The organism is Algoriphagus sp. AGSA1, assembly GCF_021390545.1.
In the GTDB taxonomy this organism is placed as follows: Bacteria; Bacteroidota; Bacteroidia; order Cytophagales; family Cyclobacteriaceae; genus Algoriphagus.
The window spans coordinates 57,672-173,014 of record NZ_JAJUWR010000004.1; the positions used below are offsets into that span (position 1 = coordinate 57,672).

Annotated in this window: 90 protein-coding genes, 1 pseudogene and 1 riboswitch (1 of these 92 only partly in view); of the genes and pseudogenes, 48 read left to right on the plus strand and 43 right to left on the minus strand. The window is 43.2% G+C overall.

Annotated features, from left to right (window positions below; all coding sequences use genetic code 11):
* Both LZF95_RS03535 and LZF95_RS03540 read right to left on the minus strand, forming a co-directional pair.
* Window positions 1-1,226 carry the 5' portion of a glycosyltransferase gene (locus LZF95_RS03535; RefSeq protein ID WP_233753608.1) on the minus strand. 40 nt of this gene lie to the left of the window's left edge, so the window shows 1,226 of its 1,266 coding nt (coding positions 1-1,226); the start codon lies at window positions 1,224-1,226; the stop codon falls past the left edge of the window.
* 87 nt (window positions 1,227-1,313) lie between these two features.
* Window positions 1,314-2,552, minus strand: coding sequence for a glycosyltransferase (locus tag LZF95_RS03540; RefSeq protein WP_233753609.1), 1,239 nt, complete (start codon window positions 2,550-2,552; stop codon window positions 1,314-1,316).
* 289 nt (window positions 2,553-2,841) lie between these two features.
* Here LZF95_RS03540 and LZF95_RS03545 point away from each other — a divergent pair, with 289 nt between their 5' ends.
* The 4 genes from LZF95_RS03545 to LZF95_RS03560 all read left to right on the plus strand — a co-directional run bounded on the left by LZF95_RS03545 (window position 2,842) and on the right by LZF95_RS03560 (window position 7,037).
* Window positions 2,842-3,837: a glycosyltransferase family 2 protein gene (locus LZF95_RS03545; protein ID WP_233753610.1), complete on the plus strand. Its 996-nt coding sequence runs from the start codon at window positions 2,842-2,844 to the stop codon at window positions 3,835-3,837.
* Window positions 3,838-3,839: 2 nt separating this feature from the next.
* Window positions 3,840-4,448, plus strand: coding sequence for a DapH/DapD/GlmU-related protein (locus LZF95_RS03550; RefSeq protein ID WP_233753611.1), 609 nt, complete (start codon window positions 3,840-3,842; stop codon window positions 4,446-4,448).
* Window positions 4,449-4,490: 42 nt separating this feature from the next.
* The gene (locus LZF95_RS03555) at window positions 4,491-5,627 is read left to right on the plus strand and encodes a glycosyltransferase family 1 protein (protein WP_233753612.1); all 1,137 of its coding nucleotides are present in this window, start codon (window positions 4,491-4,493) and stop codon (window positions 5,625-5,627) included.
* Between the two features lie 84 nt (window positions 5,628-5,711).
* Window positions 5,712-7,037, plus strand: coding sequence for an oligosaccharide flippase family protein (locus LZF95_RS03560; RefSeq protein ID WP_233753613.1), 1,326 nt, complete (start codon window positions 5,712-5,714; stop codon window positions 7,035-7,037).
* A gap of 133 nt (window positions 7,038-7,170) precedes the next feature.
* Here LZF95_RS03560 and LZF95_RS03565 read toward each other — a convergent pair whose 3' ends face one another.
* Entirely contained in the window at window positions 7,171-8,346 is a 1,176-nt protein-coding gene (locus LZF95_RS03565) for a glycosyltransferase family 2 protein (RefSeq protein WP_233753614.1), read from the minus strand.
* Window positions 8,347-8,916: 570 nt separating this feature from the next.
* Here LZF95_RS03565 and LZF95_RS03570 point away from each other — a divergent pair.
* Window positions 8,917-9,285 carry a response regulator gene (locus LZF95_RS03570; RefSeq protein WP_233753615.1) on the plus strand — a complete coding sequence of 123 codons (369 nt, stop codon included), beginning with the start codon at window positions 8,917-8,919 and terminating at the stop codon, window positions 9,283-9,285.
* A 112-nt stretch (window positions 9,286-9,397) separates the two neighbouring features.
* Here the strand turns inward: LZF95_RS03570 and LZF95_RS03575 are convergent, their stop codons facing one another.
* The 7 genes from LZF95_RS03575 to LZF95_RS03605 form a co-directional block, all read right to left on the minus strand.
* Window positions 9,398-9,823 (minus strand): hypothetical protein, encoded by a 426-nt coding sequence (locus LZF95_RS03575; RefSeq protein WP_233753616.1) that lies wholly within the window; start codon window positions 9,821-9,823, stop codon window positions 9,398-9,400.
* On the minus strand, window positions 9,777-13,103 hold the full coding sequence (locus LZF95_RS03580) for a PAS domain S-box protein (RefSeq protein ID WP_233753617.1): 3,327 nt from the start codon (window positions 13,101-13,103) through the stop codon (window positions 9,777-9,779). Before LZF95_RS03580 ends, LZF95_RS03575 begins: the two co-directional genes overlap by 47 nt.
* A gap of 1,181 nt (window positions 13,104-14,284) precedes the next feature.
* Window positions 14,285-16,624 (minus strand): TonB-dependent receptor, encoded by a 2,340-nt coding sequence (locus LZF95_RS03585; RefSeq protein WP_233753618.1) that lies wholly within the window; start codon window positions 16,622-16,624, stop codon window positions 14,285-14,287.
* 60 nt (window positions 16,625-16,684) lie between these two features.
* Window positions 16,685-17,938 carry a HAMP domain-containing sensor histidine kinase gene (locus tag LZF95_RS03590; RefSeq protein ID WP_233753619.1) on the minus strand — a complete coding sequence of 418 codons (1,254 nt, stop codon included), beginning with the start codon at window positions 17,936-17,938 and terminating at the stop codon, window positions 16,685-16,687.
* A gap of 317 nt (window positions 17,939-18,255) precedes the next feature.
* Window positions 18,256-18,939, minus strand: coding sequence for a response regulator transcription factor (locus LZF95_RS03595; RefSeq protein ID WP_233753620.1), 684 nt, complete (start codon window positions 18,937-18,939; stop codon window positions 18,256-18,258).
* Window positions 18,940-20,580: 1,641 nt separating this feature from the next.
* Complete coding sequence (locus LZF95_RS03600; protein ID WP_233753621.1) at window positions 20,581-23,022, minus strand: polysaccharide biosynthesis tyrosine autokinase; 2,442 nt, start codon at window positions 23,020-23,022, stop codon at window positions 20,581-20,583.
* Between the two features lie 6 nt (window positions 23,023-23,028).
* Window positions 23,029-23,841, minus strand: a complete 813-nt coding sequence (locus LZF95_RS03605) for a polysaccharide biosynthesis/export family protein (RefSeq protein WP_233753622.1) — start codon at window positions 23,839-23,841, stop codon at window positions 23,029-23,031.
* A 548-nt stretch (window positions 23,842-24,389) separates the two neighbouring features.
* Between LZF95_RS03605 and LZF95_RS03610 the strand changes: the two genes are divergently transcribed.
* From LZF95_RS03610 to LZF95_RS03655, 10 genes are all read left to right on the plus strand, one after another.
* The gene (locus tag LZF95_RS03610; RefSeq protein ID WP_233753623.1) at window positions 24,390-24,767 is read left to right on the plus strand and encodes a DUF423 domain-containing protein; all 378 of its coding nucleotides are present in this window, start codon (window positions 24,390-24,392) and stop codon (window positions 24,765-24,767) included.
* Window positions 24,768-24,770: 3 nt separating this feature from the next.
* Window positions 24,771-26,063, plus strand: a complete 1,293-nt coding sequence (locus LZF95_RS03615; RefSeq protein ID WP_233753624.1) for a D-alanyl-D-alanine carboxypeptidase/D-alanyl-D-alanine-endopeptidase — start codon at window positions 24,771-24,773, stop codon at window positions 26,061-26,063.
* A gap of 413 nt (window positions 26,064-26,476) precedes the next feature.
* On the plus strand, window positions 26,477-27,517 hold the full coding sequence (locus LZF95_RS03620; RefSeq protein WP_233753625.1) for an LD-carboxypeptidase: 1,041 nt from the start codon (window positions 26,477-26,479) through the stop codon (window positions 27,515-27,517).
* 629 nt (window positions 27,518-28,146) lie between these two features.
* Entirely contained in the window at window positions 28,147-28,788 is a 642-nt protein-coding gene (locus LZF95_RS03625) for an SGNH/GDSL hydrolase family protein (RefSeq protein ID WP_233753626.1), read from the plus strand.
* 150 nt (window positions 28,789-28,938) lie between these two features.
* Window positions 28,939-29,550: a fumarylacetoacetate hydrolase family protein gene (locus LZF95_RS03630; RefSeq protein WP_233753627.1), complete on the plus strand. Its 612-nt coding sequence runs from the start codon at window positions 28,939-28,941 to the stop codon at window positions 29,548-29,550.
* Window positions 29,537-31,411 (plus strand): M23 family metallopeptidase, encoded by a 1,875-nt coding sequence (locus LZF95_RS03635; RefSeq protein WP_233753628.1) that lies wholly within the window; start codon window positions 29,537-29,539, stop codon window positions 31,409-31,411. Before LZF95_RS03630 ends, LZF95_RS03635 begins: the two co-directional genes overlap by 14 nt.
* A gap of 112 nt (window positions 31,412-31,523) precedes the next feature.
* Entirely contained in the window at window positions 31,524-31,973 is a 450-nt protein-coding gene (bcp, locus tag LZF95_RS03640; protein ID WP_233753629.1) for a thioredoxin-dependent thiol peroxidase, read from the plus strand.
* Window positions 31,974-31,985: 12 nt separating this feature from the next.
* A complete protein-coding gene (locus LZF95_RS03645) occupies window positions 31,986-32,837 on the plus strand; it encodes a transketolase (protein WP_233753630.1) in 852 nt (283 codons plus the stop codon).
* 37 nt (window positions 32,838-32,874) lie between these two features.
* Window positions 32,875-33,843, plus strand: coding sequence for a transketolase family protein (locus tag LZF95_RS03650; RefSeq protein ID WP_233753631.1), 969 nt, complete (start codon window positions 32,875-32,877; stop codon window positions 33,841-33,843).
* A 1,216-nt stretch (window positions 33,844-35,059) separates the two neighbouring features.
* On the plus strand, window positions 35,060-35,599 hold the full coding sequence (locus LZF95_RS03655) for a GNAT family N-acetyltransferase (RefSeq protein WP_233753632.1): 540 nt from the start codon (window positions 35,060-35,062) through the stop codon (window positions 35,597-35,599).
* A gap of 889 nt (window positions 35,600-36,488) precedes the next feature.
* Here the strand turns inward: LZF95_RS03655 and LZF95_RS03660 are convergent.
* Window positions 36,489-41,870, minus strand: a complete 5,382-nt coding sequence (locus LZF95_RS03660) for a CHAT domain-containing protein (RefSeq protein WP_233753633.1) — start codon at window positions 41,868-41,870, stop codon at window positions 36,489-36,491.
* A gap of 1,165 nt (window positions 41,871-43,035) precedes the next feature.
* Window positions 43,036-46,359: a S41 family peptidase gene (locus LZF95_RS03665; protein WP_233753634.1), complete on the minus strand. Its 3,324-nt coding sequence runs from the start codon at window positions 46,357-46,359 to the stop codon at window positions 43,036-43,038.
* A gap of 259 nt (window positions 46,360-46,618) precedes the next feature.
* Between LZF95_RS03665 and LZF95_RS03670 the strand changes: the two genes are divergently transcribed.
* The 3 genes from LZF95_RS03670 (at window position 46,619) to LZF95_RS03680 (ending at window position 48,495) form a co-directional block, all read left to right on the plus strand.
* Complete coding sequence (locus LZF95_RS03670; protein WP_233753635.1) at window positions 46,619-47,290, plus strand: CAP domain-containing protein; 672 nt, start codon at window positions 46,619-46,621, stop codon at window positions 47,288-47,290.
* Between the two features lie 274 nt (window positions 47,291-47,564).
* The gene (locus tag LZF95_RS03675) at window positions 47,565-48,065 is read left to right on the plus strand and encodes a DUF937 domain-containing protein (RefSeq protein WP_233753636.1); all 501 of its coding nucleotides are present in this window, start codon (window positions 47,565-47,567) and stop codon (window positions 48,063-48,065) included.
* A 25-nt stretch (window positions 48,066-48,090) separates the two neighbouring features.
* The gene (locus tag LZF95_RS03680) at window positions 48,091-48,495 is read left to right on the plus strand and encodes a hypothetical protein (RefSeq protein WP_233753637.1); all 405 of its coding nucleotides are present in this window, start codon (window positions 48,091-48,093) and stop codon (window positions 48,493-48,495) included.
* 138 nt (window positions 48,496-48,633) lie between these two features.
* Here LZF95_RS03680 and LZF95_RS03685 read toward each other — a convergent pair whose 3' ends face one another.
* Window positions 48,634-49,974: a Gfo/Idh/MocA family protein gene (locus LZF95_RS03685; protein ID WP_233753638.1), complete on the minus strand. Its 1,341-nt coding sequence runs from the start codon at window positions 49,972-49,974 to the stop codon at window positions 48,634-48,636.
* Window positions 49,975-50,016: 42 nt separating this feature from the next.
* Between LZF95_RS03685 and LZF95_RS03690 the strand changes: the two genes are divergently transcribed.
* Window positions 50,017-50,235 (plus strand): hypothetical protein, encoded by a 219-nt coding sequence (locus LZF95_RS03690; RefSeq protein WP_233753639.1) that lies wholly within the window; start codon window positions 50,017-50,019, stop codon window positions 50,233-50,235.
* Here LZF95_RS03690 and LZF95_RS03695 read toward each other — a convergent pair.
* From LZF95_RS03695 to LZF95_RS03720, 6 genes are all read right to left on the minus strand, one after another.
* On the minus strand, window positions 50,207-50,968 hold the full coding sequence (locus LZF95_RS03695) for a DUF1080 domain-containing protein (RefSeq protein ID WP_233753752.1): 762 nt from the start codon (window positions 50,966-50,968) through the stop codon (window positions 50,207-50,209). The two genes, LZF95_RS03690 and LZF95_RS03695, sit on opposite strands and share 29 nt — an antisense overlap.
* A 118-nt stretch (window positions 50,969-51,086) precedes the next feature.
* Entirely contained in the window at window positions 51,087-51,527 is a 441-nt protein-coding gene (locus tag LZF95_RS03700; RefSeq protein ID WP_233753640.1) for a hypothetical protein, read from the minus strand.
* A 108-nt stretch (window positions 51,528-51,635) separates the two neighbouring features.
* A complete protein-coding gene (locus LZF95_RS03705; protein ID WP_233753641.1) occupies window positions 51,636-52,973 on the minus strand; it encodes a TonB family protein in 1,338 nt (445 codons plus the stop codon).
* Window positions 52,973-53,344, minus strand: a complete 372-nt coding sequence (locus LZF95_RS03710) for a BlaI/MecI/CopY family transcriptional regulator (RefSeq protein ID WP_233753642.1) — start codon at window positions 53,342-53,344, stop codon at window positions 52,973-52,975. Before LZF95_RS03710 ends, LZF95_RS03705 begins: the two co-directional genes overlap by 1 nt.
* A gap of 267 nt (window positions 53,345-53,611) precedes the next feature.
* Window positions 53,612-54,418, minus strand: coding sequence for a DUF4249 family protein (locus tag LZF95_RS03715; RefSeq protein WP_233753643.1), 807 nt, complete (start codon window positions 54,416-54,418; stop codon window positions 53,612-53,614).
* A 31-nt stretch (window positions 54,419-54,449) separates the two neighbouring features.
* Window positions 54,450-56,852 (minus strand): TonB-dependent receptor, encoded by a 2,403-nt coding sequence (locus tag LZF95_RS03720; protein ID WP_233753644.1) that lies wholly within the window; start codon window positions 56,850-56,852, stop codon window positions 54,450-54,452.
* 143 nt (window positions 56,853-56,995) lie between these two features.
* Here LZF95_RS03720 and LZF95_RS03725 point away from each other — a divergent pair, with 143 nt between their 5' ends.
* From LZF95_RS03725 to LZF95_RS03740, 4 genes are all read left to right on the plus strand, one after another.
* A complete protein-coding gene (locus tag LZF95_RS03725) occupies window positions 56,996-57,961 on the plus strand; it encodes a VWA domain-containing protein (protein ID WP_233753645.1) in 966 nt (321 codons plus the stop codon).
* A complete protein-coding gene (locus tag LZF95_RS03730; protein ID WP_233753646.1) occupies window positions 57,962-58,609 on the plus strand; it encodes a hypothetical protein in 648 nt (215 codons plus the stop codon).
* Window positions 58,596-59,228: a hypothetical protein gene (locus LZF95_RS03735; RefSeq protein WP_233753647.1), complete on the plus strand. Its 633-nt coding sequence runs from the start codon at window positions 58,596-58,598 to the stop codon at window positions 59,226-59,228. Before LZF95_RS03730 ends, LZF95_RS03735 begins: the two co-directional genes overlap by 14 nt.
* Before the next feature lie 194 nt (window positions 59,229-59,422).
* Window positions 59,423-60,601 carry an acetyl-CoA C-acyltransferase gene (locus LZF95_RS03740; RefSeq protein WP_233753753.1) on the plus strand — a complete coding sequence of 393 codons (1,179 nt, stop codon included), beginning with the start codon at window positions 59,423-59,425 and terminating at the stop codon, window positions 60,599-60,601.
* A 38-nt stretch (window positions 60,602-60,639) separates the two neighbouring features.
* On the opposite strand, the gene LZF95_RS03745 is transcribed toward LZF95_RS03740, so the two are convergent.
* Genes LZF95_RS03745 through LZF95_RS03755 form a run of 3 tightly spaced genes read right to left on the minus strand, consistent with a single transcriptional unit; the run spans window position 60,640 to window position 66,496 of the window.
* The gene (locus LZF95_RS03745; RefSeq protein ID WP_233753648.1) at window positions 60,640-61,758 is read right to left on the minus strand and encodes an efflux RND transporter periplasmic adaptor subunit; all 1,119 of its coding nucleotides are present in this window, start codon (window positions 61,756-61,758) and stop codon (window positions 60,640-60,642) included.
* Between the two features lie 43 nt (window positions 61,759-61,801).
* Entirely contained in the window at window positions 61,802-65,071 is a 3,270-nt protein-coding gene (locus tag LZF95_RS03750; protein WP_233753649.1) for an efflux RND transporter permease subunit, read from the minus strand.
* Between the two features lie 15 nt (window positions 65,072-65,086).
* Window positions 65,087-66,496 carry a TolC family protein gene (locus LZF95_RS03755; protein ID WP_233753650.1) on the minus strand — a complete coding sequence of 470 codons (1,410 nt, stop codon included), beginning with the start codon at window positions 66,494-66,496 and terminating at the stop codon, window positions 65,087-65,089.
* Window positions 66,497-67,054: 558 nt separating this feature from the next.
* Between LZF95_RS03755 and LZF95_RS03760 the strand changes: the two genes are divergently transcribed.
* From LZF95_RS03760 to dprA, 9 genes are all read left to right on the plus strand, one after another.
* A complete protein-coding gene (locus LZF95_RS03760) occupies window positions 67,055-68,140 on the plus strand; it encodes a toxin-antitoxin system YwqK family antitoxin (RefSeq protein WP_233753651.1) in 1,086 nt (361 codons plus the stop codon).
* 57 nt (window positions 68,141-68,197) lie between these two features.
* Complete coding sequence (locus tag LZF95_RS03765) at window positions 68,198-69,136, plus strand: phosphoribosylaminoimidazolesuccinocarboxamide synthase (protein ID WP_233753652.1); 939 nt, start codon at window positions 68,198-68,200, stop codon at window positions 69,134-69,136.
* 19 nt (window positions 69,137-69,155) lie between these two features.
* Window positions 69,156-69,539 carry an STAS domain-containing protein gene (locus tag LZF95_RS03770; RefSeq protein WP_233753653.1) on the plus strand — a complete coding sequence of 128 codons (384 nt, stop codon included), beginning with the start codon at window positions 69,156-69,158 and terminating at the stop codon, window positions 69,537-69,539.
* Window positions 69,536-70,453 carry a ribonuclease Z gene (locus tag LZF95_RS03775; RefSeq protein ID WP_233753654.1) on the plus strand — a complete coding sequence of 306 codons (918 nt, stop codon included), beginning with the start codon at window positions 69,536-69,538 and terminating at the stop codon, window positions 70,451-70,453. The genes LZF95_RS03770 and LZF95_RS03775 overlap by 4 nt, the downstream gene beginning before the upstream one ends.
* Complete coding sequence (locus LZF95_RS03780; protein ID WP_233753655.1) at window positions 70,450-71,241, plus strand: queuosine precursor transporter; 792 nt, start codon at window positions 70,450-70,452, stop codon at window positions 71,239-71,241. The genes LZF95_RS03775 and LZF95_RS03780 overlap by 4 nt, the downstream gene beginning before the upstream one ends.
* Before the next feature lie 840 nt (window positions 71,242-72,081).
* A complete protein-coding gene (locus tag LZF95_RS03785) occupies window positions 72,082-73,830 on the plus strand; it encodes a DEAD/DEAH box helicase (protein ID WP_233753656.1) in 1,749 nt (582 codons plus the stop codon).
* Window positions 73,831-73,903: 73 nt separating this feature from the next.
* A complete protein-coding gene (locus LZF95_RS03790) occupies window positions 73,904-74,608 on the plus strand; it encodes a 16S rRNA (uracil(1498)-N(3))-methyltransferase (RefSeq protein ID WP_233753657.1) in 705 nt (234 codons plus the stop codon).
* Between the two features lie 300 nt (window positions 74,609-74,908).
* Window positions 74,909-75,262, plus strand: a complete 354-nt coding sequence (locus LZF95_RS03795; RefSeq protein WP_233753754.1) for a MerR family transcriptional regulator — start codon at window positions 74,909-74,911, stop codon at window positions 75,260-75,262.
* On the plus strand, window positions 75,243-76,361 hold the full coding sequence (gene dprA / locus LZF95_RS03800) for a DNA-processing protein DprA (RefSeq protein WP_233753658.1): 1,119 nt from the start codon (window positions 75,243-75,245) through the stop codon (window positions 76,359-76,361). The genes LZF95_RS03795 and dprA overlap by 20 nt, the downstream gene beginning before the upstream one ends.
* Before the next feature lie 13 nt (window positions 76,362-76,374).
* On the opposite strand, the gene LZF95_RS03805 is transcribed toward dprA, so the two are convergent.
* Window positions 76,375-77,226, minus strand: a complete 852-nt coding sequence (locus LZF95_RS03805; RefSeq protein WP_233753659.1) for a hydroxymethylglutaryl-CoA lyase — start codon at window positions 77,224-77,226, stop codon at window positions 76,375-76,377.
* A 434-nt stretch (window positions 77,227-77,660) separates the two neighbouring features.
* On the opposite strand from LZF95_RS03805, the gene LZF95_RS03810 reads away from it, so the two are divergent.
* Window positions 77,661-78,182 (plus strand): hypothetical protein, encoded by a 522-nt coding sequence (locus LZF95_RS03810; protein WP_233753660.1) that lies wholly within the window; start codon window positions 77,661-77,663, stop codon window positions 78,180-78,182.
* 115 nt (window positions 78,183-78,297) lie between these two features.
* On the opposite strand, the gene metF is transcribed toward LZF95_RS03810, so the two are convergent.
* The 6 genes and pseudogenes from metF to LZF95_RS27735 form a co-directional block, all read right to left on the minus strand.
* Window positions 78,298-79,251: a methylenetetrahydrofolate reductase [NAD(P)H] gene (gene metF / locus LZF95_RS03815; protein WP_233753661.1), complete on the minus strand. Its 954-nt coding sequence runs from the start codon at window positions 79,249-79,251 to the stop codon at window positions 78,298-78,300.
* Window positions 79,252-79,261: 10 nt separating this feature from the next.
* Window positions 79,262-81,946, minus strand: a complete 2,685-nt coding sequence (gene metH, locus LZF95_RS03820) for a methionine synthase (RefSeq protein WP_233753662.1) — start codon at window positions 81,944-81,946, stop codon at window positions 79,262-79,264.
* Window positions 81,947-81,950: 4 nt separating this feature from the next.
* Window positions 81,951-83,003: a homocysteine S-methyltransferase family protein gene (locus tag LZF95_RS03825; protein WP_233753663.1), complete on the minus strand. Its 1,053-nt coding sequence runs from the start codon at window positions 83,001-83,003 to the stop codon at window positions 81,951-81,953.
* Window positions 83,004-83,068: 65 nt separating this feature from the next.
* A riboswitch (SAM riboswitch) is annotated at window positions 83,069-83,167 on the minus strand.
* Between the two features lie 90 nt (window positions 83,168-83,257).
* Window positions 83,258-84,541 carry a hypothetical protein gene (locus tag LZF95_RS03830; RefSeq protein WP_233753664.1) on the minus strand — a complete coding sequence of 428 codons (1,284 nt, stop codon included), beginning with the start codon at window positions 84,539-84,541 and terminating at the stop codon, window positions 83,258-83,260.
* 100 nt (window positions 84,542-84,641) lie between these two features.
* Window positions 84,642-85,088 (minus strand): response regulator, encoded by a 447-nt coding sequence (locus tag LZF95_RS03835; protein ID WP_233753665.1) that lies wholly within the window; start codon window positions 85,086-85,088, stop codon window positions 84,642-84,644.
* Window positions 85,089-85,106: 18 nt separating this feature from the next.
* Window positions 85,107-85,259, minus strand: a pseudogene (locus LZF95_RS27735) (ATP-binding protein); the annotation flags it as partial.
* Between the two features lie 259 nt (window positions 85,260-85,518).
* Here LZF95_RS27735 and LZF95_RS03840 point away from each other — a divergent pair.
* The gene (locus tag LZF95_RS03840) at window positions 85,519-85,839 is read left to right on the plus strand and encodes a YbjQ family protein (protein WP_233753666.1); all 321 of its coding nucleotides are present in this window, start codon (window positions 85,519-85,521) and stop codon (window positions 85,837-85,839) included.
* Between the two features lie 146 nt (window positions 85,840-85,985).
* On the opposite strand, the gene LZF95_RS03845 is transcribed toward LZF95_RS03840, so the two are convergent.
* The 4 genes from LZF95_RS03845 to LZF95_RS03860 are packed head-to-tail and all read right to left on the minus strand — an operon-like array spanning window position 85,986 to window position 88,880.
* Window positions 85,986-86,243 carry a (2Fe-2S) ferredoxin domain-containing protein gene (locus LZF95_RS03845; protein ID WP_233753667.1) on the minus strand — a complete coding sequence of 86 codons (258 nt, stop codon included), beginning with the start codon at window positions 86,241-86,243 and terminating at the stop codon, window positions 85,986-85,988.
* A complete protein-coding gene (locus LZF95_RS03850) occupies window positions 86,243-87,496 on the minus strand; it encodes a DUF819 domain-containing protein (protein ID WP_233753668.1) in 1,254 nt (417 codons plus the stop codon). The genes LZF95_RS03845 and LZF95_RS03850 overlap by 1 nt, the downstream gene beginning before the upstream one ends.
* 57 nt (window positions 87,497-87,553) lie before the next feature.
* Window positions 87,554-88,210: a CoA pyrophosphatase gene (locus LZF95_RS03855; RefSeq protein ID WP_233753669.1), complete on the minus strand. Its 657-nt coding sequence runs from the start codon at window positions 88,208-88,210 to the stop codon at window positions 87,554-87,556.
* Window positions 88,194-88,880 (minus strand): hypothetical protein, encoded by a 687-nt coding sequence (locus LZF95_RS03860; RefSeq protein WP_233753670.1) that lies wholly within the window; start codon window positions 88,878-88,880, stop codon window positions 88,194-88,196. The genes LZF95_RS03855 and LZF95_RS03860 overlap by 17 nt, the downstream gene beginning before the upstream one ends.
* A 324-nt stretch (window positions 88,881-89,204) precedes the next feature.
* Here LZF95_RS03860 and aceK point away from each other — a divergent pair, with 324 nt between their 5' ends.
* Complete coding sequence (gene aceK / locus LZF95_RS03865; protein WP_233753671.1) at window positions 89,205-90,923, plus strand: bifunctional isocitrate dehydrogenase kinase/phosphatase; 1,719 nt, start codon at window positions 89,205-89,207, stop codon at window positions 90,921-90,923.
* 123 nt (window positions 90,924-91,046) lie between these two features.
* Here aceK and LZF95_RS03870 read toward each other — a convergent pair whose 3' ends face one another.
* The 3 genes from LZF95_RS03870 to LZF95_RS03880 form a co-directional block, all read right to left on the minus strand.
* Entirely contained in the window at window positions 91,047-91,814 is a 768-nt protein-coding gene (locus tag LZF95_RS03870) for a TIGR02757 family protein (RefSeq protein WP_233753672.1), read from the minus strand.
* Window positions 91,814-92,368 carry a hypothetical protein gene (locus LZF95_RS03875; protein WP_233753673.1) on the minus strand — a complete coding sequence of 185 codons (555 nt, stop codon included), beginning with the start codon at window positions 92,366-92,368 and terminating at the stop codon, window positions 91,814-91,816. The genes LZF95_RS03870 and LZF95_RS03875 overlap by 1 nt, the downstream gene beginning before the upstream one ends.
* Window positions 92,369-92,511: 143 nt before the next feature.
* The gene (locus LZF95_RS03880; RefSeq protein WP_233753674.1) at window positions 92,512-93,684 is read right to left on the minus strand and encodes a LysM peptidoglycan-binding domain-containing protein; all 1,173 of its coding nucleotides are present in this window, start codon (window positions 93,682-93,684) and stop codon (window positions 92,512-92,514) included.
* A gap of 239 nt (window positions 93,685-93,923) precedes the next feature.
* Here LZF95_RS03880 and LZF95_RS03885 point away from each other — a divergent pair, with 239 nt between their 5' ends.
* The 8 genes from LZF95_RS03885 (at window position 93,924) to LZF95_RS03920 (ending at window position 102,088) form a co-directional block, all read left to right on the plus strand.
* Window positions 93,924-95,279, plus strand: a complete 1,356-nt coding sequence (locus LZF95_RS03885) for a nodulation protein NfeD (RefSeq protein ID WP_233753675.1) — start codon at window positions 93,924-93,926, stop codon at window positions 95,277-95,279.
* Window positions 95,280-95,301: 22 nt separating this feature from the next.
* Entirely contained in the window at window positions 95,302-95,676 is a 375-nt protein-coding gene (locus LZF95_RS03890) for a cyanoglobin (RefSeq protein ID WP_233753676.1), read from the plus strand.
* Complete coding sequence (locus LZF95_RS03895; protein ID WP_233753677.1) at window positions 95,669-96,412, plus strand: 1-acyl-sn-glycerol-3-phosphate acyltransferase; 744 nt, start codon at window positions 95,669-95,671, stop codon at window positions 96,410-96,412. Before LZF95_RS03890 ends, LZF95_RS03895 begins: the two co-directional genes overlap by 8 nt.
* Before the next feature lie 90 nt (window positions 96,413-96,502).
* Window positions 96,503-96,790 (plus strand): Asp-tRNA(Asn)/Glu-tRNA(Gln) amidotransferase subunit GatC, encoded by a 288-nt coding sequence (gene gatC / locus LZF95_RS03900; protein ID WP_233753678.1) that lies wholly within the window; start codon window positions 96,503-96,505, stop codon window positions 96,788-96,790.
* Window positions 96,791-96,799: 9 nt separating this feature from the next.
* Entirely contained in the window at window positions 96,800-99,577 is a 2,778-nt protein-coding gene (locus LZF95_RS03905; protein ID WP_233753679.1) for a hypothetical protein, read from the plus strand.
* A gap of 79 nt (window positions 99,578-99,656) precedes the next feature.
* Window positions 99,657-100,370 (plus strand): ABC transporter ATP-binding protein, encoded by a 714-nt coding sequence (locus LZF95_RS03910; RefSeq protein WP_245405077.1) that lies wholly within the window; start codon window positions 99,657-99,659, stop codon window positions 100,368-100,370.
* Between the two features lie 60 nt (window positions 100,371-100,430).
* Complete coding sequence (locus LZF95_RS03915) at window positions 100,431-100,979, plus strand: cob(I)yrinic acid a,c-diamide adenosyltransferase (protein WP_233753680.1); 549 nt, start codon at window positions 100,431-100,433, stop codon at window positions 100,977-100,979.
* 41 nt (window positions 100,980-101,020) lie between these two features.
* Window positions 101,021-102,088, plus strand: coding sequence for a branched-chain amino acid aminotransferase (locus LZF95_RS03920; RefSeq protein ID WP_233753681.1), 1,068 nt, complete (start codon window positions 101,021-101,023; stop codon window positions 102,086-102,088).
* 44 nt (window positions 102,089-102,132) lie between these two features.
* Here the strand turns inward: LZF95_RS03920 and LZF95_RS03925 are convergent, their stop codons facing one another.
* Complete coding sequence (locus LZF95_RS03925; protein WP_233753682.1) at window positions 102,133-102,519, minus strand: GreA/GreB family elongation factor; 387 nt, start codon at window positions 102,517-102,519, stop codon at window positions 102,133-102,135.
* 571 nt (window positions 102,520-103,090) lie between these two features.
* Between LZF95_RS03925 and LZF95_RS03930 the strand changes: the two genes are divergently transcribed.
* The 3 genes from LZF95_RS03930 (at window position 103,091) to LZF95_RS03940 (ending at window position 106,340) form a co-directional block, all read left to right on the plus strand.
* The gene (locus tag LZF95_RS03930; protein WP_233753683.1) at window positions 103,091-103,597 is read left to right on the plus strand and encodes a hypothetical protein; all 507 of its coding nucleotides are present in this window, start codon (window positions 103,091-103,093) and stop codon (window positions 103,595-103,597) included.
* A 66-nt stretch (window positions 103,598-103,663) separates the two neighbouring features.
* Window positions 103,664-104,765, plus strand: a protein-coding gene (gene prfB, locus LZF95_RS03935) for a peptide chain release factor 2 (protein WP_233753684.1) whose coding sequence is annotated in 2 segments (ribosomal slippage) — window positions 103,664-103,723 and window positions 103,725-104,765 — 1,101 coding nt in all. Because the reading frame shifts where the segments join, the coding sequence is not laid out codon by codon here.
* Between the two features lie 396 nt (window positions 104,766-105,161).
* On the plus strand, window positions 105,162-106,340 hold the full coding sequence (locus tag LZF95_RS03940) for an MFS transporter (RefSeq protein WP_233753685.1): 1,179 nt from the start codon (window positions 105,162-105,164) through the stop codon (window positions 106,338-106,340).
* Here the strand turns inward: LZF95_RS03940 and LZF95_RS03945 are convergent.
* The 5 genes from LZF95_RS03945 to LZF95_RS03965 all read right to left on the minus strand — a co-directional run bounded on the left by LZF95_RS03945 (window position 106,337) and on the right by LZF95_RS03965 (window position 111,597).
* Window positions 106,337-107,689: a M24 family metallopeptidase gene (locus LZF95_RS03945; protein ID WP_233753686.1), complete on the minus strand. Its 1,353-nt coding sequence runs from the start codon at window positions 107,687-107,689 to the stop codon at window positions 106,337-106,339. The two genes, LZF95_RS03940 and LZF95_RS03945, sit on opposite strands and share 4 nt — an antisense overlap.
* Before the next feature lie 67 nt (window positions 107,690-107,756).
* A complete protein-coding gene (locus tag LZF95_RS03950) occupies window positions 107,757-109,112 on the minus strand; it encodes an MATE family efflux transporter (protein ID WP_233753687.1) in 1,356 nt (451 codons plus the stop codon).
* A 1-nt stretch (window position 109,113) separates the two neighbouring features.
* Window positions 109,114-109,656 carry an NUDIX hydrolase gene (locus LZF95_RS03955; RefSeq protein WP_233753688.1) on the minus strand — a complete coding sequence of 181 codons (543 nt, stop codon included), beginning with the start codon at window positions 109,654-109,656 and terminating at the stop codon, window positions 109,114-109,116.
* Window positions 109,657-109,710: 54 nt separating this feature from the next.
* Complete coding sequence (locus tag LZF95_RS03960; protein WP_057936775.1) at window positions 109,711-110,193, minus strand: Lrp/AsnC family transcriptional regulator; 483 nt, start codon at window positions 110,191-110,193, stop codon at window positions 109,711-109,713.
* 210 nt (window positions 110,194-110,403) lie between these two features.
* Entirely contained in the window at window positions 110,404-111,597 is a 1,194-nt protein-coding gene (locus LZF95_RS03965; protein ID WP_233753689.1) for a tol-pal system YbgF family protein, read from the minus strand.
* Window positions 111,598-111,676: 79 nt separating this feature from the next.
* On the opposite strand from LZF95_RS03965, the gene LZF95_RS03970 reads away from it, so the two are divergent.
* Window positions 111,677-112,327, plus strand: coding sequence for a sulfate ABC transporter permease (locus LZF95_RS03970; protein WP_233753690.1), 651 nt, complete (start codon window positions 111,677-111,679; stop codon window positions 112,325-112,327).
* 96 nt (window positions 112,328-112,423) lie between these two features.
* Here LZF95_RS03970 and LZF95_RS03975 read toward each other — a convergent pair whose 3' ends face one another.
* Window positions 112,424-113,947, minus strand: coding sequence for a DUF4394 domain-containing protein (locus LZF95_RS03975; protein ID WP_233753691.1), 1,524 nt, complete (start codon window positions 113,945-113,947; stop codon window positions 112,424-112,426).
* A 446-nt stretch (window positions 113,948-114,393) separates the two neighbouring features.
* Between LZF95_RS03975 and LZF95_RS03980 the strand changes: the two genes are divergently transcribed.
* Complete coding sequence (locus LZF95_RS03980; protein ID WP_233753692.1) at window positions 114,394-115,197, plus strand: universal stress protein; 804 nt, start codon at window positions 114,394-114,396, stop codon at window positions 115,195-115,197.
* Window positions 115,198-115,343 lie beyond the last annotated feature (146 nt).

Consider the following 115,343-nt stretch of genomic DNA (forward strand, 5'->3'; position numbering starts at 1 on the left):
GTTGCAAGCTTCCAAAAATATTCAACCCTCAGTTCCCAAGAATTGGATTTGGCAGCTTGATATCTTTTTTGGTAAGCAGACTTGGAATTGGACCTGATTGCTTGATCAATCATGATCACAAACTGCCCATGGTCACCGGCAAGATAAATGTGTTTCCTGAAATCAGAAATATCAGGAGAAAAATCAGTAGTCACCACAGCTCTTCCTGATGCTAAATATTCGTTTATTTTTAAAGGATAGATACTTCTGGTAAAATCATTAATCAAAAAAGGGATGATTGCACAATCAAAATATCTAAGAAACATTGGAAGCTCCTCCGTTTTTTTAGGGCTGATGAAAACGATATTTGGAAGAGCGTCCAAATCGATTTCAGTGTGGATCTTATCCTCTCGCGGACCTAGAAGCACCAGCGTCTTATCTGGATGGGCTTCGGCGATCTTCTTAACGAGCACATAATCTATGCGCTGACATATATTCCCAATATATCCTATAATAGGAGTTTTAATGTTTTCAATCTCTGCCGGGGCTCCCCCATCCATTTCCCAAGCAATTTTAAACAGTTCTGTGTCTCCACCGTTAGGAAAAAGCAGTACCGGCACCCCACTTGATCGAGAGAGATCTTTCGACAAATTTTGGGATGTTGCTATTGACAAGTCGTAATTCCGAATAGCCTCTATCTCTCTGTAGGAACCGTGCTTTCGAGTATAGGCATTTATAGCGCCAATAGCGTCCCTAGATTGGTACACTGATAGTCTAGGAGACAAGTATTTTCGGTAATTGGAAAGGTATGTTGGGTTAAAGGAATTAAACAGTATAAACTCCTCTACTTTATCTTCAGCCAAGCTCTTACGGATGGCCGCAGACATAATCTTATTGTTAAAAGAGGAAAAGACATTGTAAACCCAACCTTTTTTCAGCCAGTTTACCGGAAAAACGATCCTTGGCGTAATACATTTGACTATCCCACCTCTAGTTGTAAGGATAGTTCTCAACTGCTGATCACCTTTGATCAATGCCTGGGCACGGCATTGGATAGGTGCTGAATTTCTTCCTCTATACCATTCAGAAAAAGTGTAAGGGTAATCCACGTAATATACTTTATTGTTCTTACCAAACTCTTTGGCCAAAGACCAGGAGGCAGAGGATATTGGTGAATCCCACCTGGACATGGATAAAATGACTATTGGAAGTTCCTTAAGTTTATTTGATCCAAGAGCAGTTTTCATGTGTTTATAATTGTTTTTCAATGGTCACATGAAATCTCGCATATGGGGTAATCATCCCAGTGTGTGCCGTTTTCGACATGCGCAATTTCATAGCTTATTATCCTTAAGGTCCGGAAAATCATTTTTTCTTGCCCTCCAAACCTGGTCAAAATCAAGATATTTATCATGCTTGGTGACCAGGAAATCAGTCTTAGCTTGCTTGAAGCCAAATAAGGAAAGAACCTGGAGTCCTGCGAATACGGGAGTAAATGGGATCGCCTTCCAAATGACAACCGGAGTATTGGAAAAAACCAAGGCCGCGAACCAATTGATACCCGTCATAAAAATGACTGCGGCAGAAATCATAAAGACATAGGAATTGGCGAACAATCCATAGCCTAATGTAATCAATACCCCAATAGTCAAAAATATAAGTGGTGGGGTGGAAGTCATAACAGAAAAATAAACACCATTCCAATCAAAGCTTGCCAATTTATTGGAAAACAGTGCGCAGACATCCTTGAGATGGTCAAAATACGACTTAAGCCAACGGGTACGTTGCTTCTGTACCTGTGCGGCACTACTGGATTTCTCATCAAAAATCAATGCGTTTTTTTGATATGCGATTCTAATCCCCTTAGCCACCAAGGCGTTTTGCAATATTTTATCTTCTGCCAAGATCAGTTGAGAATTGACTGTATCCAAATCGGCTAGATACTGCTCAAACAATCCTGTTTCGACAAGCATCCCCGAACCGGATATAGTGGCTGATGAACCTAAACGGTCCGGAAGTTCCTTGTGTATAAAATTATAATAAATCTCACCCAGGGCATCTAAACAGGCTACACGGGTATCCAGGTTTTTGGCTGTACGTCTTCCCTGCACAGCATTATTTCCTCTACTGAATGAATGAGAGAGGTAAGCCAGGCTATCCGGATGGAGGAGATTATCAGGATCCAAGACCAGGACAGCATCATGATTTCTCTTCCTGTGGGCCAAGCCAACTTTTAAGGATGAGACTTTGGAATCCAAGGGCTTATCAGGATATATTACGGTGAGTCGTTCGCTTACTGGTAAATCCGGATGAGGAATACAGCGGTCAGCAACTAAGTAAATATGAAAATCAGAATAATTTTGATTGAAAACAGAATCTAAAAGAGGGAGGGCAATGGTAAGGTCCCGGTATGCCGTAACTACACATGCTATGTCTATCTGGGTTGTCGTAAGCTGTTTCTTGGATTTTGGAGATGGAATTAGCAGCATTGCCAAAATAGAAATTGTGACGAAAGAAGCATAAAACAGGAGCAGAATAGATAAGGCAAAAAACAGCGAGTCCAGTATTATCATAATTAATTCTCGATATTAAAAAGGATCAAATAAAATTGGCTTAGGTTCATTTCATTTCCAAACACCAAAGAAGGGGATGTCTTCCTGTAAAATGGATGACGCTTATTGGCTTTTCAGATTACTATTTAATGTCCTGAAGCCATTAAGTCCGTCATGTAAGTTCGCAAGGGCAAGTACTTCAATTTTCTGTAAAAGAAACATTTCATACACAAATTTATCTATAAGTGGATAGAATAGCGCAAACGAATCATTTTTTTAATAATTTCAGATTGGAATATTATTATAGGCCGTGTCAAAAAACTTACCTCTACCCCTTGTCTCCATTATTACCGTCAATTTCAACCAATCGAAACTTACCGAAGAACTCCTTAAATCTCTGGAGAGGGCAAAGTATTCCAACCTGGAAATAATAGTGGTGGACAATGGCTCCACGGAGTGGGATATTGCTGGGTTTCAGAAAAAGTACCCTTACGTGAAAGTGGTCGAAAGTAAGGAAAATCTAGGGTTTGCAGGAGGAAACAATTTGGGAATTGCGGCGGCCCGTGGCAAATATCTGATGTTTCTCAACAACGACACGGAAGTAACGCCTGGATTTTTAGAGCCTTTACTTGCTGTATTTGAAACAAATCCCGCTATAGGCGCAGCGTCACCTAAAATAAAATATTACCATAGTCCCAATCAAAACATAATCCAATGGGGCGGATCAGAAGGGGTCAGCAAAATAACTGTACGGGGCAAAGTAAATGGCGGAGAGGAAGAGGATATTGGTCAATGTAACCAAGTGCTGGAGACCCAGCTGGTACATGGAGCCGCTATGATGGTACCTTTTGAAGTTGTCAAAAGAGTTGGATTGATTCCGGACATCTATTTTCTATATTATGAAGAGCATGACTGGGCTGAAATGATTAAGCGGGCGGGTTATTCAATTTATTATGTAGGCAATGCCACCGTCTATCATAAGGAATCCATGACTGTGGGAGAATTCAGTCCGGTTAAAATCTATTATCAAAACAGAGGAAGGCTGATCTATACCAGAAGAAACAGACATGGTATAAACAAACTAGGAAGCTTGCTCTTTTTCGGAATTGTCGCTTTCCCGAAAAATCTAATTCATTATTTATTACAGGGAAAGTGGGAATTGGCAAGGGCATTTATTTCTGCCTGTATGTGGAACCTACAGAACAGTGCTATATATGGTCATCCTAAATTAAGTGAATCAGGAGATGGATCCTATGCCATAATTGATGACAGGAAGCCCAATACTCTGGATTTTTCAAACTCTTGAATATGTTAAAGTCAGTTTATTTAAAATTCAAAGAAAAGCAAGCGAGACTACTACGAGAAGGTGAACCTGCGGGCATGTTCCATATTGTCAGACTGTTTTTTTCCGGTGCAGTCCAAGTGCTGTTAGGCCAATGGTACTTTACCAGACGAACCACACCCGGAAGGCTAGTGCTGGCAAAAGGAAGGCCATTGGTGCAAAATCATGGACATATTATACTCGGAGATCATGTTAAAATCTGGTCAGTGATCCAGCAGAGCAAATTATTTGTGAAAAGAAATGCTTGCCTGACGATAGGGGCCAATTCCTTTATCAATGGCGCACACATATCTGTAAGTGAGTCAGTTACGATAGGATCAAATGTGAATATAGGCCCTTATTCTGTAATCATTGATGATGATTTCCACCCTGTAGGATCAGGAAGTGGGGACAGTTATAGAAAACCTATAGTGATTGAGGATGATGTTTGGATAACGATGAATTGCATGGTAATGAAAGGCGTGCGTATAGGAAAAGGCTCAGTAGTAGCTGCTGGGGCTGTGGTGACAAAGGACGTGCCTCCCCATACGCTTGTGGGCGGGGTGCCCGCAAAAGCAATCAGAGACCTAAATTAAAGCAGAAAATCATATACCCCATAAGTCAGTACCTTTAGAATTATGAGAATTGGTATAGAAGCACAGCGGATATTCAGGAAAAACAAGCACGGGATGGATTTGGTGGCCGTTCAGCTGATCAAGAACTTACAGCGTATAGACCACCATAACCAATATTATATCTTCATTAACCCGGATGAGGATATACATACGATTTATCCTACAAATAATTTCAAAATCATCCTTTTGCAAAAAAGTCCATACCCAATATGGGAGCAGTACTACTTGCGAAAAGCTTCCTATGACTACAAACTTGACGTCTTGCATTGCACAAGCAACACCGCCCCAATAGGAATAAAGACACCTTTGATACTTACCCTCCATGACATTATTTATCTGGAACAGATCCACCTAAAATCCGGGACATGGTATCAGCGGATAGGAAATCTATATAGAAGATGGGTAGTGCCAAGGATAGTAAAAAATTGTCACACCATATATACCGTTTCTGAATTTGAAAAAAAAGTAATTGAGAAACACTTTAACTTCCAACCGGAAAAAGTCAAGGTGATCAACAATGGAGTGGCGACCCACTTCAAGCCACAGGACAACAAACTGGTTGCCAAGATTAAAGAGAAATACGGACTCCCTGATTCTTATTTACTTTTTTTGGGAAATGCTGATCCAAAAAAGAACATGCTGGGATTACTTAAGGCACTTTTGCAATTGGACAAAAACCAGCAACTTACCATGAGGGTTGTAATCCTGGATTTTGGCATTAAAGAATTGGAAGCTATGTTAAGCAGCATAGATGCAATCCAACTCTTGGAAAAGATACATTTGCCTGGATATATCCCCAATGAGGAACTCCCATGCTTTTACAGTGGTGCATCAGCTTTTTTATATCCCTCTTTAAGAGAGAGTTTTGGCCTTCCTATTCTAGAAGCCATGGCCTGCAAATGCCCTGTAATCACCTCAAATACTTCATCTATGCCTGGGATAGCAAAAAAAGCCGCTATCCTGATCAACCCAAAAAAACCTGCTACAATCAGTGAAGCAATTTTGCGGCTGAAGGAAGACCAAAACCTTCGAGAGGAACTAATAGCAAAGGGAATTGAGCGATCCAAACAATTCAGTTATTTAACAGGAGCCCAAGCTGTATTGGAAACGTATAATTCTATCAAACGAAAAAAAAGATGAAATCGAGCATGAGGAAAACCTCACACAGTGGGATGGTTATAATTGCGAGATTCCATATGACCATGAAAAATCAATTACAAGCATATGAAATCTAAAAACTATTGGCTGAACAGTGGGTTTTTTACTATGATGCACCGCGGGGTTGATTTTCTTGTGGGATTTTTAGGTTTCATGATGTTGGTTAGGATCTATTCTCCTGATTTGTTTGGGGTTTGGGTACTCTTTATAACTATTACCACAATTATTGAAATCTCGCGAAATGGCTTCTTGCAAAACGGATTGATCAAATATCTAGTATCCGATTCAGACCAGGAAGGACAAATACAACTAAGTTCACTACAACAAAATTTTGCCCTTACAGTGGTGCTAATGTGTCTTGCATATTTTTTGGCACCTTATGCGGAATTAAAATTAAACGCGCCCGGTCTTGGGGCACTCTTGCGATTACATGTGCTTTTCTCCCCTTTCTTGATCTTCCATACACATAATTTAATCCTTATGCAGGCAAGATTTAATTTTCGCGCCTACTTCTATGCCAGCATAAGCAAGACTGTCCCTTTTTTCCTGTCTATCTTGATCATTTATTTTAATAACCTTACCATAGATCTGGTACAACTCGGCTGGTTATATCATCTATGTGTGGTACTGGCTTTACTTTCCTCCCAAATACAAGTCCGGAAACATTTCAGGATCGTTTGGGGCTGGCATAGAGAATGGTGTGTAAAACTATATAGTTTTGGGATTTATGTCTTTGGTACTAACCTACTTTCAGTTATTTCTACCAGCATGGACAAATTCCTTCTAGGCGCCTTATTATCTCCTGCCCAGGTAGCAATGGCCAACAGTGCCGGTAGGGTCAGCAATCTCTTAGACATCCCTATCAATTCCATTTCTTCAATTTCCTTTCCAAAAGCATCTGAGGCACATGAAAGAAGGCAGCCTGAAGAAGTGGCAAAAATCTATGAACTGACCTTGGGGGCCATGTTAAGTTTCAGTTTAATTTATCTGGCCATTGTGTTGGTGTTCAGTAAAACGATAATACTCCTCGTTGTGGGAGAGGAATACCTTGCTGCTGTCCCTTACCTGCAAATAATATCCTTTCTTGCTCTGATCCGACCTATAGATAGGCAATCAGGAGTTTTTTTGGATGCCATTGGTAAGCCTGCTTACAACATGGTATTGGTTTTTACCAATATGATATCATCAGCGTTGCTCTCATGGTATTTAATCAAAGACTATGGACTGGTAGGGGGAGCCTATGGAATGTTGTCCGCACTGACCATAACCGCATTAATAAAAGTAGTAATTTTGAATAAATCCCTACAAATCAACTATTTAAACGTTTTAAAACAGGCGTGGTATAACTACCCTCTGCTATTGAAAGCGGCATGGAGAAAACTGCATTCCTAATAGATTTAGTGTCTTTGATACGAGTGAAACCTTAACGTTTTTAGAAATTCCCCAAACTTCCTGCAGAGTAAGCAAGGCTTGTTGAAAAAGTCTCAGGAATGCTCAGTAACGAAATCAAATGCATAATGCGGGTTTAACCCAATCCTTTTTCATTTGCCCTCTCTGCTCTTTGCCATGTAACAGCCTGGCCTCCAGTAAGCCATCTGAAAAATCCCCGGATAGCGCAATAGTTCATTACTGAGAAATAATAAGGGATAAAGAAACCAACTATAGGGATTGCTTTATCCCTGGCCCAATAGCCCAGTAAAGCCAATGCATAAAAAAGATACTGTGCTACTAACAATACATCCCATAGCCTATTTTGTGAAATGCCTACCAAAAAATGATTAAGTAAAAAAATGACTGGAAGAAGAAATGGACAAACCGTCCATCTCAACACTCTATGACTTACATATTGAAAAAAAAGTCTAAAATCGTAAAATGGATTAATTGCTTTGGATAGTCGAAAGATACTTTGCCACCCGCCAGCTGCTATTCGGATTTTTCGTTTGATCTCTTCTCTTACAGATGAACTGCTGTATTCCAATGCTTCGGCCATAGGAGCGTATTTTACCAAATAACCATTTTCCGCAACCCGCATGGACAGCATGAAGTCATCGAGAATGGTATCGTCCGGGAGATCTTCAAAAAGCTCTCTTCTGTAGCTCATCAGTCCTCCATCTCCCCCCACTTGGGTATAGAAATAACTATCGAGCCTTTTGAGAAATGACTCATATTTCCAATACACTCCCTCTCCCTTGCTACTTGCACCCTCTGACTGCAGGGTAATTATACGTTTTTCCCCGGTCACCGCACCTACCTTGCTATCCTGATAAGGGCGTATAAGTTCCTTGATGGCAGACTGATTTAGCAAGGTATTGGCATCCGAAAAAACAAGAATTGAACCATTGGATTCAGCTACTGCTTTTTTCATGGCGGCAAATTTCCCTCCCCTTTTAGGGACACGAATTGATTTAATGCTATAGTTGCCTTTTAAAATATCATCAGAACCATCATCAGAACCATCACTGACAAATATAATTTCAAGTTTATCTACCGGATAATCAAGCTGAAGCGTATTATCAATTTTGAATTGTAATCCCGCCTTTTCGTTATAATATGGGATAATTAATGATACTGAAGGGAAATATTGATTTTGATAAGCAAAATCTCCTTTAGGCTTTAGTTTAACTAGTAGGAAAACCACCCCTCCATACCCAATGTAGGTATAGAGAATCAAAAGGATAAGAAGTAGCACAGTCAACTCCATATAATAAGCAGGTTCATTTTTAGAATCCCAATCAGGCTATTTTGAAACTTTTCATTAAATCACCTATACAATCCGTTCCATTTTACTGAATAGTAGGAATGCAATTTCGGAAAGTTAAAATGCATTTATCACTATCCGTAGAAAAATAATGTTCCATTCCAGAGAATGCACTATTCCCGGAGTAGTTGGTAATGTGAAATCCGCATGTCCCATCCCACGACTAATTTGATCTAATAGCCTGAGTTCAATTCAAAAAAACGGAGATCATTATAAATAAAGATTTTCCGCAGATTTAAGATGAATAGTTGGGATAGCTATAAATATTATGTAATTTGTATGCAGAAGCACAAAATTTCGCTTCCGCCCAATTAACCTGATTTCCTTTTTTCTTTTAGATGAGAGAGCTGTTAATCAATTTTCGCTCGGTCAGGAAACTTCAAACTATTTAGTAAAAATATGGATCAGTTGAAATTATGCTTTTATTAACCAAGCAAATCCAACTAATTCATTCACCAATGAACATAATATGAAGGTGTATTGCGGATTTTTAATTTCAAACCTATAGTAGTCATGAAGAAAAAAATACTTATTGTGGAAGACCAAATGATCCATCGTTTCATGCTGAAACGCTTTCTAGAAGTCAATAACTTTCATGTAGAGGTGGCAAGTAACGGTATAGATGCCATGGAGCAGTTGAACTTGGAGAACATACCTGATGTAATTGTGACTGATTTGAACATGCCCTACATGGATGGATATCAGTTTCTGAAAATGCTTCGAGAAAACAAGGTGACCTCCCAAGTTCCGGTAATAGCCATATCCGCGCTTGATTTCCTGTCAAACGATGAACTGAACGGATACTTTTTTGATCATTGTATCACAAAACCATTTAAACTAGAGCATTTACGGATTGAGATTATGCAGGTGATTGAGGATTGACCCTCTGTGACCTAGGCTTGGAAAAAGTGGGGAATTACTACCCACAATGGTACTTTTCAGACGAAGGTTTTGTCCGCCAAAGTATCTTCAGCGTGAATCAAGCTACCTTTGGCTAGAGATACAGTTCTCTATTGAAACTTTCATCCCCACCTTTCAGATTCCATAGATCTCTTCTTCTTTTTTCTCCTAAGGTGTTCTGTACAACAGTGAGCAACGACTCTTGGCTTACAGGAGTATTTAGTACAATCTTTAGTCCCAGATCGAAAGGGCTTGGAAGATCAATATCTCCTCCAAGGAAAATAAAAGGAAGATTTTGCGATTCCGCCTGTTCTATGCCCATAAGTAACTGGTTATGGATTTCATACGACAACTTCAAAGAATCCACTATAACTAGATCTACTGCTTTATTTTCCAAAATTTCAGACACACTCATAGACCCGTCGATTAAAATTACCTGTATTCCTTCTTTTTCCAATATGTTTCTAAATGCTTTATTCAGATTTAGCCCGTCGTCTAGAAGGAGGATTTTTTGATTCATAAGGAAATACTATTGTAATAGCTGTGCCTAAATTTTCTTTGCTTCGGAATTGGATCTTTCCTTCCAATTTCAATACCAATTCATAAACTATACTGAGTCCCAAGCCTGTCCCTTTGACCCCATTAGTGTTTGTAGATCTGTAAAAGGGGTCAAAGATGAATTTTTGTTCCTTTTTTGGGACTCCTATGCCATAATCCCGCACAGTGAGAACCACTGCGCCCCCGTTTACTCTCAAACTTAAGTCAGGTATTCTGTCCAAAGGCCTTGAGTACTTGAGCGCATTCCCCACGATGTTTTTTATAATATACGAAAGCCAAGTATGATCGGATTTTATACGGACAGGTTTATTAGGCAAATCAAGATTCAGACAGGGTTTTTCCTCATCAAATAAAAAGTTCTCTTCAAGAGTAAGTAAAATCACCTGATTAAGATCAAGCGTTTTCAAATTGACATTCAGTCTCCCATCTGAATTCTGCTCCATGAGTAATACATCTGTGACCATTTGGGTCAGTCTGCCAAGTTGGGTATTGATTTTATCAACGTGCCGCAGGGATTTATTTTTGATCTCAGAATCATTCAATTGTGACAAAACCATCTTTAACAAATCATTACTGCTAAAAATAGTAGCCAAAGGGGTTCTGAACTCATGAGAAGTCATTGCGATAAATCTAGATTTAAGCTGGTTGAGCTCCTTTTCCTTATCCAAAGTTTCCTTTAATTTGAGTAGGCTCAGTTCCCGTTCAGTCACATCACGTGAAGTGGCCAAATAAGAATAAAGATCCCCCTGTTCATTATATAAGGGTTTCCATATCATTTCTATCTTTCTGATTTTCCCGGATATTTTATGTTTTATAGGAATTACAAACTTGGGATAGTTTTCAAAATCCACCATTTGTTCCAACTTGAAATTGGTTTTTTCAAAAAAATCCTCACCTAATAGCTCCTGTGGTAAAAGTCCGGTTATTCTCTCTATGGAAGGAGAAACATACCTTATTTTAAACTCTAAATCATGTAAAGACACTATATCATCTACATTATCGGAAAGCAACTTATATAGATTTTTTGACTCCCGATGCAGGCTTTCCGCCTTAATTCGCTGTCTATTCTCATGAACCATGCTGATCAGATTCGCATAGCTTGACATAAAAGGCTGTATAAAGTCTATGTCTTCCTGAGAATAAATTTTCTTTTTATTTGCCAGCCCTACCAGTCCGATAAACCTATCCCCTTTGTATATAGGTATTCCCACAAATCTTTTTAACTGAGGATGTCCTTTTGGTAAGTTAGCCCTACAGGAAGAGTCATTATCTACATTATTTGAAATAAGCGGCTTCCCTGACAACAGCACTGTTCCTATCAAATTATCCAATTCCTTGAACACAAAACCTTTCTCTAAATGCCGCTCTATAAAGTGCTGTACATCTGCTGTGGAATCAGTATTGCTGATCGCATTTGAGATTAAGTATGGCAGTCCATTTTCATCATAAAGCACTTCGCCTAAAAACCCGTATTCACTTTTAGTGAAAAAAATCAGGGTGGATAAAAGCTTGGAGTAAGTTTCCCTTACCTCAGCTTCCATTGAAAAACTAATCTGGGTCTGATCCAATGCGGTAAGCACTTCTTCCAGACGTATCCTCTCCAATTCGGCCAGCTTACGTTTATGGATATTATATAGGATTATAGTCACAACTTCCTTCCCTTTATATGGAAGTTTTTGGGATGATAAACTATACCAATGATCCCCCTTCTCTTCGCGCACCAAAACTTCCAGGTTTTCTATTTCCACTGTGCCCAAAATATAATCTCTTACAGAAATAGAAGAGTCGGGATGGAATACATAATCATCAATATTGAAATCTTTTCTAATAGGGGAATTGGTTTGAGCAATCATATTGAGGAAGAACTCATTAAAATAAAGAACCTCAAGCTTATCCAGTGTGCACATAATCAGCGGAAAAGGGAGGTTCTCTGAAATCACCTTAAACCGCTCCTCACTCTCCAGCAATTCCAACTCCTTGGCTTTAGAGTTGGTAATATCGGATAAGCGCCCATGTAAACGATAAGGATTCCCCAGCGTATCATACTCCATCCAAGTTCTATTTTCGACCCAAAGAGTCATTCCCTGCTCGTTAATAATCCTATATTCAAGATTCTGATTACTTCCTCTCCATGCTTCATTAAAAAATTCTTCTACACGATTACGATCATCCGTGTGGACAATCTTGAGCGAATACAGGGGATCATTAATAAATTTTTCCTCGCTCAATCCAAAATTGGAGATTTTTTTAGAAATCACTTTATAAGATTTGGTAAACGCGTCTCCTATATACAGCACATCTTCTACTGTGTGAAATAGGGACTTGAAGGCCGATTGGTTATTCCTTAATTTCTCTGCGTTCACTTTATATTGATGAATATCGAGAATAGAACCGAATAGTTCTTGTTCCGCTCCTACTGAACGCTTGACGGCGACTCTTACCCACCTTATCCCCAATCCGGAGGTGATTAAAGGCAAATCCAGAGAGATTTCCAGTGTCACACCGTCAATAAGGATTTCGAGTTCATTTACAAAAAAGTCCTTGTAGGTGTGCTCAATAAATGAAAAAATAGGTTTACCCAAAGACTCTCCTATACAGTATCCTGTCAACCATTCCCAGCCCCCATTTAAATAAATCAATTTAAAATCAAAATCAATAGAAAAGACCACATCCCGAATGTTTTCAATAGTCCTCTGATATTTCTGCCCACTTTCAATAAGTGCCCTATGGTTTTCCATACCGTATATCAGCCCACCAAATCCAACCCCAAAATTCCTAAAAAGTGTTATAGATGTATCTGAGAAAAATAGGGACGAGTGCCCGGAACATAAACCAAGTACACCCCATAACTCCTTACCGGCATATATTGGAACAATTAAGCAAGAAACGTTCTTCTCAGCCCCGAAACTTTCAGCACTATGGCTACCTTCTGAAGGGATCTCTTGATAAAGGATGTACCCCTCTTTTCCTAATCTATCCAGCAATGAACCATCTAGAATATCCGGTACCTCAGATTTAAAAGCTTTCTTACCGGAGTCAGTGCCTCTCCTGGGCCATTTGTAGGAATAGTTTTTTCCTTTATCCTTTTGGGATGAAAAATTTTGCAAGAATGTGCAACTTAAACCGCATTTCTCACCTATTTCTTGTAAAAACTCTGGCAATGCCTCTTCTAAGCTTTCTGAGCTTCTAAGCATAGAGAGAGCACCTGTGGTAGCGGCTAAAACACTGTCCAATTTAATCATTCTGTAGGAAAATTATCATCCAATTAATTTACAGTCTTCTAAATTTATTGATCAAATGTAGCAGGAAAAGAACTTAAACGCCAAGCAAGAAGAACGGATAAGCTAGCTGGGCTTAGTTTCCGTACCCTCGTCAATGCGGCATTATCGACAAAGTCGGGTCCAAATCTACTTGCTAGCTTTAGCTCAGATACCGAAACGACGGGAAGAGAGATGGCCAATGTCGGGTGAGCGATGATGGATGCCCGGTGTTTGGTGTTGGAGGTTGGAAGTGGGTGGTTGGGTGAGCGATGATGGATGCCCGGTGTCAGATGTTGGAGGTTGGATGAAAAAAGACCATAGATGAAAGACGGATTGCTTTTTTCTACCACAAGCCTGCCGTAGGTAGGCCTGGTCGGTAGCCCAGGGTAAGGAGGTACGATGCAACCCTGGGCAAAACGAAATAATATCCTAACAGCGCTGGCCCACGGACATCATTCGAAGACCGGCGCTTTGTGCCAGCAAGACGGAGGCGGGAAGTGTGGAGACGGAAGAGATGTTGGATGTCCGATGCCCGGTGTTTGGTGTTGGAGGTTGGAAGTGGGTGGTTGGGTGAACGATGATGGATGCCCGGTGTCAGATGTTGGAGGTTGGATGAAAAAAGACCATAGACGAAAGACGGATTGCTTTTTTCTACCACAAGCCTGCCGTAGGTAGGCCTGGTCGGTAGCCCAGGGTAAGGAGGTACGACGCAACCCTGGGCAAAACGAAATAATATCCTAACAGCGCTGGCCCACGGACATCATTCGAAGACCGGCGCTTTGTGCCAGCAAGACGGAGGCGGGAAGTGTGGAGACGGAAGAGATGTTGGATGTCCGATGCCCGGTGTTTGGTGTTGGAGGTTGGAAGTGGGTGGTTGGGTGAACGATGATGGATGCCCGGTGTTGGGTGTTCGGTGGAGGTGGTAGTCGCAGTAGGCAGGGTGTCAGGTGAGAATTTAGATTGATTGATCTTCAAAAAACCCTGTGGAAACGGAGCAATGCCGTAGGCCTGTCTGACCGGTAGGCCCGCCTTCCGGAGGGCAGGCAGGCATGGCAGATGTTGTAGTCACGCCCCAGCCAGGCGGGAGGCGGAAGCTGAAAGCCTAGGGTACAGCAGAAACTCCAGGCTCTTGGTTCTAGCTACTTGCAGCTGATGACTGCGACTTAAAAATTATACCGTGCAGTCAGCAGCATTATCCTAGTCTCCCTTTTGGCCCTGAATTCCTGTGAGAAGGTGTTGGTGAGTGTCTCGCCGGCAAACCTATCTGTATTGAACACATCCCTAACGCTTAGCAGCAGACTTGCCTTGTCCTTAAAGAAGGACTTCTGGATGCTGGCATCCATAGAATAACGGGCAAGATCCCTACCCTGGGCCTCGATTTCAGGAGAATCGTAATTTCCTACCAACTGTAAGTTTATCCCGAGGGGCAGTTTGAAATCCTGGGTGAGTTTTGCGTTCCATGAAAACCCCGCATTCGTAAACTCCTCACCTATATTAGAACCATCGACCGCAATCCTAAACAGTGAAATCCCTCCATTTAAGGAATACCAGTCGCTGACTTCAGAAACTCCTATAAATTCCAGCCCATAAGATTGGGATGAAAGTAAATTGGATGGTTGGGAATAAGAAATCCCATCCTCAACGATGGTAATAAAGTCCAGCTGTCCATTTACTTTTCTATAAAACAAGTTGGTCGTAAAACTGGATTTATCAAAATTAGCCAGGTGCCCCAGTTCAAAGGAATTGATCATCTCTGGCTCCAATTCCGGGTTTCCCCTCCGGATATTCAAGGAATCCGTAATATCCGGGAAAGGGTTCAATCTCCAGGCAGTGGGCCTGTCTATCCTTCTGGAATAAGTGACTTTCAGGGAATGATTGTCGTTGAGGTTATACATGCCCTGCACGCTTGGAAAAAGGTTGAAATACCGCTGTTGATTTTCCTCGTCCGTATTTCTGAGGTAAGTATCTACTTTTGTATATTCACCCCGTAGCCCTAAGGCATATTCAAATTTTTCCTTTGCTGAGCTAAAAATCGCATATCCCGCATGGATCTCATCCTGGTATAAAAACTGGTTGCTGATAGCAGGATCCTCCACAAATGAGCCTGAAGCCTCTTCATACCTCAGGTATTGGTAATCATTATCAAACTTCCTGATGTTGGACTTTAATCCTGCCTCAAACTGCCCCGTTTCCCAAGGTTTGATGTAGTCTGCCTGAAGTACCGTGATATTTCTTACCTCATCCGTAAAAGCCCTTTCCTGCCCGGTCCGATTTTCCGGAAGGGGATCCAGTGTATTGGTAAATATATCTATATTCTGTGTTTTAAACTGGTTTCTATAGGAGTGGCTTGCAGTGACACGGAGCAGGTTGCCATCCTCATCAAAATTATGCTCAAAGATCAGGGCATTGTCCAACCCTTCGTCGATTTCATCTTCATTGTTACGGCGCACATAGTCAAATGCTTCATTTCCACCCTCTGTATCGAGACTGCTAAGCTCAGAGTAAAGGGTGTTGGTCTGGAAATCATGTCCGTACTGATACACTCCCTCATAACTTAACACACTATTTCCAAAGTAATAATCCGCACCCGCATTGAGGTTATGGCCCTTATTACGGTCAGACCCATAGGTAGTCTGCTCAAGCCTTTCCTGATCTTCGAAAATCTCCCGAATGGAGCTCCGTTTGCTCACCCCTTTCCAGTTTCGGAAATTATAGCCCCCATACACATTAAAAGTAGGCGTGCGGTGATTGATCCTACCACCTATATTGGATCTACCCCTGGTACCATAGGTGCCTTCCAACCCACCATGGGTACCCAGATCCTGGCCTTTTTTCAATATAATATCTATCACTCCGCCTTCCGCCGCTGCATCGTAGCGTGCATTTGGGTTATTTATCACCCTGATTTCCTCCACCGCACTTGCGGGCAACTGATCCAGATTTTGTGTCAGAGAGGAATTTCTTCCATTGATAAGAATATTAGTGCCACTACTACCTCTAAGTGAAATGGTGCCATCTTCGGATACCGAAATAGAGGGGGTGTTTCTGAGTACATCCAACAAGGTGCCTCCGGCATTTGCCAGGTTGTTTTCCGGGGTAATGGTAATCCCCTCCAAGCTTGCCCGAACCGGCATTTTGCTGGTTTGGACCACTACTTCTTCCAAATTTTCAGCTTCTTCTACCATCTCCATTTCCCCTAAGGAAAGCTTTCCGTTCACCTGCACATCCTCCACTACCAAATCTTTGTAACCTATAAAAAACGCTTTGAGGACATAGGTCCCCTTCGCCGCTTCAACCGAAAATCTGCCCTGCTCATCTGTGTCGGAAAAGGAAACAGGCTCTGAAGAGGCGGAAGACTCAAACAGGGCTACCTGAACGTAGGGCAGCGGTTCTTTTCCTTCCCCGTCTTTCAGTGTCCCACTCACCTGATAGACCTGTGCCCAGCCTATAAGCGGCGTAGTCAATACAATAAAAAACAGGAAAATTTTAGGCAATAGGTCCATGGGATAAGCTAGTTGGTTTTGATGTAAGATTAAGGAAACATTCTATACCAAATTTGAAGTTTATTGAAAGTGGATCTGGACGATATGGAAAGGTTTCTGGAAAGCATAGTGCAATACGAACCCGTAATTTTTGCAGATCTGATGAACGATGGCCAGTCCAAGGCCCACGGAACCCTGCTTATCCCCTTCTTTTTTGAACCTTTGCAACATTTCCATAGGGTCAAAGGCAGGTGTCTTACCTGTATTTTTGATTAGGAGCATGGCATTATCCAGCGTGATTTCAATCTCCCCTCCTTCCTGATTATGTTTGATTGAATTACTCATCAGATTGTGGATGAGAATCTCAGCCACGTAAGGATGAATAGGCAGCATCACCCCCTGCTGTATGTCCTGCCTAAGCTGGAGATCATGTATCTGGATCACCTCCTCCAGACGGGTAATGCTATTATGCAACTCCTTGCTGAAATCCATTGGGGCAGGAGTCTGAAACTCATCATTTTCCAGTTTGGCCAATATGGCGAGGGATTTTACTATCCTTCTGATCCGTTCATTGTTATCAAAAGCGGACTGGATCAACGCGGCCTGTTGTTCAGTGATGGATTCATTCATCAGGAGTTCGAGATTGCCTCTTACCACGGCAGAAGGTGTCTGGATCTCGTGGGAGAGGTTTTCGGAAAACTCCTTGATCTTACGGTAATCGTTGAGCAATTTGGCCGACATTTTTTCCAGAAAACTATTCAATAAATCAAATTCATAGACTCCGCTAGCTGTAAAACTCAGCAGTTTGTTTTTTTGAAGGGAGAATTGCTGTAGGAGTTGCAGACTTTTGTGAAAGGGATTGAATATTTTTTTGGATACTACCCTGAGGAAATAGCCTATAAACAGCAACTGGGCAAAAAACACCGTCAACATGGTAATCACAATAGTCTCTGTGATATCATCTGCTTCGACCACAAGATTATAGTAAGAAATCCGGTAATGACTTCCGTTGATCTTGAAAGACCTACTGGCCTTCAACTGGGTCTCATTTCTGTTCATAGGATCATGATAAGCCAGCGTATCCCTTAACCATAGTTCCTCTTCGGGCCAGTCCATAGGAATCTTATCAATCTCTAATCTATCATAAACCAGTTTTTCGGGCGGAGCACCCTGCGCTATCCTTTCGGCGTAGGATCCTATCTGCCGATCCAGTTCCATCCCCAATTCAAAATCTATTTCAGAACCGAGTTTTTCATAGATCACAACAGTGCCTATCAGCAGAGCGGCTACAGTGATTCCCAAAAACCAGAGACTTATGATGTTGATTAGTTTCATATGATTATTTTTGATTTTTATAGGTCACATGGAATCTCGCGTAGGTGATAATCATATCAGTGTGTGTCGCCTTCGACATGCTCGATTTCATATTTTGTCGGGTGTCAGGTGTCCGGTGTCGGGTGATGGGTGATGGGTGATGGGTGTCCCATGTATGTTGTATGATGTATTTTCCGATCTAGATTCTTGATTTTAGGCTCCCACCCTCCGGTAGGCAAGCTTGAGTCTTGGTTCTTGCGTCTAGGCTCTTGGTTCTAGACCCTTGGTTCTACTTATTTTCGCTACAGCCATGCCTGTCCGCATGTAACCGATTTAAATTATGTTGCGGCAGTATCAAATTTGTATCCCAGACCATATACAGTTTTGATATAGTCCTTGCCGCCAGCCGCTGATACTTTTTTCCGCAGGTTTTTTACGTGCTGGTAAACAAAATCAAAATTTGAAAGGTCATCAGTGTAATCTCCCCACAAGTGATGTGCGATAGCGTTCTTCCCGAGCACCCTATCCCTATTTGTCAGAAAAAAAAGCAGCAGATCATATTCCTTCTTGGTAAGATCCAGTAAATCACCGTGAATAAAGACCTGCATCTGGGAATTGAGAATAGTGATTTCATTAAAAGCCAACTCATCAAATCCCTGCATCTTGGTTCTTCTATAGATGGCTTTTAACCTTGCCAAGAGTTCCGACAGATGAAATGGTTTTGCCAAGTAATCATCTGCCCCTTTATCCAATCCGTACAACTTATCATCCAAGGAATCTTTGGCGGAAATTATTAAAACGTTTGTGTCATATTTATTTGATTTGATCAACTCTAAGAGTGTCAGGCCATTTCCGTCCGGTAGCATCAGATCCAGTACAATGCAGTCATAACCATAACTGAGAAGTTTATCCTGAGCGTCAAACAAATTGACAGCACTTTCACAGCGAACGCCCTGGTCTTGCAGGTATTTGCTGATGTTGTGGGTAAGTTCCGCATTATCTTCTACTAAAAGAACCTTCATTGGTCTGCACTTTTTATATGCTTATAATTTTGCTATGCATGTATCTCTTGCAAAAGCTACTACTTTCTATTGAAGCAAATCTGAAGTTGCGAAAAAAATATTCTTGAAGATGAAGGAGACGGGAGACGGGGAGACAGAAGACCGGTGACCGATGTCCGGTGTAGGATTGGGGAAAGTTTAGTAACAGGTAATTTCCATGCCTACGGCAGACAGGCAGACGAAGCTTGCGGAGGGTCCTGCCTTCGGCCAGGGAAATCTCAGGGGCAATTGGAAGATCTGGAGAATGAAGGAGACGGGAGGCCCCTTGCCCCCTTTGACAAGGGCTCTGTTTCAAAAGGAACCAATAGTTAAAGGGGGAGTTTGGAAGGTGCTGGATAGGGCGCTGGGGTAGAAATCAACCGTTTGTGTGAGAAGAACAGGGGCGAATTGGATTCAATTATGCGGCTTCTGGAGAAGCAGTATAGCGGAGACTGCGGGAGGATGCCAAAGGCATTCATGGTATAAACCCCGAATACAGCGAAGCGAAATTCGGGGAAATTGAAACCAGGATGCTTTCATAAGAGTGCCAACGGCACGATCAGTAATAAACGGATTCCGGATCACATCATACCGATCGTGCCGTTGGCACTCAGGTCAACACTAGCCTTACTAAAACCAGAATTGCATTCTGGGCATTTACAGGCCTTGCCTTTGGCAAGAAGCAAAACTTCAGGGCATTCTGAAGGCTACATTGTCCCCTAACATAAGTCAGCAAGACTTACGACAACCAGGGCCGGATTATAAATCCCCCTTGCCCCCTTTGACAAGGACTCTGTTTCAAAAGGAACCAAAAGTTAAAGGGGGAGTTTGGAAGGTGCTGGATAGGGCGCTGGGATAGAAATCAACCGTTTGTGTGAGAAGAACGGGGGCGAATTGGATTCAATTTTGCGGCTTCTGGAGAAGCAGCATAGCGGAGACTGCGGGAGGATGCCAAAGGCATTCATGGTATAAACCCCGAATACAGCGAAGCGAAATTCGGGGAAATTGAAACCAGGATGCTTTTAATAAGAGTGCCAACGGCACGATCAGTAATAAACGGATTCCGGATCACATCATACCGATCGTGCCGTTGGCACTCAGGTCAACACTAGCCTTACTAAAACCAGAATTGCATTCTGGGCATTTACAGGCCTTGCCTTTGGCAAGAAGCAAAACTTCAGGGCATTCTGAAGGCTACATTGTCCCCTAACATAAGTCAGCAAGACTTACGACAACCAGGGCCGGATTATAAATCCCCCTTGCCCCCTTTGACAAGGACTCTGTTTCAAAAGGAACTAGAAGTTAAAGGGGGAGTTTGGAAGGTGCTGGATAGGGCGCTGGGATAGAAATCAACCGTTTGTGTGAGAAGAACGGGGGCGAATTGGATTCAATTTTGCGGCTCCTGGAGAAGCAGCATAGCGGAGACTGGCTTTCAGTGATTGTAAGATTATTTAAAGGATTGTCCCGAGGGAAATTCGGAGCATTTACATACCTTGCTTTTAAAGGGGCAGTCTGAAGACTGCATTATGATAGGCACGAGTCATGAGACTCGCGCCAACTAAGATAGAACAAAAAAAATCACAGGCTTGCACCCGTGATTTAGAACTATTGATACTATAAGAATTACTTCCTTCGCAAGGCCCTTTTCCACCAGGGCAATTGTACCTCCTCGTGGTATCCGTAAGAGTTATTACCATAGCCATAACCATAGCCGTATCCATATCCATATCCATATCCTTTGTCTATGTGCACATCATTTAGAAGACCATAAATTTTAGACACTCCACCTTTTTCAACAAGGTTGTTCAAGATCTGTGTATTCCCTTTCATGGAATATCCCTGTCGGAACACGAAGAAGCTGATGTCAGCAAATGCAAAAAGCTCCTTGGTCTCTGATACCAATCCCACGGGAGGACAGTCAAATATGACTACATCATAAGCCTCTTTGATCTCTTTAATTATTTGCCCGAATTTATCCTGGAGCAGCAATTCCGCCGGATTAGGAGGGATAGGGCCAGAAAGAATCACATCCATATCTTTGTGGTCGGTAGCTTTGACCACATCCTGCCAGGGTGTATCCGTACTCAAACAAGTACTCATCCCCCTGTCATTAACCAATCCAAAATCCTCAGCGATTTTAGGTTTACGGAGATCAAGACCAATCAAAAGAGTCTTTTTGCCCATCAAGGCATACACTGAAGCCACGTTGATGGATACAAAGGTCTTTCCTTCTCCCGAGATAGATGAGGTAAAAAGTATGGTAAGATTATCCCTATGTGGACTCAGGTAAGACATATCTGCCCGAAGAGACCGGAACGATTCGGTCACTGTGGACCTTGGGTTGTTCATCACCGGAATAACATCCTCAGAATTGTTTCTTCCTATCATGCCTATCAGCGGTACCTTGATCTGATTCTCCAGTTCCTTAGGGTCTTCAATTTTAGTGTTCAAAAAATCCTTGACCGTGATAAACCCAATTGGAAGTATCAAGCCTAAAATCAATCCTATCAGTAAGTTCAGGCTACGCTTAGGAGCTACCGGAGTTTGGCTTGCCTTGGCATAATCCAAAATAGTGTTTTTTGGCATGTTGGACGCCATAGTGATCTCCGCTTCTGCCTTTTTTTCTAAAAGATATACATAGATATTCTCATTGAAATTAAATTTTCGCTGAATTCCAATCAAATCTCTTTCAGTCTTAGGAAGTGAATTAATATCGGATTGCATTAAACTAATTCTGGTTTTTAAATCAGCCAATACGTTTTGGGTATTGTTTAAAGCCAGATTAACGTTTTCCTGAAGCTGCTTTTTAGTATTTGAAATTCTAGTAGAGTTTTCTCTAACTGCTGGAGCTTGGTCTGAATAATTGGATTTAAGACGTATTTGCTCTGCCTGTAATTCAGCCAATGCACTAACCAAAGAATTCAACAAGGGATCAGTTACCCCAATAATTGAAGGCGCAACCAAGTCACCACCTTGGTTATTTTCAAGATAAGCATTTAGAGTCTGATAATACTTCAAACTCACTTCTGTCTCCCCTTTTTGCCTTTCTAGATCCTGTAGTCTCTCAAAAATAACTGATCCTTCCTGGGACAAATTAAAAACATTGTTTTCTGATCGGTACTGCTGCAATCTATTTTCTGAAGTTTCCAGGGAATCTGAAATCCCGGATAGCTGCTGGTCAATAAAACGGATCGTGCTTTGAGAGGCTCTATTCTTTTCGTCCAGTTCCCGCTTAAGGTACATTTCCATCAGCTTATTGATGTAATCTTCTCCCAGCCTTCTTACAGGGGTCTCCACACTTAAGGTCAAAATGGAGGCCTGTTTGTTTAATGGGGTAACAGTGAGCTCATTCTTGTATTTTAAAGCAAGGGAAGGGGTATCGGAAATTTTAAAAAGAACCTTTTCCCCAGGTACCGCATAAATACTATTTACTTTAACTGATAATCCCTCTTCCTGAATTTGCTCACCAAAACTATAAACTGATTTTTTTAATTTTGCATCTTTTAAACTTGATTTATAGAAAGGATCACTTGGATTATAAACGCTGAACCCATCATCCTCAATAATGAGTTCAAAAGAATCTTCATTTAGCACCTCAAGACTGAACATCCCTCCTACCCACTGGGGATGATCCCAATCCACTGTCACTATCACAGGTAACTTTTCATAGAGCTGATTGGTAGAAACAAAGCCCTGATGAAAGTACTGCACATTTAGGTTAAGTTCTGAAATAGTCTCTTCGGCTAAGGAATAGGATTTAAGAATACCGATTTCATTTTCTATATTATTCTTGCCCTGCATTCCAAAACCCGCGGTTTCAAAAAGATCCATGCCCAAGCTAGGTTTATCATCCTCTACCAGGACACTAGCTTCAATCTTAAAAATATTGGTGGCATACCTGTTAAATAAAAATGCCGACAATAAACCCAGGATCATAAAAGCCAAAATAACAGGCCAATACTGAAGGTAATTAAACAAAAGTACTTTTAAATCGATTTCATCTTCCTTTTGTATCATAAATGGATTTTGCCCGGAATTACTTGGATTTGGGGTATTAGGATACATAAAATCTTATTTAATTAAATTCAAAATCAATGCTAAGGCAGTTACAGCTGAAATCACCAAGGCAAGCGATTGTGCAGCATTTTCCCCTGCTCCTACTTCTCTTACCTTCATAGGTTCCGCATACAACTGATCATTAGGTTGAATAAAGTAAAAAGGGGATTCCACCACCTGCCTGTCTATCAAATTAATTCTATGTAATCGTGTCCCTTCAGGGTACTGTCTAATCAATAAAATTTCATCCCTTTTAGCTACAGGTGTTAAATCCCCTGCATTAGCTATTGCCTCAAAAATAGTCATTCTGTCCTGAAGCACGACAAATTTGCCCGGTCTTCTAAATTCTCCTAAGGCAGCATAGCGGATACCGCCCAATTTCACCTTAACATAAAGTTCTGTTGTGACATATACCCGAAGCTTTTCTTCTATTGTAATTCTCGCTTCTTCGAGGGTTTTTTCCTTAACATTCACCTCCCCTATCACAGGTAAGCGTATGTTTCCGCTTTGATCTACGGTATAACCTGTCATATAATAAATGTCTCCACCGCTCTGGCTGGCCATATTTCCCATTTGGTTTGTTCCTCCTCCTATTGCTTTATTGTTAAAGCCATTTTGGATCATATCATCTACCGTCTGTACATTCACATCGATGATATCGTTGTATTGGAGTTTGTATTCCGGGATTTCGTAGGTGATCAATTCCCCGTCCGCAATTTCAGGATTCCCTTCTTGGTTTTGAAGGTAGATAATTTTCTCATTTGAGATGCAGCTGAACGCTGTAAAAAAAACCAGGGCTAAGGCTATACCCCTCATCAAACTCTTCATATATATATTTTTTTAACTTTCCATTCAAAAACTGCGCAAACTTAAACATTTCACTTTAAATCCGGAGATTTTTTATCAGATTGCTAATAAGGCTTGGAACTATTTTGGAAAAAAATCAAATATCGCGTTATGACGGGAGACGGAATTTGAGAGGTGAAAGCTGGAGATGGGAAGCTGAATGAGTCCGAAAACGAGTACAGGGTCAGTGAAAGGAGTGAGAGTGGAAAGAGTGCCAGGATAATCTTGCACTGTTCCAAAATGAAATCTAATAAGGCTGTTTCTTTAGCTGTCCCAGCGGGAAAAGGCGGCTCGGGAAGACTCGCCAGCTGGGGTCGGATTACAAATCCCCCCTTGCCCCTTTTGAGAATGGATCTATTTCAAAAGAAACCAGAAGTCAAAGGGGGAGTTTGGTAGGTGGACGTCGGGCGGACGGATGTCTGGTAACTGTCCTGGTGCTGTAGGCTACGGCGTCTTCTTTTTAGAATTTTAACTAATTTCACATTACTATTCTTTAAAGTAGAACAGCGTAAACACATATAAATAGGACAATGAAAGGAAAACAACTTATACAGATGGCGGCTTTACTTGGTGCAGCGGCGGTGGGTATCGGGGCGTTTGGGGCACATGGGCTAAACAATCTATTGCTGGAAACCGGCAGAACCGAGACTTTTGAAACCGCAGTGAGATATCACTTTTACCATACCCTGGCCATTTTCCTGATCGGGATTTTAGCTGGGGTCAAACCTGAGTGGAAGCAACTCAGTACCGCGGCGTCATTGATGGTCTTTGGCATAGTGATTTTCTGCGGATCGCTCTATATTCTTTCCCTGACCGGAATCACCTGGCTGGGCGCTATCACCCCGATTGGAGGCCTTGCGTTTATTGCAGGCTGGATTTATGTTTTTATAGCAGCTTCAAAATCTTAAGGGATGAGAAAAGGCTTGCTTCTTACGCTGTTTCCCCTATTTATTTCTCACCTGCTATTAGCCCAACTCAGCAAAGAGGAATTTATCAAACTAGAGTCTGCCCTGGGTGAGGGAAGTTTTTTCAGCGGACATCTTACCGGATTTATGCTCTTTGACCTGGATTCCCAGCGAGTGTTGTATGAAAAAAACAGCCATCAGCGGTTTATACCAGCTTCCACCACTAAGCTTCTCACGCTTTTTTCTTCGCTGGTCATACTAGGTGACAGCACCCAAACGCTTCGCTATGTACAGGAGGGCGACCGGATCAAGATCTGGGGAAGCGGTGATCCAAGCTGGAAGTATAAAAAGTTGTTTCAGCCTGACTTCGCCAAATTCCTGGCTCCTTTTGACAAAATTATTTTTTCAGATGCGAATATGATTTCTCCAGCCTTCGGTTATGGATGGCAGTGGGACGACTATTATTATGGTTATTCCGCGGAGCGGAGCCCCCTCCCTATCTATGGGAATTTGGTACAGGTAAAAAAAGCAAGCAATGCCCCAACAGTTTATCCCCCTTATTTCCAACCGCTGGTATTCCCTACTACCCGTACTATCCGGGAATTGGAGCGGGATTTTCATAGCAATAAGTTCTATTACAATCCTAACAACTTCCGGGCCAGAGAGGAATTCATCCCTTTTATCAGCTCCCCAGAGCTTTTGACCCAACTAGCAAGTGACATCACCGGAAAAGCATGGGACTATCAGCCAGATAGTTTGCCTGCCATTCATGAGGAATGGAGGGGAGCCCCACTATTTCCCATCCTAAAGGAAATGATGCTGGAAAGTGACAATTTCCTTGCGGAGCAATTGATGCTGATGGTATCCGACAGGCTTTTCCAGAGGTTGGACACAGAGCGTGCTATAGAATATATGCTAAAAACCTACCTGTATGATCTTCCTGACAAGCCCCAGTGGGTGGATGGATCCGGCCTCAGCAGGCATAATCTAATGACCCCTAGGAGCATGGTGGCACTTTTTGAAAAGCTATATCGCATAGTTCCAGACAGTGAGTTGCAGGAGTTGTTACCCACAGGGGGAAAAAGCGGTACGCTAAAAAACGGTTATGTAGCAGAGACCCCTTATATCTTTGCCAAGACAGGTACTATGAGCAACAACCATAGCCTGGTAGGTCTGATCCGAGGGAAAAGCGGACGGCACTATTGTTTCGCTTTCATGAACTCCAACTACCCCTGGAAAGCCTCGGAAGTAAGAAGAGAGATGGAAAAGGTGATGGTGATGCTAAAAGAAATGATTTAGGCAGCAGGAATTTACAATTCACAAGTTTCAATGCTCAATGGGCAAGTGAAGGTTAAAAGCTGAAGTGAGAAAGCTAAAAGTGTGGTGCAAAAAAATTATTGAAATTCTGTAAGGGCCTCTTTTTACATACAAGAAGCAGACTTGAACCAATTTATGGCATAGCCTGCTTTTGGATCTATCTTTGACGGGGATAATTACTTGATTAAGGATCCTGTCTCCTAGGTCTGAACAGCGTTGGGCGAAAGATTTTTCGCCCATACCGCGTTCTCTGCGAAAATCTCTTTGTGCAATCGCGGTAAAAAATCAAAGCATTCGTGGCCAAACAAATTAAAACTTCGAGGTTCTGAAAACCTCAACCGTTAAGAAAATAAAAAAGCCCTATTTTCACGTGATAGAACCACTCCCCTTTTCAGATGCAAAAAAGAGCTTTTCTTAAATCCCTTGGGCTTCTCAGTGCTTCCTTGCCGCTGGTTTCCTGGGACACCACACATAAGTCGTATGATCCAAAAACCATTTTGCCGAAGGCAATAAAAAAAGGTGACACAGTGGGGCTGATATCCCCTTCAGCGGCTACTGCGGACAGGATGCAGTTTACTTATGCCAAAGAAGCATTGGAGGCATTGGGATTTCAGGTGAAATCTGGGAAGAGCCTTAAAAACCGGTATGGACACCTGGCAGGTACCGATGAGGAGCGTGCGGGAGATTTGAATGAAATGTTTGCAGATGGGGATGTAAAAGCCATTGTGAGCATACGTGGTGGTTCGGGAGCCGCGAGGATACTTCCTATGATTGATTACAAGGCAATAAGTAAAAACCCGAAGCCCTTGCTTGGATATTCGGATATCACAGCTTTGCATTGTGCCATTCAGGCCCAGACCGGGCTGGTCACCTTTCATGGCCCTATGGGCTCCGGTAGCTGGAACAGTTTCAATGTTTCCCAATTTGAAAAAGTGTTTTTTGAGCGGGAAAAGGTAACCTATGAGAATGTGCATACAGCAAGTGATGAACTGGTGGTCAAAAACAACCGGATCCAGACACTCCGGGGGGGAACAGCTCAGGGAAAAATCCTGGGAGGAAACCTCACCGTACTGACGGGCATTTCGGGATCGCCTTATTATCCTGACTTCAGGGATTCCATTCTTTTCATAGAAGATATAGGGGAAGACCCCTATAAAATGGACAGGATGATGAGTACTTTGAAGCTCAATGGCACATTGGACCGGATCAAGGGATTTATCTTTGGGCAGTGTACAGACTGTGAGCCAGGAGGAGGATATGGTTCGCTGACCCTGGACCAGGTATTGGACGACTATATTTTACCTCTTGGGATCCCCGCTTACTCCGGTGCCATGATCGGACATATTCCCAAACAATTCATCATTCCTGTAGGTGCCAGGGTTGAAATGAATGCGGACAAGGGGACCATTTCCTTGGTAGAGTCCGTATTTCAATGATGTCGGATGTTGGGTGTTTGATGTCCGGTGACCGGTGTCGGGTGTGTGTGCAGCTCTCAGTGGTTAAAGGTGGGAAGTTGGAAGTGGGAAGTTTGGAGGATGGAAGGTTGATACTTCGACTTCGCTCAGTACAAGTGTTGGGTATTGGGTTAAATGTTAAAGGTTAACCTTTAAAGTGTGGTGAGAATCTAGATTGATTGATCTTCAAAATCCTGTCGAAACGGAGCAATGCCGTAGGCACGGCAGATTTGTAACTTGCTCGGTATCTGATGAAGACCGGAGACAGAAGACAGAAGTAGGTGGCACTAGCAGTCTGAAGACTGCATTGATATAGGCACGAGTCATGAGACTCGCGCCAACTAAACTGAAAGCCTAACCTCAAGCAGGAACTTCAGTTTCTTGGCTCCTGCCTCCGGCAGGAAGGCTTGGCTCTTTATTCTTGGTTCTGAAATCTTGGCTCTGAAATCTTGATACTTGATACTAATGGAGACGGAAGACTGGAAATATTAAATTAGAACATGACACAAAATTTCAAACATATACACCCCGTCCTACTTACATTCGCATTAATTTGCATGTTCTCCTGCAACGGCTCTAAGAGCTTGCTCCCAGATGACAGTGACAAACCCATGACAGAAAATCCAACAGACACTTCAGGCCAACTTACCTATTTGGCACTTGGAGACAGCTATACTATAGGTGAAGGAGTCAGCGACTCAGGCCGCTACCCTGACCAGCTTATCGAGAAGCTAAATTCAGAAACGTCCAGATCTTGGGCCGCGCCCAAGGTAATAGCCCAGACTGGCTGGACTGTGGATGAACTGGAAAAGGGTATAAATAGTGCCAATATAGAAAGTAACACCTATGATCTGGTCACGCTTTCCATAGGTGTAAACAACCAATACCGAGGATATCCCATTTCCAGATTTGAAACAGAGTTTGAGACCATGCTGCTGAGAGCGATACGTTTTGCAGGAGTAAACTCTAAAAAGGTAATTGTACTATCTATTCCGGATTGGGGCATTACTCCTTTTGCACAGCAAAGCGGCAGAGGCCTGGATATAATTGCTGATGAGATAGATGCTTACAACAGGATCAAGGAAGCTATCTGCCAAAAGCATGAAGTAAGGTTCATCGACATTACACAAGACTACCGCTCCATAGGTGCACAGGCGGAGATGCTGGCCGCAGATGGATTGCATCCCAGTGCCGCAATGTATCAGCGATGGACTGGCAAGCTATATGAGCAGGTAAAAACCATCAATTTCTAACAAGGACAACTGACCCAGAATAACTACGGAGTAGGTATTTTCCAAAGCTCTCTTGAAATTGCGAGGATATAAAAAGGAAAACAAGCAACTTTACCTGATTGGATGTGGCGGGACATAATACGGGTTTCCCAGCTATAGATTGAAAAAGCTATGAAGATTATTTGCATAGGCCGTAACTACGCGGCGCATATAGAAGAACTGAAAAATGAAACCCCGGGCAATCCCGTGGTATTTCTAAAGCCGGACACGGCGTTGCTGAAAGATGGCGCACCGTTTTTTTACCCTGATTTCTCCAAGAATATACATCATGAGGCAGAGCTTGTCCTAAAGGTATCAAAACAAGGCAAGTACATACAGAAAAAGTTTGCCCACCGATATTTTAATGAAATAGGATTGGGGATAGACTTTACCGCAAGAGACTTACAAGATGAGTGCAAATCCAGGGGTTTGCCCTGGGAAATAGCCAAAGGTTTCAATGGTGCCGCACCTATTGGGGGGTTCAAACCCGTTTCTGATTTTGAAGATCTGGGAAATATAGATTTTCATTTGACCATCAATGGTGAAACCCGACAGAAAGGAAATACTTCCTTGATGCTTTTTGACTTTGGTACCATCATAGAATACGTGTCGCGATTTTTCATGCTGAAAACCGGGGATCTTATCTATACAGGCACACCTGCGGGCGTAGGCCCCGTACAGATCGGAGATCGGTTGGAAGGGTTTATAGGGGCGGAAAAACTATTGGATTTTGAAATTAAGTAAATTAATCTATACGATTGTAATTCTTGGACTTATATCCTACTCCAAGCTAATAGCACAGGAAGTAGAGAAGGGCTATTTCAAGAACCCTATCCGGCCAGGAACCAGAAATTATTTATCAGGGAATTTTGCTGAGTTGAGGCCTAACCACTTCCATACCGGACTGGATTTCAAAACCGGTGGGCAAGAAGGGATGCCAATTTTGGCAGCAGCGGACGGATGGGTACACAGGATCAAAATCACCTCCTTTGGATATGGGAATGTAATCTACATCAAGCATCCGAACGGCATGTTTACCCTCTACGGTCACCTGCGGAATTTCAATCAGGAGCTGAGCGAGTACATGCGTAAAAAAATGTACGAAGCCAAGGTAAATGAGCTGGAAATCTATCCTGAACCTGGAGAATTGCCTGTAAAACAGGGGCAGCGTATAGCAGACAGCGGCAATACTGGCGGATCTGGTGGGCCTCACCTGCACTTTGAGATCCGTGACAGCTTGGACAGAGCCATAGACCCCCTATTGTTTGATTTCCCTGAAATCTTGGACAGCACTCCTCCTGTAGCCCAAAGCATAGCCATAGTTCCTTTAAATATAGATTCTCGGGTGAACGGGAAATTTGCCCGACTAGAAATCGCTCCAGTAAGCACAGGATCAGGTTACAGATTGCCTGAAGAGATAAAAATCACCGGCAAAGTGGGAATAGAAGTCCAAAGTTATGATCAGCTCGACGGTGCCAGTAACAGGAACGGATTCCCTACTTTTGAATTGGAAGATGAACAGGGAATGGTATTTAATCTGACTGTGGACAAAGTGGATTTCAATTTTTCCAGACAATTCCTGCAGCACACCTATCAAAACCGCTATACAAGACTGTATTACCAAAAGAATTTAAAGTTTGAATTCCTCACCCCCTTAGCAGAAAACTCCGGTCATCTGGAGCTGGATCCAGGTATAAAAAAGAACTACAAGCTAAAGCTTATTGATGCCTATGGAAATGTGCAGGCGGTCAATTTCACGCTTACGGGACAGGATCTGGAAAGAAAAGTAAATGATGGAAATGCTCCCGCTAAAGCTTCACTGGAATACATCAATAATATATTGAAGATCAAGGCACCTACTTCTCCAAAAGGCGCATTGGCCAAATTTTATGTGGGCGCAAATGCCTTTGAGATGCTTCCCGCCTACGAGGATGCAAGCAGCAGAACCTATCTTTGGGACATGAACTTTGGTATTCCGGAGGAAATAGACATCTGTACAGAAGTGGTTTTACCTGGTATCAACACCTTGATTCCAGCAGGAAAGGAGATTTCCTATGCGGATGCAAACGTGCAGATAAATTTCAGGCAGGAGACTCTTTTAGATGACCTGTTTCTAAGAGTATCCGATACGGGATCAGCTTCTGAGCCAAAATTAATGGTCAACAGCAGAAGGGAACATCTCTGGAATGCCATGAATATACTTTGGAAAGTACCCGGGTTTTCGGGAAACAAGGATAGGTCTCACGCCTATTATATTTCCGGGGGATCCAAGTCATTTTTGGGAGGTACATGGAAAGGTGATACCTTGGATTTTGGTTCCAGGTATCTTGGTGAGATTTCCATACTGCAGGATAACTCCAAGCCTAGCATTAAGGTAGTACGGGTAAATTCAGGGGAACTGCGTTTTGTGATCAGAGATGATCTCTCGGGTATTGATCACTATGAAGCTTACGTGAATGGGCAGTGGGTACTGATGCGATATGAGCACAAGCAATCAGCCATTTGGTCTGAAAAACTCACAAGTGAACCCTTTAAAGGAGAAGTTTTGCTAAAAGTTACGGATAAAGCTGGCAATACTGCTGAATGGAAAGGAACGATTGGTTAAATTAGGCGCCTTAAAGAAAAGAATATCAAACCATGCTCGCCTGTCGGGTTGGCAAAACCCGGAACAAGTCCGGCAAAGGCCATGGATACCAGAAAAGACAAAACACAAAGATATGAAGCTAGAAGAAGGCCAAATGGCCCCGGATTTTGAAGCTAAAATTGAAACAGGAGAAACAATCAAGCTTTCTGATTACAGAGGGAAGAAGGTGGTACTCTATTTTTACCCAAAAGACGCCACTCCCGGATGCACGGCGCAGGCGTGCAACCTAAGAGACAACTACGATGCGCTGCAAAAAGCAGGGTATGTGGTTTTTGGAATCAGTTCAGATGCGGAAAAATCACATATGAAGTTCAAGGAAAAGCAATCACTTCCATTTTCCCTTATTGCCGATACTGACCTGAAAGTACATGAAGCTTATGGTACCTGGCAAGAGAAAAACACCTTTGGCAAGACCTATATGGGAACAGTCCGAACCACTTTCGTAATAGATGAAGAGGGAAAAATATCCGAGATCATCGAAAAAGTAAACACAAAAGAACACACCTCTCAAATACTCAAATAAACCTATTAAACAATGGAAAAAAAATCGATAGAACAACTCGAGCAAATCGCATCGCAGGTACGTCGGGACTGTCTCCGCATGGTACATGCCGTTCAGTCTGGACATCCGGGAGCATCGCTGGGATGTACTGAGTTTTTCACAGCTCTGTACTTCGATCAGCTCCATCACGACACGGATTTCAAAATGGAAGGCAAGGGTGAAGACCTGTTTTTCCTTTCCAATGGTCATATTTCACCGGTATGGTATTCCGTGCTTTCCAGGTCAGGATATTTTTCTCCTGAGGAAATGAACACCTTCAGAAAACTAAATTCAAGATTGCAAGGACATCCTGCTACTGAAGAAGGGCTTCCGGGAATACGAATCGCCTCCGGATCCTTGGGACAGGGACTCTCTGTGGCCATAGGCGCAGCCCAGGCAAAGAAAATAGATGGGGACGAGAGCACTGTCTATGTACTGATGGGAGACGGTGAGCAGGAAGAAGGGCAGATCTGGGAAGCGGCAATGTATGCGGCCCACTGGAAGGTGGACAACCTGATCGCTACGATAGATCTAAACAGACAGCAAATCGACGGAGCCACCAAGGACATCATGAATTTGATCGACCTCAGGGCGAAATATGAGTCTTTTGGTTGGGTGGTCAATGATATCTTCCAGGGAAATGACATGAAATCAGTGGTAGAAGGCCTCGAAGAAGCCAAATCACTGAGCAGAAAAGGCAAACCTGTGCTCAATCTCCTTCATACAGAAATGGGGTATGGGGTAGATTTCATGGTGGGAACGCACAAATGGCATGGAGTAGCCCCAAGTGACGAGCAATTGGAAGACGCTTTGTCCCAGTTACCTGAAACCTTGGGAGATTATTGATCAAAGCTATTTTTAGACCCTTCAACAAAAAGAAAACATGGAAAAGACATTGGATTTAAAATTCAACTATACAGAAAAAAAAGATACGCGCTCGGGATTTGGTGACGGCTTTTTAGAAGCCGGCCGTAAAAATCCCAATGTGGTGGGACTTTGTGCTGACCTGATCGGTTCATTGAAAATGGGAGCATTCCAAAAGGAGTTTCCTGAAAGATTCTTCCAGACAGGTATCGCGGAAGCCAATATGATGGGCATTGCCGCCGGCCTGTCCATTAACGGTAAGATCCCTTTTACGGGAACATTCGCCAATTTCTCTACCGGGCGTGTTTATGATCAAATCCGGCAATCGATCGCATATTCAGGCAAAAACGTAAAAATCTGTGCATCACATGCGGGTTTGACCCTAGGAGAAGATGGAGCGACACACCAGATTCTGGAAGATGTGGGAATGATGAAAATGCTTCCCCACATGACAGTAATCAATCCTTGCGATTATAATCAGACTAAAGCCGCCACCATCGCTATAGCGGATTATGAGGGTCCTGTTTACTTGAGGTTTGGCCGTCCTTCTTGGCCTATTTTCACTGATCCGGCCCAGAAGTTTGAGATTGGCAAAGCCTGGAAAATGATCGAAGGCACCGATGTCACTATTTTCGCCACAGGTCATCTGGTATGGGAAGCAGTAGTAGCTGAGGCTATCCTGAGAAACGAAGGAATCTCCGCCGAAGTAATCAATATCCATACGATCAAGCCATTGGATGAAGAGGCTATCTTAGACTCTGTGGCCAAAACAGGATGCGCGGTGACCGCAGAGGAGCACCAGTACAATGGTGGACTTGGTGACAGTGTGGCACAGACATTGGCCAGACATAATCCGGCCCCCGTGGAGTATGTAGGTGTAAATGACAGCTTCGGTGAGTCAGGAACCCCTACCCAGCTATTGGATAAATACGGACTGGACGCAGCGAATATTGTAGCCGCGGCGAAAAAGGTATTGGGAAGGAAATAAATCCTGATACAGCTTCGGAAGAAGCGTATTAAAAAAAAAGCCACAGTCTGGAAACAGTTTGTGGCTTTTTTTTATATGAAAGTGCTTTGTGCCAGCAAGAAGGAGACAGATTTTGCAGGTAGTCAGTTTTCAGTCGCAGTGGGCAGGGCAGTTTTATCAAATGTTAAATGTTAAAGGTTAAGGATTAAGGGTTAACCTGTGGTGAGGGGATAGAATTTAGATTAATACACCCCGCCTGAGGAGGTCTGCGGCGTCTGTGAGATGAATAGCTAAAGAGCCTGCCGTAGGTAGGTCATGTGAGTAGCCCAGGGTAAGGAGGCACGAGGGCTTCATTCGGAGACAGAAGCGTTGTGCCAGCAAGACGGAGACGGTAGAAATGTCCGGTGACCACAGAGAGGCACAGAGAAAATGGGAGATGCACCGAGAGAAGAGAGGTTAAGGGTTAAAATGTTAAAGGTTAACCTGTGGTGAGGTGATAGAATTTAGATTAATGGACCCCGCCCGAGGAGGTCTGTAGCGTCTGTGAGATGAATAGCTAAAGAGCCTGCCGTAGGTAGGTCATGTGAGTAGCCCAGGGTAAGGAGGCACGAGGGCTTCATTCGGAGACAGAAGCGTTGTGCCAGCAAGACGGAGACGAGCCTAGTGTTGAGATCTTCACCAGTTCAACCCCTTCGGGGTTGCCAGTGCCAATATCGATTTCCCATCCCTCGGTTGCACCGGGGGTTATTGAAAAGTTTGACCACTCCGTGGTCATGGGAGTTGCCCCAAATAAAAGATCAGTCCTACAGCGTTTAGGCTATTAAATAAAACACTTTACTGTCCCAGGTTGCTTGTGGATTTGTCCCATAAGGACGGGCATGTTATTGACAGCCGTTTCGACGGCTGGAATATAGATGACTCGTTGATCCGGTAAAGTGTCGTAGGCACGGACGACAGAAGCTGTTTGGAAAGGCAGTGGGATTAAGACTGGAAATCCGTTTTTAGGAGGATCGAAAAATATTTATCAATCCGAAATTCACCAATTGACCAGTATTGATAGCTTTGAAGTGTTTTTCTTGTCCTTTTGCCTTGTTATAAGCTACTTTAAAACGGATTTAAAATCTTAAAAAAATGTTTTTCAAGACCAATGAAATTCATTTCTTTGAACTGTAATCAGCTTTGATCAAACCATCAAAATTGAAGTTTAAACTTACCACACCACCCGCCCTACCCATATATGATTAAACTAACTGAGGATCTGAGTATTATCAGGATAAAACCTGAGGAGCAGCCGGAATTGATAGAGCTGATGAGGGAAATATATATACCTTCCTACAAGCATATCTGGTCAGATGATGGGGAATGGTATCTCGAACAAATGTACAATCCGGAGGTTTTTGAGAAGGACTTGGCCACTCCGAACAGTCATTATTACTTCGTCATCTATGAGGGCTGGAAGATAGGCGTACTCAAATATAATTTTCCTGAATCCCCCGAAGTAGTACACTTTCCCAATGCCCTCAAACTACATAGATTATACCTGAGCAAAGACTATCAAGGACGGGGAATTGCTGCCCAACTAATGAGATGGGTGGAAGCTGTGGCAAGGGAAAGAGGACTTCAATACATGTGGCTGGAAGTGATGGACACACAGCTGCAGGCGCAGAAGTTTTATAGGAAAGTGGGCTTCGAATGGATCTTTACCTACCACTTGGATTATAAGAAAATGCTCAACAAATACAGGGGAATCCAGATTTGGAGAAAAACCTTGAATTGATGCTTGGTAATTGGTGTTGGATCGAGGATAGAAGGTATGAAAGATGGAGGTGGGAAGTTGGAGGTTGGATGACCGATGATGGATGCCTGGTGACCGATGTTTGTCGGATGTTCGGAGCATGTAGTAGTAGGCAGTCGCAGTTGCAAAGCATCCTACACTATTCCTAGTACAAGCCTGCCGTAGGTAGGCCTCGTTGGTAGCCCAGGGTAAGGAGGTACGACTCAATCCTGGGCAAAAAGAAATGATATAGTAAAAGCGCTGGCCCACAGACATCATTCGGAGGCGAGAGCTTTGTGCCAGCAAGACGGAGGCGGGAAGTTTGGAGAGTTGCAGTAATCAGTCGCAGTCGCAGGAGTCGGAAATGCCCAAGGTCAACAGTCCATGGTCGACCGTCCACTGCCGTCAGATGTCGGATGCGGGGTGACCGATGCCTGTCCTTCCCTTAAATATTAATAGATTATAAATCCCCCTTGCCCTTTGACAATAGATCTATTTCAAAAGGAACTAGAAGTTAAAGGGGGAGTTTGCTGGATTTGGCGTTGGGATAGAAATTAGTCGTTTGCGTCACAGGAACGGGAGTGTAGAATGCCAAAGGCATTCCCAGTGTCAACCCCGAATACAGCGAAGCGAAATTCGGGAAAACTAGAACTCCCATGACTACATAAGAGTGCCAAAGGCACGATCAGTAATAAACAGAATCTGAATTAGCATATTATCCTCTGGATAACACAATCCTTACCACCCCCCACAATTGGATTTACAAACCTTGCCTTTCGCAAAGAGGATTAGCCAAACTTGGGGGCAGTCTGAAGACTTGCGACAATTAGGAACACGAATGGGACTCTGATAAATTCTGGGTTGATCCCAGCCACTTACTATTAAACCGATTTTAACCTATTTCAGCCAAGGCACTTTTTAATTCCAAAATAACAGATCTAGCAGTATAGGACTTTTCACCGGGAATTTTACCCAGTAAAGTTTCAATAACATCCAATTGCTCAAGTTCCGCTTTTTTATGCCCTTTGTGCCCTGCTTTTTTCCAGAGCATCAGGTAAGCATCTGTTATATTGTCCCCTTTTTGCGGTGACTTACTTAATAGGAATAGAGCTAAGGTCATACCTGCAAAATTGGACATAGTCCAATAATCATCAGAGTCTTTTACATTCTGGGAGTAGTTTTCATAGATTTTATGCAAGGAATTGATGGCCTCTTTCTGAGCTTTGCCAATATAGGTCTTACCCTCCAGCCACAATTTTAGCTGAAGAAGGATCAGCCAGTTGCAAAGCGGATATGGATCTGAATTATTGCATCTTTCACTTGCTGATCGGTAAGCTGCAATGGCATGATCCAAAGCCTCAAAATCCCCCTCACCGGCGAGTAGTGAAAGCTGAAGTTTTCTTTTGTGGGCACTTCCCAGAAGAGAAATCCTCTCCCCTGTTTCTCCCAATAATCGACTCAAGTCCAGCAACTCCTGGATGACCTTGTCAATTTCCTCAAGCGCCTCACCTATTTTCAGTTTGTTGTCAGCATATAGCTTCACTGCGAGCTTAGCCCGGATATTACAGTATTGCTCAAAAGCCCTGACTGAATAGCCTGCCCTCTCAGACTTGAATAGTTTATTATAAGTTGAACATGCCTTCTCGTAATCCATAAGTCCTGCATATATTCCCGCGACCAATTCAAGAATCCTGCTGTTGCTTCTGGATCTTTTCACTGCAACACTATACACCTGTTCTACCCTACCGCTGACGTAACCAAAATCAAATTCATTTGCTGACATTAATTCCAGCAGGTTTTCCAGTTCAATCTCAATCTCCTCCATACATAGATCTTCGTCCTGTGTAGCTCCTGATCCTCCCGCTGTCAGTTTATAAAAAGGATCACCATAGCATTGAAAAGCCCCCCAAGTATTGTTTTTATATTTCTTGAAAATGGTCTTTCTAGCTTCTTTTATAGCCTTACCGAAACCATATCCTGAAAACATATACTTATAAAATTCCATGGAAAACTCCAATGCCGCCGCATCATCTACCGCCCATCCTGCCACTATGACGACACGTGCGCCGTTGTTGATGAGTTGGGTACCTATGTTAGCCGCAAATCTATTACTCTGCTGGCTCATAAGTTCTTCGGAATTGTCCATCTGTCCCAGATAGCAACAGTTTACAAACACCAACTCTGCTGAAGAACTCATACCTGCTATCTGTCCTGGTGTAAGGAACGTATTGTCGCCGATCACCATTCCAGTGGAGTTCTTGGCTCCATAGCGATACACGCCATGCCCTGCCAGGTGAATGATTTTATGGTTTCTGGAAAATAATGCCATGACTATATCCGGGGCTTTGGCATTGATCAGACTCATGGCCCGGTAATCCTGCCTTCTGAGGATAGCACCCACAGCCTCAGCTTCCTGCCTGGCTCCGGGCAATTGGGTCATGAAGCCATCAAGCACAGGATCCCCTATGATGAGCGCAGTGGACTCAGGCACTTTCGCCATCGTCATGCGGGAGTGGGAAGTGGCCAATTGTCTTACCATTCCCATGTTTACGCAGAGGGGATCCGACTCCACACTGTCCATCAGCATCTCCCAAGGATAGGCAGCCGATGCGCCATCCACTACCCAATTGATGTTGTTCAACTGCTTGATCAAATCCTTAAACTGGAAAGGAACCAGAAGTTCGAACATGGCTTTTGCTATCTCAGGGGAAAACTGATTCTTGGCGGTCATCTGCCTGAGTAGAATATCCAAGGTCTGGTCACTAGATGGTATATACTCTACTTTCTCACTTGCCCCATCAGTTGTTATCGCCATCCTGATCATCTCCCCCCCGTCTTCCTGCAGTGAATTTCTTGTCGCCACACTGATTGTAATCCTAGTCCACCAGTCCAATGAATTGTCCACAGGAATTCTCCGCTGCTTGCCCAGGCTATAGTTAAGGCCATTGGCATTGAAAACAACATTGAAATCCTTCTGACTATCGGAGTTTAAACGCTGGACGGATTTCAGTATGGAAAGTGCCCTGTCATGATAGAGTTCAATGATTTCTACCTCCTCAATCCCCCGGATACTGCCTTTGTAAACTTCATATACATTTCTGTTGGCCCGCTGTACACCTGTCAATACTGCCCTAATCGAGCTTTCTATGGAAAGGCCGCCGAAATTATTAGCTATGGCAATGACTGAAATCCCATTGAGGCTAAAATCCTGCTTGGAATCAGCTTCTGGCTCTTGCTCTTTTTTGATCGTCAGGTATCTGGATACACCTTTTTCCACAGAAGTAATGAGGTAATAACCGGAAAGCTCACCCTGTGGGCCTAAACCAACAATAATCCCCCCTTTGAAAGCCGAAGGCGAGGTAGCCCCACTGAGAACAATCTGGCTGGTGCCAATTGCCCCAGGGTACAGACCCAAGGAATGCAATCTGCTCAGCTCCCAGTTCAGATGCCTATCTATGGCACGTTCGGCATTGAGGATGGCATCGTTTTCGAAATGACCGGCCAGCACAGGATATTTTGAGTATTTTAAATCACCATGTGTGACCTGCACATTTATCGGTTTCTCGTCCTGCCAGGTATCTTCCTGCTCATGGATTCCCAGTAAGGTGGCCACCAAGTTTTCCTCAGAGATATCGAACACTTCCATCTCCTGAGGCACAAAGTTTTCCTGCTCTCCTCTGCTGGTCGGGAGGCTGTTCTGCAGTCTCTTTGTGCTTCCGAAAATCAACAATTCCTCAATTGCCGTGAAAAGATTCTTCTCTTTTGACAGATTGCCGTGCGTGACATTGGCATAGTACACTTGGTTGCCCAGCCTCATACTTTTAGGAATTCCTGAGGCCCAGGTGACGGATTCATCTCCCTGATTGGTGGCATAGAATACCAGTTTCCCCTCTTCTATTGCCAAGTTGGAGACAGTGAAATTTTTCTTGCCGCTTTGCCCGGCAATGTATGTGAAATTTGAAAAATCCATGGCCCCGTTCTTTTTCCATATTTCCTGTTGATGCGCTCCAAATTCCGCCAATATTTCCTTAGAGGGGATAGGCCAATCCTCATCACCATAGGCTGTGCGCATCTTTTCCCAGAGTTTGATGTCCGAAAAATCATATTGTCCTTCGGGGTCTATAGGAAGTAGGTTAAGGATACCGGGGAAGTTGCAAAAGATCCCAAGTAATTCTTTCGTACTGTGCTTGATATCTATTTTCCCCAGTAGTTTGATGATGCTATCCTTCCCGAAGAGAACGTAAGGAATCCTGAACGAACCGCCCAAAGGTGACCCGAGAAATACTCCGCGAAATCCAGCTGACTTGTTCAGCTTCTGCCAGGTGTCGCCATGGTAAACACCAAAATCCCTGACCAATACCCCCCCCATGCTATGGGCTACTATTTTTATGGGTTGGTTTTTGTCCAGCAGATCCCGGATCTTCAGATCAAAAGCGGCGGCAGTTTCCTTGAGCGGTTTTCTCCAGTCAAACTGAAAAGTGACCACATCGTAAGTTTTGGCAAGGCGCTCACCTAAATTCCGGTAAGAAGTCTTAATAAGTGAGTGTGCCGTTAGCTCACTAACCGGTTCGGGGAAAAGTGCCAATTCCTCCAATTTCCCTTTGAAAAAACCCAGGTAATCAATCCAAACCAGGTCATTTTTTCCCTCAGGGGTATTGGTCTTCCTGCCGATGTTGGAACCCATGATCCCAGGAATCAAGATTAATATTGGCTTGTTTCCACTGACCGTGTCTTGCAGGTACGAACCGTGTTCTATTCCCAATACCCCACGTTCTTTGGCTTTGCTTCGCAAGGTGAATTCTGCAGGAATCACACCTGGGTCTGCAGATATGCCAGCAACTACCGCATTTAAAGTAGGAGGAGTACAGAAGTATTTAAAATGGTCTATTTTACCACTTTGTTCTATAAACACACCTACTTGATCGTCATTCCTACGGGATCCCCATTTCATACTTTCCGTATCAACGACCAGATCATTTTTCCCCCTGAAGAAAAACTTGCCCAGAAGCACCACCAGGGTTTTGAAACTCACGCTCAACTCAGAACTCCCTCCCACTACAAGCAAGGGGAAGTTTATCATAATATCAGAACTTTGGTTATTTAAAACCTTGATAAACGGAGACTTGGGATTCATGGATTCAAGTCCCGGAAGCACATCCACATCGTCCTTGCAGGCCACTGCCTCCATGATAAACTCCTTGAACGCCACAAAAATTGGATTGCCCACGTGCCCTACTGCAAGACCTATAAGATTGAAAGTGACGTTAAGGTATATATTAAGCCTATTGGATGCCAGGGTGGTACCGTTTGCCGGCCCCGCCACTCTGACCATTGACCGGACTTTTATCCCCCTACCAGCAATATTCTCTTTGATTTCCCTGATAACCTCCCGGTCTCTTGTCCGGTCTGCTTTGAACAGGAGTTCGTCTTCGACGGTATCAAAACCCGAGGGATCAGTGCAGAACCTAGCCAGGAGTTCTGCCAAAAGCCCTCCCCGGGATTGGCTCAAAAGATCCAGTTCTATATTATCGGGAAGACTCTTCACCAAACCCAGCATATTCTCCAGCGGACTGGCTGTCAGTGATCTATGCTGAAAAGCCAGCAAATTACCTTCCTTATACTTAGATGATTGACTGCTGCCATCAAACAGATTCTGCCAATCCGCTGAGTCTTTTAGATCCCCAAAGGAATTTTGAGTGGATGAGGCTGTCCCATGGAGCAACAATAAATAAGGAGAAGAAACATCGATCTTTGCGACACCAGAAGGGTCAAATTCCAGGCTACTCAATTCGATAGAAGGCGAACATTTGGCCAAAACCCCAAACTGCACCTGCTGAAATTCCACTCCTGGAAAAGCCAACTGTTTGTTTTCAAGGTTGGTGGCCATCTCTCGGATCTTGGGCTTGATGATTTTCTTTTTAACAAAAACCTTCACCAGCTTAATGCCGATTTTCTTAAAAATGCCTCTATCCTGTTGATCAGATTCCAATTCATCAGGCAGATAGAATTCATCCCCATCAGCTGATCGCTTGACATCCTTGGGAAACAGTGTCCGGATGGTCTCGCTATCACCCATCCATACAGTATCGTCCTCAAACTCAAACTCGATGATAGACTGCTCATCCAAGTCGATGTTTTGCTCGGGGACATCGCCCCTGGAAGGACTGACCACCGTATAAGCCTGGTGAAGCCGGTATAAATCAAATCCGGAGTCTTCCCCTGTCACATAGGGAAGATGATCCTGTCCTTTTAGCTTTATTCTCAAAATAGCCATGGGTAAAAATCGTTAGATTATAACTAAAATTTTATATAACAATCATTCGCGATATCAGCCACCACCCAATATATCGCTTAAAATAAGTGCAATGGGAGGGGAAAAATCGTCCCGGTATTTTTTAAAACCACCTCTTCGCCGACCTCAGTCCATGGTGTGTACTTACCACAGAAACCATTACAAATTAAGAAATATTAGAGAATAATTAAGCATCAATACAGAATAAAACAAACGAAAATAATCAAATAACAGAATATTTATTAGTTAATGTGCCTATCCAAAAAAATAACAATTACCTCATTTCTTTGCTTCACTGGATGGAAGACCGAAGTTGCCTTCACTGATGTTACTTGAATCTTATTACGCTTTATAACTAGGGCATACTGAAAAATGCCAGTAGTAAATCAAAAGCTATCATTTTGAATGATCACCTCATTTTTCATGTGTTTATTTTTGATTTTTATAGGTCACATGGAATCTCGCATAGTAGATAATCATCCCTTTGTGTATCGCCTTCGACATGCTCGATTTCATACAAACGATTTTTAAGCAAGTCTCACTAGTTCAATCCCTTTAGGGTTGCTAGCGCCTGCATCGATTCCAACATCCCCCGGTTGCACCAGGGGTTAATCAAAAGTTTGACCACTCCATGGTCACGGGAGTACAACAGGAAACCGTCCATTCCAAACTACATGTTATTTGGGAACCCAATCGATTTGCTTAATACTCATACACTACTGATCGTGCCGTTGGCACTCTGAAAAACATCAACTATATCGTTGACCCAGAATTGAGTTCTGGGCATTTACTGGCCTTGCCTTTGTCAAGGGGTACCATTATCAAGAGTAAAGGGGAGCTACCTTGTCAAAAAATCATGAAGTAGGGTTTTACAAACGGAAATGAAAAATAAAGGTCCTTTTCGTGCAATCTGCGCTGGTCTGCGTCTTTATCTGCGAAAATCTGCGGGAACTCTTGAAACTTTCAGAAAAAAGCCCCCTTCGGACAAATTTTCCAAAGAGAGCTTTTAAGTAAATAGAGGTAAATCTATAGTCACAGACCAGTGTTTGGTTAAGTATAAAAAGTATCTGATAAACCTGTCAGTTTAGCCAGTAGCAAGCTAAAAACTGGCTAAACTGACAGGTTTAAGTCAACAACACACTGGTTTTTAATTCCTGTCCTCGTAAGCCGGCCTTGCGGGTACTTTAAATCGATCACTGGTATCCAAGAGTCTCAGTACCTCCTGAATCGCAGCTTCCAGCTGGGCATCGGTGCCTTTGGCCAGGCTTTCAAAATCCTCTACCACTTCAATATCTGGATCTACTCCATAGCCTTCCTTGAACCAGGTGCCGTCAGGATCATACATCCTAAAGGTAGGCACAGTCACAGAGCCGCCATCAATGAGACTTGGGGCACCGGAAATACCGATCAAACCTCCCCAAGTACGGGTGCCGATCAGTGGACCGATTTCTCTTTTGCGGAAATAGTCAGGGAAAGCATCTCCTCCCGACCCGGAAAACCCATTGATAAGCATCACCTTGGGGCCGAAGTTTCCGGAAGGTGGCCATGCCCAGTCCTGTCCGTCACGAACTGCCCAGAAAGCTAGGGGCTTTCGGTCAAGTAGCTCTACAAAGCGGTCGGGAATCTGTCCTCCATTGTTAAATCGCTCATCAATGATCATCCCTTCTTTTTCCATTTGCCCATAAAACTGACGGAACAATTCATTCTGGCCATCCACTCCAGTACTGGGCACGAAGATGTAGCCGATCTTCCCGTCCGTGGCCTCATCCACTCTGGTACGGAAACCATTGATCCAGGCCAGGTTTCGAAGTCTGGCTTCTGACCCAAGCGGCTCCACCAGCACTGTTCTCGCACCCTGCAAAGAAGCCGAGCTGTTTACTGTCAGTTGAACAGTTTTACCAGCCAGTCCCTGAAAGGCTGCAAAAATAGATTTAGTGGCATCGATAGGCTGGCCGTTGACGGCAAGTATAAAATCCCCTTCTTTCACATCGACCCCTGATCTGCTAAGCGGTGAGCGTACCTCTACATCCCATGGAGCTCCATTGATAATCCTCGTGATTTTATAGGCTCCATTTTCCAGAACAAAATCAGCTCCTAGATAGCCTACAGAAAGGCTTGGGCCGGAATCCATATCCCCTCCACCATTGTAGGTATGGGAAGCGTTGAGTTCGGCGATCAAGTCACCAATGATGATGTTCACATCTCTTCTGGAGCCTGCCTGGTCAACTAAATCCCCATAACGCTTTCGCATGAGATCCCAATCTACACCATGCATAGTAGAATCATAAAAGTAGTCTCTCTCAAACCTCCAAACATCATTGAAAATCTGCTTCCATTCCTCAGCGGGAACCACCGTCATCTGCATTTCAGCAAGAGGTACGGTTTCCTCGATTTTCTGTCCCGGGGCCGGATCTATCACGGCTAGTTTTCCCTGGGAGAACACCATTACCTTTTTACGGTCAGCAGAAAGTGAAAAGCCTCCCACTCCATCGATCACGGTCTTGGATTCCTTCTCTTCAAAGTCATACAATTCCAGTTTGCTTTTTGATCCATTACCTTCACCAGTGTTGGGGTACCGTACATATAGCAGTTTACCCTTCAGAGAAGCCAGATCGCCTATATTTCCCGAAGGGATATCCAGCATTTCTATCCTGCTCTCAAACGCAGAGGTTTCGAACACTATTCCTTTTGGCTCTTCCTTATCCTTCTTCCCTTCTTCCTCTTTCTCCTCAGTCTTCTCCTCTTCCAAATTGATCTCATCATTTTCCAGGGCTATCAGAGATGGAACCGACTTATCCAAAGTACCCACAGCCACTCCAGTGGTATTGGAATAAATAAACGTATTATCTATATCCGAATATTGGGGATTAAAATTCCTGTTGGTGGTGAAGAAAAGGTACTTCCCATCTTCACTGAAGGTAGGGTTTTGGTCAGAATAGAAACCGGAAGTGATTTGCGAGGTATTACCCGATTTGGTATCAAAAACGTACAGCTCAGAAGTTGCCCTGTTTTTCTTGGAAAGACTATAAGCTATGTATCGGTTGTCCGGAGACCAGCTCACCCCAAAACCTTGGAGATTACCTTCAAACATATACTTGCCCTGGTCGATCACCTGAACAGCGCCTGAAGCCGCATCTATCAGCATGATTTCCATGGCCTGATTGACACTCACTATCTTTTTGCTATCCGGAGACCAGTAGATATTGTACCCGTAACCTTTTTTGAAATTGGTCAAAGTCTTGGCTTGACCGTCAGCATCCAATGATTTGGTAGTGAGCTGATATTCTCCAGTGGCATCAGACCAGTAGGCGATTTTTTTTCCATCAGGAGCTATTTCAGGATATCGCTCAGCCACTCCGGAGGTATTGCTCAGATTGGTCACAAAGCCCTTCTTAGCAGGAAGGTTAAAGATCTCTCCCCTGGCGCCGACTATGACCCGGTTTCCATCAGGAGAAATACTGGCTGACATAAGATCAGATTCCACACTAACGATTTTGGGGATCATAGGCTTTTGGTCTGAAATGATCTGTATCTCTACTCGCTTGGATTTCCCGGAAGCCAGATCAAAGAGGTATAAACTTCCCCCTGCTTCAAAAACGATCTCCTTATCACTATTGGATGGGAATGTGATGTCAAAATCAGTAAACTCGGTCAGCTGGGAGTTTTCTTTCGTGTTGAGATCATATTTCCAAAGGTTGTTTCTCTTCTCCGGACCATTATCAGACATGTAATACACCGCATCACCTATCCACATGGGCAGTTCATCATTGGCAGCGTTGTCTGTGATGTTCTCAGTTTTATAAGATGCCAAATCAAAAATAAGTATGTCAGGTGCTGTTCCTCCACGGTACCTTTTCCAATTACGGTTTACCCTACTTCGGTCAGTGTACGCAAATTTCTTCCCATCCGGAGAATAAGATGCAAATTCACCGTATGGTACGGGCAGCTTGCCAGGCAATCCTCCAGTCACTGGTACTGTATAGAATTGATTAAAGCGCTCCTTACCACTTTCCCTTCCTGAGGTAAACAAGATGGATTGTCCATCAGGAGTCCAACCTTGTACATAATCAGGCATGCCATGGTAGGTAAGACGTGTAGGTATCCCCCCGGTGGCAGGCATTACATACACATCAACATTCCCATTATAATTGGCTGAAAAAGCTATTTGCTTCCCATCGGGAGAAAATCTGGGATACATCTCGGGACCGGCAGGGGAAGTAAGCCGCTGAGCGACGCCCCCTTCTTTGGCCACTACCCAAATATCGTCTCCATAGGTGAACGTAATTTGTGTTTCTGATACATCGGGCAACTGCATTAGCCTAGCGTCCGTTTGGGCCTGACTTAACATGGGACTTGCCATAATAGACAAGCAAAGAATAAGTTTTCTCATAGAAAGTAATAAGTTGGATTTAAGTACATAATAGGTCTTAGGGTCATCTATTTTGAATCCCTTCTCAAAGAGACAGGTCATTGTTTTTATATTGATCAGAATGGAAAAAATTTCTGACTAGGTACAAGTTATAGAAAAAACAGTACCATTAGGCATATCGAGACCTTAAGTAACTGACAATAAACCAGGTGTACAAATAAGGCCATTCCAGACTGTTTCATAACCGGACAGTACTTACGTTCGATATCACACAATCCACTCCTTTTGCTTAAAATATTTTGAAAGATTTTTCGTCTAGGAAAAAGAAAACAACGGAAATCTGCCTAACCAGTACAGCACATTGAACCTAAGGATTATCACCATACCCCTATTGTTTTTCGCTAAAAGCTTACTAGCCCAAACATGGATCCCCTCTGATTATAAACGCTTTACACCTGAAGAATTCTTTCAGTTGGCTGCTGTTCATCAAACTATTAATTATAAACAGCTGGACAGAGGCCTATTGCAGGCAGCTATGTTTCATGTGACCAATGAAGTGCGTATCAAGCATGGATTGCAGCCCCTTGAGTACTCAGTGACAATAGAAAAAGTGGCTTCAGAACATGCCGCCGATATGGTGAAATATAACTTCTATGGACATGTCAGCACTGTAAAGGGCAAAAAAACAATCAGCGATCGCCTTGCCCTGGAGGGGATTAAAAAGACATATTTCGGTGAAAATATCAGTTCAAGCATAGGTTTGCAGTATCAGGAAGGCCGGCAAATCAATATACCAAGGAGTGGTGGCATGTACACCTATGCCTCTTCCAGGCGTGAGGTGATTCTCCCACATACCTATTTGAGCTATGCCCGGGAGGCAGTGAAACTCTGGATGAATTCCCCTCCCCACAGAAAGAACATTCTGAACCCGAATTTCACCCAGCTGGGATGTGGAGCCCAGAGCTACAGCAACCGTGAATTTTTCAACGTGCCATACCTGATGGGCGTGCAGTGTTTTGGCAGTGAGAAGTAATCCTTTTTTATTTAATATGATTATCCGCAATGATGTCAGTCACCTTAGATCCTTTGCTGGTCTGGTCAGAAGACCGATGACGGAAGGCCGAAGCAGCGTCAATGTTTACCATATCCTTTGTTGCTTTTGACTATTTACTGTCAGGAAAGCGTATATACATATTGTTTAAAATTTGGATAGAAAGTAGCTGGACAGAGTCAAATTTAATAGTTAGATTTTTTATTGGATTTCCTGCGCAATTTGGGGAAATTACATCACACAAACTTTGAGCATCATGCTAGATCAATTGTTAAAAATGGCGGAAGGCCCACTTCAGGAAATGCTCGCCGGTATGAATGAAAATGGAGCATCTGGCCCAGCCCTGAAAGATGCTATCACCGCAAGTTTACAGAAACAGGTAGCCTCCGGGAATATCAATGGAATAAAGGAAATGTTTTCCGGACAGGAAACCTCTCCGGATGCGCCCGTAATCAACACCCTGCAAAGTGACGTATCCCAAAACCTTATGGATAAATTTGGGATTTCGAAAGAACAGGCCATGGGAATAGCAGCTGCTGCACTCCCCATGATCATGAATTTTTTCAACAAGCGCATCAATGACGCACCTCAGGACAATAATGACATCATGTCCTCCTTGATATCTTCCATGCAGGGAGGAAAAAGCAATATCAATCCTACGGATTTGCTGGGCTCGCTGATGGGTAGTGGCAGCGGAGGAAAAGGGGCAATGGATCTAGGAGGCCTGATGGATTTTGGAAAGGGACTTTTCAAATAATTCTTTAAAACTAAACTCCATAATTATGAACAAAATCAAATTAATCTTAGGCTTTGCGTTTCTCTTGGCAATATCCACACAACTTAATGCTCAGATAGTAAAGACTCCAAAAATGGATCTGCCTGAAATGGATCTTTCCAGCCAAGTATTGGGAATCCTGAATACTACAGAGAGCTTAGGCCTCACAGCTGACCAGAAGGACAAACTCACCAAAGAAAACAGTAGTTTTGTAGATCAACTGATGAACATCAGCAAAAGCGGAAAATCCGATGAGGATAAAAAGACTGCTTTTCTGGGATTGAAGAATAACAGGACAAAGTTCCTTACGAGCTTGCTTGGCAATGACCTATTCAAAAAGTATTCCGGTCAGATCCTGAAATCCATCAATCCGCTGAAAAGCAAGTTAGGGCTAGCAGCTCTGGCCTTCTAGTATTATATAATTGATTGCCAGAAAAGCCGCAGAAGAAGATATCTGCGGCTTTTTATATGATTAGGTAGAAGACTTTAAATCACTTATGGATCATAATACATTGATTATAAACATTTAAAATCCTAATACTTAAAGTTTTTATATTTTTGGCAATTTCCACCCATTGTGATAGTCGGCTTTCATCAGTCGGTTAGCTTCAGCGTCTGTGAACTGGTTTTTGCCCTCATTCCAATAGATTTTCTTACCGGTTTTATATGCGATGTTTCCCATCTGGGCGTTGATTGCCGCGATACTTCCTGTTTGAATAGCGCAGTTAAGGAGTTTGGGATCGTTCGCAGTGATGGCCTCAACAAAATTCACCGCATGTAGATCCAATGCGGAACCTACACCCGGAGTATGAGATACCTCAGCAACTTTGCCGACACGCTCACCATCTTTGGTCTCAGTTTCAGGAATCACTTTCCATCCTCCTCTATTCACTACAAGTGTGGCATTATTACCGATGAACGCAATTCCTTCCGAAGTGCCATAATTCCCCCCATCAATGCCCGTGGCATGCTCCCAAAGCATATTGAATCCCTCGTACTCATACACGGTCTGCAGTGTATCAGGAGTTTCTGAAGCGTCATCAGGATAGGCAAATTTTCCTCCTGAAGCCATCACGGATTTCGGTGCGCTGACACCCATTGCGAAGAGGGCTATATCAATCTCATGTACTCCCCAATCCGTCATCAGCCCTCCGGCATAGTCCCAAAACCAACGGAAATTAAAATGGAAACGGTTCGGATTAAAAGGCCTTTTGGGAGCAGGCCCTAGCCACATATCATAATCCACCCCTTCAGGAACAGAGCTGTCTGGGAGAACCGGGACAGGTTTCATCCAGCCTTGGTATGCCCAGCATTTCACAAGGCGGATTTGTCCAAGTTTACCGGATTTCACATAATCTATAGCCTCAGCATACTGTGAACCGGATCGTTGCCACTGTCCCACCTGCACTATTTTGCCATATCGTTCCTGAGCCCTGACCATGAGTTGACACTCTTCGATCGTATTGGCGATGGGCTTCTCAACATACACGTGTTTTCCGGCTGATACCGCGTCACACATGTTGAGGCAATGCCAGTGGTCAGGAGTCCCTATGATGACTATATCAATATCCGGATCTTCTAACAGTTTTCTGTAATCCTTGTATTGTTTTGGCTTCGTACCTCTAAGTTTAAACACATCCTCTGTTCGCTGATCCAGTACACTCTGGTCAATATCTGCCAGAGCCACACAGTTTACCTGGGGCAATTTGAGATGGGAATTCATATTTGACCACCCCATCCCTTTGCAGCCTATCAAGCCATAGTTCAATTGGTCTGAAGCTTTGATTTTCCGGGTAAATGTTCCGAAATCGGCAGCTGTGAGCAGATGGGGCATGCTTAATCCCGCTCCCAGCAGCATGGTGTTTTGAATAAATTTTCTTCTTGATGACATAGTATTTTGGGTTATTGAGTATAAATAATGTGATTATCCGCAATGATGCCAGTAACCATATTCTCTTTGCTTTACTGGACGGAAGATCGAAGACGGGTGACCGAATTGGCCTTGAGGCTGGTGTTTTCCGAATCCTATGATGCTTTTATTGTTTTATTGGCAGAAAAGCGGATATACATAATAAATAAAAAAGGAGCAGAATTTAAAAACCCTACTCCTTTTACAGAATCAATTAAAGCTCCCTCACCCAGATATTCCTGAACCTTACAGGATTGCCATGATCCTGTAATTTGATAGGAAGTTTTTCAGGGTGTGCCTTATAATTAGGAATACCTATGTATTCTGTTGGGCCTTTTAGAATCACATGGTTTTGTACCAATACGCCATTCATCAGGACAGTCACTGTGGCAGGAGAAGTAAGGATACCATCTTTATTGAAGCGTGGCGCCTTGAAGATGATATCGTAATAGTTCCACTCGCCGGCTGGCCTCAATGCCATGGCCAAAGGGGGGAATTGCTTATAGATACTACCAGCTTGTCCATTTGTGTAGGTTTTGCTCTCGTAGCTATCCAATATCTGTACTTCATACATACCCATCAAAAAGAAGCCTGAATTGCCCCTGCCCTGCCCTTCTCCTACGATTTCGGTAGGAGCCGACCATTCCACGTGGTATTGCGCATCCCCAAATGACAATTTGGACTGGATATCGCCTTTGCCCCTTGTCACTACCAACTCCCCGTTCTCTATGGCCCATTCCGCAGGGCTGCTGCCGTCTTTGGCACTTACAAATCCATTGAGGCTGCTGCCGTCAAAAAGCACAATAGCATCAGAAGGAGGTGCTGTATTATTAGCTCCAGGCGTTACTTTGGGCGGCACCGGTGTATAAAATTCCGTTGCTTCAGGCTTCATAGCGGGAGGTGTTTTCTCCTGGGCAATCGCCAAAGAGCTCAAAGTCAAGGCAATTACAGTAGCCGCAAGTGTAAAGATTCTCATTGTCATATCTTAGATTATTTAGGGATAAGAACTTGGGGGGATAAATTACTCCAAATTGCGCTTATTCAAAAAACCACTGATGGATTTTATGCAAGGATTATATGCATTTCCAACCCATCTATCTGGAATAGGTGAGGGTGATTTCTCCCATCAGGTCACCATCGGGCGTTTCTAAAGTGACTTCATGTCGGGTCACCAGTTTAGTATCCGTGACTTGTACCAATTTATATACCTGCTCAAAATCATTTTCGCCTTTGGTAAACAAAAGATCTTTGTCAACCAACCAAACACCATTTCCATTAGCATATTCTCCTACAAGTTTCTGGTAAGTCCCATCTTCCGCAAAAATCAACTTACTGCGTAAATGCTGTTCCAATCCTCCATTGATTGTAAGCACCAGATCAGGGCCATCGGTTTTATGGAAAAGAAAATCACTGCCTTGCCAGGTGCCTATAACTTTCTCTTCCAGATCAGATGAACAGGAAAAAATACCTATGGACAGAATCAGGCACAAAAAAACAAGAACCCTAAATTGAGTGATTTTGGTGAGTAGGCTCATTGATTAACAGGAAGAATAATATACACAAAACTACGTTATTACCCTTTAAACAAAAAAATCACCCGAAGAATCTCCGGATGTTTTTCAATCAATTAAAACTTAACTCTTTTAGATGGAAGATGGGAATTCTATGGTTTCTGGAAACTCATCTACACTTTTTATATCTTTTTGTGCAACATCCCCTCCCAGCTTAAACCGTATCGGCAATCTCATTCTGCAATTTACGGCTTGGCCTCTTTGCTTGCCAGGCACCCAATCCGGAGCATTTTCAATGACCCGAACAGCTTCCTCATCAGCGCCACCGCCTACCCCCCTCAACACATTGATGTCAGATAACGAACCGTCTGTGTTAACTACAAAGACTACGATTACCGTCCCTTCTATTCCCAGACTCCTTGCCTCTGCAGGGTAAGTGAGGTTATTACTAAGGTATGCATTCCATGCATCCATACCTCCTTGAGGTTCAGGCTGATTTTCTACTACATCAAAAATCATTTCCCCGTCTTTGGCCAGTTTCCTTGCGGCTATGTCAGCAGGGCCTATCTTGGCTTCAGTGGACTCCCCCATCATCGTAGGGCCATCCACTTCTTCCTCCGCAGTGAGTTCGCAGGAAAACACGGCAAACATTGCTGCCATTACAGGAATTGCGAACAAGAACCTTCGCATTTCCCTTTTTTGGGATTGTGGTTTACTCATCATAATTATCCTTTTTTTGGTTTGAAATTGGTTAAAGTTATTCATGAAGTGCCAGCCTTGTCCACCTTTGATCATCTGTAGCAAAAGACCTGAATACTCCTTTTTGGAATAAGTAGAAGTCACCCCCTGGTCAGCCTGATATTCATGCACTTCCCTAAGGGACTTTTCGAATTGGTAGATGAGTGGATTGAACCAAAAAATAATTTTGGCAAACTGGATAAGCAGCAGATCCCAGCTATGTTTTAGACGTACATGCATGGATTCGTGCAGAACAATTTGCTTCTGCTCCGGCCTGTTTGGATCAAAGTCAGGCAACAATATGTAACTGAAAAAAGAAGCAGGGATAAATTTAGGATGGACAGCAATCCAGAATTCCTGATACCGCATGAGCCTTGACTTGCCCAGCAATCTCTGGGAAGTAAAAAAGCCTAAAATCAAATGGATGGTCATCACCGCAACTCCAGCAAGATAGGTGTAGAACACTAGTTCCTGCCAGGAATAGGTTGCTGATTGCTCGGTCACCTCACTTCCTACCAGGAATTCGGGAAGTACAAATTCGGCCGTGCTTATAGCTCTAACCCCAAAATCAAAGGATAGCATAGGGATGATAAAGGAGAGCATCAACATACTGAGCAAAATCACCCGGTTAAGCGTGAAAAAAGTCAGTTCACTCAATACCAACCTGTAGAAGAGCACCGTGATGGCAACACAGGTGCTTGCTTGCAATAGGTAAATCAGGATTGCGTTCATTATTCAGTGGGTTTGTCCATATCATCGATCATCTTCTGTAAGTCTTCGATTTCTTTGTCAGAAATCTTATTTTCCTTGACCATAAAGGACAGGAAATTCCCCACTGAGCCTTCGAAATAATGCTTTACCAATCGATTCACACTTTTCTTGCTGTATTCAGCCTGGGTGATCAATGGAAAATACTGGTGAGTGGTGCCGTAAGCTTTGTGATCCAGATAGCCTTTTTTCTCCAATAGCTTGATGGAAGAAGCCAAAGTCGTATAAGGTGGCTTTGGATCAGGTAGCTCCTCCAATACATCCCGGACCAGCGCTTTTTCGAGTTTCCAGAAAATCCGCATGATCCTTTCTTCGTTGCTGTTTAATTCGTTCATACCTCCAAGGTATATACGAAATTTTAAGAATCCTACGATTTTTTCGTTAATCTACGGGTAGATTTCAAAAAATAAATTGATTAATATTTAATAATCTACTATTTATCAGATATTTAATCCTATACATTTAAAGTAAAAACACTTGACATCTAATTGAATAAAAATATTGTCAGAGGCCAGAGAAAGCAGAGGTAATGTGAGTTTCCCGCATGGGGAGAGACGAACAGTCCAGCGGGCCAAAGTGTGAGAACCGACTTTTATCCCTAGTCAATCTTCCTCTGGTTTTATAATTACCTTTTCACGCAAGACTGACATCACACTGAAGTAGCCCAAGACTTCCTTATTGCCGTTCAGGTCTTGAATATTTGTCTCCGGGTTTTGGGGAGGTGGTGAAAAAAGCCCCCCATCGGAATAAAAGAGATTAACCAGCTGGACGAAGTAATCGTACGGCTTCTTGTTCATTCTGTAAAGCTCCAGTTGCACAGTATCCTTAGCGTCAAAAGCATAATCCAACTCCAGGCCATTTTCGAAGAACCTGAGCCCAAAAGTATCGTCAAACAGCATATAATCACTCCTCCTATCCTTTAAAGTATCGTTTTCTATAACCCTGATCCTGTAATAATTATTCTCCTCATAGGGGATCTTCCCATACACTTTGATATAATAACCTTCATCTCTGAACAACCTCTCTTCTTCATACTTATAGGTAAGGCTATCTACAATAGGAGGAGGTAAAAGAGTGCCCTCTGATTGAAATTCATAATCCTCCCATTGCACGTTGAGCTGATAGGACTCACCGATCACTCCCACCGCACCAGAACGCTGCGCCCTATAACTCCCAGATTCTTCATAGTATCGAAAAGGCAACACGGTACTTCCATCCGTTGTGCTGATGGAGACCATGGCATCTTTTATTATCACATTTTCAGAGGTATCCAGGTAGTTTTTAGCCAAAGTGACCTTCACTTCATTATAAAAATTATTGTCAGTCCACACGCCTTCTATTACCGGGATCTCCCCCTTTAGGGTTCCCAAAGGAAGGTTTACTTCCTCTTGGCAGGATGATATAATCAAAACAAGCAGTATTAAACCGGATAATCTCATTTCAAAATTCAAAATTATAGGTAAGTGAAGGTAAGAAGGTAAACAAATAAGTCATCACTATTCCGTTTCGGGAAGTAGTTGCAGGACCACTTTCATCGGAATCATAGTTTATATCCTCATTGTAGATTTTCTTAAACTCATAAGAAAATGGATTCTTTCTTCCATACAGATTATATATGCTGAAATTCCAGCTTCCTCTCCACTTCCTTCCTTTGTCAGCATTTTTCCACGTGACGGAAGCATCCATTCTGTGGTAATCCGGAAACCGATCTTCATTTCTGAATTTAGAATAATACGGTACGCCTTGGCCATCGACTTCATAAAGCCCTATTGGAAAGGAAACAGCCTGCCCGGTAGTATAAATGAAAGTGACCCCTGCTGACCAGGTAGGGGAAAACTCATGATTTAGCACCAAGGTCACATCATGGGGGCGATCATAGCGTGGATTATACTTCAATCCTTCAGAAACACCGGGAGTTTTCCTCCAGGATCTGGACCAGGTATAGGAAAGCCACCCGGTGGTTTTCCCCTCATTTTTTCTTAATAGAAACTCAAGACCATATGCGTACCCATTCCCTTCCAATATTTCAGTTTCCACCCGATCAGTAAATAATACCTGTGCCCCGTTTCTCAGGTCGATGATATTTTTAAAGTTCTTATAGTATCCCTCTACCGAAAACTCCCAGAGGTTATTGTCAAAGTTTCTAAATACGCCCAGAGAAACCTGATCTGAGCGTATCGGCGGGACATAAGTCCCTGCAAGCAACCATCGGTCTATAGGTAGTCCGGCAGAGCTATTGGATGCGATCTGTACGTATTGGAAGTTGCGGTTGTAGGCAGTTTTGATCGAAAGTTGGTCGTTAATCAAATACCGAAATGCCACCCTGGGCTCCAGCCCTTGATAATAGTTCATCTTTTCAAAAGTGTCGTAAGCCACAGAGTCGATAACATCCGCGTCAGGGTCAGGCACTCCCCCATCATAGATATAATCGACCCCACTTCCCACCTGATTATACAGGCCCCATCTAAGTCCTATTTCCGAACTGAGTTTCGTGGTGATTTCATACGTGGCACCTCCGAAAAGACTGGTAAGTAAGCCGTTCTTGGAACTGGTGTTTATCGACTGGATATTGCTATCCGGTACCGGATTCAATTCTATAGGGGCAAAATGGTAATACTGGCTATGAACGCCGGCATACACCTGCAAAGACTCATCCTTTACATAGGTCAAGTTGGCTTTTACCCCAGACTCCGAAAGTTTATTCTTCCAATCAAAGCCATTGTCAGGATCTGTGAAATCCACCTGATAGGAATACATGGAGTGATATCCCTGCAGATCGAAATAAAGCCTTTCGGAAATATTCCTATTCCAATTGACCGAGGAAATCCAGTTGGTCCACCCCAGTCCGAATTCATCATCAAGCCCAAGAAAGTCCCTGCCCTGATAGCTGGATATGGTAAGTTTGTCCCGATCACTCAGCAGAAATGAGAGTTTTCCACTCAAATCATGGAAATTGAGTTTATTATTATTGATTTCCGGATCATTGGATAGTTTTAAGAACACATCCGCATACGTTCTTCTGCCCGAAATCACAAAAGTGGATTTGTCAGAAAAAAGTGGCCCATCAAGCGTAATTCTGGAAGAAATCGTCCCTATGCCTCCCTGTCCATGGATTTTTTGGTTATTGCCTTCACGCAGGGACACATCGATAAGGGAAGAAAGCCTACCTCCAAACGAGGCAGGCATGTTTCCTTTATAGAGCTCCACCTTTTCCAGCGCATCAGGATTGAACACCGAAAAGAACCCGAAAAAATGCGAAGGATTATAAATAGGTGCGCCGTCGAGTTGCACCAGATTCTGGTCTGCCGACCCTCCCCGAACAAAGAGGCCGGTTGTGCCCTCACCTGCTGTCTGTACTCCCGGCAGCAATTGTAAACTCCTGAGTAAATCCACCTCTCCAAAGAGCGCGGGAATATTTTTGATAGTGGCGATGGGGAGAGAAGCCTTGCCTGTCTCCATACTTCTCACCTGTTCGTCGGCTTTTCTTCCCTGAATAGTAACTTCCTCCAGAGACATTTCCTCGGGTTTCAAGAAAAAACGCTGTTCCTTTTCCAGATCCTTTGCATTAATCTGTCGGGAGGAGGTTTCAAAACCAATATAGGAAACCACTATTCGCATGGGCAAGGATTTGACTTTGATCTGAAAAAGCCCATCTTCATCACTGATTACTCCGGAAGCCATCTCATTCTCCCAATATACACTAGCACCGGGGAGCGGGGTGGAACTGCTTGCATCCAGGACTTTTGCGGAAAAAACGCTTGATTCCTGACCAAAAACCTCTGAAAAAGTTAAAACTAAAATAGAAAATATAACCAATCTGATTTGGGTTACGATAGCCCTCATGTTCCTTTTATTAAAATAACAATCCTAAAGCTAGACGTTTCAAAAAAATTAATGTTTGTTAATTATTAAGAACATTTGGAAATAGCCCCGTCACTTTTAAAAATCCTCCTTTTAAAGTAAGCTTTATTTTATAATTTCAGGCTATGATTTGGGCATATCCGGACGTAAAACTCACCCTCTTGCTTGCCGGCATTTTCGGCTTGCTGTATTTTATCCATTTATTCCGCTACTGGAAGATCAACAAAAAGCTGATCGTACAGAAGCGAAGGCTATTTACGAAGCTAGTGATCAGGACATTATACTTTTCACTATTCTTGATTGCTTTTGCAGGGCCTTCCGTTGGCACCTCCCTGAAGGAAATCCAGGAAGAAGGCAAGGACATCTTCATCGCCGTGGATCTCTCCCAGTCCATGAATGCGACTGACATCGGGCCGAGCAGGCTACAGCGTATTAAGTTTGAGTTGAAAAACTTAACGAAAAGTTTTCCATCGGATAGGATAGGATTGATTATTTTCAGTTCAGAGGCCTTTATGCAATGCCCGCTTACGTTCGATCAGAGTGTGTTACAGTTGTATATTGATGGGCTGAATACCGGTCTGGTGCCCAATTATGGGACAGATCTTTCAGGGCCTTTAAGAATGGCGGAGGAAAGATTCTTGAATGATGAAAGCAAGGAATTAAAATCCAAAACAATAATATTAATCTCTGATGGGGAAAATTTTGGCGATGATCTGGATGATGTAGGTAGCCGTCTAAACAGTGAAGGGATTAAGGTGTTTTCCCTAGGAATAGGAACAGAAGCCGGAAGTAGTATTCCGCGAGGGAATGGAGTGGTAATAGATCCACAGACCGGCAAGCCCGCCCAGACTGTATTAGACCGTGTTCCTTTGCAGCAGATTGCCGCAGAAACAAATGGACAGTATTTTGAGATTTCGGATGAAGTATCAGAAGTCGGGGATTTGATCGCTGCTTTGGAACGTGTGGAAGGCGGGGTGACCGGATCCAGACTGGTAGAAGCTTCAGCTAATAAATATTTCTATTTTCTATTGGCCGGCTTAGTCCTTTCTTTGCTGGACATGATGTTACCGATCAAAACTATAAAACTATAAATGAGCTGGACTAAGCTAACCTTGGCATTATTTCTCCTGATACCCGCTTCCTGGACCCGGGTTTCCAGACTGAATTCCGCCATAGATCGGGCAGGTGAAAGCTATGCAAAAGCTGAATATGAACAGTCAATCACCAACCATCAGGTTCTGATTGATGAATTTGCCTATTCTTCCCCTGAGCTTGATTACAACCTAGGTCTCAGTAATCAATATGCGGAAAAACCTGACGAAGCCAGTGAGTATTTCGACAAGGCTTCCATCTCGTCAAACAAAATGCTGGCTTCCTTTGCCTTTAATCAGGGAGGCGTGATTCTAGGGAATAAAAAAGAATATGAAGCGGCGCTGTCAAAATTCAAATCAGCACTTATACAAGATCCAAACAATGAAGTAGCCAGACACAATTACGAATTGCTGTCAAGGTGGCTGCAACGTGATGAGGAACGAAAGAATGAAGAGCAAAACAAACCAGAGCCTTCAGACTTTGCAAAACGCAAAAAAGCAGAGGCGGACCGGCTAGTGGAACAATTCCGATTTAAAGATGCGTTGAATACAATGACTGAAGCGCTGCAACAAGATGAGACTGTGGCTGCCTATCAGGATTTTATCACAAGTTTACAAGAAATCACAGAGATCGATGAGCAATTATAAACTACTTATAGTACTGGGCATTGTTTTCTCAGTATGCACCACTGAAGGTAGAGCCCAAACTTCCGGTGAATACTTCAACCGGGCTGCGCGCTCCTATGTCAAAACTGAAAAAGACCAGGCCTTAGCCACGGTAAATGATGGACTGACCAAATACCCGGGAGATTCAAAGCTTCAAGCTTTGAAAGAAAAACTGGAGAAAGAACAGGAAGAACAGGATAAACAGGATCAGCAAAACCAGCAGAATCAAGACCAGGAAAACCAAGAACAGAAAGAGCAACAGCAGGATAATTCCAGCCAGGGTGAAGATGGTGAGCAGCAGGAATCCAAAGATGATGGGGATAAAACCAACGAGGACAAGGCTAAGGATTCCCAGTCAGGTGATCCCTCAGAACAAAGTGAGGACAAACCGGGAGAAAATGCCAATGACCAGATGGATGCCAATCTAGCTGATAAGCAGAAAGCGATGGAGGAGTTCAAGGAAAAGCTGAAAGCGATGAACCTCACGCCAGAGCAGGCTGCCCAAATTCTTGAAAGCATGAATTCGGCGGAACTACGCTACATTCAACAAAACAAAAAGAAAGCAACCGAGAGGCCTAAAAGAGGTATTCCTGATTGGTAAAATTCAGATTTTAGAATCAAGACATTAGACGTGAGACAAAGGATTCCAGATTCCAGATGACGTCAGAAAAAGTGCTTCAATTCTTAGAGTAGCATGTTACCTGACAGGGGGCTACTATATTTTGGTTAATGTCTCTTCTTGGTTCTTGTATCTAAAATCTAGCGTCTAATATCAACAAAACCCAAATTAACATGATCAAAGAAGTTTATATCGTATCTGCAGTAAGAACCCCACTAGGAAGCTTCGGAGGCAAGTTGGCCGGACTCACAGCTGTGGAGCTAGGCAGTGCGGCTATCAAAGGCGCACTTGAAAAATCCGGAGTAAAGGCCGAGTCTGTCCAGGAAGTCTTCATGGGAAATGTATTATCCGCCAACTTGGGACAGGCACCTGCAAGGCAAGCATCCATTGGTGCCGGAATCGGCTATAACGTGCCTTGCACTACTGTAAATAAAGTGTGTGCATCCGGGATGAAGGCAGTGATGTTTGGTGCGCAATCCATCATGCTGGGGATAAACGATGTAGTGGTGGCCGGTGGTATGGAAAGCATGTCAAACGTACCCTATTATATACCAAAAGCAAGGTTTGGTTATAAATATGGAAATGCGGAATTCGTCGATGGCCTAGCAAAAGACGGGCTTTTTGAGGTTTACTATAAATTCCCGATGGGAAACTGTGCTGATAATACGGCCAGGGAAATGAAAATTTCAAGGGAAGAACAGGATGCCTATGCCATACAATCCTATCAGCGCTCCGCAGACGCCTGGGCAAAGGGATACTTCAAAGATGAGGTGGTTCCGGTAGAAATAAAAGGACGAAAAGGTGAAGCAATCCTGATAGACGAGGATGAGGAATACAAGAATGTAATGTTTGACAAAATCCCATCCCTCCGACCCGTTTTTGATAAGGAAGGAACAGTCACAGCAGCCAATGCTTCCACCATGAACGACGGAGCTTCGGCTTTGGTGCTGGTGAGTAAAGAAAAAGCAGATGAACTGGGACTAAAACCCCTGGCAAAAATCAGAGGTTTCGCCGATGCGGCCACTGACCCATTATGGTTCACTACCGCCCCGGCTTTGGCTATCCCTAAAGCACTACAGCATGCTGGACTGAAAGCAGAAGACGTGGATTTCTATGAGATCAATGAAGCCTTCTCGGCGGTTGCTTTGGCCAATCAGAGAGAATTGAACTTGGACAATGACCGAATAAACGTTTTCGGTGGCGCGGTTTCCCTGGGACATCCTCTGGGAGCCTCAGGAGCAAGAATCATCAGCACATTGAACTCCGTTCTCCACCATAAAAACGGCAAGATCGGCGTGGCGGGAATCTGTAATGGAGGGGGAGGTGCTTCGGCACTGGTTATTGAGAAAATGTAACTAGAATCAGCGGCCTAATAGTAGAAATCGCCGCGTGTTTATTCACTGATTTCTACTATTACAGGAGCGTTATCTCTTATTTCCTCAGTTACGCTACTCAACAAAATATCTCCATCCGTCAAATCCCCAAACACTTCAATCATATCACCTCCATTTCTTCCTAGACTCACAGGAATCCAGGTAGAACTGTCATTTTCCGCTTTTATGACAAACATTCCCAGCGTAGAATTGAGGACTGCAGATTGGGGTACCGCAAAACTATTCCCATCAGTATTGACTGGAATAGTTACTTCAGCTACCATTCTGGGCAATAACTCACCTTCAGAGTTGTCCACATCCATTTCTACTCTTTCGGATCGCAGGCGATCATCCAGTGCCCCTGCTTGTCTGGAAACTTTCGCTTTGAATAGTTTGCCCGGAAAAGAGCGAACGGTGAATTCTACTACATCGTTTTTCTCCAAGCTGGAAGCATATAACTCCGGGACATTTACCACAAGCCGGAGCTTTTTCTGTTCCAGCAGCGTAAAGAGCGGCAATTCCGACCCCCTGCCAGAAGGACCTACATAAGCGCCTGGACTGATATTTCTTGTGGCAATTACTCCTGCGAAAGGAGCTCTAATTTCCAAGTAATTCTTGGTATCTGTGATTTCTTGATAGGCGGCTTTGGCAGATTCCAATTTGGCCAGATCAGACCGCTCATTGGCAAAGGCCATATCCAGATCATTTTGAGAAACAGTCCCAGGAGTCTTACTGGTTTTCACAAGACGTTCATAATGGGCTTTGCTTGCCATATAAACAGCCTCAAAAGATTTCAACTGTGATTCTGCCCCAGCCAATTGAGAACTGATCTCTGGAGCTTCAAGGGTCACCAACAGTTGGCCCTGTTTCACTTCAGACCCAACATCCACTAAAATCACCTTGACAAAACTACTAACCTTTGCATAGAGGTCCACCTGCTGGTTTGCAATAAGTTCTCCAGGAATTCGGAAAGAGGAAGACACTGCCCCTTTCTTTAAGCGAAACCCCTTATGCGTCAAAACGGTAGTCTCTTTTGTGGAGCCAGGGATTTTTTTCCCTTCGGATTTACAGCCTTGAACAGCCATTGCAACCACTAGGCAAAGAGGCATTGTAAACTTTATAAATTGTCTGATTTTCATTTTTCTGCTAGTTAGATAAGCAATCATATTCAATCGGTAAAAGTTAATTGGAGGGAGGAATGTAGTGGATACTTTGATCATCTTCCGGATCAAGAGAAACGCTTTGCGTCGCACTTTTGGCCTGGGCCCATGAGAATGCAATCGGTAAAATAACCAATGCTGCAACTGTCGAAGCGATCAAACCGCCAATCACCGCCCTTCCCAATGGAGAAGTCTGCTCAGCCCCCTCTCCCATCCCTATGGCCATTGGGATCATTCCGACCACCATTGCCATCGCTGTCATCACGATCGGTCTTACACGCAGTGAGGCAGCTTCCATAGCAGACTTGGACGCATCAGCATTTTTCAACCGCAGTTCTTCGGCGTTGGTGATGAGAAGAACCGCATTGGAAATAGAAACCCCTACTGACATGATAATCCCCATGTAAGATTGAAGATTTAGTGTTGCCCCTGTTGCGATCAGTAAAAGCAGCGAGCCCAGCAGAACAGCCGGCACCGTCACCAATACCACACCTGATACTTTGAAAGATTGGAAGTTCGCCGCAAGCATCAGGAAGATCACCACGATTGCGACTAAAAGTCCCCCTTCCAGACTATCCAGTGTTTCGATTAGTGTAGCACTCATCCCGATTAGCTCCACCTTCAAGCCTCTGGGCAATTCGCCAAGTGATGCAATAGCCTCATTCACATCAGCTGCCGCTGTCGCCAGATCCATATCATTTAGATTAGCAGTGATTGTTTGCATGGGGTTTGCACCAAGGTTATCGATTTCTCCTTCAGTTCTACCCTCCTCAAACGTGGCAATATCACTGAGTACCGGTCGTGCCGAATTCCTTTTGACAGGAATCTGACCTATTTCATCGATACTGTTCATCTGCCCTTCCGGCACCTGAATCTGCACATTATAGCTGTTCCCATTAGGTCTGTCCACCCAGACATTTTTCTCCGTGAATCTGGAGGAAGAGGTAGATGCAATAAGCGAACGTGACACATCACTGATATCGACTCCAAGCTGAGCGGCACGAAGCCTGTCAATAGAAATAGTTATAGTCGGGTAGTTTACAGATTGCCCTATCTGAATATCCCTGAGATAATCAATGGTTTTCAGCTTGTCTATTAGTTTCCTCGCATATTCCCTGTTTGTGGCTTTGTTACGGCCCACAAATCGAACTTCAATTGGTGTAGGAGAACCTTGGCTAAGGATTTTATCGGTTAATTCTATGGGTTCAAAAGACAAGGTCATTCCGGGATTGATTGTGCTGGCTTTAGTACGAATAGCATCTTTGAGTTCATCAAGATTCACTTCGTAATCGCTCTTTAGCGCCACCTGAAGCACTGCCTCGTGTGGACCGGACATCCAGAGAAAAATCGGATTGATGGAGTAAAGCTGGGGATGCAATCCAACATAAGCAGAAGTCACTGAAACATTCTCTTTCCCGACGATTTCATCTATTCCAGCCAGCAGTTTGATCGTTTCTGCCTCGGTAGTTTCCATCCTAGTCCCATCGGGCAGTTTCATTCTCAACTGAAACTGACTTCCATCCACTCTTGGCAAAACATCCCTACCGATCCCATTTACCAGTAGTGCTACCAGTCCTATACTGACGATCAAGTACACGATCAATACGGGCTTACGATAAGGAAGCAATGCTTGAACCAAGCCCAAATAACGTCTTCTGAATCGTTCAAATAGGCTGATTTTACCATCTTTATTTATATCGACACGCTCTGCAAGCAATACTTTTTGTTCGTGACTGCCTTCCAAAGAACTTTCTAAACCAGCGAAATCCATCTCTTCCCTGTCAGTCATTTGACTTCCGTCAGGCTTCACATGGTGTTTTACTTTCATCAGCCAATTTGCTAGGACGGGCACAAAAGTCTGGGAAAGGAAATAGGATGCTATCATACTAAATCCGATAGCCAAAGCAAGGGGAAGGAAAAGGGATCCAGGAATTCCTCCCATGGTAAATGCCGGTGCGAATACGGCAAGAATACATAGCAAAATCAGCAATTTTGGAAAAGCGATTTCCGAACAGGCATGCCAGATCGCCAGTGCTTTGGGTTTGCCCATATCGAAATGCTGGTGGATATTTTCGATCGTCACCGTACTTTCATCCACCAAGATCCCAATGGCCAGAGCCAGTCCACTTAAGGTCATAATATTTACTGTCTGACCAAAAAGATTCAAAAAAAGTACTGAAGTAATAATAGATGCCGGAATCGTCAATATCACGATCAAAGCTCCCCGTGCATCTCCCAAGAAGAGCAATACCATTAATCCTGTCAGGACTGCCCCAATAATTCCTTCATGCATTAAACTTTCCACAGAATTAATCACATATTGGGACTGGTCAAATTCGAAAGTCAGCTTGACATCTTCCGGTAACTGATCCTGTATATCGGGAATGGATTTCTTCAAGTTTTGAACCACTTCCCAAGTGGAAGCATCAGCACTTTTGGCTATACTCAGATACACCGACCTTCTGCCATTTACGAGTGCATAACCAGATGCAATATCGGCCCCATCTTCCACAGTGGCTATATCCTTCATATAGAGGTTGTGGACCCCCTCTTTAAAAAGAGGTATATCACCAAACTCTTCCACTGTGTTCAAAATGGTATTTGCAGGAGTCAGGTAATTTTTGTCCCCAATCCGAACATTCCCTGAAGGAGTTGTAATGTTATTGACGCGCATAGCTTCGACGAGCTGATCAGGCGTGAGGTTGTGGTCACGCAGCTTCTGGGGATCCACTTTGATAACCACCGTCCTGGAGCTTCCCCCAAAAGGAGGTGAAGAAACCAGCCCCGGAATATCCGTAAATGTGGATCGAACGTTGATATTTGCGATATCCAGCAGCTCATTGTTGCTTCTGGTGTCAGAGCTTAGAACTAATTGTCCGACCGGCAAAGTGGACGCATCAAAACGAATAATAAACGGCGGATTTGATCCCGGAGGAAAAACAGCCTGTATTCTATTGGAAAAGGCACTGATCTCCGCTGCCGCCTGCGCCATGTCCGTACCTGGATAAAACTCAATTTTCATCAAGGTCAGCCCTTGGATGTTTTTAGTCGTAATCTGCTTTATCCCATTGACAAAGAGGAAGATATTCACATATCGCTTGCCATAAAATGCTTCCATTTGCTCAGGCATATAACCCCCATGCGGGTGAGACAGATACAACACCGGCAGATCTAGCTGGGGAAATATATCAATCTTGATCGTGTTCACTGCCTTAATTCCAAAGAACAACAGGCCAACGACCACCACCAAGATTGTAATCGGTTTTCTCAATGCAAAACGTATCAATTCCATGTCAATCTCGGTGGTTTAAAGTTGGTCTTCGAATAAGCTATAATCCCCGGCTGCCGCTGCCTTGAATAGCAAAGCCTGCCACACATTATTTGTTGCAATAGCATGATCAGTTTCTGCACGGATTAAGAGATAAAGAGCCTGGGTAACATTCACCAGATCAGTGAGTCCATTATCATATAGAGCGACCTGTCTCTGATAAGCCTGTGATGCTGCTTTTACCTGAATAGGTGCTTCCTTGGCACTCTCAAGTGCGTTTTGCAATTTTTTGTCAGACAAAGTCCCCTGTAGGCGGATCTGCTGATCGGTTTGTCTGTATTCTTCCAGCAGTGCCAAGTTGATGAATTTCTGAGATTGAACTTGCTTGGAGGTCCTGAGAATCTGTGAAAGGTTCCAGGTGAGCCCCACACCGACCAGGTAGTTTGATCTGGTAGGGCTGATCCCATCCCAATACGAATGGTTGAAATCCGTATTGTCCACATTATAAGTAGGTCCAAATCCAGACGCACGGGTTTGTACAATCCCGATCATAGCAATGGAAGGATACTTAAAAGTTCGCACGTAGGCAGTCTGTTGCTCATTCACATTGACCCGTGCCCGGTACCATTCCAGGATTGGATGAGTTGAGAAACTCGTATCGGCAATAAATCCATGTGGGACCTGAGACAGAAACAAGGTGTCCAATGTGAATTCCTGATCCACAACTCCGATCAAGTTCAAAAGTTTATTTTGAGCTTCCAACTCTCTGTCCAGGGACTTGAGATAAGCAATTTTTGCGTTGGAGAACTCAGCATCAGCCTGAGAAGAATCCACTCCGGCGATCAAACCATTTCTGGCCTTCACCTTCACGATTTGCTGAAAGGTTTCAGCCCTTTCCATGTTTCTTTCGAAAGAAGCCGTAAGCTTATGGGCGGCTACACCATCCAAGTATGCACTCGCCACTCTTACTTGATGCTGGAAAATTTCCTGGATTAGGTTCTTTTGGTCCTGATCGGCAACAGCTTCAGCAGTTTGGATTCTTTTGGACGCTCTACCAAAAGCAAAAACCTCCCAGTTGATATTTGCGACGTAGGACGCTCCAAACGCCGCATCCCAATTTTGCTCACTACGAGGTAAACCCGAAGATGAGACACCATACCCTCCAAATCCCCATAGGGGAGAGATTATCCCGTTCACAGTACCGTAATCCTGCTGGGCCGAAAGTGTAAAATCCGGAAGATATTCCCGCTTGGCCTGCCCGGCCAGTGCTTTTGAGGAGGCGGCATAGTATTCTTTGGCCCGTATATTTCCATAATTGGTCACCGCCATTTCCACCGCCTCCTTAATAGTAAGCTTTTCTTGGGCGGCCAGCTGCTGGGTTGAAATCAACAACAATGGTATAATACACCAAAGCCTGCTGTTCAATTTAATCCTAAATCCGGTTTTCATTCCATTCAGACCTATGTCAGTCTAGTATTTCGTTAAAACTTCAATTTTTTGAATAAATGAGCCGAATATGCAGCTGACAGCATCCATAAAAAAGTCAATGATATAAGCATATCTTTTAGCCGCATGGACAGCTTCCAAACCTTCTCACTTAACTTATTATTGGGCTTATTGATCGTTCAAGACTTAAAAAAAGTCCTATCCCTTTGCTTAGATGCTTAACTTCCGATCCACAAAATTTCGTTTTGTTCCAATGTGGATAGTGTCATGTCCATCTGATTCTTCTGCATGTTAGCACAGGATCTGAAGTATATCACAAACTCGTTGATGATTCTGCTGATCTTTTTTACAAATGGAAAATGCGGTACACGAGAGAAATAGGCATGATATTTCTTATTACGATATCCTATAAAAATTCAGGGATGCCATTTTTGGACAGCAGAATACAACTTATTCAATGAAAATACTCAGGTCTAGGATTTGATCGTTCTTTTTCCAATGAATGGAATATTTGTCAAAGATTTGTCAACTTGCCCACCCCATCTGCAAAACCCAATTCGTGTGAGGAAAATTATTGCTTTTGTGCTTTTCGTCATTTTGTCTCAGCATGCTTACGGACAAGACACCATCCGTACCTATTATGATGAGGAAGAAACCCTCATGAAGGAGATGTATTTTTTGCTGAACGGCAAAGCAAATGGTGAAGTAAGGAGATTTGATGAAGAAGGAAATCTCGTGCTCATCGGGCACTTACAAGACGATAAAAAAAATGGACTGTTTGTCGATTTACATCCTAAGTCAGGTGATACACTTAGGATCATTCCCTTTGTCAACAATATCCGTTCGGGAGAATCGAAAAGTTTTTTTCCCGGAGGAAAATTAAAGCAGACTTCCACTTATTTGGACAATCAATTAGAAGGTCTGGTGACCACCTATTATGAATCAGGTCAGATCAGAGACAAAACCAACTTCAAGAACAACAAGCCTGATGGACTCAGTGAAACATTCTATGAATCGGGAAAACCCGCTACCAGAGCTGTTTTCTCATCGGGAAGATATGATGGCTTGTTTGAAGAGTACGCAGAGAACGGGCAACTTCTGGTAGATGCCCGATATTCAAACGGTGAGCTTCACGGTAGAGAGACACAATATTATGAAAGCGGTGAAGTCCTTTCTGTCATAGATTATTCAAAGGGTATTTTAGATGGGATTTATGAGGTAAATTATCCTGATGGTTCCCCTGAGCGAAGAGGGAGATACAGAAAGGGTTATGAGGACGGTGAATTAGTGTCTTACCATCCCAATGGAACCGTAATGGAAAGGGCATTTTTCAAAAAAGGAATACCTATCCAAACTTCGGACAGATTTTATCCTTCCGGCAAGATCAAACAAAAAACAAGTTTTGACAAATCAGGGAATAAAGTACAGGAAATCCACTATTTTGAAAACGACCAGATCTATTCGGTCACGAATTTTAAAAGCAATCAACCAGAAGGAGAAGTAAGGGTCTATAGAGAAGATGGTAGCTTATCAGAAATCAGAAGATTTTCCCAAGGCAAACTACAGGGTGAGCGTGAATTCTACGATGAAAATGAAAAGCTGTTAAAAACCGAGTTTTACGAAAACGGCAACAAAATCGATAAATAATCAAGGGCTGGAGTAAAGAAAGAAAAAGCTTTTCTATTTTTGCCCAAACGAAACAGCATGAGTAACGCGATCAAAGAAACCCATTTTCAGTTCCCAGATCAACAGGGATTTTACAAAGGCAAAGTACGTGATGTCTATATGTTTGACAAAGAACTGGTTGTGGTGGCGTCTGATAGGATCTCCGCTTTTGATGTGGTTCTCCCCAGGGCTATCCCATACAAAGGTCAGGTCTTGAACCAGATTGCGGCAAAGTTCCTTGCGGCTACGGCTGACATTGTTCCCAACTGGGTCACATCCACCCCAGATCCAAATGTCACTATAGGTATCCGTTGTGAACCATTTAAAGTAGAAATGGTAATCCGTGGCTACATGTCCGGTCATGCTGCCAGGGAGTACAAGGCCGGCAAACGCATGCTATGCGGTGTGGCAATGCCAGATGGTATGCGTGAAAATGATCCATTCCCAGAACCGATCATCACTCCTACTACCAAAGCCGACGAAGGACATGACGAGGATATTTCCCGTGAAGAAATACTGAAGCGGGGAATTGTCAGTGAAACTGATTATGCGCAACTGGAAAAACACACCAGGGCGTTATTCCGGAGAGGTCAGGAAATGGCCAATGAAATGGGATTGATTCTAGTGGACACCAAATATGAATTTGGAAAATCAGGAGATAAAATACTCTTGATTGACGAAATACACACTCCCGATTCTTCCCGCTACTTTTATGCGGATGGATATGAGGAAAACCAGGAAAAAGGAATACCCCAAAAGCAACTCAGCAAAGAATTCGTGAGACAGTGGCTCATTTCCAACGGATTTCAAGGCAAAGACGGACAATCTATACCAGAAATGACAGATGAAATTGTAGAAAGCATCTCTGATCGCTATATTGAGCTCTACGAGAAAATTACCGGCGAAACATTCCAAAAAGCAAATACATCCGAAATCGAGTCTAGAATAGAAAAGGCTATTCTTACCCATCTAGGCTAATTGATCAACTTAACTAATTATGAAATACTCAATAGATAAAAAAGAGCAGTATGTAATCTTCACTCCACAAGAAGAAAAACTGGACTCATTACTAGCTCCAGTATTAAAATCGGAATTGTTGACCATTCATGCTGAAGGCTTCGAAAACCTGGTTTTGGACATGAGCGAAGTGAAGTACGTAGATTCATCAGGACTTAGTGCCCTGCTGGTAGGTGACAGGGAATTTGGGAAAAACGGCGGTATCTTTGTCATATCAGGGGTACAGGATCACGTATTGAAACTGCTGAAGATTTCCATGCTTGATAAGAAACTGAATCTGGTAAGTTCCCTAGAAGAAGCCAGTGAAGCCATCTTCATGCATGCGATTGAAAACGGGGAGGAAGAAGAGGAGGAGGAAGGTTGATACCGGACTTTGAAGTCACTATATTAGGAAACACTTCCTCTATTCCCGTACACGGAAGACATCATACTGCCCAAGTCGTAAGATTTGGGCAGGATTTTTTACTGCTAGATTGCGGGGAGGCCATGCAGCTTCAGGCACGTGCTTATAAGATCAAGGTATCAAAAATCAATTCCATTTTCATATCCCATCTTCACGGTGACCACTACTATGGCTTGATAGGGTTGCTTTCGAGCTATAGTCTAGGCAAGCGAACCACCCCTCTGACCATATTTGGTCCTAGGGGACTGGATGAGATTATCACCACTAATTTCAGATACAGTAATACCAAGCTCCCCTTTCCCTTGAACTTTGTGGAAACATATGACGATGGGCTAAATCTCCTTCTGGACACAACGAGGTATCAGGTATATAGCTTTCCTCTCATACATAGGCTTCCCACGACTGGATTTTTGATCAAAGAAAAGCATGGTTTGAGAAATTTGATCAAGGAAAAGCTTCAGGAAAACAAGCTCCCACTGGCTGCAATCCAATCACTCCGAAAAGGGGAAGATTATAAAGATGAAAACGGAAAAGTATATCGGGTAAAACAGTACACCCATCCCCTGCCCCCACTCCGCACCTATGCGTACTGCTCTGACACCATCTATAACCCAGGGCTGAAGCAATACATAGAAAATGCGGACCTCCTTTACCATGAATCTACATTTATGGAAGACAATGCGGAAAGGGCGGCCACCACGTACCACTGTACTGCCCGACAGGCAGCGGAAATTGCAAAAATCAGCAATGTGAAGAAGCTCCTTTTAGGTCACTTCTCCTCTAGATATGTTAACCTGGAGCCTTTATTGGGGGAGGCAAGGACGGTTTTTGAAGATTCCATTCTAAGTGAAGAAGGCCAGACGTATGCGCTATGAACAAAACTCAAAACTCTCGTAAGACCAATCTCTTTATAATCTTGGGAGGTATATTCCTGACCAATGCCTTGCTTGCTGAGATCATCGGGGTAAAGATATTTTCCGCGGAAAAAACCCTAGGTTTCGACCCTGTCAACTGGCTGTTTTTCGGCGAGTATTTATTGGACTTCAACTTGACCGCCGGAGCGGTGATCTGGCCGGTGGTCTTTATCACCACCGACATCATCAATGAGTACTTTGGCAAAAAGGGTGTGAAGAAAATCTCATTTCTAACCGCAGGCTTGATTGCCTATTCCTTTGTCGTGATCAGTGTAGTCACTGTCTTGACACCGGCTGATTTCTGGTTGAATGTGAATGCGGTGACACCCGATGGTGAAGTCTTTGATATCAGCTATGCGTTCAATACGATCTTCCGACAGGGGTTAGGTATTATCATCGGGTCTCTTACAGCTTTCTTATTGGGTCAGCTGATAGATGTATATGTCTTCCAGAAACTGAGATCCATTACCGGGGAAAGCAAAATCTGGTTAAGGGCTACTGGCTCCACCCTGGTAAGTCAGTTTATTGATTCCTTCGTGGTATTGGGGATAGCTTTTTATGTTTTCGGAAACTGGAGCATGGACCAGATCATCGCAGTAGGCATCATGAATTACCTTTATAAGATGGTAGTGGCTATCGTGCTCACACCTCTACTCTACCTTGGACATGGCATTATAGACCGTTACCTGGGCAAGGAACTTGCTGAAGAAATGATGGCAGAAGCAAGTGAGGATAGGTCGTTTTTATGAGTTAGGATTGGAAGATTGAAAAGTCAACTGAATCAAGAAATTGGTTAAACATTTGAATATCTTTGAGTAATGAAAACTTTGCGGCTAGATATATCAATAACTGATTTGAAGAAATCACTTATAAGCCTGTCCAACGAGGACAAAAAGGAACTCTATTTTTCTTAGAAAATGAGCTGACCAGTGATAGAGTTGAAGAACCTTCTGTGATACATTAGACATCGGAAAAATCACTGGCCAAAGATTGGCTATCAAAAGAAGAAGATGGGCAATGGAAGGATTTGTAAAAGGTGATATCGTTGTAGTTTCTTTTCCCTTTTCAGATTTAGCGCCTCAAAAAGACGGCCTGCTCTAGTTTTAGCTAATGCAGAGAATGGAGATTATTCACTTGGCCAAATCACATCTAAATCTATAAAGGACAAATGGGCATTAGTACTACCTGAAAATCAAATTATTGAAGGATCGCTTTTTAAATCAAGTACCATACGGCCCAACCTGATTTTCACAGCAGATCAACGAATCATACTTCATAGATCAGGATGTATTGATTCATAATTCATTGCTATAGTAGTAAAGAAAACAATTGAGATCATAACTTAAATCTCAATACAATCCTTGGCAAACAGACCTTCTAATTCGCACAACGAAATATTTTTTCTCTAAACCCGCCCATTTATAAAGAATATTCTAAAAATTTTTGAAGACTATTTGGTTTTTCAAATTACTAATCATACTTTTGTGCCGTCAATAAGACATAGAACAATTTTTCGTGCCGTGAATTCCTTACTGTCGCTTGTCGGGATATTTACTAGGACCGAATGGCAGGGAAATTAAGGAAACATCATGGATCAAACACTCAAGTTCTCAGACTTGGGGATTTCTGCGGAAATTCTTAAGTCAGTGGAAGAGATGGGCTATACCCAACCTTCCCCAATTCAATCACAAGCAATTCCTTTTGTACTCGAAGGCAGAGATGTCATCGGTCAGGCCCAAACCGGCACAGGAAAGACTGCTGCATTTTCTATTCCAATCATCGACCTAGTCGATCCAGACTTCAACAAGCCGCAGGCGATAATCCTCTGCCCTACCCGTGAGCTGGCGGTCCAGGTAGAGGGGGAAATCCAAAAGCTAGCCAAATACCACAGAAAAATCAACTCTGTGGCGATATACGGTGGAGAATCAATCGATCGTCAGATCAGGGTTCTCCGTAAAGGCGTGCAGATTGTCGTAGGTACTCCAGGTCGTGTACAAGATCATATCAACCGTGGCACATTGAAACTTGATTCAGTAGGCATCCTTGTGTTGGATGAGGCTGATGAGATGCTGGACATGGGCTTTAGAGATGATATCGAAGCTATTCTGCAAGAAATGCCTGAAGAAAGACAAACTGTTTTCTTTTCGGCTACTATGGCCAAGCCCATCATGGACTTGACCAGAAAATACCAGACAAACCCTGAGATTGTAAAAATCGACAAGAAGGAATTGACGGTATCCAATATAGAACAAACGTATTACGAGGTCAAAAACCCACTGAAACTGGAACTGATGGCCCGTCTGATGAATGTTCACAACATCAACCTAAGCGTGGTGTTCTGTAATACCAAGAGAATGGTAGATGAGGTTACGGAAGGTTTGATAGCCAGAGGAATCGCAGCGGACGCACTTCATGGGGATCTTTCCCAGGCTCAGCGGGACAAGGTAATGGGCAAATTCAGAAAGGGGCTTTGTAAAGTATTGGTAGCAACTGATGTGGCCGCAAGAGGGATAGATGTGGACAATGTAGAAGCAGTGTTCAATTACGATCTTCCTTTGGACGAGGAATATTACGTACACAGGATAGGCCGTACCGGCCGTGCTGGCAGAAACGGCAAAGCGATCAATTTCGTGACAGGCAGAAGGGATAACTTTAAGATGAGGGATTTGGAAAGATACACCAAAGCCACCATCACGAAAATGTCCCCTCCTTCTGCAGCGGAATTGATAGAATTGAAAAAAGCCCAGTTCATCCAGCAAGTTACCGAGCAAGTCCAGAAAGATGAAGACAATCAAATCTTCGAAGCCACCATCGGTCAGATGCTAGCTGAGGGTCTTACCCTTGATCAAGTAGCAGTGGGTCTAATAAAAATAGTAATGGGCGACTCAGTGAAAGAAATGAGCGAACAGAACTTCAGCATTGACACTTACGGTGGAGAGAGAAGAAGAGAAGGCGGACGTGACGGAGGAAGATTCGAAAGAGGTGGACGCGGAGAAAGAGGTGGAAGAAATGAAAGAGGCGGCGAACGTAGAAGGGAATTCGGAAACCGTGAAGGCGGATCTAGAGATGGTGGTAGAAGACCTGAAAGAGTCCGTGAAGCGAACATGACCCGTTTATTTTTGAATCTAGGTAAAAAAGACAGGATTCGTCCAAATGATATAGTAGGCGCGATTGCCGGAGAGACAGGTGTACCGGGACGTAGCATTGGAGGCATCGATATCTATGACAATTTCTCGTTTGTGGATGTACCTTCCAAAGATGCGGACCAAGTGATCAACGGAATGAGAAACAATACCATCAAGGGCAAAAGTGTCAATATGGAAGTTTCCAAAGGATAATTAGAAGCATTCCTTATAATAAAGCACATTTCTTCACGGAAATGTGTTTTTTTTGTGTCTAAGTAAATTGTTCATGCAGCTTTTTTTCCAAGAAAACATAGTCCCTCCACTGATCACACTGGAAGCAGATGAATCCAAGCATCTATGTAGGGTGCTCCGTAAAAAACAAGGTGACCGGGTATTTGTAACCAATGGCGAAGGTGTACTTTACGAATGTGTTATCCTAGAAGCAAATCCCAAGAGAACCAGTCTTAAAGTGCTTCATACCAAGGAAGTGGAAGATGACACTTACCATATTCACTTAGCTATAGCCCCCACCAAAAGTCCTGACCGTATGGAATGGATGGTGGAAAAAATCACGGAAATTGGTTTTCATGAACTCACTCTTTTGGAAACAATGAATTCTGAAAGGAGTTTTTTAAAAACAGAGAGGTTGGAGAAAAAAGTAATCTCTGCCTGTAAGCAAAGTTTAAAATATAGGATCCCTACCCTACACCCTATCACAAAGTTGGATGAGATTCTAGAGTCAGACAAATTTGGGGACTATCAGAAGTTTATTGCCTATGTGGATGAACATCATGACCATCATCTGTTTGATTTAGCTAAGTCAAATGGAAGGTATCTCGTTTTGATTGGGCCTGAAGGGGATTTTGACCCTGTCGAAATCCAAAAAGCATTGGACAGGGGGTTTCAGGCAATCTCCTTGGGCGAGGCAAGGTTACGTACCGAAACGGCAGGATTGGCAGCGGTACAGATGCTTCAGACACTAAACAGGTAGAAAAATCGTTTATTAATGAGGTTGTTAAAGGTCATTGATAAAGAAATCAAGCCAGTCAAGCACGCCTACCAAAGACGGGCAGGAATGGCTCAAGCGTCACCCACCGGGACATTACAGTTCATGCTCGTCTATACCAAACAAAAATTAAATTGCAACACATGAAATCGAGTATGTCGAAGGCGACAGAGAGAGAGAGATGATTAGCTACTATGCGAGATTCCATGTGACCTATAAAAATCAAAAATAAACAAATGAAACTATTGCATTTTCATTAATTTAGTGTCAAAGATTACTTTTACCGTGCCGTACAAAGAGCGAGAAATAGAAAAAAAATATCATTCCATAGGTGAAGTTGCGCAAATGTTTAAAGTTGCGCCCTCACTCATCAGGTATTGGGAAGGGGAATTTGACATCATCCGTCCCAAAAAAGACCGAAAAGGAAACCGAAGATATACCAAAGTGGATATACAGAAGATCAAGTACATCTATCATTTGGTAAAGGAAAAAGGATATACGCTCCAAGGTGCCCAGGAAGTGATCAAAGCAGGTAAAGAGCAGGGCTTTGATAAGGTGCAGGCTGTTCAAAAACTCCAGGAAATCAAAGATTTTTTAATTAATATCCGGGACGAATTCAATGCAAAGTCAAAATCATGATGAGCTTAGATATTACCTGGCATTGGCACTGGCTCCCAAGGTAGGAGCTGGCGTATTCAAAGCAATAATCGCATATTCGGGTTCTGCTGAGCAATTTTTCAAACTTACTAAAGGCAAGGTAGCCAAAACACCCAAGGTAGGCAGCAAGCTACTTGAGCTTCGTAACCAAGAAGAGCGTTTGCTTCGTAAGGCTGATGAACTGATCGGGGACAGCAGCAAAAATAACTATCATATCCTCACCCCTTTCCATCCTGACTTCCCCCAACGATTTAAGTTTCAAGGAGACAGCCCTGTTGTGCTTTTTGCCCGGGGCAGGACAAATTTGAATTTTGAGCGAACTGTCGGTGTAGTCGGGACACGTAGCGCAACACCTTATGGTAAATCCACTACCAGGAAGATCATAGAGGATCTGGCTATTTATCAACCCGCCATCATATCCGGGCTGGCATACGGGATAGATATAGAAGCCCACCGTGCGGCGTTGGCTGCCGACTTGCCCACTGTGGCGGTTATGGGATCACCGATTGATCGAATATATCCAGCAGTACATAGAAAAACAGCCGAAACGATCATGGAAACCGGGGCTTTGATCAGTGAATACCCTCCAGAAAGCACCATGGTTCCTGGTAATTTTCCGGCTAGAAACAGGATTATCGCAAGCCTGTCCGATGCCCTTATAGTGGTGGAAGCTGCGGAAAAGGGTGGGGCATTGATCACGGCTGAGATCGCATATAGCTACGACAAGGATGTTTTCGCGGTACCTGGAAACCTACAATCCCAATATAGCGAAGGCTGCAACCTGCTCATCAAAAAGATGAAAGCCAACATCTATACAGGGCCAAGTGATGTGGCAGAAGCATTGTTTTGGAGTAAGCCTGGAGAAGTGAAACCCCAGAAAAAACCATTGAATCTTGCTGATCGGGATGATGAGGAGCGCAAGATTTTAGAGCTAATGCAGGAAAAAGGAGATGTGGAGATTGATTCTCTCAGTGTATCTACCGAAATCCCCCTAGGTCTTCTTTCATCCAAACTTCTTGCCTTGGAATTTGAGGGGATTGTAAAATCCTTACCTGGCAAGAAATATAGAATACTTTGCTGAAGTATAGCCAGGATTATTGGTTGAAAACAAATTTGGCCAGCTTCAATGCTTCAGCGAGTTCTGTTTTATCCAGGTTGAGGGCATAGCCTTTTGATTCCAGGATTTCAATTACCACTTCCGTAGCCATATTGCCTACCAATTCATCTTCTGCCATAGGGCAACCTCCATAGCCTGCCAAGGCTCCATCAAAGCGACGGCAACCCGCCTCAACACCTGCATTTATCTTTTCGGCGATACTACCCGTCCTGCCATGAAGATGTGCCCCAAACTCAATATGGGGAAATCCCGATATCTGGGCCTGCAGGAGTTTCTTGATAGAATCAGGGGACGCCAGACCTACTGTATCGGACAAAGAGACGATTTTCACCCCGAGCTGATCCAGCTTTTCCACCAATCCGGCAATGACTCCTGCCGAATAAGGATCTCCATAAGGATTGCCAAAGCCCATACTTAAATAAGTAACCAATGTCTTCCCTCTCACTTCGCACAGATTCTGGATCTCCTCTACTATACCTAGGGCTTTTTCTATACTTGCATTTGTATTTCTTTGCTGAAAAGTCTCAGATGCGGACAAAGGAAATCCCAAGTAATCAATTTGTGGAAAAAGCAAGGCGTCGCTTGCCCCCCTTACATTTGCCACTATTGCCAGCAGTTTGCTTTTAGATTGGTGTAAATCGAGTAATTCCAACACCTCAGCAGTATCCCTCAATTGAGGGATTGCCTTTGGACTGACAAAGCTTCCAAAATCAACTGTGTCGAACCCAACTTCCAGGAGCTGATTGATATAAGCAGCCTTTATAGCAGTATCAATGAATATGGGCATACCTTGCATGGCATCCCGGGGACATTCTATCAATTTAATCATGGCCCAAGTTACCAAAGATCAGTTAGACCTGGATAGGGATGGAAGAAGAATTGGGAAAGGATGGATTAAAACCGCGGCTTATTTTATGGACTGAGAAAGGCAATCCGACTTTAATTCTAAAACCTTTGAACCTGCTCTGGGTTCCCGTATGTTGTCTATCAAATCCGTTCCATCCCCCGTGATCAAGTTGAGTGGCAAGAGAAATTTCCAAGATGCATCATAAATGGGGAAATTGGGTAAAAATCCACATAAAATGGGGAAAGCCCACCCGTACCACTATTCCTTTTTTTTTGTAAAACTTTGTTTTTGATGCTCTTTAAGCTGGTTTTGGCTATAAACAAGGAAACAACGCAAGGTTGGAAACAGTATTGCTCCCTATGCAATTAAACTAAAGAAACACCATCCTTAATCGTTAAAACAAAACCAATCTAAAAATGAAAACTAAAGCAACGTTAATTATCGGAGCAGCAGTTGTAGCTATGTATTCATGCGATACAAAGAACTATACTGAAGAAGATCGGATACAAGTCACTGAGAGACTGGAGAGTTTCGTTGACAGTGTAGAAAGTGCGGTACAAGTAGTCCCTGTCCATAACTGGAGTACGATAGAGGAACGTTACGATAGCCTAGATGCCAGGGCAGAAAAAGTGTACAATGATCTGAAGGTAGAGGATGACAATCTGGAAAGAATAGAAGAGCGCTACGAAACAGTCCTAAAAAACGCCAAAGCAGAGTCTGAAAACTTTGAAAGAACTGCGGAAATGCACATGAACAATATAGAGTCATGGTGGGAAAAGACCGCTGAGGACGTGGAAAAAGGTACGCAAAATACAGCTGAGGATATAGAAGCCGCCACCAGAGAAAGCCTAGATTGGCTAGAGAAGAACTTTGACAAACTTGGCGATGAGAGTAAAAAGAAATATGAGGAAATCTCCAGAGAACTGAACAAAGATTAAAAAACTACCAATCAACAACGTAAGGAAGGTCGCGATCGCGACCTTCTTTTTTTATCATTTATACGGGACAAGGAGGGTACACAGCCCCCTCTCCAAGGTATGGAAACTCAATATCCTAGAAGACTTCCTTAGCTATTTTATAGGTTGTATCTGCTTTGCTCATGGTATAGAAATGTAGGGAAGGGACGTTCTTTTTCACCAATTCCCTGCATTGTTGTATTGACCATTCAATCCCTACTTCCTTAACTTCCGCATTGTTTTTACACTTTTCCAACTCGTCCATTAGCGGATCCGGCAAATCCAAAAAGAAGGTGCGCGGCAGCATCGTGATCTGACCTAGGGTAGTAATCGGTTTAATGCCCGGAATAATAGGAACCGTAATACCTGCGGCCCGGACTTCATCCACAAAGTCAAAGTATTTTTTATTATCAAAAAACATCTGGGTTACTATGTATTCGGCTCCTTTTTCGATTTTCTCTTTCAGGTATTTCAGGTCAAACTTCATAGAAGGGGCTTCAAAATGTTTTTCAGGATATCCTGCCACTCCCACGCAAAAGTCTGTTTGAAAACCAATTTCTGTTTCCTCATGGAGGTATCTTCCTTCATTCATTCTGATGATCTGTTCTACCAATTGGCTGGCATAGGCATGTCCATCGGCTTCGGGAATAAATTTGCCTTCGGTCTTAGGCGCATCTCCTCTGAGCGCAAGTACATTTTCTACCCCGATAAAATTCAGGTCTATCAGTGCGTTTTCGGTCTCTTCCTTGGTGAATCCACCACAAAGGATATGGGGAACTGCATCCACTTTGAAGCGGTTCATGATAGCGGCACAGATCCCTACGGTTCCCGGTCTTTTTTTGGTGCTTATTTTCTCCAATAGACCATTGGGGTGCTTCTTATAGATGAATTCTTCCCTGTGGTAGGTGACATCTACAAAAGGCGGTTTGAAATCCATCAATGGGGCAATTCCTTCCAGTAACTGATTTAGGCTTTGTCCTTTCAGAGGAGGAAGGATCTCGAAGGAAAACAGCGTGTTTTTCGCGTCTCCCAAATGTTCGGTTATTTTCATGAAACAGGCTCTATACTAAGGTTAGATTAGGTTGATAAGCGAGGTTCGGAGAGAGCAATCGCTCCGCTTCCCGCAGAGAAATACCTTTACGTGATGCATAGCTTTCGACCTGGTCTTGTCCTATTTTGCCAAGGCCGAAATACTTGCTTTCCGGATGGCCAAAGAAATAACCTGACACAGAAGATGTAGGGTACATGGCAAAACTGGAAGTCAGTTCTATCCCCGCTTGATTCTCCATATCAAGAAGCCGGGAAATAGTGATCTTTTCCGAGTGTTCAGGACAGGCAGGATATCCGGGAGCGGGTCTGATACCAGGGTACTCTTCCCGGATCAAAGAATCATTTTCAAGATTTTCATCCTTTGAGTAACCCCAATATTCCTTCCTTACAAGCTCGTGAAGGTACTCCGCGGCTGCTTCAGCAAGCCTATCCGCTATAGCTTTAAACATAATATCGTTGTAGTCATCCCCTGCTTTTTGGAATTCGGCGAGCTTTTTCTCCATTCCTATCCCTGAAGTCACGGCAAAACATCCCAAGTAATCCTGCTGCTCCGGGTGTAGGTAGTCTGCAAGGGAGCGATTTGGTACCCCTTTGCCTTTTTTGCCTTGCTGCCGCAAAAAATGGAAGGATGCAGAGGGCTTCCCTTCACTGTCCAAGACAGTGACATCATCATCGGATCGCAGCACAGGGTAAAGTCCAAATACAGCATTGGCAGAAAGCCATTTTTCCGCTATAACCTTATCCAGCATTTCATTCGCTTCCTCATAGATTTTCTTGGCTTCCCCTCCAACTACGGGGTCATCGAAAATTTTCGGAAACTTCCCACTAAGCATCCAAGTGCTGAAGAATGGAGTCCAGTCTATATACCTTCGGACAATGTTCAAGTCCAGATCTTTCAACACAGTTCTCCCAAGTGTATTAGGGACGACGGGCTGATAATCAGCCCAATCAATTTCTACCGGATTTGACTTAGCCTCAACATAGGACACCAATTGCTTCACGGACTGCTTGGCTTCATGCTCTATACGAAGCTGTCGGTAAATTTCTTTATATCTGAGACGATAGGTTTCTTTTGTGTCTTCGGAAATGGCTTCCCCGGCAATAGGGACTGACTTGCTCGCATCCATCACATGAATCACAGTCCCGCTATATACCGGGTCGATCTTCACGGCAGTGTGAATTCTGGAAGTGGTTGCGCCCCCTATCAGCAATGGGATTTTGATCCCCTGCCGCTCCATCTCTGAGGCCACATTCACCATTTCGTCCAAGGAAGGAGTGATCAGCCCGCTCAGACCTATAATATCCACCTTATTTTTGACCGCCTCGTCTATGATTTTCTGAGCATCCACCATCACTCCCAGATCTATGATCTGATAGCTGTTACAAGCCAACACCACCCCTACGATATTCTTACCTATATCGTGTACATCCCCTTTGACGGTAGCCAAGAGGATTTTCTTTAGCGAAGACTCTTCTTGCCCCTCTTCAGGCAATGGCATAAAGGGCTCTAGATAGGCTACTGCCTTTTTCATCACCCGGGCGGATTTTACCACCTGAGGAAGGAACATTTTGCCTTCCCCGAATAAATCACCCACTACATTCATTCCATCCATTAGGGGACCTTCTATGACTTTGAGCGGATTTTTCAGCAGTACTCTGGCTTCTTCGGTATCTTCAATTATGAAATCCAGGATTCCTTTCACCAAAGCATGCTCCATACGCTTGGCTACCGGATCCGATCTCCAGGCTTCATTTACCGTTTCCTTCTTGTCGGCTGACTTGACCGTTTCAGCAAAATCAAGCATGCGCTCTGTAGCGTCTTCCCTTCTATCAAACAGCACATCCTCCACGCGCTCAAGGAGATCTTTAGGAATGTCGTCATAGATCTCCAACATGGTCGGATTCACTATTCCCATATCCATCCCACTCTTGATCGCATGGTATAAGAAGGCAGCATGCATGGCTTCCCTCACAGGATTATTTCCTCTGAACGAAAAACTCACATTGCTGACCCCCCCACTGACTTTAGCTCCGGGAAGATTACTTTTAATCCATTTGGTCGCATTGAAAAAATCGAGTGCGTTCTTGCGGTGCTCGTCCATTCCAGTGGCGACAGGGAAAATGTTCGGATCAAAAATAATATCCTGTGGGTTGAACCTCACCTGATCAACCAGTATCCTATAGCTTCTTTCACAGATCTCAATCCTCCTTTCATAGGTATCTGCTTGCCCATCTTCATCAAAAGCCATCACTACCACCGCAGCCCCGAATTTTTTGATGATTTTAGCTTGCTGGACAAATTCCTCTTCCCCGTTTTTCAGAGAGATGGAATTCACGATACCCTTCCCCTGCACACACTTCAGTCCAGCAACGATAATCTTCCACTTGGAACTATCGATCATGATAGGAATTCTGGAGATCTCCGGTTCGGATGCAATCAGATTCAGGAACTTGACCATGGCGAATTCCCCGTCAAGCATCCCCTCATCCATGCAGACATCGAGTATCTGGGCACCTCCACGTACCTGATCCAAGGCCACTTCCAGTGCCTCATCGTAGTTACCGTTCAATATCAGGCGTGCGAACTTTTTAGAACCGGTAATGTTGGTCCGTTCACCAACATTGACAAAATTTAATTCTGGGGTAAAAACCAAAGGCTCCAAGCCTGAGAGTTTCAAGTAGTTATTCTTAGCCATCTTCTCAGTCCAACGTTTCTTCTAATTCTTCTTGATTTAATTTTCTAGGCTGATAAATTGATGCCAATCCTGCCAATGCTGAGATATGCTCAGGTGTGGTTCCACAGCATCCACCAATGATGTTCAGCATTCCCTCCTTTAAAAAGTCTCTAACCTGCTCCGCCATTTCGTTTGCATCCTGGTCATATTGACCAAATTCATTAGGAAGTCCGGCATTGGGATATGCGCTCACATAAAAGGGGGCTTTTTGTGCCAGTACTTTTAAATAAGGCCTTAGTTCCTTTGCGCCCAAGGCACAATTCAGCCCTACAGAAAGTAAAGGCACATGGGATATAGAGATCAAAAAAGCCTCTGTAGTCTGTCCGGAAAGTGTGCGTCCGGAGGCATCGGTGATTGTACCTGAAATCATAATAGGAACTCCGCCTTCATGTGGTTGCAAGGGAATATTCCTCTCTTCATAGACGTCCTGGATAGCATATAAAGCTGCTTTTGCATTCAAGGTGTCGAATATGGTCTCTACCAATAGTATATCCGCACCCCCATCCAATAATCCCCGGACCTGCTCAGCATAGGCCTCTACCAGCTGGTCAAAGGTAATCGCACGGTACCCAGGATCGTTGACATCTGGGGAGAGTGAGGCCGTTCTATTTGTAGGGCCTATTGCCCCTGCTACAAAGCGGGGTTTCTCAGGATTTTTTTCAGTGAAGGTCGCCGCTACTTGCCTGGCAAGTTTCGCTGACTCATAATTGATGGAATAAGCCAGATGCGAAAGATCGTAATCCGCTTGGGCAATCGTAGTAGCAGAGAAGGTATTCGTCTCTATGATATCAGCTCCAGCCTGAAAGTACTTGGCATGGATATCCTTGATAATATCCGGTCTGCTCAATGAAAGCAGATCATTATTTCCTTTTAATGACTTGGGATGATTGGCTAAATCGGGAGTGCGAAAATCTTCCTCCGTCAAGGTATATCTCTGAATCATGGTGCCCATAGCTCCATCGAGAATCAAGATTCGCTGAGAAAGTTGTTGAAGTAAGGATTCCGTTCTGTTTTGCATACTGTTTTTTTGTTAATCAAAAAGCTTGTCGAGCAAAACACGGAGAAAAGTACAAAGTACCAGTCCGCTCATCTGTTTCCGATAAATCGGAATGGGAGTTAGCACCTTGGCTACAGGTTGCTAAGACGTCGCAGGGCCCTTCCCTCAGTCTTTCTCGATAAGCAACCCAAAGGTAATATCATTTTGACAATAAAACAGGAGAATCGATTAAAAGGATACCGCAAAAAAAACACAACATTGCTCGAAACATATTTTTATGGCCTTACCCCTATCCCAAAGCTCAGATATGAGCCAGCCATATAGCTCGCCATGCTATAGTCTGCAAGTTTATAATTAGCTAGGGGGATTTCATATCCAGCCGAGGCGGTCAATACCAGGTCAAATAGTTTCCTTTTAGTCATCGGAATACCATATTCGACAAAAACTTCAGGTTTAAGCATTAACCCACTGTTTTTCAAATACCCATCAAATTCCCTCTGCTCAAATAGTTCGGGGAAATCAGGCTTCCCTGCCTGAAGATGAGTATAACGTATGTTACCATACCCCAGCCCTCCTAAAGTTCCCACACCAAAATTCTTGAATTGCAAAAGATTATACCCCATATTGGCATATATCCTAAGGCTATTCAGACTATGGGTATATTCAGCGTTTGCCTTTCCGCTCATGGCCAGATTATACAGTTCTGCTCCATAGAGAAGCCGTTCGGTATTGCCCAAAATCCGTAAGCCCAAATTGGAGGGCATTCCTGTTAGCGGGTTGATACCTGCTTCTTTCAGTTTTTCATTGAAACCTTTTGGACTGGTGAAATGAATCCCCCGGATCATCGATATCCCTATACTGGCATCCTTGTAGAAAAAATTCCTGTCAGGAAGCGAGATTCCCGCCCCCACCCGTATAAAAGCCCCACTTTGCGCATTGTCAAAAGAAATCCCGTTCATGTTCCATTTTCCTTCCAGAGGACTGAACGAATAGCCCATTTTGGTGATGAACTGTATAGCCTCTCTTCTGCCGGGCAGGTCAAAATCATAACTTAACTGAAAACCGATTTCCGTAAGAAAATTACCATAATTGGATGTTCCTTTTTGAATATCTTTTTCCCTTAGAATGAATCCCTGCTTAGGATTGTCCAGAAAAACGTCCAGTTCATCGGGGGTATTAGCGGGAAGCATCTGAAAATTGAGGAAGCCTACTCCAAGGGACATGTAATGTATCAATTGAAACCTGGACTCTTCAGTAAGTGCATACCCAACATTCAACAAGGCTCTGGAGGTACGGTAATTCATCCTAAAATCATCTAGTTCACTCACTCCACCCCTATTGTGAAGCACATCCATTCCAAGCACAAAATCGTTGATCCTTGCCTGATAGCCTAGTCCTATCGTTTGATACTTATTACGCAATCCTGACAATCCACGCTCAGCCAACATATTGTCAAATTGGTTCAGCTTACCTGCTGAAGTACCAGCCACAACATAAAAAGAGGATCGCTTAGTCATCAATTGCTGCGCTTGGACATTGGCAACAATCAAAAAAATCATAAGCAGGAAAACGTATCTACTAAAAAGAGGCATGAATTATCTATTGGATTAAGCTGGGTCAAACCCACTGCTCTAAGGCAAAATTAATGCTAAACCGGTTTCAATTGGCATCTTTAGAATTAAGTTGTTCAATAAGTTTTCCATACAGGAGATCTGGATCAAAAGGTTTGCCTACGAAGTCATTGATTTTGTTAAGCTCCAACTCAGTTTTGATCGCCGGAAAAGAACTTGCCGAAAGAATCAAAATCGGGGTTTGGCTCTTCCTGGCATCTTTGTCTGCCCGAATAAATTTTGCCACTGCAAAACCATCCAAAACCGGCATTTGAATGTCCAACAGCACAATATCAAATTCTCCGTTCCGGAACTCATTTATAGCCTCTTGTCCGTTAGAGGCTATCACAAGCTTACCTACCTGCCATATCTTAAAGAATTTTTTAACCAGAATCTGATTCACAGGATTATCTTCCGCCAGCAGCACCTTAGCCACTTGTAGAGATTTCTTCTCAAATTCTATATGCGTACTACGTTCATTTCTATTGCTATCCATTCCAACAAGTGACAAGGTGAAATCAAATATAGTCCCTTTATCCTGAGTTGATGAAACCTTTATTCCAGAACCCTGCAGACGCGCTAAGTTTTTTACGACCGCCAATCCAACTCCTGTACCTCGGTACTTGCGTGTGGTATCTGAAGAAGCCTGGGTAAAAGCCTCATAGATATAGGCTTACTTTTTCCCTGGGATGCCAATTCCGGTATCTTCTACTTTAAAGATCCTTCTACCGGTGCCCTGTATTTTTCTTCTGAGTGGGACAATTTCTTGGAAGCCTCATAGGGTTAGGAAGCAGAAACTTAATCCTGCACTGACCATGGTGACGATATCACAGTTTATGAGTCTGAAATTAGCAGGTAAAACTTTTTAGGATGTATTTTCGTGGAGATCAAAGAAGAAATCATCTCACCACAACAAACAAATTTGAATGATAGTAACAACCACAAACTCCCTCGATGGCTATACGGTAGAGCAATACCTGGGAATAGTTTCAGGGGAAACTATAATTGGAGCCAATGTTTTCAAGGACTTTTTCGCAAGTATCACAGATATAGTGGGCGGAAGATCCTCTGCTTATGAGCGGGTCTTACGTGAAGCCAAAGCTACCGCCATGGCTGAAATGGAAATGCAGGCCAGGGCATTTGGAGCAAATGCTGTGATAGGAATTGATTTAGACTATGAAACTATTCGGGATGGTATGCTGATGGTGACGGCCAGCGGCACGGCAGTAAAAGTGCTGAAGAATTAAAAACGAAAGAGGCTGTCTCATAAGCTGGTTTTCTTGGCAGGCTGAGCAGCCAGTCTGCCGAAGGCATGAAAGTCGAAGCCTTTTATGTCCTGATTAAGCCCATTTCGACTTCCTGCCCTCCGGGAGGTGGGCACTCAATGTGACAATTATGAGTTATGGGACAGGCTATTTTTTATTTGTTCCAGTACCTTGCCCAAGGTGGTCTTTTTACAGAAATGATCACCTACGATCACATTTGGGGCAGTTTTACACATATCCATACACTTTGTTTTGATGATTTTGCAACTTCCCTTCAGAGGGACTTCATCAGAGACATTTTTGAGGGACTTGCATAGCTTCTTTGCCCCAGAATCCTTACAATCTGAGCCTAGACAAATAAAAACCAATTTTCTGCTATGCTTCATTATGCTATCGATACCGCCTGCATCATAAGACCACAAAGGTACGCTCCGTAAGTACCCGCAGCATATCCCAATACAGCCAAAAGTACGCCAACCGGTGCCAAGGAAGCGTCAAATGCCGCGGCGACTATTGGGGCTGAAGCCGCACCGCCCACATTGGCCTGAGAGCCTACTGCTACGTAGAAAAAGGGAGCTTTGATGATAAAAGCCACCAAAAGCATAATGATGATGTGAAAAAGCATCCATACAATACCCACTATAAACAACAATGGATTATCCAGTACTGCCCCCAGATCCATCTGCATCCCAATAGTAGCTATTAACACATACAGCAAAACGCTCCCCAGTCGTGAGGCGCCGGCCCCTTCTAATCTTCGCACCTTAGTAAACGAAAGGAGCAGTCCGCATGTGGTGGCGATCACCACTATCCAAAAGAAGGCTGAATCCAAGGAATACTGACTCAGGCCGGGATAGTTCTCCCCTATAAATGGAGCGACTACATCAGATATTAAGTGGGCAATTCCAGTCACCCCAAACCCTATTCCCAAAATCACCATGGTATCAGACAGTGTAGGGATCTTCATATTCCTTTTTCTGAAGTCCTCTATTTTATCACGAAGCGCATAGATTTTGGAACTATCCGCTCTAAAAAGCTTATCTATTTTCCCAGGCTTGGCAGCCCAATACAGCAATACCGCCATCCAGAGATTAGCTACCAGTACATCCACTGCTATCATTTGACTGAAAAGTGCAGGGCTGGGGCCAAACACTTCCAGCATCGCCGTTTGATTCGCTCCACCTCCTATCCATGATCCGGCAATCGTCGATAATCCTCTCCATACTTCATCAGGCCCTGCCCCTTCCATAAGCTCGGGAAAAAAGGCGCCAACCGTAAGCAAGGCTAATGGGCCGCCTAGCATAATACCTAAAGTACCGGCCAAAAACATGGTCAACGCCTTTGGGCCGAGTTTCAAAATCCCTTTGATGTCAATACTAATCGTAAAAAGAACCAATGAAGCGGGCAGTAAGTACCTGCTGGCTACGGCGTACAGCTGGGAATCTTCACCGGAAATAAGCCCAAAGGAGTTGGCAAGGGCAGGGATAAAATAGCAAAGCAATACCGTAGGCACTACGCCATAAAATTTTTTCCAAAATGGTCTGTCCAGGGCAGAAGTAATAAATATCAGAGCAAGTATTGCCATAAGTAGTCCAAAGACTACCGCATCATTGGTAAGTAAAGGGGTATTCTCTTCCATTATATTCGGGGTAATTGACTGCAACAATACCAACAATTGTTCAAAAAGCCCAGAATTCTAGTTTTTTCCGTTTTCCAGAATCTGTAGCAGCTCACCCAATATCATGGCTGTGGCTCCCCACACCATTTCCTTGTCCACTTCAAAATACGGGGTATCCAAGCGGAATGACTGGCTGAATTCCAATACTTTTTGCTTTCGGAAATGAGGTTCATAGAGTGTACTTACGGCAGCCTGTATAATCCTTGCCACTTCACTTTTCTCAGGCACAAAATCCGGTATTTGTTCTGAAAAGCCCACTATGGGGCTTACCAAAAAATTGCTGGCAGGAATAAACAAATCACTCATTTTCCCAATGATGTTTACCTGCTCAGGTCTCACTCCTACTTCTTCCCAAGCCTCCCGCAATGCCGTATCCACCTCGTCCTCATCCTCTTCCTCCATTTTACCCCCAGGAAAAGCTATCTGTCCACTATGCACACCTGGATATTCCGGTCTTTTGATCAGTGGAAAAAAGGCCTGCCCGTCCTTTGGATATAGTAGTATGAGAACCGCACCTTTTCTATGATCTGTGGGTAGGGAAGCCTCGAACCTCCTGTGATCCACTGGCGTTGGAGACATGGAAAGTTGCGCTTCTTTGCCAGGAAGCGGATGTTTCATCCCTTTTACCAGCAAACTCAACACACTTAAATAATCCATATCAGCGTAAACCCACAAGTTTGATTTTGGTTTTGATGTATGACTGCGGAAGGTAATCATCTATGGCCTCCACCAGCTGAAACTGTTTCAACAGATGGGTATCTACGTTGATTAGCCATGCCATGGGCCGAAATCCCGAGTTCCCGTGGAAATAACCAAAAACCAAAAACTCCTGTTCATTTAACCATATCCCATCTTCAAACATTCCCGATGGCCCCATAAAAAGCAGGCGCTCCTTCATCCCATCTCTCCTATACCACGCCACTTCAGCATCAGGACTCAAATACGCTGTATCATCAGCTGCATGGGTGACTACCTTGTAACTATAGATATCAATGACCCCATCTCCCCCGGGATGGGGAAACTGGTAAGGAAAAAGAGGGTCATCCTTTAAAACAGGGTTCTTTTCCGGCATCTCCATGGAATCAATGGAATCTGTCATAGTCAGTTCGAAAAGAGAGCCATCTATAATATCCCCCACTTCCTTGCTCCAATGGTCTTGCCACTCTTTCTTTTGGCTCAACCCCTGGTCTATCTGCGCCCTATTCCGGTCTAACTCTTCCGCATCAACGGGGTAAATCCCTGATTCTTCGCCGGAGTTCTTCCCTTTATTGTCGCAGGCAGAAGTAAACAGAATTATAGAACCAAATAAGGTCAAGTAAAGGCATGTGGTAATTGGGCTCCTCATTGTAGTATGTTTTCAAAAGGTTAAGCTAATCCAGGGCACGCAAAAAACAAAAAAGGCCTGGATAAAATCCTGGCCTTTTCCTGCTCTCAAACCTATTAAACCTATTGTAGATATTCGTTTTATGAATACCTGCGAAAATTAGAAAATGTTTTCATATCCTCCAAACAATCGATTGCGAAAGATTTTCAAAATTTTATTCTCCCAATGATTTTAACTTATAAACCCTTAAAAATCAACGAAATTATATCTTAGTGGAACCGTAAAAAATCATAAAAATAATTCCTTTTATTTTCGAGTTTAATTCAATCCATCTCGTTTCCTGAAATGCCATCAATTCAAGTTGCCAATAAAATCCATACAGGCTTTATTACCTACATGGAGCTTTTCAATACCTACACCCGCTTGGCTCCTAAATATTTCAGCCAAAAAGCCTGGCACGCTACGCATATCAACAGCAGACAGCGTCTTCGACTGTATAAGGACCTGCTGTATCCCCTAGCTGAGGAATGTGTAAAACTCCTTGGAGACCATGCAGGTAATCCAACGAGTTGGAAAGCTATAAAATCCGAATATCAATTATTGATATCCGGCCGGCCGGATATGGAATTGGCGGAAACTTTTTTCAATTCTGTAATACGAAAGAGCTACCCCAAACTGGCAGTAGATGAAGAGTTGATGTTTGTCATGGAAGGGTTCGATTCCTGCAGGGTGAGAGAGACGGACAAATTACTGAGAACTTACCCATCCTTCCTTGGGCTGGAGAAAAACATACGGCAGATACTCGATGATTATGATTTTGGGGCTCCATTTATGGATAAAGAACAGGATATCAAATTTCTGGTTTCTAGTGTGAAAAAGGTAATCCTGACTAGATACCGTGTTGGGCCGGACACGAAAACCCAGCTTTTAAAACCTGTCTTCTACAGAAACAAAGCAGCCTATTTGATAGGAAGGACATTTTTGGGTCATAAATGGATGCCTTTTATTATTCCAGTGCTACATGGGGAAAAGGGTATTTTTGTGGACACCTTGATTTTCGATCCCAACCTGATGAGTAGCATGTTTAGCTTTACCAGATCTTATTTTATGGTAGAAGCAGAAATCCCCTCCCAGGTGGTGTCCTTTCTCAATTCTGTGATCCCCCATAAAAAAATCCATGAACTCTATAATGCCATAGGGTTTAACAAACATGGAAAAACCCTGTTTTACCGGGATTTTCTATATCATCTAGACACCAGTACTGATCAATTTGAAGTGGCTGCCGGGATCAAAGGCATGGTGATGACAGTTTTCACACTTCCTTCCCTGAACATTGTATTTAAACTGATTAAGGATCATTTTGAACCACCTAAAACCATGACCCGACAAGAAGTCAGGGAAAAGTATAAGTTGGTTTCTCTCCATGACCGAGTGGGCAGAATGGCAGATACCCATGAGTTTGAATACTTTAAAATCCCCATGGACAGAATCAGCCCTGACTTGATGACTGAACTACGGAGAACTACAAACTCGCTGTTAAAAAAAACAGATAAATACCTTATAATAAAACACTTGTACACAGAAAGAAGAATGGAGCCTTTAAATATATTCTTAGAGCACTGTAGTACGGAAGAAGGTATGCGGGCCACTGAGGATTATGGAAGAGCAATACTTCAGTTGGCACAGGCAAATATCTTCCCAGGGGATATGATGACCAAAAACTTCGGACTTACCCGTCAAAAAAGAGTCATCTTTTATGATTACGATGAAATTGAATTTTTGACTGATATGAACTTCAGGATAAAGCCAAAAGCAGAGACTTATGAGCAGATTTATGCATCGGAGCCGTGGTATCCCATCGCCAAAAACGATGTTTTCCCGGAGGACTTCAGACGCTGGATGATCGGACGCAAGGATCTCAAAGAGCATTTTCTTGAATATCATAAGGCTCTGTTTGACCCGTCCTATTGGCAAAGAATACAGCAAAGGATACTGGAGGGCGAATTGATCCACGCCTTTCCCTATCCAGATGAAATCCGTTTCCGGCCTGAGGAAAAGATTTAACCTAAAAAATCATAGGTGACGTGCAAAGCCAAGTGCATGAGATGCTGACTAAATCGGTGATATAGGGGTTTTCCCTTCCGATTTCCAACTAGTCAATAGAAAAAACAAGGTAATATTGTTAGGTTAAAATTTCTCCTCCACCCCAAGCCCAAAAAGCGCAAAATCATACTTTACAGGATCACTGGCATCAAATTCACGAAGCTTTTCCGTCAATTGCAGGGCAGTGAGCCAATCGGTCTGCTTTCTGGAAATCAACCCCAACTTTCGCCCTACCCGATCCACGTGCAAATCGCAGGGACAGATAAGCTGGGAAGGGGATATTTTCTTCCATAGACCAAAGTCCACCCCATTATCATCATTCCTGACCATCCACCGCAAGTACATATTGATTCGCTTGCAGGCTGCTTTTCGTGCAGGTGTGGCTATATGCTTGCGGGTGCGCAGCGGGGAATCTGGCAGGGAAAAGAACAACCCCTGAAAACTGACCAAGATCCTTTCCATAGCATTTAACTGTCCGCTTTGTCCCATCACAAAAGCTTCTTCCAAAGAATTGTGTTTTTTGTAAAACCAGCTTAAAAAATGGATAAAGTACAGGGTGTCTATATCATTGAATGTCCTATGTTTAAAATTAAGGAAGGGCTTCAGATCCTCTTCCTGATGATTCATCATAAAATCATGTGGTGAATCATCCATCATCTTGAACAATTCCAAGCATTTGTTGATAATCGTTTTGCGTTGCCCCCATGCCAAAATAGCTGCAAAAAACCCGGATATCTCTATGTCTTCTTTCTTAGAGAATCGATGGGGAATAGAGATAGGATCCTCCGCTATAAAATCGGGACGATTGTATTGTTCTACTTTCTGATCCAAAAATTCCTTGAGATTTTGCATCAAATGGCCACTTTTACTTCCCCGCCCTGCGTCCCATCAAACCATTTGAAAATGAGCATATTACCGGCCTTATCTGAAACATGCCAGTCAAAACATTTAATATTGGTAAGGGATCGGAGTGTATCCACATCCGGATCGTATAGGCAAATATCAAAATCCGGTAAATCTCTGGAATCGGTACTGTTCCATTTTTCGAGGATAAACCCTTCTTCCAAAACTCTTACTTTTTTCCCGAACACATAGTCGGAAAGCACGGAGGGCACTCCGTCTTTTCTTCGGAACTTGAATCCTGATGGCCCAAAAACGATTTGTTTAATCAATTTGGCTTCTAGTAACTCATTGGAATAAGGCAAATCCTCCCATTCGGATTCCTGTAATACAACTTTGTTCCCTTCCTGCCGAAGTCTATTCAAGAATCTGGACAACAAAGAAAAAACATAGGTGACCCCTATAAAGAGCAATCCAAAGCTAGCCAATATCGGATAGGAGACAATGAAGATCAGATTCCAGATAAAGCGGAAAATATGGTGGAAAACGAGTTGGACTTTGTTCATAGCTCTGATGCTAAATTAACTTGGGTATTTCGGAAACCAAAATCCCTTCTAAAAACCTAAAGCGTAATCCAAAGGTTCAAAACGAATAAAGACCGCCATTGCTGACGGTCTTCTACTATTGCTTTGATGATAATCCCGGCATCTTAATACATTACTTCCACAGGAAATCTGCCATTCACTGCTTTTAGTTGATCAAAAGCTGCCTGGGATAGCTTTATTATCAATTTGTTATTGTCCCCAGTCTCAGGAAGGGTTCCTACCACACGTGCAAATATAGTCACGTCATTTTCTTCGTTTTTCACACGCATCACAGTTCCTACTGGGGCTGTTCTATGAAGGACAAGATACTTTTTGTGTCCGCCGGTACCTTCTATCAATTCAGCCTGTCCAGTTTCCTTGATGTTTTTAAAGCCTCCGGAAGATTTGGAATCTGCAGGCTCCACCATCATTTCGTCAGCGCTTGACACCACTCTAGGGGTTCCTATCACAGGGACAGTTGACTCTTGCATGGCTCCTCTTCCTACTTTTAGTACTTGCCCTTGTTGTAGATTGTTTGAAGTGAGCGCGTTCCAGGTGATCAAATCTTCTACCCGGGCTGAATATTGGCTTGCAATAGAAAACAAGGTCTCCCCCACCTGTACGGTGTGGGATTTCCATTCCCCTAGTACCATCGGCTTGCTAGTTTCCACCGCTGCCTTTGGGGAAGTGGATTTTACCGTTTCTGATTTCGGAGCAGAAGCTATAGTTTCATTTTGTTTTGGAGCCGCTTCAGTTTTCTTCGCTGGTTTTTCTTTCGTTTTTGCCTCTGTTTTCTCGACATCCGTGGAAGCGGCAACAGTCACTGAAGGCTCCGTTTTTTTCTCTACCGTCACCGGTACTGCAGGCTCTATGATCAGAGACTGACCTACGCTAAGGTCGTTCCCTTTCAAACCGTTTTGCCGCATCACACTTTCCACCGAGACCCCATATTTCTTGGATATAGAGAAAAGCGTTTCACCCGGCACCACATTATGCAGCACTGACCCTGCAGGAAGCTCTGCCATGGAAATGAACGGCACTTTGATCGTCTGCCCTATTTTTAGCCCTTGTTTCAAAACCGGATTTGCCTCTATTATATCACTTACAGGGGACTTATATCGACGGGAGATGCCAAAAAGGGTTTCTTTGGGATCCACTTCATGTAAAATATAAGATTGGTCTCCGATACGCTGAACACCTACAGAGTCTATAGAATGCAAGCCTGAGGCCATTGAAAATGAAGAAAGAAACGAGGAAATAAGAAGAAACGACCAGAAGAACTGTGATCTATTGTCCATAGGGATGTGCTGAGTTGGGATAAACGAAATAGAAATACAAGATTAATTTCCAAAGATTAGAGGCGCAAGAATTATGCTAGAAAAGAAATGTCACCTCCCTTAAATATGCTATGTCCGCAAAGATCGTAGAATAGTCCAGGAATCAGAATTGGGTGGATAGAAATACCGCATCAATAAAGAAAACAACCACTTTTTGATGGTATTTCGTATCTTTTATCATTCGTATATGAAATCACAAAATGAAAACCTCTATTAATCTATTACTGCTCTTTCTCTTATTCTTTTCTCAACTGGTTCTGGCCCAAACGGATATCGGGAGTGACAAGAAAGTATTTACCTTCAAAATCGATGAAGACATAGATCCTGCCATGACTAGACGGGTGAAACTGGCGCTGGAGAAAGCTGAAGAATCAAAGGCTGATCTGATCATAATAGAGATGGATACCTATGGTGGAGCCGTGAACGACGCTGATGAAATCCGAACCATGATCCTCAATTCCAAGAGACCTGTATATGTGTTTATCAATAAGGACGCCGCCTCTGCAGGAGCCCTCATCTCTATAGCGACTGACAGTATCTATATGGCTCCGGGATCCAGTATAGGGGCGGCCACTGTGGTCAATGGAGCAGATGGTGCAGCTGCCCCTGACAAATACCAGTCCTACATGCGTTCGATGATGAGAAGCACAGCAGAGGCCAAAGGTCGGAACCCTAGAATAGCAGAGGCTATGGTGGATGAAAGAATTGAGATTGAGGGCGTTTCGGAAGAGGGATCGGTTATTACTTTCTCGGTGGCCGAGGCAATAACACACGGGTTTTGTGAAGGACAATATTCATCTATTGAAGCAATTCTTGATGCTCAAGATCTGGCTGATTCGGAGTTAATTGTTTATACTCCTCCCCAAACGGAGCAGATTATTGCTTTTTTCTTAAACCCTGCCGTCAGCGGATTCCTGATTCTGATAATTATTGGGGGCTTATACTTCGAGTTACAGACTCCAGGAGTGGGCTTTCCAATTCTCGCTTCAGTAGTAGCGGTCATGTTGTATTTCATACCATATTATCTCAATGGACTTGCCGAAAACTGGGAAATTCTGGTTTTCCTGATAGGTGTGATCCTTTTGGCAGTAGAACTCTTTGTTGTTCCGGGATTTGGGATTTTCGGTATACTTGGCATCATCGGCATACTGACGGGACTGGTTTTGGGCATGGTCCCTAATCAGAATTTCAACTTTGATTTCGTACCGGCAGGCGACTTGTTCACTGCTTTATTGACAGTGACCCTAGCATCAATCGTGTCAGTGGGTCTTGTTTTTTGGCTCACACCCAAAGTAAATGAATGGGGAGCCTTCAAAACGATTTCACTTGCCAGTACCCAGCAAAGGAGTGAGGGTTACACCTCCTCTTTTTATGCGGATACGCTTAAAGGAAAAACCGGAGTGGTTCATTCCAGGCTTCGTCCCAGTGGAAAAATAGAAATAGAAGGAGAGATCTATGATGCTTATTCACGAGGGGATTTTATAGATCAAGGAGAAAAAATCATCGTCATATCTACCGAAGGAACCTCTCTAAAAGTTAAAAAATGGGAGGGTTAAGAGAATTTGGTAAGTTTGCGGCATGAATTCTACACAGACGATATACGAGCTTATCGGCGAAGAAAAAATCCGACAACTAAGTAAAGTCTTCTATCAAGAAATCGCAAAAAATGAAGTGTTAAGAAGATTATATCCTAAAGATTTGCAACCTGCGGAAGAGCGTTTGTATTTATTTTTGCTGCAGGTATTCGGGGGGCCGGGAATATATTCTGAGCAAAGGGGGCATCCAAGGCTAAGAATGCGGCATGCCAAATGGAAAATCGATTCATCCATGCGTGACCACTGGATGAATGCTATGCTTGTGGCGTTAGACCATTTGAGTATTGACCCCACTATAAGGGAAGCAATGATGAGCTATTTTGTCAAAGCAGCCAATCACATGATCAACCATGCGTAATCTCGCCGCAAGACTGTATTCCATCTATGCAGCTGTAATTTTTGCGATTAGCTTTTTACTTATATTTCCATTTATCCTGATCTGTATTTGGGTGCCAGGCTGGAAAAAGTATGGCAGGAAAATCAACCGTTATTGGGCAAGAGGATTCTTCACCTGTATCTTCCTACCGGTTAAAATCGAAAAATCCGATGAACTTGACCCAGGAAAACCTTATATATATCTGGCTAACCACTTTAGCTACTTAGACATCCCTATGATGGGATTTATTTCTGGGGATGTACTCTTTGTAGGAAAAGCTTCCATCCGTAAGGCTCCGCTGTTCGGGTACTATTTCAAAAATCTGCATATAGCCGTGGACAGAGAACGGCTGAAAAGCCGTGCAGAAACTATGAAGCGAACTGATGAAGCACTGGAATCCGGTAGCAGTATTATTATTTTCCCAGAAGGCGGGATATTCACCCAAAACCCTCCTGAGATGATTCCATTTAAAAACGGGGCATTTCGGATGGCCAAAGAAAAACAAATCCCAATTATCCCTGTCACTTTATCCTATAATCATCTAATTTTACCCGATGACGGGAAGCTCCTACTTCGCTGGAGAAGGGCTAAAATGGTACTTCACCAGCCTTTATTTCCCGAAAATTTTAAGTCAGAAAAGGTATTGAAAGAAAAGTGCTATCGAGTTATCCAGGATCAACTTTTGCTAGACAACCCACCCTCTTCATACCAAGCATGATTAGTGAAATCATTACGGAAGATAATTTTGAAAAGCTAGGCTTCATATACATTGCTCCACCCCTATTCAAAAAAAATAAAATACAATCAAATGAAAATAGATACCAATACGATTAAGAAAATCGCTCATCTTGCCCGCTTAGAGTTCGATGAAAGAGGTACTGAAAAAATGTCGAGAGACATGAGCCAGATTTTGGACTGGGTAGAGCAGTTAAATGAAATTGACACCGAAAACGTGGCTCCATTGACCACAATGTCTTCGGAGATCAATGATATGCGGGAGGACAAGATCGGCCATCAGTTGGATCATGAATCAGGATTGAAAAATGCGCCTAAGCGGGATGCAGACTATTTCCGGGTTCCGAAGGTTTTAGAATAACCTATTTTCTTGAAAGATACCTTGAACACTTCCAGATTATTTAAGACTCTCGCCTCCCTTTTTATATTTGTAGGTGGGATTCTTGCGCTTTATTACCTGATTATCGACCCCCAGCCTTATAAAAACATCCAAGCGGGCGCATTTTTGGACACCATTGCCATTCCTTTCGATTGGGCTCAGATTGGGCCTATTTCCTTTCCTATAAAAGTGGATAATTACCTGATATTTCAGGAATTCAAAACTCTAGCACCTAAAACATATGTAAACGAATCGTATATCTATGCAGGCATCGTATGGTTGGGGGTTATAACAACCTTGACCTTACTGACAGCATTCAAGAAAACCTATTTTATCCTAGGAGGAATTTTTTGGATAGTATTGCTTACACTCAGTGATTTCAACGGCTTAAATATCGGAGGACAAAGTGCAAATTATCCTCTGATCATATTGCTTGGGGCTACGCTGATCCCCATGGTTTGTTTCCATCTCTGGGGGCAGGGCGCGCATCTTATCCTCAAGTGGCTGGTGATCGGTGCGGCAACTTTTACTTCATTGGTTTTCCTGATTCTTCTGAGCCCCGTGCCGAAACCATCGATCTACTTAGCTGAACATAGTCTGATGCCAGGCTTTGGTCTTGTGTTAGCCTGGGTATTTTGGAATGGGCATAGCATCCTGTCAGGAACTTATATACTGCTTGCCAGGGCAAACCGTCATTTAAACCTGAACATTTCCTTACAGATCAGCTTGATTACGCTGATCTATTTAGGCACACTTTTTTCGATCCTTCTGGCACTTCAGGGAGAACTTCCTTTTCCTATGTTCTCACCACTTTACCTTCTTATCCCTATTGGATTATTAGGTTACCTTTCTATAAGTGAAAAAGTAAGGCAAAGTGATCAACTCGCATCAAGTCCTGCTGTCATCAAAGCCCTTCATCTACTTGGATTTGGACTTGTATTGTGGCTAGTATGGAAACTCAAACTGTCCGGAAACCAGCCGGCAGAAGAACTTTTCAAACACTTACTAACCTATTCCCAGCTAGGTTTTTCGCTGTTCTTCTTTATTTACTTGATGGCTAACTTCATGTCAGTCATGAATTCAGGTAAAGCAATTGACAAAATCCTGTACAAGCCTTATTCTCTTGTCTATTACCACGTTAGGATAGGCGGTTTAATTGTAATTCTAGTAATTGCCACCTATACTGACGGTATAGTGGGCGTACAGGCAAATGCCATGACAAGTAATATTCTAGCTGAATATTATTATAAAACAGAGAAGAAACTTGAAGCCAGTATTCTATATGAAAATGCCTGGAAGCGTTACCGTAAAAACCCAAAGGCAAAGTTTGCCACCGCCCAATTACTGCTAGACCTGAAGCAGCCCACCTTGGCAAAGGAACACCTTGAAGAAAGTTTCACTGATGCCCCCCAAGTAGATAACATACTACTGCTTGCAGAAAGATTGCACCAGGAGAACAAGGTGTTTGAGTCTATTTACTATTTGGAAAAGGGACTTGAAATATTTCCTGGGGATAAATATCTCGTTAATAACTTAAGTTTACTCTACACCAAAATCAATAAATCCGCAGAGGCATTGACTTTATTAAATGAGTCTGATATCAACCATCCTGTATTGGGCTCTAACTTAATCGCTTTAAAAACAAAATTGGGCCTACCTGAAGAAACAAAAGAGCTATCCAGCAACCTAATCTCCCAACTCAATGAGCTGGCAACGGTAAATTCCCTTGCGAACATCCCTCCTGCTGAACTTACCCAGTCAATCAAAAAGCAGCTGGAGTCTGAAGATTCACCCATGTTGCTCAATGCGGGTTGGAGGAATTTGCTTTCACAGATCAATAGAGAAGATCCAAGAGATGATTTGGCAACCTTGGATAGTTTAGGGCAACTACCTGAAATGACTCCCTACGTAATGTCACTGCAGGAAACTGCCGTAATCCGGAGCCTCGGAGCAGGACGTGTGAGGGAGGCAGTCAAGAATCTGAACGGTCTGGCCTTTAGAAATCCCAATGATGCGGCATATTATCTTCAGCTCTCAGGAAGTATCCTGGCTAAGGAGATGGATTTTCGGAAAGCAGCCCTAGAATTTATAGCAGCTGAAGAAAGAGGATTTCAAGGCTTTGACACCCATCATTGGAGTATTTTTGGGCTGGCGGGGATGCCGCAAAAGTCAGTGGAAATCCAAGAAAAATATAACGTGTCCTTGCCTGGGTTCATCAATGATGAAGATACGGCAATTGCCCAATTCCTCTCATTAATCAGCCGCTTTCACCAGCAATCCTCCAAAAATCTACTGTCCCAATGGCGTTCATTTCCTGAAAATGCATTGAAAACGGACATCGCAATTCGTCTTATCGTTTATAAGGCCCATGGGCTTAGCGGTTCGGAATTGAAAGAATTGGAAAAATTTATCAATAATAAAATCGGTGGGCAGGAACAACTCAGCAACTTCATAAATAATCCTGACCTCAGCAATGAGGAGTCTGTAAATTCTTTGGTCTCTTGGTTAAAGGCAAGTAGAGAACTGACTGCGAACCCATACCTTAGCCCTCTAATAATAAGCGAGTTAGAAACAATAAGTGATCCTTTGGATCAATATGAGATCTTAAATTCGGCTACAGAGTTTAATCAAGACCCCACCTTATGGGTGAAGAAAATCAAAGCGGCAAAAGAGAGCGGGCTGGACAAGTATGCGAACGAAGCCGAGGAAATCTTAAGGCAATGGGTGAGTGAAGAAGAACTTGAAACCCTGAAGAACTTGAACTATTGATCTCTATTAACGTTTTTTGTGAAGGTAGAGATACAATTTCTGACCCTTATCTGTAAATTTAGCAAAACCCCCAGCCAAGATGAAAATTATAGAAACCCACGAAATCAATAAAACCTACAAAATGGGTTCGGAAGTGATCCAAGCACTCAAGTCCGTTTCTATTACTGTTGACAAAGGTGAATATGTAGCTTTCATGGGGCCGTCCGGTTCTGGAAAATCCACATTGATGAACATCATAGGTTGCTTGGACACCCCTACCTCAGGCAGCTATGTGCTGAACAACAAGGATGTTTCGGATATGACTGAAAATGAATTGGCAGAGATCAGGAATAAAGAAATCGGATTTGTATTTCAGACCTTTAATCTTCTTCCCAGAGCAAGTTGCCTGGAAAATGTAGCCCTTCCGTTAGTATATGCAGGTATGAGTAAGTCAGATCGGGAAGAGATTGCTTTTCAGGCACTGACAAATGTGGGGCTGGGCGAAAGGACAAAACACCGCCCAAATGAGCTTTCAGGCGGTCAGCGCCAGCGTGTAGCAATAGCGAGGGCGTTGGTGAACAATCCCAGCATAATCCTAGCTGATGAACCTACCGGAAACCTGGACTCGAAAACCTCCTACGACATCATGGAACTATTCCATGAACTGCACTCCAAAGGCAACACCATCATTATGGTTACCCATGAGGATGATATAGCCCATTATGCCCACCGTATCGTAAGGTTGCGCGATGGTCTGGTAGAAACTGACACTACCAACCCAAATCCTACGCGAGGAATTGCAATGCATGTCTAATCACACCTTATAAATTCAAATAGATTCTTATTTTTGCCCTAGGAGAATCAGGGAAAGGAGATGAAAATCTATACAAAAACAGGTGATGAAGGGCAAACTTCGCTTTTAGGGGGAACCCGGGTGCCAAAATTCGACGTGCGAATAGACGCATATGGCACTGTGGACGAGCTAAATTCTTATATCGGACTGCTTAGGGATCAGGAAGTCAACTGGATGAGGGTAGAGACCCTTAATGAAATACAGGATAGGCTTTTTACAATTGGGGCAGATTTGGCCACAGATCCTAGCAAGGGAAATGTGAAAAAACCGGATTTGTTGGAATCTGACATTGAAATGCTGGAAAAGCAAATCGATGAAATGGAAAAAACCCTTGCCCCGCTCACTGCTTTTATTCTTCCTGGAGGCCATACTTCTGTATCGTATGGCCACATCGCGAGAACAGTTTGCAGAAGATGTGAAAGGATAGTGACCGAACTTGCCGCTATGGAAGAAGTCTCCCATTTGGTCCTTCAATATCTCAACAGGCTTTCAGACTACCTATTTGTGTTGTGTAGAAAAATGGCCCAAGAACTCAATGTAAATGAAGTAATCTGGAAACCCAGAAAATAATTATTAGCTACCTTTGCTCAGCCAGATTAAAGGCAATACAAATGAAGACACAACTTGCCCTACCGATAACTAAAGTTCAGAACTCTAGAATAGCGGAAACAGACTTTTCCAATTTAGTATTTGGACGCACCATCAGCGACCACATGTTTGTGGCCGATTACAAAAACGGTGAATGGTGTGATGCTAGGATTGTCCCTTATGCATCTCTAAATCTCAATCCTGCCAATGCAACGTTACACTATGGGCAGTCAATTTTTGAAGGATTAAAAGCCTATAGAAACGAGGAAGGTAAAATATTGATCTTCCGGGCGGACGCTAACTGGCGCCGATTAAATGAGTCAGCTGAGCGTATGTGTATGCCTGAGCTTCCTGAGGAGATTTTCATGGAAGGGCTGACACAACTGATCGATCTGGACAGAAATTGGGTGCCTACCGCTAAAGGAGCTTCTTTGTACATTAGGCCTTTTATGTTTGCAACGGATGATTACATAGGAGTAAAGCCTTCAGACACCTACACCTTTATCATCCTCACCTGTCCTGTAGGCAACTACTATAATAAGCCAGTCAGTGTAAAAGTAGAAACAACATTCACGAGAGCTACTGAAGGGGGGACTGGAGCTGCCAAAACAGCGGGAAACTATGCCGCTTCTCTCTACCCTGCACGACAGGCACAGAAGGCCGGCTACGATCAACTTCTGTGGACAGACGGCAAATCCCACAGCAAGATTGAAGAAAGCGGCACGATGAACATCATGTTTAAAATCAATGGAAAACTGATCACCGCTCCCACCCATACAGGCACAATCCTAAAAGGCATCACCAGGGACTCGGTAATCCAATTAGCCAAAGACTGGAACGAGCCATTAGAAGAGCGGTTTCTTACCGTCTCTGAACTGGAAACCGCACTGCAAGAAGGGACATTTGAAGAGGCCTTCGGGACGGGCACTGCAGCTACGATTGCGCATGTACAGCGTATTAACGTAAATGGAAAGGATTATGACCTCCCACAAAAACCAACAGATGCATTTTCACATCGGGTATTGGCAGAATTGGATGGCATCAAATACGGGTTGGTTCAGGATCCTCATAAGTGGATCCTCAGCGTGTAAAAATCACCTATTTAGTCTGCCTATTTTGCATAGGCAGACTTTTTTTATTCTGCGGGGACAGCATTCTTTACGCTAAGGATTTTCAGTTTTTTCAGTCCGCCTGGAAGTGTCCATTCTATTTCCATCCCCTCTTGAAAACCAATAAGCGCAACTCCTAGGGGAGAAAGTATGGAAAGCTTCTTATCCGCCAGGTTACCGTTCTTTGGCAAGGTCAACTGAAAGCTCAGCAGTTTTCCTGAAGCTACATCCTGTACCTCAAAGTACGAATTAACACGAATTACCTGAGCTTCAATCTTTGAATCCGGGACTTTTTTTGCTTTTTCTATTTCTTTTGCAAGCATAGAAATCTCCTTGGTAACCAAATGAGATGGAGTATTGACGATCAGTTCTTTAATGGTATTATAGTCGGTTTTTGTGAGTGTTGGTTTCATGATTATTAGAAATTAATTAGTAATTCCGGGCAAATAATGTCCGGATGAAGAAACAGTAAGAAATCTGGAAAAATTGCCCTACTTACGTAATACTGGAAATCACTGAGGGCTACTGAACAAAGGCTTTATTCTTTTGACAAAGCGCACAAATATCCGGTCTTACAGCTGTTCCTGTAGGACAATAATGACGCTGGATATGAGATTTGCTTAGAATCAACTGTATGAGAAGCTTAAAAGTAACCGTATAACAACAAGTCAACGTACTCCCACAATTTATGTTTAGCTATTGGCTTCAAAATCCCAAAATAATCATGTGTGAATGAATACAAGTAGGTAAACTAGAAGCCGAATTGAAATCGGACAATTGCGATATACCCCTATATGCCCCTTGTGAACCACAATTGGATGTCATCCAATTTTTCAGCAAGCCCTCTCTATTGGTAAGATGACGCTAATGATCTTTTAGTGGTAATTATCTTCATTTCTGAACATGGGCCATCATTTCACGTTTTTTCAACATATTTAACATCCGAACCCATGATTACGTCCAACTTTACTTTTATTTAGAATAATGAAAATCCTCTCAGTCCTTTTTCTGCTTTTGATAGCTTCCATTTCCTCTTACGCCCAAGGAACAGACTTTGTACTTTTAAAAAGAGGTGCAAAACAAAAATCCCAAATCCGCTATTACCCAGGAGAGGAAATAACATACAAAAGCACCAAAATTGATTATTTTGTCACAGATGTCATCCAGAGTATTGACCAAAATTACATATACCTAAGGGAAAACATTCTTTCTCCTGAAAGCATTACTGAGCTCGATGTGAGGAATAAAGACCGAAGAAACGGCACACTGAGAGCATTGAATGTGTTGACGCTGAGTGCTGGCGTTATACTGATAGGCGCAGAATCCATCAACAGTATCTACCAAGGCAATGAATTCTCGATAGACAGTGGTGTGGGACTGGCTTCAGGGATCTTATTGGGAGCAGGAGTGGCCATGCTGCCCATTCGCTACAAAACATTCAAAAATTCAGGTCGCAATAAAATCCAACTTATACAAATGAGGATGGATTAATAAAAGAATACTGGTATAAACAGATATTTTTTCGGACTTTTGCAGCCTAAATTTTAACCTAGACAGATGACTTCAGAACAACTGAAAGACTTGAAAGCCCGCACATCGGCTTTGAGGAGGTATCTTTGACTACGATCGTAAGATTGCCGAAATAGAAGACTTAGAGGCCGTATCAGCCCAACCGGACTTTTGGAATAATCCAGAGGAAGCGGAGAAAAGCATGAAGCAGATTCAAGCCCGGAAAGCTTGGACCAGTGCATTTGAATCACTCAATAAAATCATCGAGGATCTCGATGTTTTGTTTGAGTTCTACAACGCAGACGAGGTTTCTGAAGAAGAGATCAAAGCTGAGTACATCAAAGCGGAAGCAGAGGTGCAGGAGTTGGAACTCAAAAAAATGCTTTCTTCAGAAGAGGATCAGCTGAATGCTGTACTGGAGATCAATCCCGGGGCAGGTGGCACAGAAAGTAATGACTGGGCTTCTATACTCATGCGAATGTACATCATGTGGGGTGAGAAGAACGGCTACAAAGTGAGAGAGGTGGATATGCAGCCCGGGGAGGTCGCGGGTATCAAGTCCTGTACACTGGAATTTGAAGGCCCCCTAGCCTATGGATTTCTAAAATCCGAAACTGGTGTCCATAGATTGGTGCGCATATCTCCTTTTGACTCAGGAGGAAGAAGGCACACTTCTTTTGCTTCTGTATATGCGTATCCCGAAGTGGACGATTCGATTGAAATCGAAATCAACCCTGCTGATGTGGAATTGCATACATCCAGATCCGGAGGAGCAGGTGGTCAGAACGTAAACAAGGTAGAAACCAAAGTTCAGCTGACCCACAAACCTACGGGAATCGTGGTGGTTTGTCAGATCGAACGCTCTCAGCTGGCCAATAGGGAAAAAGCCATGCAAATGCTGAAATCCCGCCTATTCCAACTGGAATTGGAAAAGAGGAACGCGGAAATAGCAAAGATCGAATCCTCTAAGATGAGAGTGGATTTCGGTTCACAAATCCGTAACTATGTACTTCACCCATACAAATTGGTGAAAGACAACCGCACCGGATATGAGACCTCAGACACCCAGCATGTACTGGATGGAGGTCTGAACGAGTTTATGAAAGCATTCCTGCTGGCGCAAAGCGAAGAGCAAGCCAGCAAAGATTAATCAAATTCAGTTTTCAGTGATCTGAGGACAGTGTACTCATTGTATTATACAACTATCTCCGTTAGGCACTGCTGATCCAACTAGTTGCTAGGCCAGGATTTAATTCTGGCCTTTAATTTTTTCCGTTTACAGCATTATCACGTGCATCTTGTATTTCCGAAGGGATCATGTACCTGATAGCAACGGAGGGTGTAGAAATCGATGATAAAACGGCAGCCCTGAAGCGACAGTCCTTATGAGCTAAATGATGCCGGGAGAAGTGAACTTGTTCGTCTGTCCCATTTCAACAAAACATCTCAGAATCTCTTGGTTCTTGACTCTTACTTCTGCCTGCTTATGTCTTACTACTGAATTCTTGCTTCTCATCCCTTCTTTTTTCTTATTTTCGCAACTCTCATGCGAATCCTCCCCTCCTTTTTCACCCTAGATTTCAGCCTACTTTGTTTGAGTTCCTTTTTGTTTTTTTCTTCATTCAATATGATCATCCCAGAGCTTCCAGAATATCTGACATCTTTGGGAGGAGAGGATTACAAAGGGTTCATTATTGCATTATTTACGCTTTCAGCTGGCCTATCCAGACCATTTAGCGGCAAGCTGGCTGATAGAATCGGTAGAATACCAGTAATGATGATTGGGGCCAGTGTTTGCTTTGTTGTAGGCTTGCTCTACCCTTTGCTCAGTTTCGTGAGCGGTTTCCTGTTTTTGAGATTTGCCCATGGTTTTTCTACCGGTTTCACTCCTACTGGTGCCTCAGCTTATGTCGCTGATATTGTCCCATATCAGAAGCGTGGGGAAGCCATGGGATTATTCTCGCTCTTTGGCTCTATGGGGATGGCAGCCGGTCCTGCGATTGGTGGATGGCTGGCTACTATGCTCACTATAGAAACTGTATTTTACGTATCAGCATGTACTGCGATTTTTTCCATCCTGATTCTTCTAAAATTGAAGGAGACCCTTCCTTCCAAAGAAAAAATCTCCTGGAAAATGCTAAGATTGAAAAAGGAGGAAATCATTGAAAAAAGAGTACTCATCCCCTCTGGGATATTATTTCTTTGCTGTTTTTCTTTTGGAGTAGTATTGACAATAATTCCCGATTTCTCCGTTCACCTGGGAGTGGAAAACAAGGGATTGTTTTTCGGTGTGTTTACGCTATCATCTCTAGGAATTAGACTTTTGGCAGGAAAGACCTCGGATAGATACGGCAGAATTCCAGTGATGCGGGCTGCCAGTATAACATTGGTCTGCGCAATGGTTTTGGTCGCCTTGGCTGAAACCAAATTCGCTCTGTTAGGCTCAGGAGTACTCTTTGGCTGTGCTGTAGGAATGTATAGCCCTACCAGTGCAGCATGGGTAGTGGATTTGGCCGTTGACCGTTTCCGAGGGAGAGCGCTGGCCACAATGTACATTTTCTTGGAAGCAGGAATAGGTATAGGAGCGTTGGTTTCAGGGTTTATGTTCGCCAATAGTGCGGAAAATTTCCGCTTGGTATTCCTTACCAGCGCAGGCATCGCCGCTATAGCTTTTATACTATTACTCATGATCAAAAGCCCAAATCAACTCCATTCAGAAACTTAATTGCCCCAAGGCTTATTCATCCTTGGTACAGAAAAAATTTCCTTCTGCCGACCATTATAATAAATTACTTTTTCACCATCAAATAGAGCCCCTTCTTCCAGCATAATTCTTACGTCCTTATTCCATTCAGGCACAAAAACCACAGTATTCAATTCTATCGCATAACCCGTATTGGCATGAAGTGCAAAATCACCCGCTCCTGGGGTGTCTCCCTGATTATCCCACATACCAATAGTAGGCCCTGCCGAATGCCCATAGTACCCAAGTGGATGAGTATAGATACTGCCTCGGATTCCCTGTGTATCCATAGCTTTCCTGGTAGCCCGAAGAATTTCATTTCCTGTTTTTCCTTCGACAAAATTGGAAGTTAGGATATCCTGAAGTTTATTGCCTTGGTAAAATGCTTTCTGCAAATAATCAGGGACATCAGTTTCTCCGGCCTTGAGCACATAAGCCATCTGTTGTGTATCTGTATTTAGCCTTAAATAGGTGATCCCAAAATCCATATGAAGCAGATCTCCTGGCATAATCACCGTGTCAGGAGCTTTATTTGCAAAATTCATCTCATGCTCAGTATTTGCGGGATCGGCCCGCTGAATATCCACAGAAGGATGAAACCAGGTATCCAACTTCAGTTCCTTGATTTTCTCTCTATACCACCATACCACGTCCTCCGTCGTAGTTACTCCAGGTGTAATCACGGCCTCAGACAGCCCCTCTGCGATAATCGAATGGGCGATTTCCTGGATATGTCTGTAAGTTGCCATTTCAGGCTCAGTCCTGGTTTCTAACCAGCGTACCGCCAGAGTTTGGGCCGAAACAATCTTTGTATGAAGGCCAGCGGGCAGATATTCTAAGAAGAGCTGGTGCTCAGTAGAAGTCAGACCATCCGCATGCCCATAATCCTCAGCATAGTTTAATCCTATTTTTTTGGGGTTTTTAGAGGCAATTAGTTCCACCAAAGCCTCCCATTGATCGGGTTGGCTTTCCGGATCCCAAGCTCTCTTAAAAGATCTCCCCACATCATATCTGGCAACAGCATAAGTTTCCACTGGAGCATTTTCGGAAGGTTGATATATGACGAGAATAGTCATTCTTCTAGCAGCCATCCATGTAGCCGGAAGCATGGTCTGGATCACAGGATCTTCATTATATTCCCGGGAAACCACCACCCACATATCAATTCCCGATTCTGTCATAAGTTCTGGAAGGAGGTTTTGGATACGGTATTCAAGCCAGCCATCTATAACTGCCGCCTGCTCCCGCTGAGTCAATACTGCAAGATCTTGTGCCAGACTGACATGGGTAGCAAGAGAAATAAATAAAACGGAAAGTAGCCTATTGATCATATTCAGATGGATTTCTCTTGAATATATAATAAAATCACTAACCCATAAACATCGCCAATAGAAATGCTTACACGGACACCACAGGCTTATTAGCAGAAATCATCCTGTTACTTAGTTTATAAAATCTATAAAACAGCACCACTGCTGTCACACTCAATCCAAGCAACAAGCCATACCAGATACCTTTTTCAGCCATATCGAGTTGAAAAGCCAAGAAGTATCCAAGAGGGAGACCAATCACCCAATAAGCGACCAGGGTGATCAAGGTGGGGAACTTCACATCCTCCAACCCACGTAGCACCCCCAGACCAGCGACCTGAATACCATCCGATAGCTGGAACATCCCCGCAATAATGAGCAAAGAAGCAGATAAAGCCACAACTTCTTCATTATCTATATAGAGTGTTGGCAGATAAGATCTCATCAAAATAAAGATCAAACCAGTAATGGACATAAATACCAGAGTCATCCCAAAGACCACCATCCCAGCTTCACGCATTGTTTTAAAATCACCTCTGCCGATCTGGTTACTTACCCGTATCATTCCTGCAGTGCTCAATCCAGAAACCATCATATAACTTACAGAAGCCAGGTTAATTGCTATCTGGTGCGCTGCAAGGGCATTGACACCTATCCAACCCATCATGATGGCCGCGGCACTAAAAGCACTTACTTCAAAAATGTATTGGAACCCGGTTGGTATCCCTATTTTCAATATTTTATCCAAAAGTAAAAGCCTCAGTTTCCCTATTCCCAACTTAAGGTCAAAGACACTATATCTGGCAGATTTCATCACGTAAAACCCCATCATCACAGGCATCATCACCCGTGATATCAAGGTAGCCAGGCCAGCTCCATTCAGCCCCATTGCCGGGGCGCCAAGATTTCCGTAGATCAATACCCAGTTCAGAAAAACATTCACCAAGTTGCAGATAACGGTGACATACATTGCCTGTTTAGTCTGCGATACCCCTTCTGCAAGTTGCTTGAAAGACTGGAATATCATAAAAGGCAAAAGAGATGAGGTAATGATAAAAAGGTAGGGTATAGTAAGATCCACCACCTCCTCAGGCTGATCCAGGAAATGTAAACCTTGGGACAATCCTACGATCACCGCAGTCAAAAGAACTGCCGTGGCTATATTGATCCACAATCCATGCTGAAAAAGATGGCCTATACGTTTATGTTTCCCTTTCCCATCCGCAATAGAGACCAACGGTGTAATCCCCATAGATACTCCCATCCCAAACATCAGGATCACGAAAAATATACTGTTTCCCAAGGAAGCGGCCGCCAAAGGGACAGCACCTAAGCGGCCAACCATCATACTATCTGCCACACCCACCAATACCTGTCCAAGCTGACTCAAAACCACCGGGAACGCCAGATTGAAGGTGATACTAAAATGATCTTTGATCGTCATGTCACAATTTTAAAATCCTTGCGGCTTTGAGAATCCCCGCTAAACTGATTGCATCTGTTATTTCCCCATTCATTACCATTTCCAAAGCTTCCGCAAAAGGCAATTTTCTTATTTTAAGAACTTCAGTTTCATCGAATTCGGGTTCACCCTGGGAGAGTTCTTCTGCCAGATACACAAAACCAACTTCATCTGTCACTGAATTTGATGTGTGTATGGTCATGATTTCAGTCCATTTACCGGCTGTGAGGCCCGTTTCCTCTTTCAGCTCACGTTTTGCGCTTTCCAGTTTATCCTCTTCCAAGAGTCCGCCCCCCATGGGGATTTCCCAAGCGTATTGATCCAAGGTATAACGGTATTGTCCTATCAGCCAAGTATTCAAGTCCTGGTCGATGGGAATAATCCCCATTGCCCTATTCTTGAAATGCACCTTTCCGTACACCCCATCGTTACCGGCGGGATTGATGACCTCGTGATGTTCCACTTCAATCCAGGGGTTTTCATAAACCGGATTAATCTTCTTTGTAGTCCAGGGGTTTAGTTCCATTTTCTCAAAAAAAAAGGGTGACTTTCGCCACCCTGTAATACTGATTTAATTTTATTAAGCCGGGATTGGCATTACTTTAGAATCTTTAAAAGTAGAAAGAATCACCATGGATTGCATGGAATCTACTTCTTTGATTTCAGATACTTTCTCCAGCATCAAGTTTTGATAAGAAGTAATATCTTTTGCGATAATTTTCAGGATAAAGTCACCAGTCCCGGTAATATGATGACACTCAATGACTTCAGGTATAATATTGATTTCCCGCATAAAAGCGTCAATATTCCCTTTGTTGTGGCCTATAAGACTGACCAGCACAAATGTACTGACACCTAAACCGATCTTTTCAGGATCCAGTTTAGCATGATAACTCTTGATGATTCCCGATTGCTCCAATTTTTTCACACGCTCCAAAGTAGGGGCTGGAGAAAGCCCAATATCTTTTGACAATTGGGCATTTGTGATTTTGGCATTAGCCTGAAGTATTTCTAGAATCTTCCTGTCGATTTTATCGAATTTTATTCTTAAGCTATGATCCATGATCTCTTGCATTTACAAAATTTTATATGGTGCAAAGTTAATATATTTGATGATTGTTTTTAACCTTTCATCAAAATTTTAGAGAGGAATTTCGAAATTTTATTAATAATTCTAAGCCTTTGGACAAACAATCCTTACAAAATCCTGTGTCGGTTAGATGAAATTCAAATTTTCTCCTGTTATGTAGATGATACAACGTGACATTCTAAATTAAAGTTTATTCTTTTTGATAAATTCTCTGGCTTCTTGATGGGCGGGGTGCTTGCGCTTCGCATACTTCTTTACCTCCTTGAAGTATTTTTTGGCCAAAGACTTGTCTTTCTCAGCGGCTGCCATTTTTCCCAATTGAAGCAAAGCATGTAAATAATAGCCACTTTCCTGTGATTCTGACTCCTCACCATAGGAAAGCGTCTTCAGGTAATATTTTTTTGCCTCACCCATTTCCCCCATACGCTCACTATATTGGGCAATATAAAATGCGGCATACCGTCCACTATTGGATTCATATCCTGGCATTTTCTCCTCTATGCGAGCAAGTATTTCTTTTGATTCTTGGACAGATTCAGGCCATCTTCCCACAGCATAGAGATGACGGGCATAAGATCTATGGAAGTAAGGGTTGTTTGGGAATTTTGAATGCAGATATCCCGAAATCTGCAAAGCCTTAAATGGTTCCTTTTCTTCAGAAGCATATAACCTGAACAAAAAATACTGAGCCTCCACCCGGGTATAAAACGCATTATTTGCTACTTGTTCTAGCTGCTGAAGCCCTAATTGTTTATTTCCTTTTGGAAACAATGCCATAACCGGTCTCAGAAGAGGGTAATTTTCCGGTATCCATTCAGAGAAATAATTGAATAATGCATCGCCCAATAGCAGTTCCGGGTTAAACTCCTCTTCCCCCCTACTCAGCTCCATGTATTTCAAGGCGTTCCTTCCAGCCCATGCAGCTTTGGTCCAACTTTTCCTCTCCGCATACAAGCGGGACTGGAAGCCATAGCCCGCAGCCAAAAAGAAAGCAGCCTCCTTATTTGTCTCATCTGCATCAAATAATGTTTTGGCTTTGGCTATGGCCCTGTCCAAATATTTGACAAAAGTGGCATCATATTTCTCGCTTGTCACATCTACCTCAATCCTCCACCAGTAGCCTAGTGCCACTAAAAACTCCGGCAAGGGATGGTCAGGATACTGAAGGGCAAGGACTGCATAATCCCTTTCGGCAGTAGGAAAATCAAAATTGTACATGCTGTTGATTGCCTTCGTTATTCTAAACTGAAGACCTCTATCCAACAACAAGTATTCAGATGAGGCATGGATCATCGAATCTACCTCTGCCTGCCGCGCCTGCGTCACTCCCAACCCAAGTATCCAAACACCAATAATTACAGCAACCCGTGCTATCATATATTTATTTCTATTTACACTTCAAAATTAGATGTATTCCCAAACAAAATTTTAGATTTGAACCAGATTCATCTTAAAAATGGCTAAAACTTTAACTCCTATAGGACAACGTCTCAAAGAACTGATTGATTTTGATAAGCGGATATATTTTCTTGTTCTTGTATTCCTGTTCTTACTCATCAGATTTCTTACAAACACCCTGATACTTGAGGCTATCCCGGATTATGACAGTCTTGAAGCAAGAGGTGACTTTATGATATTCCATATCTTCAATGCGTTAAACTATCTCTGGACCCCTTTCGCTCTACTATGGAAATTTACGGTTATATCTTTTCTGTTTTGGCTAGGCGCGTTTGTGATAGGCTACAAAGTACCCTATAAAGAACTATGGCAGTTTGCGCTTATTGCAGAAGTAATATTTATTTTTCCTGAACTCATCCGCCTCTTGGTTTATATAGTTCCACAAACCGGGGTCACTTATATGGAGATCGATGAGTATCGGGCACTTTCGATCCTTTCTCTACTAGGGGCTGAAAATGTTCTTCCCCAATATCATTATGCTTTAGCCACAATTAACATATTTGAAATCATATACGGAATTGTCTGGATGTATGGTTTCCACATGATCAGCAGAAGACCGTTGAGGGAATGTACCATCGTTGTCATTGTTAGTTACTATTTACCGCTGGCAATCTGGCTCAGTTGGTATATCATGGTCTATAGAGTATGATTTTAAACGAGGATATGACGTACCCGTGAGAAAAGTTCGCACAAAAAAAGGGGTTGGAAAAATTTCCAACCCCCATATTAAAATTTTGTTACTCGCTCAAAATCCTAATCCCAAAGCCATTGATGTTGGGGTAAAGTTGAGGTCAGCCACTTTGGTAGCTGCTCCAGACATAAGGTTTACAGAATAAACCCCAGGAGCTCCTCCTACCGTGAACACGCCATAGGCCATATCGGAAGTACCTCCTATATCGAAGCCGTTATCATCTGTAATGTCAATACCTAAAGCTCCAATCTCAACCAAAACACCGTCATTGGGAGGTGACACCTGATACAGCATGTCATTTTGTGCGTCCACTACATATAGTGCAGTTGCGGTAGCTCCCGCAAAGTTTTGGGTATATGCGGCGCCACTGGCCATTGGAGAGCCTGGGTTGAGGCTTCCATCCACTGCTACTACTGTTCCCAAATCCGGATGTAATCGCAGGTTTTGGCCATTCTCAGTGATCAAGCGTATTCTATCTACCGTAGGATTAAAATCAAACCCTATAAAATCCCCCATAACCATAGGGTCCAAGGCTGTCCCAATTGCGCTTACGGCACCACTGGAAGGATTTACACTATACAACTGACTCATATTTGAGATTGCCAACAACTGGCCATTGACAGGACGGAAATCCAGACCGGTAATCATCTCTCCTTCCTTCAGCCCCATGATATCCACAGCAATGGGGTTTGGATTAGTAGGATCAAATCTATATAGTATGTTGTCAGCATCAGTAGCGTAAGCTATTGGGTTGGTTTTGAAAGCAAGGCTTACCACTGGTTCGGAAAATGTACCTACCCACATAGCCTTACCTGAAGAAAGGTCTATTGTATAAAGCCTGGATTCATCTTCATTTCTGTTTACCGCCAGGGCAACTGAATTATCAGGATTGATGTCCATATCCCCGGTTCCTTCAAAGTCCACATCCAAATCTCCAACTTCTTCCAATCCCCCATCGTTAGGCGGAACTTGTTTGTAGAGCTTGTCCTGCTCAAAATCAATATCATATAAGGTAGTACTCGTGGTACCGGAGAAGCTGTTTGTATAAGCCACAGCTCCGATACGTGGATTTTCCCCTCCATTGATAGACCCATCAGTGGCCACTACAGTACCGAGCTCAGGATGTAGTCTGAGATTTTGACCCGATTCAGTGACCAATCTAATTCTATCAACTGTAGGATTAAAATCCAACGAAGGATTAGCACCAGAATAAGCAGGAGAAAAAGGCTCTGCACCTAAAGCAGTGGCAGCACCTGAGTTTTCATTGATGTGGTATAAGCGACTAGCTGAACTTAAAGCATAAAGCTGCCCAGTTGCTGGGCGATAGTCAATGGAAACTATCATTTCTCCGGATGCTAGACCTGTAATAGTGCTAGAGCTAGTGGGGGAATCTAGATTTTGAGCATCATACATCAAAATCCTATTGTCAGATGTTAGAGCAGTGAAACTAACTTCCGGAGCCACGCCAGGCATGTCGATGGTGGGTCCCATGTCTTCCTCCTTATCATCACAGGAAGTGAAAGCCAGTAAAAGAGCCATACTGACTTGAATAGCTAAAGAAAATGTTTTGTTTTTCATTGGTGGAAATTTTGGTTGAACAGTTGATTTCCCACATTTACGATGTCTTTCTCTTGTTTGGATTTACCTCCACTCATTAATAGTTGCACTTTTTTGTGGGTGTTTTACCATTCGCTCTTTTACGATCTGAGAAAAAACCGGCCTTTCGGACACATCACGCTAAAAAAACAGACATTAAACTAATATTCAAGGGTAAAGCAAGGGTACAGTAAAACACAGGAACAGTGAACAGCCTTAGCAATCCAATAGTTGAAGGCAGTCTCAGAACCAGCCATATCCTTACCTGGATGTCTTAACTTATTAATTGCCAAAAAAGTGGATATACCTATCACTCCGAATCTAATATTTTGTAATTTGGTGAAAATTACCGGAACACTTTTAGTCCAGATAATGAAGTTATTTATCCTTCCAATATTGGCTAAATCAATTCTTCTAAAACAGTGGCGATGAAAATAATAATTCCAGTAGATTTTTCCGGCAATTCATTGAACGCCTTGGATTTTGCAGTTGCAATAGCTGGAAAAAAAGACGGTGAGATCATCCTAGTTCATGTAATTGAGATGGTTTATGATTTTGCATCCCAGGCATCCCTAGCCATGGATAATCTGTACAAGGACGCTGAATCCCAAATGGCCGAAACGCTTAAAAAACATCAGGATGAGGATTTAAAAATCAGTTCTGTCATCAAAGAGGGAACTGCCTCAATATCGATCGTAAGAATCGCGAGAGACTTAGGTGCTAGTTTGATAGTGATGGGGACTCAGGGTTTGAGCGGAATAAAAGCCGCACTTATCGGAAGCACAACAATCAATGTTATTAAGGAATCCTCAATTCCCGTTCTTGTCGTTCCAACTGAAGCTAATGCCGGGGAAATAAAAAAGATAGCTTTGGCGTTGGAATTTGCCAATCATGAGGAAAAATTCATTGACTGGGTCATTGCTATGAGTCAGAGATGGGGCCGCGGTCTGGAGTTTGTTCATGTCCAAACCTCCCTGGATTTAAAAGAAACACCTGGAGTCCATAAATTAGAAGACTTTTTGACTACAAATCATCCCGGCTTGCCAGTGAAAATCCACACTTTCTACGCCACAACCCCTGTGGAGGGCTTAGATCAGTTTTTGGAGGAAAACGAACACGTGATATTAGTAATGTGTCATGAGCATAAGAACTTATGGGATCAAATACTCAGCAGAAGCCAAACCATAAAGATGGTTTTTCATTCTAAGGTACCATTGCTAGTGATGGTTTGATTATTTAGGGTCTGCTGAAAACGTCCACTATACACCAAAAGCTGTCATTTTTGAATGCTAAATCCATTTTTCATACGAATGGCTTTTCAGCAAGGGCAAGCTTTTTGACAACAGGAGGCCTTGACCTATTCACCGAAATACACCAA

What these genes read in the sequence shown, in the direction of transcription:
- LZF95_RS03540 (WP_233753609.1), bottom strand. Translation starts at nt 2,552, where the DNA reads ATGATAATACTGGACTCGCTGTTTTTTGCCTTATCTATTCTGCTCCTG.
- LZF95_RS03550 (WP_233753611.1), top strand. Translation starts at nt 3,840, where the DNA reads ATGTTAAAGTCAGTTTATTTAAAATTCAAAGAAAAGCAAGCGAGACTA.
- LZF95_RS03555 (WP_233753612.1), top strand. Translation starts at nt 4,491, where the DNA reads ATGAGAATTGGTATAGAAGCACAGCGGATATTCAGGAAAAACAAGCAC.
- LZF95_RS03560 (WP_233753613.1), top strand. Translation starts at nt 5,712, where the DNA reads ATGAAATCTAAAAACTATTGGCTGAACAGTGGGTTTTTTACTATGATG.
- LZF95_RS03565 (WP_233753614.1), bottom strand. Translation starts at nt 8,346, where the DNA reads ATGGAGTTGACTGTGCTACTTCTTATCCTTTTGATTCTCTATACCTAC.
- LZF95_RS03570 (WP_233753615.1), top strand. Translation starts at nt 8,917, where the DNA reads ATGAAGAAAAAAATACTTATTGTGGAAGACCAAATGATCCATCGTTTC.
- LZF95_RS03575 (WP_233753616.1), bottom strand. Translation starts at nt 9,823, where the DNA reads ATGAATCAAAAAATCCTCCTTCTAGACGACGGGCTAAATCTGAATAAA.
- LZF95_RS03580 (WP_233753617.1), bottom strand. Translation starts at nt 13,103, where the DNA reads ATGATTAAATTGGACAGTGTTTTAGCCGCTACCACAGGTGCTCTCTCT.
- LZF95_RS03585 (WP_233753618.1), bottom strand. Translation starts at nt 16,624, where the DNA reads ATGGACCTATTGCCTAAAATTTTCCTGTTTTTTATTGTATTGACTACG.
- LZF95_RS03590 (WP_233753619.1), bottom strand. Translation starts at nt 17,938, where the DNA reads ATGAAACTAATCAACATCATAAGTCTCTGGTTTTTGGGAATCACTGTA.
- LZF95_RS03595 (WP_233753620.1), bottom strand. Translation starts at nt 18,939, where the DNA reads ATGAAGGTTCTTTTAGTAGAAGATAATGCGGAACTTACCCACAACATC.
- LZF95_RS03600 (WP_233753621.1), bottom strand. Translation starts at nt 23,022, where the DNA reads ATGTATCCTAATACCCCAAATCCAAGTAATTCCGGGCAAAATCCATTT.
- LZF95_RS03605 (WP_233753622.1), bottom strand. Translation starts at nt 23,841, where the DNA reads ATGAAGAGTTTGATGAGGGGTATAGCCTTAGCCCTGGTTTTTTTTACA.
- LZF95_RS03610 (WP_233753623.1), top strand. Translation starts at nt 24,390, where the DNA reads ATGAAAGGAAAACAACTTATACAGATGGCGGCTTTACTTGGTGCAGCG.
- LZF95_RS03615 (WP_233753624.1), top strand. Translation starts at nt 24,771, where the DNA reads ATGAGAAAAGGCTTGCTTCTTACGCTGTTTCCCCTATTTATTTCTCAC.
- LZF95_RS03620 (WP_233753625.1), top strand. Translation starts at nt 26,477, where the DNA reads ATGCAAAAAAGAGCTTTTCTTAAATCCCTTGGGCTTCTCAGTGCTTCC.
- LZF95_RS03625 (WP_233753626.1), top strand. Translation starts at nt 28,147, where the DNA reads ATGACAGAAAATCCAACAGACACTTCAGGCCAACTTACCTATTTGGCA.
- LZF95_RS03630 (WP_233753627.1), top strand. Translation starts at nt 28,939, where the DNA reads ATGAAGATTATTTGCATAGGCCGTAACTACGCGGCGCATATAGAAGAA.
- bcp (WP_233753629.1), top strand. Translation starts at nt 31,524, where the DNA reads ATGAAGCTAGAAGAAGGCCAAATGGCCCCGGATTTTGAAGCTAAAATT.
- LZF95_RS03645 (WP_233753630.1), top strand. Translation starts at nt 31,986, where the DNA reads ATGGAAAAAAAATCGATAGAACAACTCGAGCAAATCGCATCGCAGGTA.
- LZF95_RS03650 (WP_233753631.1), top strand. Translation starts at nt 32,875, where the DNA reads ATGGAAAAGACATTGGATTTAAAATTCAACTATACAGAAAAAAAAGAT.
- LZF95_RS03655 (WP_233753632.1), top strand. Translation starts at nt 35,060, where the DNA reads ATGATTAAACTAACTGAGGATCTGAGTATTATCAGGATAAAACCTGAG.
- LZF95_RS03660 (WP_233753633.1), bottom strand. Translation starts at nt 41,870, where the DNA reads ATGGCTATTTTGAGAATAAAGCTAAAAGGACAGGATCATCTTCCCTAT.
- LZF95_RS03665 (WP_233753634.1), bottom strand. Translation starts at nt 46,359, where the DNA reads ATGACCTGTCTCTTTGAGAAGGGATTCAAAATAGATGACCCTAAGACC.
- LZF95_RS03675 (WP_233753636.1), top strand. Translation starts at nt 47,565, where the DNA reads ATGCTAGATCAATTGTTAAAAATGGCGGAAGGCCCACTTCAGGAAATG.
- LZF95_RS03680 (WP_233753637.1), top strand. Translation starts at nt 48,091, where the DNA reads ATGAACAAAATCAAATTAATCTTAGGCTTTGCGTTTCTCTTGGCAATA.
- LZF95_RS03685 (WP_233753638.1), bottom strand. Translation starts at nt 49,974, where the DNA reads ATGTCATCAAGAAGAAAATTTATTCAAAACACCATGCTGCTGGGAGCG.
- LZF95_RS03690 (WP_233753639.1), top strand. Translation starts at nt 50,017, where the DNA reads ATGATGCCAGTAACCATATTCTCTTTGCTTTACTGGACGGAAGATCGA.
- LZF95_RS03695 (WP_233753752.1), bottom strand. Translation starts at nt 50,968, where the DNA reads ATGAGAATCTTTACACTTGCGGCTACTGTAATTGCCTTGACTTTGAGC.
- LZF95_RS03700 (WP_233753640.1), bottom strand. Translation starts at nt 51,527, where the DNA reads ATGAGCCTACTCACCAAAATCACTCAATTTAGGGTTCTTGTTTTTTTG.
- LZF95_RS03705 (WP_233753641.1), bottom strand. Translation starts at nt 52,973, where the DNA reads ATGAACGCAATCCTGATTTACCTATTGCAAGCAAGCACCTGTGTTGCC.
- LZF95_RS03710 (WP_233753642.1), bottom strand. Translation starts at nt 53,344, where the DNA reads ATGAACGAATTAAACAGCAACGAAGAAAGGATCATGCGGATTTTCTGG.
- LZF95_RS03720 (WP_233753644.1), bottom strand. Translation starts at nt 56,852, where the DNA reads ATGAGGGCTATCGTAACCCAAATCAGATTGGTTATATTTTCTATTTTA.
- LZF95_RS03725 (WP_233753645.1), top strand. Translation starts at nt 56,996, where the DNA reads ATGATTTGGGCATATCCGGACGTAAAACTCACCCTCTTGCTTGCCGGC.
- LZF95_RS03730 (WP_233753646.1), top strand. Translation starts at nt 57,962, where the DNA reads ATGAGCTGGACTAAGCTAACCTTGGCATTATTTCTCCTGATACCCGCT.
- LZF95_RS03735 (WP_233753647.1), top strand. Translation starts at nt 58,596, where the DNA reads ATGAGCAATTATAAACTACTTATAGTACTGGGCATTGTTTTCTCAGTA.
- LZF95_RS03745 (WP_233753648.1), bottom strand. Translation starts at nt 61,758, where the DNA reads ATGAAAATCAGACAATTTATAAAGTTTACAATGCCTCTTTGCCTAGTG.
- LZF95_RS03750 (WP_233753649.1), bottom strand. Translation starts at nt 65,071, where the DNA reads ATGGAATTGATACGTTTTGCATTGAGAAAACCGATTACAATCTTGGTG.
- LZF95_RS03755 (WP_233753650.1), bottom strand. Translation starts at nt 66,496, where the DNA reads ATGAAAACCGGATTTAGGATTAAATTGAACAGCAGGCTTTGGTGTATT.
- LZF95_RS03765 (WP_233753652.1), top strand. Translation starts at nt 68,198, where the DNA reads ATGAGTAACGCGATCAAAGAAACCCATTTTCAGTTCCCAGATCAACAG.
- LZF95_RS03770 (WP_233753653.1), top strand. Translation starts at nt 69,156, where the DNA reads ATGAAATACTCAATAGATAAAAAAGAGCAGTATGTAATCTTCACTCCA.
- LZF95_RS03780 (WP_233753655.1), top strand. Translation starts at nt 70,450, where the DNA reads ATGAACAAAACTCAAAACTCTCGTAAGACCAATCTCTTTATAATCTTG.
- LZF95_RS03785 (WP_233753656.1), top strand. Translation starts at nt 72,082, where the DNA reads ATGGATCAAACACTCAAGTTCTCAGACTTGGGGATTTCTGCGGAAATT.
- LZF95_RS03790 (WP_233753657.1), top strand. Translation starts at nt 73,904, where the DNA reads ATGCAGCTTTTTTTCCAAGAAAACATAGTCCCTCCACTGATCACACTG.
- dprA (WP_233753658.1), top strand. Translation starts at nt 75,243, where the DNA reads ATGCAAAGTCAAAATCATGATGAGCTTAGATATTACCTGGCATTGGCA.
- LZF95_RS03805 (WP_233753659.1), bottom strand. Translation starts at nt 77,226, where the DNA reads ATGATTAAATTGATAGAATGTCCCCGGGATGCCATGCAAGGTATGCCC.
- LZF95_RS03810 (WP_233753660.1), top strand. Translation starts at nt 77,661, where the DNA reads ATGAAAACTAAAGCAACGTTAATTATCGGAGCAGCAGTTGTAGCTATG.
- metF (WP_233753661.1), bottom strand. Translation starts at nt 79,251, where the DNA reads ATGAAAATAACCGAACATTTGGGAGACGCGAAAAACACGCTGTTTTCC.
- metH (WP_233753662.1), bottom strand. Translation starts at nt 81,946, where the DNA reads ATGGCTAAGAATAACTACTTGAAACTCTCAGGCTTGGAGCCTTTGGTT.
- LZF95_RS03825 (WP_233753663.1), bottom strand. Translation starts at nt 83,003, where the DNA reads ATGCAAAACAGAACGGAATCCTTACTTCAACAACTTTCTCAGCGAATC.
- LZF95_RS03830 (WP_233753664.1), bottom strand. Translation starts at nt 84,541, where the DNA reads ATGATTTTTTTGATTGTTGCCAATGTCCAAGCGCAGCAATTGATGACT.
- LZF95_RS03835 (WP_233753665.1), bottom strand. Translation starts at nt 85,088, where the DNA reads ATGGATAGCAATAGAAATGAACGTAGTACGCATATAGAATTTGAGAAG.
- LZF95_RS03840 (WP_233753666.1), top strand. Translation starts at nt 85,519, where the DNA reads ATGATAGTAACAACCACAAACTCCCTCGATGGCTATACGGTAGAGCAA.
- LZF95_RS03845 (WP_233753667.1), bottom strand. Translation starts at nt 86,243, where the DNA reads ATGAAGCATAGCAGAAAATTGGTTTTTATTTGTCTAGGCTCAGATTGT.
- LZF95_RS03850 (WP_233753668.1), bottom strand. Translation starts at nt 87,496, where the DNA reads ATGGAAGAGAATACCCCTTTACTTACCAATGATGCGGTAGTCTTTGGA.
- LZF95_RS03860 (WP_233753670.1), bottom strand. Translation starts at nt 88,880, where the DNA reads ATGAGGAGCCCAATTACCACATGCCTTTACTTGACCTTATTTGGTTCT.
- aceK (WP_233753671.1), top strand. Translation starts at nt 89,205, where the DNA reads ATGCCATCAATTCAAGTTGCCAATAAAATCCATACAGGCTTTATTACC.
- LZF95_RS03870 (WP_233753672.1), bottom strand. Translation starts at nt 91,814, where the DNA reads ATGCAAAATCTCAAGGAATTTTTGGATCAGAAAGTAGAACAATACAAT.
- LZF95_RS03875 (WP_233753673.1), bottom strand. Translation starts at nt 92,368, where the DNA reads ATGAACAAAGTCCAACTCGTTTTCCACCATATTTTCCGCTTTATCTGG.
- LZF95_RS03880 (WP_233753674.1), bottom strand. Translation starts at nt 93,684, where the DNA reads ATGGACAATAGATCACAGTTCTTCTGGTCGTTTCTTCTTATTTCCTCG.
- LZF95_RS03885 (WP_233753675.1), top strand. Translation starts at nt 93,924, where the DNA reads ATGAAAACCTCTATTAATCTATTACTGCTCTTTCTCTTATTCTTTTCT.
- LZF95_RS03890 (WP_233753676.1), top strand. Translation starts at nt 95,302, where the DNA reads ATGAATTCTACACAGACGATATACGAGCTTATCGGCGAAGAAAAAATC.
- LZF95_RS03895 (WP_233753677.1), top strand. Translation starts at nt 95,669, where the DNA reads ATGCGTAATCTCGCCGCAAGACTGTATTCCATCTATGCAGCTGTAATT.
- gatC (WP_233753678.1), top strand. Translation starts at nt 96,503, where the DNA reads ATGAAAATAGATACCAATACGATTAAGAAAATCGCTCATCTTGCCCGC.
- LZF95_RS03910 (WP_245405077.1), top strand. Translation starts at nt 99,657, where the DNA reads ATGAAAATTATAGAAACCCACGAAATCAATAAAACCTACAAAATGGGT.
- LZF95_RS03915 (WP_233753680.1), top strand. Translation starts at nt 100,431, where the DNA reads ATGAAAATCTATACAAAAACAGGTGATGAAGGGCAAACTTCGCTTTTA.
- LZF95_RS03920 (WP_233753681.1), top strand. Translation starts at nt 101,021, where the DNA reads ATGAAGACACAACTTGCCCTACCGATAACTAAAGTTCAGAACTCTAGA.
- LZF95_RS03925 (WP_233753682.1), bottom strand. Translation starts at nt 102,519, where the DNA reads ATGAAACCAACACTCACAAAAACCGACTATAATACCATTAAAGAACTG.
- LZF95_RS03930 (WP_233753683.1), top strand. Translation starts at nt 103,091, where the DNA reads ATGAAAATCCTCTCAGTCCTTTTTCTGCTTTTGATAGCTTCCATTTCC.
- LZF95_RS03940 (WP_233753685.1), top strand. Translation starts at nt 105,162, where the DNA reads ATGCGAATCCTCCCCTCCTTTTTCACCCTAGATTTCAGCCTACTTTGT.
- LZF95_RS03945 (WP_233753686.1), bottom strand. Translation starts at nt 107,689, where the DNA reads ATGATCAATAGGCTACTTTCCGTTTTATTTATTTCTCTTGCTACCCAT.
- LZF95_RS03950 (WP_233753687.1), bottom strand. Translation starts at nt 109,112, where the DNA reads ATGACGATCAAAGATCATTTTAGTATCACCTTCAATCTGGCGTTCCCG.
- LZF95_RS03955 (WP_233753688.1), bottom strand. Translation starts at nt 109,656, where the DNA reads ATGGAACTAAACCCCTGGACTACAAAGAAGATTAATCCGGTTTATGAA.
- LZF95_RS03960 (WP_057936775.1), bottom strand. Translation starts at nt 110,193, where the DNA reads ATGGATCATAGCTTAAGAATAAAATTCGATAAAATCGACAGGAAGATT.
- LZF95_RS03965 (WP_233753689.1), bottom strand. Translation starts at nt 111,597, where the DNA reads ATGATAGCACGGGTTGCTGTAATTATTGGTGTTTGGATACTTGGGTTG.
- LZF95_RS03970 (WP_233753690.1), top strand. Translation starts at nt 111,677, where the DNA reads ATGGCTAAAACTTTAACTCCTATAGGACAACGTCTCAAAGAACTGATT.
- LZF95_RS03975 (WP_233753691.1), bottom strand. Translation starts at nt 113,947, where the DNA reads ATGAAAAACAAAACATTTTCTTTAGCTATTCAAGTCAGTATGGCTCTT.
- LZF95_RS03980 (WP_233753692.1), top strand. Translation starts at nt 114,394, where the DNA reads ATGAAAATAATAATTCCAGTAGATTTTTCCGGCAATTCATTGAACGCC.